Below are 115,343 nucleotides of genomic sequence, written 5' to 3'. Positions count from 1 at the left end.
AGTGGCTCGATGCCGGTGCCGTGCGTCTGGCCGATCTGCCCGAGCGCGAGCACATCGTGCACCCGCCGGCCTCGATCACCCGACGACAGCGCACCTTCGGCTACACCGAAGAGGAGATCCGCATCCTGCTGACCCCGATGGGGCAGAACGGCATCGAGCCGCTCGGCGCCATGGGGTCGGACACGCCGATCGCCGTGCTCAGCAAGCGCCCGCGCCTGCTCTTCGACTACTTCACGCAGCAGTTCGCGCAGGTCACGAACCCGCCGCTCGACTCGATCCGCGAAGAGGTCGTCACGAGCCTGAAGCTCGGCCTCGGCCCTGAGAGCAACCTGCTCACCTGGGGTCCGGACCACACGCGCACCGTGTCGCTCGACTTCCCGGTGATCGACAACGACGAGCTCGCGAAGATCCGCCACATCGACAAGGCCCTGCCCGACAGGTCGAGCGTCACGATTCGCGGGCTGTACCACTTCGACGCCGGATCGAACACGCTCGAGCAGCGTCTCACCGAGATGTGCGCCGAGATCGACGAGGCGATCGCGCAGGGCGCCGAGTTCATCATCCTGTCGGACCGCGACTCGAACAAGGACCTGACGCCGATCCCGTCGCTGCTCATGGTGTCGGCGATCCATCACCACCTGATCCGGCGCGAGAACCGCATGAAGGTCGGTCTGATCGTCGAGGCCGGCGACGTCCGCGAGGTCCACCACGTGGCGACGCTGATCGGCTACGGCGCATCGGCGGTCAACCCGTATCTCGCGATGGAGACGGTGGAGCACCTGGTGCGCACCGGATACATCACCGGCATCAGCCCCGAGAAGGCCGTCCGCAACCTGATCTACGCGCTCGGCAAGGGCGTGCTCAAGATCATGTCGAAGATGGGCATCTCCACGGTGTCGTCGTACGCAGGTGCGCAGGTCTTCGAGGCCGTCGGCCTGAGCGAGGAGTTCATCGACCGGTACTTCACGCGTACCGAGTCGAAGCTCGGCGGCATCGGCATCCAAGAGATCTTCATCGAGAACCAGGCTCGTCACGACTACGCCTACCCCGAAGACGAGGCGGCGCGCGCGCACGAGCGTCTGTGGACGGGCGGCGAGTACCAGTGGCGCCGCGACGGATCACCGCATCTCTTCAGCCCCGAGACTGTCTTCAAGCTGCAGCACTCGACGCGGGAGAGGCGTTACGACGTCTTCCGCGAGTACACGAAGCTGGTCGACGACCAGGCATCCGAGCTCAAGACGCTGCGCGGACTCTTCAAGCTGCGCACCGGCACGCGCAAGCCCGTGCCGATCGACGAGGTCGAGCCCGTCTCGTCGATCGTCAAGCGATTCTCGACCGGCGCGATGAGCTACGGCTCGATCTCGAAGGAAGCGCACGAGACGCTCGCGATCGCCATGAACAGCATCGGCGGCAAGTCCAACACCGGCGAGGGCGGAGAGGACAACGACCGACTCGTCGACCCGGAACGCCGCAGCTCGATCAAGCAGGTCGCCTCCGGTCGCTTCGGCGTCACGAGTCTCTACCTGACCGAGGCCGACGACATCCAGATCAAGCTCGCCCAGGGCGCGAAGCCCGGTGAGGGCGGTCAGCTGCCTCCGCAGAAGGTCTACCCGTGGGTGGCCCGGACGCGTGGGGGCACGCCTGGTGTCGGTCTCATCTCGCCGCCGCCGCACCACGACATCTACTCGATCGAGGACCTCAAGCAGCTCATCTTCGACCTGAAAAGGGCGAACCCCGAGGCGCGCATCCACACCAAGCTCGTCAGCCAGTCGGGCATCGGCGCGGTGTCGGCGGGTGTCGCCAAGGCGCTCAGCGACGTCATCCTGGTCTCCGGCCACGACGGCGGAACCGGCGCGAGCCCCCTGAACTCCCTCAAGCACGCGGGGACCCCGTGGGAGCTCGGCCTCGCCGAGACCCAGCAGACGCTCATGCTCAACGGCATGCGCGACCGCGTCGTGGTACAGGTCGACGGCCAGCTCAAGACCGGCCGTGACGTCATCATCGGCGCTCTGCTCGGCGCCGAGGAGTTCGGTTTCGCGACCGCGCCCCTCGTCGTGAGCGGATGCATCATGATGCGCGTCTGCCACCTCGACACCTGCCCCGTCGGCGTGGCCACCCAGAACCCGGTGCTGCGCGAGCGGTTCAGCGGCAAGCCCGAGTTCGTCGTGAACTTCATGGAGTTCATCGCCGAGGAGGTGCGCGAGCATCTCGCCGAGCTCGGCTTCCGGTCGATCGATGAGATCGTCGGCCGCGCAGAGCTCATCGAGGTCGACGCCGCAGTGGATCACTGGAAGGCCGAGGGCCTCGACCTGAGCCCGGTGCTCGATGGACCGGCGTTCCCGGCGAGCGAGCCGCGTCGCAGCCGCCGCACGCAGGATCACGAGCTCGAGAAGCACTTCGACGTGCAGCTGATCGACATCGCGAAGAACGCGCTGCTGAACGGCGAGCCCGTCGTCGCCGAGCTTCCGATCGCGAACACCGAGCGCGCCGTCGGCACGATGCTGGGCCACCAGGTGACCTCACGCCACGGAGCGGCGGGTCTGCCTCGCGGGACGATCGACGTCACACTGCACGGCACAGCCGGGCAGTCGCTGGGTGCGTTCCTCCCGTCCGGGATCGTCCTGCGTCTCGAGGGCGACTCCAACGACTACGTCGGCAAGGGTCTCTCGGGCGGCGACATCTCGATCCGCCCGCCGCGCGGCTCGAAGATCGTCCCGCACGAGAACGTGATCGCCGGCAACGTCATCGGCTACGGCGCCACCGCGGGGACCATGTTCCTGTCCGGTGTCGTGGGCGAGCGGTTCCTGGTCCGCAACTCCGGTGCCACCGCCGTCGTCGAGGGCGTGGGAGACCACGCGCTCGAGTACATGACGGGCGGCGTCGCGGTGATCCTCGGAACCACGGGTCGCAACCTGGGCGCAGGAATGTCCGGGGGAGTGGCCTACATCCGCTCCCTCGACACCGGCAAGATCAACGCGCAGTCGCTCAGCAGCGGAGAGCTTCTCCTCGAGCCGCTCGATCGCGCCGACCTCGAAGTGCTTCGCAGCCTGATCGCGGAGCACGTGGAGCGCACGGCGTCGCCGCTCGGCTCCGACATCCTGGCGCGATTCGAAGAGATCGCCGGCCAGTTCACGAAGGTGCTTCCTCGCGACTACGCCGCCGTGCGCAGCATGCGCGATGAAGCAGTCGCCGAGGGCATCGACCCCGATGGCGACATCGTCTGGAACCGCATCCTGGAGGTGACCGGTGGCTGACCCCAAAGGCTTTCTGAAGACCACGGAGCGCGAGCTCCCCAAGCGTCGCCCCGTGCCCGTCCGCATCATGGACTGGAAAGAGGTGTACGAACCGGGGGACCAGGCGGTTCTCCGACGGCAGGCCAGCCGCTGCATGGACTGCGGTGTGCCGTTCTGCCACTCGGGATGCCCACTCGGCAATCTGATCCCCGAATGGAACGACCTCACCTGGCGAGGCGAGGGCCGCGCGGCGATCGACCGTCTGCACGCGACCAACAACTTCCCGGAGTTCACGGGACGTCTGTGCCCGGCCCCCTGCGAGAGCGCCTGCGTGCTCGGCATCAACCAGCCTCCGGTGACGATCAAGCAGATCGAGGTCTCGATCATCGACGAGGCCTTCGCCAAGGGCTGGGTCGAGCCGCAGCCTCCCGCACGACTGACCGGCAAGACGGTCGCGGTCGTCGGGTCGGGCCCTGCGGGCCTCGCAGCTGCGCAGCAGCTGACCCGCGCCGGGCACACGGTCGCGGTCTTCGAGCGTGACGACCGCATCGGCGGCCTGCTCCGCTACGGCATCCCCGACTTCAAGATGGAGAAGGGTCAGCTCGAGTCCCGCCTCCGTCAGATGCAGGAAGAGGGCACCCGATTCCGCGCCGGTGTCGAGATCGGCAAGGACATCTCCTGGGCCGACCTCCGCGCGCGGTACGACGCGGTCGTCGTGTCCACCGGTTCCACGGTTCCTCGCGACCTCTCGATCCCGGGCCGTGACCTCGACGGCGTGCACTTCGCCATGGAGTACCTCGTCGAGTCGAACCACGCGGTCGCCGGTGACAAGGTCACCGAGCAGATCTCGGCAGAGGGCAAGCACGTGATCGTCATCGGCGGTGGCGACACCGGCGCCGACTGCATCGGCACCGCTCACCGCCAGGGCGCGCTGAGCGTGACGAACCTCGCGATCGGCAAGCAGCCTGGCACCGAGCGCCCGGGGCACCAGCCCTGGCCGATGATGCCGACGGTGTTCGAGGTGCAGTCCGCCCATGAAGAGGGCGGTGAGCGCGTCTTCCTCGCGTCGACGGTCGAGTTCCTGTCGAACGATGTCGGCGAGGTGCGGGCGCTGCGCGTCGCGGAGACCGAGTACATCGACGGACGCCGCGTGCCCAAGAGCGGCACCGAGCGCGAGATCCCTGCGGACCTCGTCCTGATCGCCATGGGCTTCACCGGGCCCGAGCAGGACGGGTTCACCGACGACGTCCGCCCGCAGATGACCGAGCGCGGTGCGTTCCAGCGCGCGGACAACTACGAGTCGACCGTCCCCGGCGTGTTCGTGGCCGGCGACGCCGGTCGCGGGCAGTCGCTGATCGTGTGGGCGATCGCCGAAGGCCGTGCAGCTGCGGCGAACGTCGACCGGTTCCTCATGGGAACGACCGTGCTGCCCGAGCCTGTGCGTCCGCATGAAGTCGCTATCGGCCTCCAGCCCGCGTAGGCTGAGCGGCGGCACCGTCGCCTGATTTCCATCCCCCACTACCCTGGAGCAATCTTTGAGACGCGCGAAAATCGTCGCCACCCTGGGACCCGCCACCTCCACGTATGAGACCGTACGTGCACTCATCGACGCCGGCGTGGACGTCGCACGTCTGAACCTCAGCCACGGCGACTACTCCGTGCACGAGAACAACTACGCGAACGTGCGTCGCGCAGCCGACGACGCCGGTCGCGCCGTCGCGATCCTGGTCGACCTGCAGGGACCGAAGATCCGCCTCGGCAAGTTCGAAGCCGGCCCCTACGAGCTCGCCAAGGGCGACATCTTCAAGATCACCACCGAAGACATCATCGGCAACAAGGACATCTGCGGCACGACGTTCAAGGGCCTGCCCCAGGACGTGAAGCCCGGTGACTTCCTGCTCATCGACGACGGCAAGGTGCGCGTCGAGGTCGTCGAGACCGACGGCGTCACCGTCACGACGAAGGTCATCGTGGCCGGTGCCGTGTCGAACAACAAGGGCATCAACCTGCCCGGCGTCGCCGTCAACGTGCCCGCTCTGAGCGAGAAGGACGAGGAAGACCTCCGCTGGGGCCTGCGCATCGGCGCCGACCTCATCGCTCTGTCGTTCGTCCGCAACGCGGAGGACGTGAGCCGTGTGCACGAGATCATGGCCGAAGAGGGCGTCAAGGTCCCCGTCATCGCCAAGGTCGAGAAGCCCCAGGCCGTCGACGCGCTCGAGGAGATCGTCGACGCGTTCGACGCGATCATGGTCGCCCGTGGCGACCTCGGTGTCGAGCTTCCGCTCGAGGCCGTGCCGATCGTCCAGAAGCGCGCCGTCGAACTCGCGCGTCGCATGGCGAAGCCGGTCATCGTCGCGACGCAGATGCTCGAGTCGATGATCAACAGCCCCGTGCCGACGCGTGCCGAGACGTCCGACGTCGCGAACGCGGTGCTCGACGGCGCCGATGCCGTGATGCTCTCGGGCGAGACCAGCGTGGGCGACTACCCGGTCGTCGTGGTCGAGACCATGGCCCGCATCATCGAGTCGACCGAGGAGCACGGTCTGGAGCGCATCGCGCCTCTGACGACCAAGCCCCGCACTCAGGGTGGCGCCATCACTCTCGCCGCCCTCGAGGTCGCCGAGTTCGTCGAGGCGAAGTACCTGTGCGTCTTCACGCAGTCCGGCGACTCCGCGCGTCGTCTGTCGCGTCTGCGCTCGCGCATCCCCATGATCGCTTTCACTCCCGAGCCGAACATCCGTCGTCGCATGGCGCTGACCTGGGGCATCCAGTCGAAGCTCGTCGACATGGTGCAGCACACCGACCTGATGTACCTGCAGGTCGATGACTACCTGCTCAGCAACGGTCTCGCGGCCGAAGGCGACAAGGTCGTCGTGATCTCCGGGTCCCCTCCCGGAATCGTCGGCTCGACGAACGACATCCGCGTCCACAAGGTGGGCGACGCCGTCAACGGCGCTGCTCCCATCTACAAGGAGGCGACCGTCTGATCAGACGGACAGTGAAGGGGCGGAGCCACGGTTCCGCCCCTTCGGCGTATCCGCGCATCGCCGTGTGGCGACGTCTGTCGTGGTGGATCGCGGACTACGCGTACGCCGCGTACTGGCAGGTGCGCGCGGCACTCGGGCGCCGTGACCCCGCCGACTTCCGCACCGGAGTGCTGGTGCCTGTCATCATCATCCCCGGCGTGTATGAGACGTGGCGGTTCATGCAGCCGCTCGTGACCGTGCTGCATGGTCGCGGGCACCCGGTCCACGTGGTGGAGACCCTGTCGAACAACCGGCGCCCCGTTCTCGAGACGGCGCGGCTCGTCACCGAGGTGATGGTGGAGCAGGGGATGACGGATGCGGTCATCGTCGCGCACAGCAAGGGTGGTCTCGCAGGCAAGGCGGTCATGACCGGCACCGAAGGTCGTCGAGTGCGCGCCATGATCGCGGTGGCCGCGCCGTTCGGCGGGTCTCGCTACGCGCGACTCTTCCCGGCCCGATCCGTCCGGGCGTTCGCGCCGTCCGACCCCGACCTCCTGGATCTCGCGCGCAGGCGCGAGGTCAACGACCGGATCGTCTCCGTGTACGCCTCGTTCGACCCGCACATTCCGGAGGGCAGCGAGCTCGCCGGGGCGAGGAAGAACGTGCGACTGGATACCGGCGGACACTTCCGCATCCTCGCGGATCCGCGGGTCTTGGACGAGATCGCCGCAGTAGCGGAGGCATGATGATGCAGCGTCTCGTGAGCGAAATCCATACAACTTCCATGTGGAGGTTTCTGGTAATCTGAGCGATGACGACGTCGGTCGTCAGCGATCGCACAACGAAGGAAGGTCACCGTGGCCCTGCCAGAAGCCTCAGTCCAGCTGTACACACTCGCAGCGGAGTTCTCCGCCGACATGGAGGGATCGCTCGAGAAGCTCGCGGCGATCGGCCTGCGCAACGTCGAGGCGTTCGACTTCGTTCGTCGCCCCGACGAGATCCGCGCCGCGCTCGACGCCGCCGGACTCGCATCGCCCACCGGCCACGCTCCGCTCCTCTCCGACGAGCTGTGGACGCCGGACGGATCGATTCCCACCCCCGCTCCCGAGGTCGTCTTCGAGGCCGCCGCCAAGGTCGGCCTCACGACCGTCATCGACCCGTTCGTCGCACCCGAGCGCTGGTTCACGCTCGAGGGGGTCACCGACATCGCCGACCGACTGAACGCACTCGTCGAGACGGCGGCCGGGTTCGGGCTCGAGGTCGGGTACCACAACCACGCGCAGGAGTTCGTCGAGAGCTTCGACGGCGAGACCGCCTTCGAGCGCTTCGTGGCACTCACCGACGACCGCGTGGCGATCGAGCTCGACCTGTACTGGGCGCTCGTCGGCGGACAGGACGTGCCCGCGCTCGTCTCGCGTCTCGGGGACCGGCTCGTGGCGGCACACGTCAAGGACGGCGTCGCACCCGCGAGCAACCCCTTCGCGCCGGGAGCTCCCGAGTTCGGTTCCGACGCCCTCGATCAGCGTCATGCCGGCACGGGCGAGGTTCCTCTCGCCGATGCTCTTCGCGCCGCGTCCGATCTGAAGTACGCGATCATCGAGTACGACAACGCTCCGGGCGACGTCTTCGCCGACATCGCAGCGAGCTACTCGTTCCTGATCGAGGGCGGGTTCGCACGATGAGCGCGGTCGGCATCGGAATCATCGGCGTCGGAGTCATCAGCGACACCTACCTCGAGAACCTCTCGTCGTTCCCCGACGTCGAAGTCCTGGTCGTCGGCGATCTACTCGAGGATCGCGCTCAGGCTCAGGCCGAGAAGTACGGTGTACCCGCGTTCGGCTCTGCCGCCGACGTGCTGGCGCACCCGGGAGTCGACCTCGTCGTCAACCTCACGATCCCCGCCGTGCACATCGAGGTCTCCCGCGCGGCGATCGCCGCCGGCAAGCATGTGTGGACCGAGAAGCCGCTCGGCCTCGACCGGGCGGGCGCGGCCGAGCTCCTGCGCGAGGCCGAGGCGGCCGGACTGCGGGTCGGTTCGGCGCCCGACACGCTGCTCGGCCCCGGCTTCCAGGCCGCACGGCGGGCCATCGAAGACGGCGTGATCGGTCGGCCGCTGTTCGCGCAGACGGTCTTCCAGACGCAGGGTCCCGACCTGTGGCACCCGAGCCCGGCCTTCCTCTTCGCCGAGGGGGCAGGACCGCTCCTCGACATGGGGCCGTACTACTTCTCGGCGCTCGTGAGTCTGCTCGGGCCCGTCGACAGAGTGTCTGCCGTCGGCTCCAAGGCACGCGAAGAGCGCGAGATCCATGCCGGACCGAACGCCGGCACGACGTTCCCGGTCGAGGTCCCCTCGACGATCCAGATCGTCACGGCGTTCGAGGCGGGCGCACAGGCGCAGAGCCTGCTGAGCTTCGACTCGGCGCTCGAGCGTCACGGCATCGTCGAGATCCACGGCACCGAGGGCACGATCGTGATCCCCGACCCGAACACCTTCGCGGGCCGGATCGCCTACGTGAAGCCTCTCGGCGTGATCCGCGACGGGATGTCGTTCACGCAGGAGTGGATCGAGATCGAGCACGAGGACATCGAGGTCGGCCGCGGCCTGGGCGCCCTCGACATGGTGCGCGCCATCGCCGAGGGACGTCCGCACGTCGCCTCGGGCGAGCTCGGGTTCCATGTCCTCGATGTGCTGCTCTCCGCACAGGAGGCTGCTGCGACGGGGACCACGGTCGTCGTCGAGAGCACGGTCGCTCCCGTGCCGCTGCTGCCCGCGGGCTTCGACCCGTTCGCGGCGACTCTCTGACGCCATCCGTCACCACCCCAGGCCCTCAGGTCCCCGGCAGCGCCCGGGTGACCTGAGGGCCTGGTCATGTCATCCGAGCGCGCGTGCCCCGGCTCGGCTCGGTCGGTCGCGCGATCGTTCGGTCGGTGACCGCTCAGCGCCGAGCGAGCAGACGATCGAGCATCTCGAGTGCGGCTTCGTGGTCGACCGACGGGTCGAGGAGCCACTGGGTCTGCAGGCCGTCCGACGCAGCGATCACGAGCGCCGCGACGAGAGCCGGGTCGAGATCGTCGCGAAGCTGACCCGACTCCTGCATCACGCGCACGCGCTCCGCCATCTCCGCTCGGAGCCGCGAGAAGCGCTGGGTCGCGAACTCGTGGGCGACCGGGTGGTTCTCCTCGAGTGCGGTCGTCACGAGCATGGAGTACAGCTGCACGAGTCCCGGAATCGACTGGTTCTCCTCGGCCGATATCCGCATCATCATCGCCGGGCTCAGATCGTGCGGCTTCGGGGCCTCATGATCGGTGCGCCGCTCGGATTCCCGATACACGGCGACGAGCAGCTCCTCGAGTGAGCCGAAGTAGTGCGTGAGGGCGGCGTGCGTCACGCCCACCTCCTCCGCGATCGCCCGGAGGGTCGTCTTCTTGGAACCGCGGCGGGCGAACACCTCGATCGCCTTGTCGAGGATCTCCTGGCGCCGCGCTATGCCTTTGGCATACCGTCCCCGAGCGCGGGGTGCACCGGGGGAGGGATCAGTCATGTCCCGATGATACCGAGGGCGACGTGCAGCATACTGCGGCCGTCGCGTCATAGTCGTGCTTCTCGGCGGTCTTTGTCTGTGGGTGCGACCGGCGACGCCGTCGCGCCGCGCGTCGGCACACGTCGGACGTGCCGACCAGAGAGGACAGGCCGATGAGTGATCCGGCACGGGCTCGCCTCCGCCATCGGTTCCGAGCGGAGACGACTCTCGCCGCAGTGCTTCGCGACTTCGCCGCGGTGGGCCTCCCGAGGGATCCGCTGACCGCGCGCATCGAGGTGGGGGAGCACGACGCGCTGACCGCACATGTCGAAGTGGCCGGCCGCCCCCTGCGCGTGTGTGCCGAGCAGCCGCAGCGTCTTGCGGTGGCCGTCGCGTCATTCCTGCAGGAGGGCGAGTTCCTGCGCGGCAACGAGTGGCCGCACATTCCGGGGTTGGGACTGCTGCGCCCCCTCGTGCTCGGCGAAAGAGCGGTGTGGGCGCTCCCCGACGGCGATGCCCTCTGCGAGATCGGCGCTCTCTTCGAACCGGAGCCGCAACCCGTTCTCGAGGGCGACTGAGTGTGCCGGCGGTGGGACTCGAACCCACACGCCCTTTCGGACAAAGCATTTTGAGTGCTCCGCGTCTGCCATTCCGCCACGCCGGCTCGTGTGTCGCGAGTTCGACCCTATCGCAGGACACACGGCCGAGCGGCCACACCCACGGCCTTCAGGAACGCCGGTGGCGCTCTCCAGTAGGATGGAGTCGTGACCGAGCAAGAACAGGCAGCTGAGCAGCCCACGGCATCCGCACCCCGACGCGTCGTCGTCGCCGAAGACGAGTCGCTGATCCGTCTCGACATCGTCGAGATCCTTCGCGACAACGGCTTCGATGTGGTCGGTGAGGCGGGTGACGGCGAGACCGCAGTCGCGCTCGCGACCGAGTTGCGCCCCGACCTGGTCATCATGGACGTGAAGATGCCCCAGCTCGATGGCATCAGCGCCGCCGAGAAGCTGCACAAGGGCAACATCGCTCCTGTCGTTCTCCTCACGGCATTCAGCCAGAAGGAGCTCGTGGAGCGTGCGAGCGAGGCCGGCGCCCTGGCGTACGTCGTCAAGCCGTTCACGCCGAACGACCTGCTTCCCGCGATCGAGATCGCGCTGGCCCGCCACGAGCAGATCATCACGCTCGAGGCCGAGGTCGCCGACATGGTCGAGCGCTTCGAGACCCGCAAGCTCGTCGACCGGGCCAAGGGCCTGCTGAACGAGAAGATGGGGCTTTCGGAGCCCGAGGCGTTCCGCTGGATCCAGAAGGCGTCGATGGACCGCCGCCTCACGATGCAGGACGTCGCGAAGGCGATCATCGAGCAGCTCGCTCCGAAGAAGTAGGGGAGTGCTTCCGCTCGACGCGGAGCACACCCTTCGCGAGATCCGCACCGGCGACGGCGCAGAGTTGGCACGCGCCTACACGGCGAACCGTGAGCATCTGGCTCCGTGGGAGCCCCTTCGAGACGCGTCCTTCTATACCGCAGAGTGGCAGGAGAACCACGCTCGTCAGTGTGTGGTGGATGCCGCGGACGGGCGAGGCGCACGCTTCGTCATCGAGTCGTCCGACGGGCGGATCCTGGGACGGGTGAACCTCAACAACATCGTGCGCGGCGCGTTCCGCAGTGCCGATCTCGGGTACTGGGTGGATGCGGAACACGGCCGTCGCGGCCTGGCATCACGCAGCGTCCGCGCGATCGTCGAGCACGCTCGCGAGGATCTGGCGCTGCACCGGATCCAGGCGGCGACCCTGCTGCACAACGTCGCCTCGCAGCGGGTTCTCGCGGTGAACGGGTTCGCACGCATCGGAGTCGCACCGAAGTACCTGCACATCGCGGGGGAGTGGCAGGACCACGTGCTCTTCCAGCTGGTGCTGGATGATCCGGTCAGCGCGCGGGAGCGTCCTTGATCAGGTTCGTGATGCGGATCGTCGAGCAGCGGCGCCCCTGATCGTCACTGACGACGATCTCGTGGACCGTGACCGTTCGTCCGAGGTGGACCGGCGTGCAGACGCCGGTCACGATTCCCGAGGTCGCGGATCGTGTGTGGGTCGCGTTGATATCGAGTCCGACGGCGAGCTTTCCCGGACCGGCGTGCAGATTCGCCGACATCGATCCGAGAGATTCGCCCAGCACGACATAGGCACCGCCGTGCATGAGACCGACCGGTTGCGTGTTGCCCTCGACCGGCATGGTCGCGACGCTGCGCTCGACGGTGAACTCGAGGATCTCGATCCCCATCTTCTGGGCGAGTGCGCCCGTGCCGCGTGCGGCAGCCCAGTCGAGTCCTGCGGTCGTCGCGGTCTCGGTCATGGTTCCTCCTCGGCGAGTGTCTGCCGTCATCGTTAGGCTGACAGGGTGACGGACTCCGCAAAGCCTACCCTCATGGTCGTCGACGGCCATTCACTCGCCTACCGTGCTTTCTTCGCCCTCCCGGTCGAGAACTTCACGACCAAGGACAACCAGCACACGAACGCCATCTACGGCTTCCTCTCGATGCTGGTGAACCTGATCAAGGCCGAGCAGCCGACCCACCTCGCCATCGCGTTCGACACGTCTCGCCATTCGTTCCGCACCGACGAGTACCCCGAGTACAAGGCGACCCGGTCGGAGACGCCGCAGGAGTTCCGCGGTCAGATCCCGCTTCTGCAGGACTGTCTCGCGGCGATGTCCATCCCCGTCCTCACGAAGGAGGGCGTCGAGGCGGACGACATCCTCGCGACGCTCTCGTCGCAGGGGGCCGAGAAGGGGTATGACGTGCTCGTCGTCTCCGGCGACCGCGACACGATCCAGCTCGTCACCGACCGGGTCACCCTGCTCTACCCGTCGGTGCAGGGGGTCTCGCAGCTCAAGCGCTACGACCCGACGACGGTGCAGGAGCGCTACGGTGTGCGCCCCGAGCAGTATCCCGACATCGCCGCGCTCGTCGGAGAGACCAGCGACAACCTTCCCGGCGTGCCCAAGGTCGGCGAGAAGACGGCGGTCAAGTGGCTCACGCAGTTCGGGTCGCTCGATGAGCTGCTCGAGCGCGCCGAGGAGATCAAGGGCGTGGTCGGCGGCAACCTTCGCGATCACATCGACGACGTGCGTCGCAATCGAAAGCTCAACCGGCTGCTGACAGACGTCGAGCTCCCCGTCGCTCCTGACGATCTCGCCGTCACTCCGATCGATGCGCAGGCCGTCCGCGACATCTTCGCGCGCCTCGAGTTCCGCACGCTGCTGCCGCGCGTGTTCGAGGCGGTCGGCGCCGGCGAGGTGGCCGACGATCCGGCATCGGTCGTCGTGCTGCCCACTCCCGTCGAGGTCAGCGGATCCGAGTTCGCCACCTGGGCCGGTGCGCAGACCGGTGAGGTCTCGGTGAAGATCCTCACCCAGGCCGGTGTGCCCGCACGCGTCGGTGCCGCGACCGACACCGAGCTGCGCGAGCTCGACTGGAGCTCGGACGTCGCTGCAGAGGTGCAGGAATGGCTCGAGTCCGACGCCCCGAAGGTCCTGCACGATGCCAAGCCCCAGGTGAAGGCGCTGCTTCGTGAGGGAGTCCGTCTCGGAGGACTGGCATACGACACGAGTCTCGCCGGCTGGCTGCTGCGTCCGAGCTTCCCCGACAAGACGCTGAGCGACCTCGTCGAACGGTATCTCGGAGAGAAGCTGCCGGAGGCCGATCCGTCGCAGCTCGTGCCCGAGACCGAGGGCGCGACCCCCTCGCAAGAGGCCTGGTTCGCACTGCGGGTCGCCGCCGCCCTCCGGGAGGACATCCCGGAGTCCGTCGCCGCGGTGCTCGCGGGCATCGAGCTTCCGACCCTGACGACGCTCGCGGACATGGAGATCGCGGGAGTCGCCGTGTCGCACGAGGTGCTCTCGACCTTCTCGGGCGAGCTCGCGACCCGCGCCGAGACGATCGCGCGGGAGGCCTTCGGCATCGTCGGACGCGAGTTCAACCTCGGCTCCCCGAAGCAGCTGCAGGAGGTGCTGTTCGACGACCTGCAGCTGCCCAAGACGCGCAAGACCAAGACCGGGTACTCGACGGATGCCGCGGTGCTCGCCGACCTGCAGGAGAGCCACCCGCATCCGTTCCTCGGACTCCTGCTGCAGCACCGAGAGGCGACGAAGCTGCGCCAGATCATCGAGTCGCTCGACGCCGCGATCGGCGCCGACGCTCGCGTGCACACCACCTACGTGCAGACCGGGAGCCAGACGGGACGGCTGTCGAGCACGGACCCCAACCTGCAGAACATCCCGGTGCGCACCGAGGAATCGCGTCGTATCCGGAGCGCATTCCAGGTCGGCGACGAGTACGAGGCGCTGCTCACGGCCGACTACTCGCAGATCGAGATGCGCATCATGGCTCACCTCTCCGGTGACGAAGGCCTGATCGAGGCGTTCAACAGCGGCGAGGATCTGCACCGCTTCGTCGGCGCGCGGGTGTTCGGCGTCGATCCGAGCGATGTCACCGCCGCCATGCGCACCAAGGTCAAGGCGATGTCGTACGGTCTCGTCTACGGCCTCTCGGCCTTCGGCCTGTCGAAGCAGCTCCGCATCGAACAGTCCGAGGCGAAGCAGCTGATGGTCGAGTACTTCGCCAGGTTCGGCGCGGTACGCGACTACCTGCGAGCCTCGGTGATGCAGGCCAAGGAGGTCGGCTACACCGAGACGATCTTCGGTCGACGTCGCCCGTTCCCCGACCTCGCGAGCCCGAACCGCGTGCTGCGCGAGAACGCGGAGCGGGCGGCGCTCAACGCTCCGATCCAGGGAAGCGCCGCGGACATCATGAAGATCGCGCTGCTGCACATCCACAGCGACCTCCGCACGCGGGGTCTCCGTTCGCGAGTGCTCCTGCAGATCCACGACGAGCTCGTCGTCGAGGTCGCACCGGGGGAGTGGAACGCCACCGAGCAGATCGTCCGCACCCGCATGGGAGACGCCGCCGATCTCACGGTCCCTCTCGACGTGCAGGTCGGCCGCGGACGTGATTGGAACGAAGCGGCGCACTGAGCCTCGCCGGCTCGGCTCGCGCATCCGATATGTTGCGCCGGCCGAGCCGGACTACGCTGGAGGGATGACTGCAGCCTCCCGCACTCCGTCTGCCATCGACAGGGTCGCCGACGAATGGGTCGACACCATCGCCGTGCTCGCCCCGACTCTCGGTACCTACATCGGTCGGGATGAAGTCAACGACCGCTTCGGGGATCTGAGCCCGGAAGGGCACCAGGAGATCGCGAACGCGACGCGCGCGACCCTGGCGAAGCTCACGGCTCTCGAGCCGGTCGACGCCATCGACGAGATCACCAAGACCGATCTCTCTGCCGAGCTGACGCTCGACCTCGAGCTGCATGACGCCGATTGGCACCTGCGCGACCTGAACGTGATCGCCTCGGCCGCGCAGGACGTGCGCTCGGCGTTCGACCTCATGCCGACGTCCACCGCCGAGGACTGGGCGGTGATCGCGACGCGACTGGCAGCCGTGCCCGACGCGCTGCGTGGCTACACCGAGACCCTTCGCGCCGGTATCGCCTCGGGCGTCACTCCCGCGCGTCGACAGGTCGTCGAGGTCGCGACGCAGATCGACCGTTACACCGCGGACGACGGTTTCTTCGCGGCGTTCGTCGCCGATGCCGGCCCCCAGGACGGGAATCTCCCTGCGTCTCTCGCCCGCACGCTTGCCGACAACTCGGCAGCCGCGCGCGTCGCCTACGACGAGTTGCGTCGGTTCCTCGCCGAAGAGCTCGCCCCGGCGGCGACCGAGGTCGACGCGGTCGGACGCGAACTGTATGCGCTCAACTCCCGCCGCTTCCTCGGGGCGACGATCGACCTCGACGAGACCTACGAGTGGGGCCGCGAGGAGCTCGCACGGATGGTCGCCGAGCAGACGGCGATCGCGAACGAGATCCTCCCCGGCGCATCGGTCGAGGAGGCTGTCGCGCATCTGGAGGCCGATCCGGCCCGCAAGCTCGTCGGCACGGACGCGCTCCAGCGGTGGATGCAGGAGACCAGCGACCGCGCGGTGGCTGAGCTCGGGGCCACGCATTTCGACATCCCCGATGCCATCCGCACCCTCGAGTGCATGATCGCGCCGACGCAGGAAGGCGGGATCTACTACACCGGTCCCACCGACGACTTCTCGCGCCCCGGCCGCATGTGGTGGTCGGTGCCCGAGGGCGTGACCGAGTTCGACACGTGGCGCGAGCTCACCACCGTGTACCACGAGGGCGTCCCGGGGCACCATCTGCAGATCGCGCAAGCCGTCTACAACCGTGCCGAACTGAACTCGTGGCGTCGTCTGCTGGCCGGAACCTCCGGGCACGCCGAGGGCTGGGCCCTGTATGCCGAGCGGCTGATGCAGCAGCTGGGGTATCTCGACGACCCCGCCGACCGTCTGGGCATGCTCGACGGACAGCGCATGCGAGCAGCTCGCGTGGTGCTCGACATCGGCGTGCATCTCGGCAAGCCCCGCCTCGACGGCACCGGCGTCTGGGACGCGGACTACGCGCTCGACTTCATGCGTCAGAACGTGAACATGTCGGACCAGTTCGTGCAGTTCGAGGTCAACCGCTACCTCGGCTGGCCGGGGCAGGCGCCGTCGTACAAGGTCGGGCAGCGCATCTGGGAGCAGGTGCGCGACGCCTACCAGGCAGAGCGCGGAAGCGCTTTCGACGTCAAGGAGTTCCACAAGCGCGCACTCGACATGGGCGGCGTGGGGCTCGACACGCTCCGGACCGCCCTTCTGTCTCGCTGAGGGAATGATCGCAGTCGACCCTATGTTCATTCAGGTGAATAGAAAGGGCTGACATGGACATCGAGTTCGGGCTGGACACCTTCGGCGACATCACACGAGGCGATGACGGCGAGCTTCTCACCGGCGCGCAGACGATCCGCAACATCGTCGAGCAGGCCGAGATGGCCGACCGCGTGGGGATCGACTTCTTCGGCGTGGGGGAGCACCATCGATCCGAGTTCGCGGTCTCGGCTCCCGAGATGGTCCTCGCCACGATCGCGGGCCGCACCAAGGACATTCGGCTCGGCACCGCCGTGACGGTGCTCTCATCGGATGACCCGGTGCGGGTGTTCGAGCGCTTCGCGACGCTGGATGCGCTGTCGGACGGTCGTGCCGAGGTCGTGCTCGGCCGAGGCTCGTTCATCGAGTCGTTCCCGCTCTTCGGCTACGACCTGCACGACTACGACGCACTGTTCGAGCAGAAGCTCGAGCTCTTCGTCGAACTGCTCAAGGAGCAGCCCGTCACGTGGTCGGGGTCCATGCGTCCGTCGCTCGAGAACGCCGACGTCTTCCCCAAGACGGCGAACGGCCTGCGCACGTGGGTCGGTGTCGGCGGCAGCCCCGAATCCGTGGTGCGGGTCGCGCGGCACGGCCTCGGGCTCATGCTCGCGATCATCGGCGGTCCCGCGGGACGCTTCAAGCCCTTCGTCGACCTCTACCACCGCTCCGTGGCATCGTTCGGCACGACCTCGCACCCGATCGCCGTGCATTCACCCGGACATATCGCCGACACCGACGATGAGGCCTGGGACGCCGCATACTCGGGCTTCGAGGCCATGAACAACACGATCGGCGCCGAGCGCGGATGGCCGCCGTACAGTCGAGCCCGGTTCCAGAACGACATCGGACCTGCGGGTGCCACCTATGCGGGTTCGCCGGACCGCGTCGCGGCGAAGATCGCCGACACCGTCAGCACGCTGGGTCTCGGTCGCTTCGATCTGAAGTACGCCACCGGCACGCTCTCGCACGAGTCGATGATGCGCAGCATCGAGCTCTACGGCACCGAGGTGATCCCGCGGGTGCGCAAGCTCCTCGCAGATCGCGACTGACGGCGACACGCACGGCCGGTGACGGGTGCGCCACCTCTACGATGAGGGGATGGCCAACACCTCGTTGCCGAGCCGTGCCTCGCTCGCCGGACGTCTCGACGATCTGCCGTTCACCCGCCGTCACCTGCGTCTCCTGACCGGTTCCGGGGTCGGCTGGGCGCTCGACGCGATGGACGTCGGTCTCATCTCGTTCATCCTCGCAGCGCTGACGCAGCAGTGGGGTCTGACGAAGACGGATGCCGGTTGGATCGCATCGGTCGGGTTCATCGGCATGGCGATCGGCGCGACCCTCGGGGGACTCCTCGCCGATCGGCTCGGGCGCAGGCAGGTCTTCGCGCTCACGCTTCTCGTCTACGGGATCGCGACCGGCGCGAGCGCCCTGGTCGGCGGGCTGGCAGCGCTGCTCGTCCTGCGCTTCCTCGTGGGGCTCGGGCTCGGTGCGGAACTCCCTGTCGCCTCGACCTACGTCAGCGAGTTTGCGCCGGCGCGCATCCGGGGACGGCTGATCGTGATCCTCGAGGCCTTCTGGGCGCTCGGGTGGACCGCCGCCGCACTGATCGGCTACTTCGTCATCCCCGCGTCGGAGGACGGCTGGCGCTGGGCGTTCGCGCTCGGGGCCATTCCCGCCGTCTACGCCCTGATCGTGCGCTGGGGCCTGCCCGAGTCCCCACGCTGGCTCGCCTCTCGCGGCCGGATCGCCGAAGCAGACCGCATCGTGTCGATGTTCGAGGCCGATGCCGGCGTCGAACCCGGATCGGCCATTCGCCGCGAGCCCGCATCGCGGTCGATCGCCGTGACCGCACGAGCGCGCCTCACGACTCTCTGGAACGCCGAGTTCCGAGTGCGGACGCTGTGCCTGTGGATCGTCTGGCTCTGCGTGAACTTCGCCTACTACGGTGCCTTCATCTGGATTCCGAGCATTCTGGTCGATGCCGGCTTCGACCTCGTGCGATCCTTCGGTTTCACACTCATCATCACGCTCGCTCAGTTGCCGGGGTATGCCGTGGCCGCCTGGCTGATCGAGGTGTGGGGCCGCCGCACGACGCTGTCGGTGTTCCTCGTCGGGTCTGCCGTCTCAGCGGTCTTCTTCGGTACGTCGACGACGGAAGCGGCCATCATCGCCTCGGGGATGGCACTGTCGTTCTTCAACCTCGGCGCCTGGGGCGCGCTGTACGCGGTGACTCCGGAGATCTATCCGACCTCGCTGCGCGGTACCGGAGCCGGGTGGGCTGCCGGAGTCGGGCGCATCGCGTCGATCGTGGCACCTCTCGCGGTCCCCGTGATGCTCATCGCCGGGGGCGCCCCGCTGCTCTTCGCGGTCTTCGGCGCCTGTTTCGTGGTGGCGGCCGCAGCCGCCTGGGGGCTCGTCGACCGACGCGGCGAGGCGCTCGACGATCGATGAGCGCGCCGACGTCCGAGCGCGGCAATAGGCTGGATCCGTGACTGAGGTTCGGTATGTGGCCATCGGCGATTCCTTCACCGAAGGGGTCGGCGACGTACTGCCCGACGGCCGTGAACGCGGCTGGGCCGACCTCGCGGCGCAGGGCTGGGCGGATGCATCCGGCCACACCGTCAAGTACGCCAATCTGGCAATCCGGGGAAAGCTCGCCTGGCCCATCGTCGAACAGCAGCTCGAACCCGCGCTCGCGCTGCGGCCGACGCACCTGTCGTTCAACGGCGGCGGCAACGACATGCTGCGTCCCCGCACCGATCTCGAGCACATCGCCGATGCCTTCAGCAGGGTGCTGCGACGGTGCGATGAGGAGGGCGTGACGCTGATCCTGCTCTCCGGCGCGAACCCGAGCGGCCAGCTGCCCATGGGTGGCCTGGTCAAGAAACGCGGCGACCTGCTCTCCGACGCCGTGCTCCGGCGCGTGCAGGACCGTCCCGATGTCGTCCGTGCGCTCAACTGGCCGGATCGGGAGCTGTCGCAACCGCAGTACTGGTCTGAAGACCGACTGCACATGAACTCCGCAGGTCATCACCGCGTAGCCGCACGCGTGCTGCTCGGGCTGGGGTTCGAGCCCGATCCCACCTGGTGGTCGCCGTCGGCGCTCGCTGCCGCCGGCCCCGGGGGTCTCGCCTATTACCGAGAGTTCGTGGGTCCGTGGGTCAGACGCCGCATCACCCGCACATCGTCCGGCGACGGACGTGCCGCGAAGCATCCCGCGTGGGTCGAGCTGGCACCCCGCACGTGACCGACATCGAGATGCGCCGCATCGCCGGCGGTCAGGTCACGCTTCACGACGCCCGTCGCAAGGTCGAGCGCTCCGTCGATCTCGAGGGTTTCGAGATCGGCGTGTTCCCCGTGACGGAAGAACAGCTCGCCGAGATCCTCCCGATCCCGTCGCGTCACCCTCGTCGACCCGCAGCAGATCTGAGCTGGCTGCGCGCTGTGCACTTCTGCAACGCCGCCTCGGAATGGGAGGGCCTCGATCCCGTCTACCGGTTCGACGGTGAGGACGTCTCGTGGGACACGACGGGCGACGGCTACCGCCTCCCCACCGAAGCCGAGTGGGAGTACGCCTGCCGTGCCGGCTCCGTCGGTCCCCACTACGCCCCGCTGGCAGATGCGGCCTGGACGGGCGCCGATGGAGTGACGTCACCACAGGACGTGGGCGGCAGACTCCCGAACCTCCACGGTCTCTTCGACACGCTCGGCAACGTATGGGAGTGGTGCTGGGATCTTCTGGATCCCGCACGCTACGGCGAGTACCGGGTGTTCCGTGGCGGCGGGTTCGCCGACGACTCGTGGAGTGTGCGCGCCTCGGTCCGCCGCGGTGGCGCACCGCGGATGCATCACGAGGACGTGGGGTTCCGGGTAGCGCGCGGCGCGTTCGACACGACGGACTCGGCGCAGGGCTGGTCGGACCGCGCCGATCGCGAGAACGCCTTTCTCGATGGCCCGGTGCCGTTCGGATGGACGCCGCTGCGGCGCCCCGGGAGCAGGTGATCGGTCGCGCAGTGCGTGCTCGTTTTGCTCGTCATGCCGATCGAATGGAAAGCTGAGACCATGGCCGCTCCGTTCTCCCTCATCGTCTCCCAGGGCCGCGTGGCCGACCGCACGGACGGCGCCCTCGTGGGCGCCCGTCTCGTGGGCACAGCCCTCTCGGAGCTGCTCGATCTGCAGCCGAGGATCATCGGTGAGCCGTCTCCGGCGGTGACGGACGACTGGACCGTCGCGCTGCCGCAGGCCGAGGCGACTCTGCACGGACTCCGAGACGCCGTGAACGCGGCGATCGACGCGGGAACCACCCCACTGCTCGCGACCAACACCTGCGCGGCGAGCCTGGGGACCCTTCCCACGGTCGCAGAGCGACACCCCGACGCGGTCGTGCTGTGGATCGATGCGCACGGCGACTTCAACACCCCCGAGACCACCGACTCCGGATATCTCGGGGGCATGGTCGTCGCCGCGGCGTGCGGCCTCTGGGACAGCGGTCATGGCGCGGGACTCGATCCTCGCCAGGTCATCATCGTCGGCGGCCGGGATATCGATCCGGCCGAGGGAGAACTTCTCCGCGCTGCCGGCGTCACGGTTCTGGCTCCCGCCGACAGCACACCCGAGCGAGTGGCCGAGCTGGTGGCAGGTCGCCCGGTGTGGATCCATGTCGACTGGGACGTGCTCGAGCCCGGTTACATCCCCGCCGCGTATCGCGTCACCGACGGACTTCTCCCGCACCAGATCGCGGCCATCTTCTCCGGGCTGCCCACAGGCTCCGTGAAGGGCGTGGAACTCGCCGAGTTCGAGGCAGGTGACGTCGAGGTACCGGAGCGCGTCAGCATCGAGCTCATTCTCGAGACGTTCCAGCACCTCGTCCGATGACCGGTCTGGGCCGGGTCAGTTCCGCTCCATCGGCTTGATCATGTAGCGGTTGGGGCCGGGAGACTCGGCGAAACCGTACCGCGCGTAGAGGCCGTCGGCGGTGCTCGTCGCCAGCACGATCCTCTTCACGGTCGATGCGTTCTGCAGGTCGTCGATGACTCCCTCGACGAGCATCTTGCCGAGGCCGTGCCCCCGCGCAGTCTCGTCGACGAACACGTCGCACAGCCATGCGAACGTCACCCCGTCGGTGACCACCCGAGCGTAGGCGACCTGTCTGCCGTTCTCATCGAGGATGCAGTAGTTCCGCGACGCGTCGATCGCAGCGTCCTGCGTCTCGCGCGTCCGGCCCTGCGCCCAGTAGGACTGGTCGCTGAGCCAGTGATGCACCAGGTCGCGATCGATCTGGGAGACGTCGCTCGAGAAAGTGAATGTCAGAGGCATGCACGACATCCTAGGAGCGTCAGCGACGTCTCTCGGGATCCAGCCCCATTCTGATGCGAGTGCGCTTGCGCTCGATCAGGATGAATACCACGCCGAGGATCCAGAGGGGGATCGGCATCAGGAAGGCGATACGGAACGCCTCGAAGGAGTAGGTCTCCGGCGTTCCCGCGCCCTGGATGTCGAGCGCCAATCCGATGAGCCAGATCGCGATGAGCGCGGCGATGAAACCGCCCGCGTTGGTCACGCCGGTGGCGGTGCTGAGGCGGTGCGACGGGTTGTGAGTGCGAGCGTGGTCGAAGGCGATCATGCTCGCCGGACCACCGGTGGCGAGAGCCACAGCGAGCACATACAGCAGCCAGAGCGGGGCAGGCTCCGGCATCGCGATGACGGCCACCCAGGCGACGAACTGCACGCCGACCGCCGGGAGCACGAGGGCGAGGGAGCGCTGATTGGGCAGACGCCGCGAGAGATCGCCGATGATGGGACCGAGCACCATGCCCGCGATCACGTAGACGGAGATGATCCCCGCGGCGTGCGCGGTGTCGAGCCCCTGTGCGGCGGTCAGGAACGGCATTCCCCAGAGCAGGATGAACGCGGTGCCGGCGAACGGCGTCGTGAAGTGAGACCAGAACGCCAGCCTCGTGCCGGGATGTGCCAGCGCTGCTCGGATGCCGACTCCGGTGTCGATCGACGAGGTCACGACGCGGATGACGCCGGTGTCGGTGTCCACCGACACATCAGCGCCCCGCTCGACGGGATGATTGCGGATCAGCAGCGCGACGAGGATGGTGAAGAGCACACCGAGCCCGGCGATGCTTCCGAACGTGATCGTCCACGTCGTGGCGTGCAGAAGGGCCGCGAGTGGCACCAGCGCGATCAGCTGCCCCGCCTGACCGATGATGCCGGTGAACTGCACCATGATCGGACCGCGCTGGGCAGGGAACCAGGTGGCGACGAGGCGCAGGACTGCCGGGAAGATCGCTGCATCGCCGGCGCCGAGGAGGATGCGCGCGAACACGGCGATCCCGATGCTGGGGGAGAGCGCCATGGTGAGTTGCCCCGCGGCCATCAGCAGCATGCCGATGGTCATGATCGGGCGAGAGCCGAACCGGTCGAGAAGGATGCCGATCGGGATCTGCATCCCTCCGTAGACGGCGAGCTGCACCACCGCGAAGAGCGCGAGCGTCGACGCGTCGGCCTGGAACCGGTCGGCGGCCTCGACGCCGACGGCACCGAGGGACGTGCGGTTCGTGATGGCGAGTACGTAGGCGGCGACTCCGACCGACCAGATGAGCCAGGCCCTCCATCCCGGGGTGGTCACGGGGGAGCGGGGAACCTGTTGCACTCTTCCCACGGCACTCTTCAACGCTACTCCTGATGCGCGGCTGCTCCGGCCGAACGGCGCCGGCGCCTGCGCTGGCGCTGGCGCTGGCGCCAAGGGGCTACCCGATGTCCGCGGCTGTCGCTAGCGTGGCCGCATGACACCCGCACCCGTGCACCACTCGATCAACTACATAGAACTCGTCGTCACCGACATCGACACCGCGAAGCGCTTCTACCGCGATGCCTTCGGCTGGAGCTTCGTCGATTACGGCCCGAGCTATGCGGGCATCTCCGATCCCTCGGGCGACGGATCGGAGGTCGGAGGGCTACTGCTGTCCGACACCGGCCGCGCGGCTGGAGGCCCCCTGGTTCTGCTCTACTCGGACGACCTCGACGCGACGAAAGACGCGATCGCCGCTGCGGGTGGAGCAGTCACGCAAGTGCCCTACGAGTTCCCGGGCGGCCGACGGTTGCACTTCACCGACCCGACCGGAAACGAGCTCGGAGTCTGGGCCGCTCAGTGACGGCAGAATGGGTGCGTGACCCTGCATCCTGAAACCGCTTCGCGTGCCGAGGACGCACAAGCCCGCCGTGCCGTCGTCCGTGAGGTCGAGTGGAGCACTGACACGACCACGGTGGGCGACCTCGTCCACGCATACCTCACGCAGACGGAACACGAGAAGCGCGAGCACGGCGACACGGAGCCGTCTTCGCCCGGTTCTCTACCCGAGAGGTATCGGCATGAGTCAGCCGACCCTCAAGCGGCGTATGCGGACTGCACGGTTCTGATCGCGGAGGTCGGCCGGCGTCCCGCGGGGGTCGTGATCGTCAGAGACAACGGGGGAGAGGCTGAGATCAAAAGACTGTGGGCAGCTCCCGAGGTGCGCGGTCTCGGTGTGGGTTCTGCGCTCCTCGACGCCGCGGTGTCGCTGGCTCCGACCAGACCGGTGCGGCTCTCGGTCTGGGAGTGGCGCGACGCCGCGATCCGTCTGTACGAATCGAGAGGGTTCCGCCGGGTCACTTCGTGGGAGGACAGGCCCGCTCTCGTCTGCATGGTCCGCGCGGAGGGCGCACGGTGACAGCGACAGCATGATCGCCACGGACTCTCAGGACCCGCATCGCGACCTCACCCACTTCACGCTCGTCGTCGATCATCACGACCTCTCGCGTGCGCAGCGGGACGCGCTCCGTGACCTGTTCGACAGCGAGTACCGAGAGAGCCACGGCGAGTGGGATCCGGACCGCCCGTACGGGTATTCGCCCGCAGATGTGCACACGCTGCTCTTCCATGGATCGACGTTGCTCGGCCATGTCGGATTCCAACGTCGCCGGATAGCCGTCGGATCGGCCGAGGTCTGCGTCGCCGGAACCGGGGGAGTACTCGTCCACCCGGACTCGCGAGGCGAGGGGATCGGCCGGAACGTGATGTCTCACGCACAAGACGCGATGCGCGGCGACAGCCGGATCGACTTCGGCTATCTCGGATGCCGAGACGAGGTCGTGCCGTTCTACGGGAGCACAGGGTGGTTGCGGGTGGAAGCCACCGAGCGGCACGTCTCGATGACGGACCCGGACTCGACGCTCGTCTCCTCAGAGGGTCCGATCCTCGTCTTCCCCACCTCGGATGCAGTGTGGCCGCAGGGAGACATCGACCTCCGAGGCACCCCGTGGTGAGCGAAGACGTCACCCCCCCCCGTACCGGCAATGGCGGAATCCCCGGCAGTGTCGAGCTGATCGTCCATCGTTACCCCAGCCCGTCGTGGCTGCCGACGGGAAGCATCGCCGAGGTGGTCAGCGGGGGCACGCCCGAGCCGCCCATGGCGATGGTGCGGCTTCTTCTCCGCCAGGGCAGGAGCGTCTTCTGCGTGCCGAGAGAGGGCACGGGAGCGCTCGATCTTCCCACCAGGCGAGTGATGTTCCCCGGCGACGGTACCGACGAGGCGCGTGTTCTGGCATCGGAGGTCACCCTCGCCGACGCTGAGGTCGACTACGTCGGCTGCGTACGCAACATCGTCATGCATCCGGACGAGGACTACGAATGGCCGGGGCCGATAGCGCGGTTCGGTGTCTGGAGAACCGAGGAACCGCCGCGAGTTCCCGGCACCTGGGTCGAAGTGGACGACAGCTCACCCCTGGCCGCGCGCCATTGGTATCCACTCCTTTCGAGAATCTGAGCAGACTGGTGACGACAGATGAATCGCGACTCCGTACCGGGTCCGCGTGTCCCTCGGGTGGCCTCCACCAGCCTCGCTGGGCGCCGGGTCAGCCGGCGGGTACGTCTCCGAACGTCCCGCTGACGTAGGTCACGCCCTGCTCGCCCGTGGAGCCCAGCACGAACTCGAGGGGATAGCCGTCGACATCGGCGCCGGCCAAGCGTGAGTCACGCAGTCTGGCGGCAATCTCCTGCTGCTGCGGGGGAGTGAGGCGGGAGACGTAGAAAGTGGGGGACTGGGGGCCGCTCGTCATCGATTCCAGCAGGACCTCGGCGTCGGGATAGTCCCGGGCGATGGAGATGATCTCGTGGATCGCATCCGATGAGGTGCGCTCAGGCACGTGCACGATCCGGAGGCGCTCGTTCAATGACTGCAACGTGTAGGTCGCGCCGTCGGCGAACGCGCCCTGCGAGAGAGTGTCGAACACATCTTCGAACTGCTCGATTCGTTGGACGGTCACGAGACCCCACCCGGATTCGCGGCTGATCCCGACGGCTCCGGGAACAGACGCCGCCTGGAGCGTGTCGCGCAGTGAAACAGCCAGATCGCTCGATTGCTCGGCGTTCAGATCGACCCGCCACGAGAACGGAGGCGTAACCTCGGGATCAAGGACGAGTGCGTGCGACGAGCGGGCTTCGAGACTCACCGGTCCCGAGAACGCGGCGGTGGCTCCGTCGAGGGACTCTGCGAACGCGATGACATCTTCCTCCGACGAATCCGCGTCGATCACGACGAGAGTCGACTGCGCGGAGCGATCGCAGGACATGACGAGCGGATCCGCGCACAGCGTGTCGAAGGAGCCGCCGGGCACGAGTGCGCACGCACTCAGGACCACTGCCAGGGGTAGCACGTTCGCAACTCCGATGACGGATCTTCGAACACGATGCATCCACCGATTCAAGCAGATGCCACCGCGGCGAAGCGAGGAGGGGCTCTTCCACTCTACTGGTTACACGGCCTATTCGAGACCGGCCTATTCGAACCACAAAACGTTCCGCTACGCGCGGGTATGCGTAGGAAATAGGTGCCCCGCCACGTCTCCCCGCCGTCTGACTCGAGGGGTGAGGACAGCTCCCGGATCACAAGGGTGTGCGGTCGTGCGCCCGGACGATGTCGAGCAACCACGCGTCTAGCGGACTCAGCGCTTCGTTGGGTTTGTCGTTGATCTTGAGCCAATCGGATAGGAGCGTTGCCGGAAGATGCGGAGCCAGCTTGTTAGTGGTGGACAAATCACAATTCCAGCCCTTAGATCCGAGCCAGGCGCTGAACCTGGCGTATCCGGTATCGGGCGCCGTGAACGTCCGAACTTCTGAATCCCCGATCATGGCATCGCCGTCTGGTCCGAGCTTCGTGGCCAGATCTGACTGGCCGTATGTTTCAAGGATCAGTCCTTCGAGATCCGAATTCATAGTGAATGCATCGAACGGCCGGAGCAGGGAATTCAGTGTCGTCTGACTTGCCAGAGAGGTCGGCAGGTCGGTATGGACGCGGTCTGCCTCTGCCCTGATTTGATTTAGGACATCGTCAGCTGGCTTGCCTCGTTGCGCCAGTACTTCCAGGAGCTTTCGCTTTCCGTTGGTCTTCTTTAGTCCGTCTTTATCGGTGACGGTGTATGAACGAACGCCGAACATGTGCGCCAACTGCACCAGGTACTTCATCGTGTCGATTCCGCCAGCCTCGATCACGGTTATTCCCAGGCCGTAGTGACCGCCGGGCGCTCCACAGTGACGCGCTAGTAGCTTTTCAACAACAGCGAAGTCGCCCTCTCCTTCGACCACGATCACCGCGTTTGCGAACACGAGCTCACTGTTCGCGGCATTGCAATATCGAGAGAGTCTGCCCACGTCGGTGGGAGCGAGGCTTGGAGTTGTCCAGACGTGCTCCGTTCCACCCGATTGCAGCGGTATCCGCGCGATCCGCCCGATCTCGAAGGAGTCGACAAGGACCGAGCTGTGAGTTGTAACTAGCAGCTGAGCATCCCCGGCGATGTCTCTCAGAATCTTCGCCATGGCGCGCTGCGTCTGCGGATGCAGGAAGGCCTCTGGCTCTTCGATGGCAAACATCAGGTTGTGACCGGCCTGGCTACCTTCACGATCGGCGACATATCTCAGAATTCCGAGGACGAGCGCCGACTGAAATCCGGTCCCGCGTTCGGAAATGGGTATGTCGATCTCATCGCGGCTCTTCAAGACTGCTGATTCAAGCATCCCTCTCAGGGCATGACGAGACTCCGGCAGGTCAATGCTGACGGTCTGTTCCCGGAAAGGAAGTTCGGATGCGATAGCGGCGGCAGAGTCGTCGAGTACGGACTTCACGAGGGCCTCCAGCGGAGCGATCTTCGCGGCGAAATCTTGTTGAAGGGCTGTGCTGCGCGACGCGCCCGATCGGATAAGCACCGCCTCCAATGTGTCGAGAAGTCGCTCCAGCGACTCCGGCTCCTCTTTACCGCCGACGTTTCCGACTCGAACGGATGGAATCTTAACGAATCGGAAAGCAGCGACTACTTCCTTGTAGAGACGCTGGGATGTATCGGCATTGGCGTTGCGAGATGCCTGAAAGCTCAGAGTTCCGGAACGGCTGCTCCGAAGGCCCACCCAGATCTTTCCGTCCTGCCGAAGGATGGGGGCAAAGGTCCGGCGTTCCTCGGAGGAGAGCTCACCGAACCACACCTGAATGCTCGAAAGGGTGCGAGAACCCAGGTTCGCGTAGTACTCGTTAAGAGGCTTCAGTTGAGTTAGCTCCGCTCCGGTAGGGTCCGAGAAGAAGGCTTCGAGGATGCGGATGAGCGAAGACTTTCCGGCATTGTTGGGTCCCGCCACCAGTTGCAAACTTGAATCGATGTCCATCTTCAACGAGCGGAAGCCAAGCAGTCGTTCGATCTCGATTCGCACAATTCGCATGTTCACGACCATAGGGCAACACCATGCGCTGCGCCTCAGCATCAGTGATCAAGTGTGATCGTTATGTCGATGTTGCTCACCGCTAAGCCGCGCGCGGGACCGCTATCACCGGGCGCTGCGCTCAGCAGAGGTGCCACATCAGCCGTGGTGCTCCCAGCGATGTCGGTGGCCGGAACTAGCATGTTCGCAGACGACAACTTCCCGTCTGGGGCGGGAATCACTGAGAGGGGACTCAGATGGAACACGTATCGCACTTCAATACTTTCCTGACCGACGTAGTGAATCTGCCGGAATGGAAGCTCACTTATCTCAACGAGCGCACTGAGAGGCTCTTCGACGCACTCAAGAGTGCTGATCTCGGCGTGCCCGTCAAGAAGATGAAGAAGCAAGGGTCCTGGGCACAACGAACCATCATTCAGCCGGCCGAGGACGCAGAGTTCGACGCGGACTTCATGGTCGAGCTCGAAGAGCGTCAAGACTGGATGCCGAGGGACTACCATCGCGCCGTCTTCGAGTCCCTGAGCGACTACGTTGAAGCGCAAGGAATGAGCGTGCCTGCGGAAGCGAAGAACCGCTGCGTTCGGGTCACCTACGCGAACTCGATGCACGTCGACGTAGTGCCCTATGTGGACCGCGAGACCGAGGGCGAGAACATCGTCAACGAGGAGACAAACCTCTGGGAAGGCACCGATCCAGACGGCTTCACAGCGTGGATGAAGGAACGAGACGAGATCAGTCACGGCAACATGCGGCGAGTGTTGCGCTTATTGAAGTACCTCCGCGATCACCGCGGTTTCATGGGAGAGACGCGCTCGATCATCCTGACCACCGTGGTCGGGCGGGTCATCACCTCCGACACTGCGCGAGTGTTCTCCGGTTGCTATGACAGCATCCCCAAGACCCTCCACCGCGTGCTCACCGACCTCGCAGACTGGGTTCGCGATCTCCCCGAGCGTCCAGAGGTCGAAGATCCTTCGTCCGCAGATTCGACCTTCACCCACCGTTGGCCCCAAAGCGAGTACGACGTGTTCCGCGTCGATGTGCAAGAACTCGCGAAGATGGTCGACGAGGCAATAGCGTGTGTCAACTCATCCGCAGAGTCGATGAGTCTCTGGCAGGACGTTTTCGGTCCTCGCTTTGGTCCGCGGACAGAGGGCGCCAAGCCGGTGTTCACACCCCCGACTTCCGAGCCAAACAGGGCTCCAGATACCTCCACTGGCAGGTCCGGGCGCGCCGGGTAGTCGTCTGATGAGCAAGCGGCGGGCTCAGCTCACTTCCTGGCAAAAGCGTTGTCTTCACGAACTCCGTGCAGCATCACTGGCGCACCCTGAGTTGATCCTTCGAGTGGGAGCGGAGAATCTGGATAAGGAGACGTCCGTGCTACGCGTTGGATTCTCCATCCAAACCTCGTCATTCCCCCGTCGAGCCGGTGGACTCCCGCTTCGTGGCGTGGAGGAGCTTGTCATGGCAATCGAGCCCGATGGCGAACGTCCCCCCCACGTCCTCGTAGAACACTTCCGCTTCCTCGGCCATCCGCACGTACTGTCCGGGTACTATCTGTGCCTTTACCTAGACCCCAGCCGAGAGTGGGACTCAGAGTATGGCCTCACATCCCATCCGAACGGAGCCCTGAACAGGCTATGGCGCTGGCTGGAGCGTGCCAGCGCTAACCAGTTCGATGCCGATGAGGCGCTCTACCATGCGGTCGGCGGGCTTCCGCAGATCGGAAGAAGGCCGTCCCCGTTGCCTCCTATAGTCGTGCGCTCGCTAGGCCGGCCTGATCGTAGAGTCGCCAGCAGTTGGGTCGCTTCACGCACAGATTGGTGCCTCGAGCTGCACGAACGCCCTCCAGCGGGCGGGAACGCGATGGCGACGCACTTGCCGGTGTTCTACGCGGACAGGGACCTCCCTTTTGGGGCGGGCCACATGGGGCTTCGCGACTTGCTCGCGCGGCTTGATTTCGACCCTCGAAGAATCGCAGCCCGGAGATATCTCGAAGAGGGCACATCAGCGGCTTTCGGTCCGGTCACCCCAATCCAGAACTGTCTGGGTCCGCGGACTCCGCTTGACGGTTTTTCGATGCCACCTCGATTTGATCCGGCCCAATCGTCCACCTTCCTGGTTGCGCTGTGCATGAGTGCACTGCGGAAGGCGCCTGGGGAGAGTCAGCAGTTTATGTTGGCGGTGCCTCATCCCTCCGGTGGGGCCGCGCATCTATTGGCGGGGCATATCAGCGGGGCCGACGCGGATGTCTTGCGCGAGATCAGCGACTCTGCACGCTCTATCGGCCGGGAGCCGATGCCGAGGGACATTCCGGACGGGCTGGAAGTGCTTTGGGCACATGTCTCGGACGAGCGACCAACGCTCAACACTCGACGAGACCATGCTCGACCGACTGCACGGTACGTCGGCAAGAGCGTTGTCGTCTTGGGGGTCGGGGGTCTCGGATCGTGGATCGCAGAGTTCGTAGCTCGAGCTGGAGTGACGAAGCTCATCTTGTGTGATCCCGGGATGGTCACGGGCGGACTGCTGGTGCGCCAGGCGTACGAGGACGGGGACGTCGGCGGCTCCAAGGCCGAGCGCCTCGCAGAGCGACTACAGCGCATCGCCCCGCTGCTTCGCGTCAAGATCATGCCCGTTATTGAGGAGGAGTGGCTGCACGATGCTCTTCGGGAGGTTGATGTAGTCATCGACGCGACTGTGAGCAAAACGGTGGCTCGCGCAATCAGCGACGGTGCGACCTCAACCGAGAAGCGAGCGGTGGTCGCGCAGGTCGCCGTGGACGCGCGTAGCGGAAGCCTCGGCATGCTCATGATCTACGGCCGTCAGCTCCGATCCGACGCTGTCGAGTTTGATCAAGCGGTCGGAGCGGCCGTGCTCGAGAACCCTATGCTCGAGCCCTACGGGGTGTTCTGGCTCGACCCCGAAGCGGACGACGAGTTCGTTCCAACTCGGGGCTGCTCAATTCCTACCTTCCACGGCTCTGCGGCGGACATGGCGGGTGTTGCATCAACGATGACGACCCTCATCGCTTCACACCTCGGAGACGACGCAAGTGGAACCCACTTGTTTGCCCTGCCCCACACTGGCGTGATCCCCGCTCATCATTACATTCCCATGGAGGCCGCCCATGCTGCGCAACCGTGATGATGGCTACCCGCGTCACAGATGACTGCATGGGACACTCGCGGCGCGGTTATCTCGGCAGTTCCATTGTGAAGACGTAACCTCCTTCGTGTCCGGTGCGATCGTAGACGTGCATCGCCGGGTGCACTGACGTATTGATCGAGCGCCCGATTGCTACGGCGATCGTGGCGGGAACGGCGGGCACGAGGTTCACAACGACCGTGGACGGCAATGTCTCGATTTCGGCGATCAATGCGCGCCAGCAGTTGGCAAAAGCCTCCACTGTCTCGGGCGTGTCCACGAGGTCGAAGTTCGGTGTGATGCCGACGGGCCTGATCTCATAAACGCGTGCGTCTATCGTCGCCGCGACTGGAATCCGCTCCGCTTCCACGGATCCGGAGATCGAAAATACAATGGTTACCTGCTCCGGGGACTCGACCGGTGCGCTCACCATCCGCCATTCGAAATGACGAGCTGACCCCGTGGCGGGCCATCCCCACGACTCTGCAGCACTGCGGCTTCTGGGATAAACCGTCGTCGGGACGGTGTCATCCAACATCACTCCCAGTGCGATCAGGATAGGGATGCGTGCGAGCGGGAACACCGCCAAGTCGGTCACCGTACCGTCCGCCACGAGCGCTTTCATCAAGCGCAAGCGATCCTCGATCAGGTCGACGGCGGCACGCCAGTGGCTCGCTGAATTCTCTTGCTCTCCCGGATATCTCCGAAGATCAATCTCGTACTCGTCGACTCCTCTCAGCGCATAGCTGGGAAAGCGTCCGTGCGCAACCAGCGCTTCATTGACCGCCGACGGAGCCAGCTGTACGGGTCTGCCATGGATCGTATCGACGAGGCAAAGTACGGTGGTACTCTCTTTCCTCGCCAGAGACGTCAGCGCCTTGATCCGATGCTCATGTGCTCTTTTCAGTTCGCGCAGTCTCTCGGCGCTGTACACCGCCCAAAGGCTCCTGGAATCGATGACGTGGTGCTGGTCATAGCAGAGAAGCATGAGGTTATCGGCGTCGTTGCGCTCCGGGCCCGGTAGTGGATCGGCCCCTCGCGGGGAGCCTGCGGCTGTGTCCCAACCAACGATGTGTGCGAGCTGTCCGACGAGAACAGATTGCCCAGTGGTCTCGTCATCGAGGAGCCAGCGATTACAGAATGTGCAGCGCCCGCCCGCCGCAATCCAGACCCGTCGTGCAGTCGCTTCCGGGATTGACCGAGTGGTGTTATTAGGACCAACGGCGACGTTCGGCGAACTGTTTGCGCGCGGCTGTGGCATCAGTGGCCTCTCCTTCCGTCTCGCGCAGCCCGCAGTAGGGCCACGCGACAACTGGAGAATACCCCTACGTGCTCATCCATTCGCTTACCGAGAGATTGAGATCCTCCGACTCACGTGTTTCGGGCATCGATCGATCAGCCCGATGTGAGAGCGCCAAGGGTCTGAAGGGTCGCGACTCAGATTGCGCCGCGCGGCCGCACCTCGACCAACCAGCCGGACCCAAAGCGCGACGCTCTTAGGGGAGTGCCGATACGAAGCCTCACGCAGGTGCCGTCTGGTGTCATCAGGTCGTGTTCGAGTCGCTGGTAGTCGTTGGAGTGGTGCTCGAGCTTTTCCGCAAACGGGGATCGTACATACCCGGCGGCGATGTTCACTGCACGGATGCTCACCGGGCGCAGCTCGGCCCGAACGCGTGATCAGAAGGTTTTCAGTGCGGAGGATGCGGCCCCACAGACGGTGGTTCCGTGGAAGTACGCACTGTCGGCGACGCCCCCACGGTCATGATGTCCGCGACTCCAACAGCGCTTGCGTGGGTCTCAAGGGCGGGTAAGAGTGCGTGGATAAGCCGGATTGTTGCGGTGACGTTGGTGTTGAGGACGGTGTCCCACAGTGCAATGGGTGCGGTGTCGAAGTCGTCGATGCCTGCGATCCCGGCGCTGACGATGACTCCGGCGAGGTGAGGGTGATCGATGAGGATTTGCCTGGCCGCGACATCCACGCTTCGGCGATCGGTGAGATCGAGACGGATGAAGTCAGCGTTCCGGTCTGTGAGGCTGGCTGGGAGGGGGTCGCGATCGATCACGATGACGGTGGCTGCGTCATCAAGAAGCCGTTGCGCGATGGCGAGTCCGATTCCGGAAGCTCCCTCCGCCCGCGAGCACGTAGGTGGGTCGGTCCATCACGGTGCGTGCTCTCTCGTCGTCGCCCGTTCAAAGGCCGGGCGAGTTGCGTCGAGTTCTGCGATGATCGCGTCCGGTTCGAGGTGCCGGTGTAGATCCTTCCGTTGGTGAAGAACACCGGCCTGGCGGCTGGTGGAAAGCTCTGCGCGTCGATAGCGTCTTCCGTGACGCGGGAGCGTTGGGTGCGGCGTCGGAGGTCGTTCTCGACGCGGGAAATATTCGCTCCCACGTTCACTGCTGCGCGGAGGATCTGGCGGTCATCGAGCGCTTCGCGATCGCTCATTTCGTTCAGTTCTCCTCGAAGCGTCCAGAACAGGATGGGCGATTGGTCAGCAACCGCTTCGAGGGCTCAAACCTCTGTAGCCGTCGACCTGATCGATCCCACACGGGCGGCGAACTCGGGGGGGTGTGAGGAGACCGGCCAGTTCGCGGATTGCGAGAATATGTCGTTGTCTACTGGGGAGGGGCATTATCAACGCGAGCATTATTGCTCTATCGCTCGGGGGCAACACGAGCGGTTTCTCCCGCGCCGAGAGAGTCCTTGATGAAGAGGCTCCAACTACACCCTGTCCCGGCACTGTGGAGGGCGCCGAGTATCCGCACGCCTCTGATCTCCACCAGGGGTGCAGATCCGAAGGCACGTGTGAGCCTCCTGACCGACACATCACGAGGTTCTAGCCCGACCGCCTATATCCGCGTTGCTTCCACGGCATCTTCCGCGTCCTGAAGCGAGGTCGAGGCGCGTCAGCGTTCACGGTTCCCTTCCCCAATAGCCAGAGCGACCAAGCTGTCTGAGGCTTCCCCTCGAGCAACATGGCCCGCGCGACCAGGGTGAGGGGGATCGCGAGGATAGTGCCGATCGGCCCCAGTACGAACGCCCAGAAGAACACAGAGAAGAAACTCAGCGTGAGGCTGAGCCCCACGGCGTCGCTCACGAACTTTGGTTGGATCAGTACCTGTAGCGTCACATTCACAAGGCTGTAGATAGCGATAACCGCGATGAAGAGCGGCCATCCGCCAGTCGCGAGAGCCAGTAGCGCCGGAGGCACCAATCCCACGATGAAGCCGACCGTCGGAATGAAGTTCGTAACGAAAGCGAGTACCGCCCACACGACTGGGGCCGGAACTCCTAGCGCCCACAACGCCAGCCCGTCGATCACTGCAACGATTCCGCCAAAGACACTGTTCACAACGTAATACCGACGAATACTCGAATTGAGGTTTCCGATACGGCCGATTTGTCTGGCCGCCGAAGGCCCGAGAAGCTGCTCTGCATGCCGCCAACGTCCAGTGTCGGCGGCAACGACCACGACGTACGCACAGACAAAGAAGAGCGCTACTGCGATGCTAATGAGCGATCCTCCAACCTCTCGCGCGGCGATGAGCACGGCTGTGAGATCGAAGGACCGAGTACCTGTGGGTTCCGGGCTCACTCCGGGCAAAAAGGAGATCCAGTCGTCAATGGATAACGCGACATGTTCCAGCATGCCCCCGGGTGCGAGATCCTCGAGTAACTGGACTAGCTGTCTCATGGCAATCCAAATCAGGGCGCCGGTCGCCGCGATTACCCCGAACGCGACCAAGATGATCGTTGCGGTGCCGAGCCACACCGGGCGAGTTCGCGTCCTCGTGAGCACCGCGTCGCGGAGCGGAAGACAGACGATGACGATGACGGCTGCGACGGCGAGCGGCGCGAACGCCGCACGTGCGAGATGTAACCCGATGAGAGCAACGACAATGCATGCGAGTGTGACCAGAATGTCGACATGGGCGCGGCGCTGCCTTCCCGCGGAGTCGCTCGAGGATGTGAGCATGCGGTCAGATTAGTTTGGGCGAGGCGCCCAGAAACTCTCAGCGGAGGGAGTTCACCCATCAAGGGTGAGCCAGACGGTGCAGCCGTGTAGATGTTTGATTTCATCACTATGCGAGCACATGGTCGACGGGCTGAGTGGAGTCAGACGGTGGAACTCGGATGGATCCTGATCGTCCTGGGCGCGTTCCTCGTGGGCGTGAGCGTCGTCACCTATACGCGGAAAGCGAATGTCGCCGAAAGACCCTCCCGTCGAGCACGGCCGCAAGTTGGCTTGCCTTTCGTGATCTCGATCGAAGCGGGCTTCCTCGTCGTCTTCGGCCTGCTACTTCTCCTACTCTGACCCGTTTCGCCCGATACCGAGAAGGAATCTGGGGGGGGGGCAAGGCCTAGGGCGTGTCTGACAGAGCTCTAGTCCGTGCGATGACGGTGTTGAGGAGGACGGCCGCGCGGTAGTTCACTGCGTGTTTGTCGAAGCGGGTCGCGAGGCCTCGCCATTGTTGCAAACGGGCGTAGTTGCGCTCGATCACGTTGCGGTTCCTGTCATCGACGGCATCGATTCAGATGGGTCTGCCGCCGCGTGGTCCTCGACGCTTGCGGTGCCCTTTCTGGTCATCGGGCTCGGGGATGAAGGCCTTGATACCGCGGGCGCGGAGGTGACTACGGATCGCGCGGGACGAGTACGCCTTGTCGCCGCGGAACGCGTCCGTTCGAGTCCGCGGGCGACCAAAGTCTGACTATGTCAAGTTGATTTGGCTCCGGCGGACGGTTGGATCTGGCCCCGGCGTTGCGGCTGGTCGGGTCGGTTGCGTTCGGGTGTGTTGCGTGCAGGCACCACAGGTGTTCCTACGCTCGTCGCGGTTTTAAGCGTCGGAGCGGCGGGTGATGTCGTCGAGTGCCCAGGTGCTGTCGAAGGCGGCTTCGGTGGGTCCATAGATTCGGAAGTAGACGAACCATCCCCGGTTGGGCAAGGTCTGCACCCATGTGGCATCGTCGTCGGGTTGTTGCGGGCCGAAGTCAATATCGACGTAGTTCCCATCGAGTTTCCCGTTCAGTTCGAATAGTGATCTGACGGCGGCTGCATCCTGTGCGGTGCTGATTTGCGAGCGGGTCTCAGCGTCGTAGACGGTGAGGGACCAGAACAGACCTGCGGGCACCGGCAGGGGTATGCGGAGTCGGTAGGAGCTGCTCCCGTCGAGGTAGTCGCCGGTGGTGTCCCTGGCGGTGAACCAGTAGAGCGATCCTGCGCCGGCTTGGCGGCGGAACATGACGGGTGACGAGGCGATGGCCTGGTAGAACCAGGTTTCCCTCGCGTCGACGTCGGGGCGGCCGTCGATCTCGAAGGTGGCGTTCTCGGGGCGGAGGGTGACCCATTCCCATTGCCGGTCGGGCCAGACCACCCGGTCGGGTCGGCGGTCCGCAAGGGACTGCACGCGAAGTTGGGCGTCGGCGTCTTGGGCGGCGTGGGTCAGGATGCCCTGAAGGCGTTCGTCGGGGGCGAAAGGCAGGTCTGCGCGTATGCCGAGCACGGCGAGTTCGCCGAGGTATGCGCGGTCCTCGGGGTGGATGGGTTCAGTGCTGATGTAGTCGTGCAGGATCCGCCAGTACTCGAGCGTGCCCTGCACGTTCAAAGGGGTGGTGTCCTGGGGGCGTCCGGTCAGATCCACCCAGGTCGGGGGTGTCCAGTGATCGTCTTCTTGGAGGGGGTGGACCTGCACGGACCTGAGGAGTGCGATGGCGGCGTCGACGTCTCCGCCCTGGGGGATGGCGCGCAGGCCGACGACGACCCTGTTGCCCAGGGCGGTGTGGGGGAAGCTCCCATCCGGAAGGTCGCCGTCGTGACCGGCGGGTCCGAGGAAGATGTGCCGTCCGCCGTGTCCGGCGTCGGAGCCCGGGATGCCCAGGTCGGAGATCCAGCTCTGGTCGACGTTCAAAGCTGCTCCCACGATCGGCCCGGGCGGGACGGTGACCACCAGAGGTCCCGCGGTCAGATCGAGCAGGATCGGCGCGTACGGGGTGTCGGAGTTCAGGGTGAACCCGATCTGCCCTGGTCGGGTGTCCATCGTCCCAAAAGAACGGTTCGGGATGACACCGACTGCTTGCGTGCCGGCCAGGATCGTCATTCCGGATACGGCGGGGAAGAAGTGCTTGTAGCAAGTCACCGCACGTGCGTAGTCGGCGGCATCGTATGCGGCAGTGATCGTGTCCGCCGTGGGGAAGCCTCCGGCGAACTCGTAGGGGGTCTCAACCGTCACAAGGCTCTCCTTCATCCGAGTCAGCGCGGGCGTTCCGACGCTGCCTTCACTCTGTCACCTCCGCTGCTGCTGGCGATAGAGGCAACGCTTTATCTGACTCTCGAAAGGCAAAGACGCTCAGCAAACGAGGTCTCACGAGGCGACAGGGTGTTGCCGGGTGTGGGCGAGGCGGTAGGAGTCGGTGTCTGTTTCAATGTGCGACCGCTGCGGCAGAGCGATTGTGACGTCGGTCTTCGCGGATGACGCTGATGACGCTGATGGTGGTCGCCACGAGCAGCAGGATCTGGAACGTGACCTGGAAGGGATCCGGGCTCTCCGACGAGTGGGCCTGCGGCATGGACGCGCCTGGCCTCCCGGCACCTGACGCGAGGTACAGCACCCAGTCGGTGAAGGCGTGGGCGAGCATGGCGACCCAGAGTCGTCCGGTGACGCGGCGGACCCAGTAGTAGGCGGCACCGGCCGCGGCGAGGAATGACACCTGGAACGCGATGGTGGCGAGCGAGGCGCCGGCGATGATACTGCCGGGGATGTGCGCGAGCGCGAACACGAGGCTGGTCCCGAGAAGGGCGACGAGCTCACCGTGACGCGCGCGCACCGCAGTGAGCAGCACCCCACGGATGAGCAACTCCTCACCGAACCCGACCATCAGCGTGCCTGCCGCGATCACGAGAACGTATCCGATAGGACGAGATGCCCAAGGGATGTCGCCGAGTTGGCTGATAGGCAGCAGCACCACGAGGACAGGTATCGCGATCAACCACCAGCGCCTCGGTGTGAGTGCCGGAGTCGGTCGCTCCCGCCACACTTCCCCACCCCAGCCCGCCCAGCGCAGGAACAGAAGCAGACCGATGATCGCGATGGCGAGTGGTATGAAGTGGCCGAGCGAGAACTGTGCAAGTTCCTGATCGTCGCCTACGAGTCCGCTCAGCAGACTGCCGAGGCCAGCGGCGAGGAGGACGTAGACGACGACCGCGGCGAGGGCGAGCCAGATACTTCGCGGGCGACCGGATGTCCCCGCTGACCCGTTATGCATGTGAGCCGATCTTCTCGTCGGCGCCGCGGATGACGAACGGGACGAAGATCAGGGCAAGGACGCCTGCCGCGATGTACACGATGGAGCCGAACGCTGCGAAGGCACCGGGAGTACCGTGCAACACAGCGAACGTCGAGAAGTCCCAGAGGCCGTGCAGGACCATTGCCCAGATGAGCGTGCCGGTCGTCCGGCGCACGATGTAGAAGATGGTGCCGCCGAGGAACGCGAACCCCACCTGCTGCAGAGTCGCAGGGAGCGCCTGGCCGGATGCGGCGTTGATGAGGTGCATGAGGGCGAACAGTGCAGAGGTGAGGAACCACACCCACCCCTCGCTGAGTGTGCTGCGCAGCGAGGTGAGCAGCAGGCCCCGGGTGGTGAGCTCCTCGGTGAAGCCGACGAGGATCAGCACGATGGACGCCGCGAAGAACGCCCCGTCATAGGAGGCCCAGTCGGTGGAGGCGAGATTGATGAGGAGCGCGACGACCATGATGATCGGCGCGATGATCGGCCACCGGACGCTGCGCCGCTGCTCGCGCAGCGCGGGCCGCCACCAGCCCAGGAGCGTCGTCGTGGTCGCCAACAGGATCGCGGCGATGATCAGCGAGAGGCCTGCGCCGAGGAACAGGTTGCGGCCGCTCTCGCCGAGGTCGGTGTACGGCACACCGCTCAGCTGCTGCACGAGGAACACGACCGCGACGTAGCCGACGTAGATGGCCAGGCCGATCCATACCCGGGGATGCACCTTCAGCGCTGCTGTCATAACCCACATCCTGGCAGAGCCTCGTTTAGCGCATATGACCTCTTCGTGCTGCAGCCCGTGTCTCGCACGATCTAGCAAGGCGAAGCCCGAGCGATCTTCACCGCCTTTCGACTCCGCATAATACGACTGAGACCAACGGCGCCGCGAACCAACCTGGTAACCCTCGACGCTGTCTTCGCCTGCCTCACATTGTCAGATACGCCCTAGATCTCTTCAGGAGCTGGTAGGGGGCTGCTCGACTGCTGAGCAGCGACTGCGTGGAGAATTCGTTTCTCCTTGAGGCCCTCCGAGATCAGGCGTACGACATCCGAGGAAGCATCCGTCGTATGCAATGGATGGTGCCAGAACCTGACTTCGACAATGCTCCGCGTCGAAGAGGCATACACGACACTCAGCGTCGGCTGTTCTTGTGTATCGACGAGCGGAGCGGAGAGAGTTGCCTGAGAGATGAGGTCGACGATTTCATGAAGGCGCACCTCGTCCCCTAGTCGTGCCCGCACGATGACCGCGCTCCTTCGCGCCCCGTGCCGAGAGTCGTTGACGAGGACATCACTCAACAGCTTCGCATTGGGAACGTGGATCGTACGACCGTCGGACGTGTTGAGCACCACTGATCGTCCGTTGAGTTCGCTGACGATGCCGTCGACAGGTTCTCCCCGAACGTCGATTGTTATCTGCTCTCCCACCAACACTGGACGCCGTGATTGCAGAAGTACTCCGGCGGCGAAGTTGTCGGCGACTCCTCTCAGGATCAGGATCAGCACGACAACCACGACAGCCGTCATCGCGATCAGCGGTTGAACGTTGGCGCCGAGGAAGGCCAGAGCGATCCCGATCCCCACAAGCAGGACTAAGAATTGCGTGATGCGTGCCGCGAGTTGACCCACGGAGTCGGAGATTCCCGGCGTTTTACCCGCAAGCTTGCGTACGCCTGTCCGAGCCAGCCTCGAAAGTAGCCACCCAGCCAGAACAGAAATGATCGCGAAGACGATCTGCCACGGGGTCACGCCGCCAGGGAAGAAGTCGGTGATCATCATCGACGAAGCCCTCCGACGTCTTCGGTTCCAGCGCGCGGCGACATCTCACCAGGATCTTCCTTCACCGTGCGCATCGCGCGGCGCACTCACCCGGCAGGGGTGAAGCGAGGTCCGCTCAACGGTGCAAGGAGAAAAGACTATGGGGCATGACAGTTGAGCCATCTGCCCCCGCTCCACGCACAAAACGAGTCATCGATGTGATGACGGTTGTGACACTCTCGATCACCGCCGTGCTGACGGCGTGGTGCGGGTTCGAGGCCTCGAAATGGGGCGGTGAGATGTCCATAGCGTTCAGTCAGGCGTCCAGCGCTCGTGTTCAGGCTGCGTCGGCGGAATCGACTGCGCAAGCTGCGCGGCAGTACGATCTCACGATCTACACCGAATGGATTCTCGCGGATCGCGCCGGCGATGCCGACCTCCAACACTTCATCGAGGAGCGCTTCTCGGACGAGTTCGATATCGCCTTTGCCGCTTGGCAAAACGGTGGTCGCTCCGAACCAGGCCCCTTCGCCATGACTGAGTACTCACCACCGGGTGCTGTCGAAGCCGTTGAGCTGACGCAGCGGGCGGATGAGAGGTTCGAAACGGCACTCGTCAACAACCAGCGCGGAGACAATTACTCGCTCCTCACCGTGCTCTTCGCACTCGTCTTGTTCTTTGCCGCTCTTTCTCAGGCGCAACGGCTTCCGTGGAGACGACATGCGTTCCTTGGCCTCGCCATCGGGCTCGGCGTCATCGGCATCCTCCTTCTCGTGACTTTCCCGGTGAAGATCTGACCTCCGCATCGCCCGTCCGGGATGAAACGGCGTCGCCGTCGATCCTGTGTCCCACGACACTGATGGGCATGGATGCCACTGTGACTGCTCACACCGATACCCTTGTCGCCGCTCGGTCAGACCTCGAGACGCGAGAGCGCGAAAGCGCGCGAGAGACCATTGGTCTTCAAATCTCTGTTGTCGCCTTTCTCCTTGCCGCGCTCGCTGCACTGCCGGTCTTCGGATTCGGTTCTGCGCCGATAGCAGGCCCGGGTTCGGTCGGACAGTATGCCGCCATCGCTTCGGGTGTCGCGGCCGCCATTGCGTTCATCCTTGGGCGCATCATCGCGAAGGATCACCAAGAGTCCAAGGGATCGTTCGGTCTCCGAATGCTGGACACGGCGGCCTTCACCGTGGCGGTCGGGATCATCGCGCTGCTCGGATGGACGCTCGTTGCCGTGATCATGGAGGCAGGGCTGATCGGAGCAGTCGTGTTCCCGTTGCCCGTGGTGCTCCTCTCAGGAGCGGCTGCAGGCGGCACCGCCTACGTGTCGTACTTCGTATCCACCCACCTCGATCTGCAATTGCTTGCCACTGTGCTGGCGGTCTTCCTCGCGATCGGAGTGCTCGCGAGCATGCTCACCGCAAGCGATCCGAACTGGTGGCAGGACAACCTGAGTGCCCTCGGGATGACGGATGATGTTTCGGCTCGTACGTTCAATCTCACGTTGATCGTGGCGGGTGTGTTGGTCACGTCGTTGGCACGGTACGCGACCAGCGCACTGCCGGCGGCGCACCGCGGTAGCCGAGCAGTCCTGACGTGCCTCGTGCTGATCGGCATCTTCTTGGCTTGCGTCGGCATTTTTCCCGTCGACCAGCACTTTGCTCTGCACACCGGGGTCGCATCAGGAATGGCGGTGGCTTTCGGTGTTCTCGTCATCTCGCTTCGATGGTGGCTCCCAGGAGTCTCGACGACCTTCGTTGTCCTCGGATATGTATTCGCGGTGACCGTCGTCATTCTCGCTGTTCTCTTCGCAGTCGGGTACTACACGCTGACCGCCGTCGAGCTCATCGCAGGCGTCGTGATCTTTTCCTGGATCATTCTTTTCATCCGAGCTGTCGATGTACTCACGGCCACCGACGATGTCCAGGCGGAGGCGACCTCCCGACTCGAACGATGATCGAGAGCGCCAGCGCGCTTCGAGAAGTAGCCTAATATTGAATAATTGTTCAATGCCCCTTGTGAGGGCGGCACCCTGTCGCTACCTTGGGGGCCATGACGGTCCCCACACGTCTTTCAGGAGCTGTTCCCCCATCGCGGTTCCGGTCTCCGGCACGCAACTCCGGCATGCTCTTGCGAGGGCGCGTGAGTGACGCGATAGATACGTCGCTCGAAGATCGCGGATTATGTGTGGTCAGTGCCCCCAGTGGCTACGGAAAGACTGTCGCCGTCGCCGACTGGGCAGCCGAACAACAATCGCTGTCTTGGCTTCTGCTGAATTCGCTCGATGCGGATGCATCGCATCTGAATCGCGGGATCATTGAGGCACTGTCTCGCGGGTATCGGCGGGTGGGATGCGAACTCCCGGGACTCGACGAACACGCCGATCCTCGATACTTGTTCGCGGCGCTGCGCGAGGCCATCAACGACGCGGGCGTCCAGATGCAGCTCGTGGTTGATGACGCGCACCGTGCGGGCGAAGGATGGCGCCGCGGTCTGCTCGGCATGCTCGCCGATGAGCCTCCCGACGGTCTTCGGATGGTCGTGGTGGGTACGACACTGCTGGAGGTGACGATGCCCCGGGAGCGGCTTCTCGAACCCTCGCTATTCGTCGGCGCCGAGCACCTGCGCTTAACAGAGGAAGAAATCGAGACCCTTTCCGCAGAGGCCGAGATCAGAATCGACCCCGCCGCTGTGCTGCGTGAGACTCACGGATGGCCGATAGCGGTACGCATGGTGATGATCGGCGGAAGCGAGCCAGTATCGGAAGCAACGACCGCATCAACCTTTCTTGGTGACTACGTGCGCGACCACGTTCTCGCCGCCCTCGCCCCGGATCTCGCCGAGTTCGTCCTCGCCTCCACAATCTGCAAAGAGGTCACACCCGACCTGGCGGCAGCGGTCACAGGGGCGCCTAACGCCGCGGACCTGCTCGACCAATGTGTGCGTCTCGGACTCTTCCTCGACCGGTACTCGACCCCGACAGGTGTGATGTACCGCTGGCATAGCACGTTCGTTCGTACGTGCGCGGATATCCGACGCTCTGACCCCGAGGGGACCGCCGCGAGGCACCGGGCGGCCGCGCACTTTCTTTCATCTGCACAGCCCTTGAAGTCGGTGGAGCACTCTCTTCGGGCCGACGATCCAGCGGCCGCGCGCGAAACCCTTGTCTCCCAGTGGGTGACGCTCCTGCTCAACGGAAACGGACGCGAGGTCGAGTCTGCTGCGGCGGCTCTGCTGCGGCTGCATCCACGTGATGTCGACCTTCGTTTCATTCTCGCGTGCGCGACCGACGTGCTGGGCGATCATCACCTCGCGAGCGAAATGATGAAAAGAGCCGAACGCGCCGCTGCAAATCACCAGCTCGAGTCGACGACTGCAGACATCGCCCGCTTGTTCGTCTGCGACGACCCGGAAAGAGTCTGCGGTGCTGTGACAAGGCTACGACGCGTGATCACGACTACCCGCTCTGACGCTGAACAGGATGCCGCGATCAACATCCTGCTGGGTTGGGCAGAACTTCGAAACCCGACCAATCCCGCATTGCCTGCAGAGTATTTCGACGCGGCAGCTCGAGCCCGCCACGATCAATCCGATCGGGAAGCCGAGCAGCGCACGTTGGGTCACCTCGCATTTGGCCTCACGTGGGCGGGTCGCTTGTCCGAAGCAGCGAAGATTGCGATGCGCGTCAAATCCTCAGGGTGGTCGCGGGTCCTCGACGACCGTGCATACGCGGGTGCAAGCGCGAAGGCAGCGGCTGGCTACGTGGCATATTGGGCCGGAGACAGTGAGGAATGTCACGCAGAGTTCAGCGCCATTTTGAACGGTGGCGGAAACGATCCGTCGTTCGCCGCGATTGCCCGGATGATGATCGCGTACGCCGTCTCGGAGGGTGCAGACCCTTCGGCGAGCAGACGCGCGGCGATCGGCATTCAAGAGATACCAATCGAGACGCTGCATAGCGTTCCGTGGCAAGTGTTCCGAGAGTCGTCGATCGCGATGCTCGAAGAGGCATCCGGGAATCGCGAGCGAGCTGTAAGAATTGCCCGAAAGTACGCCCAGGCAACGACGCTACCCATTGTGTTGGTCGCGCTGGCGGGGATTCTTCGTCGAGCGGGCGAACATGCCGAGGCCCTTCAGATGCTTCGCTCCCTGCAGCTGTTCTCAGAAGTCTCCTATGTGAAGACGTCCACGTTGATCACGGCTGCAACAATCCGTCGCCGCGCCGGGGACCATGCGCTCGCTCATGAACTGTGCGAGGCGGCACTTGCGATCGCAGCGAGAGAGAACATTCGTCTTCCCTTCTCCCCACGAGAAACAGCCGTGCGTAAGTTGCTGAGCGAGCACATCCATTTCGGCTCGCAGTACGAAGATTTCATCGGTTCGTGTCTGGCCTCCGACGTCGCCGGGTCGAGTATCGACACGTTGTCAGAACGCGAACTCGATGTGTTTCGGCAGCTACAGACATCGCGGACGCTGCCGGAGATTGCAACAGCGCTCAACCTCTCGATCAACACGGTCAAGACCCACCAACGCGCGATCTACCGGAAACTCGGAGTCGCGTCGCGACGAGACGCCGTGCACACCACGGTGTAACCGCGAGCATGTCGCCCGCTTGTGCGCCGTTACTCTGGCGACTGATAGGGCTGATACTCAGGGCGCCTCGCGGAAATCCAGACTGCATTTGCGTGTGAGCTGGAGATCGGGTGCGTAGCGAGCACATCTGCCCCGCGAGCGGAGAGTTCCGCAGAGAGCTGTTCGACCCAAGTTGGTTCCACGAGGATGAGGACCGCACTGCCGCCTGTGTCAATACTCGCACAGAGCGATCGTGCGTCATCCACGCTGAGGAGACCAGCGACACCGAGCCCGAGACCAGCGAGGTCAAACATCTCGGCGTCGACTTCGGAGAAGTCGAAAGTGCCTCCCGCCACTCGCCTGACAACCAGAAAGTCGATCAGACGAAGAACTCCCGCCTCTACCTGACGCAGCAGTGCCTCGAGCACTGCAGGCCGAGGACGGTCGCTGTCAATGCTGACCACCACGACTGACACGTCGTGGAGAACATCCTTCGCCACAGCGACCGCCCCCTTTTTCTCAACGAAGCGCGCGAGCCTTGATGGCGTCGAACTCTTCGTTAGTGATGCTCCCTGCTGCGAGAAGCTTGGATGCCTTCTCGATCTCATCGCTGGCACTACCTCCGGCGACGCTCCGAATGTACGAGTCCGCCGCATTCTGGCTCTCGCGGACTGCAGATGCGCTCCGCTCTGCCATGCCCCCGCCACGGGCGATCAGGTAGACCAGCGCGGTGAGGAACGGTACGAAGACCAGGAAGATCATCCAGATCGCTTTCAGCCACCCATTGAGCGCACGATCGCGAAAGAGATCTGCGATGATGCCGAAGATCACCATCAAGTACGAGATGAATACGAAGGCCCAGAAGAACCACCAGATGATGGCCCAGAAGCTTTCCCAAATGGACACGTCAGACTCCTAACGGTTGAGTTGTGCTGTCGCGATAGTCGCACTTCACCCCGGCGGACGGCGAGAACCCTCACCCTGTTCGGGCGACCTTCGAACGGCGCCGGAGGAGACGGGGCGTGACTCACCAAAATAGGGTGAGCGGCTCTGGCCCAAAGCTGGCCGTCGCAGTACTTTGCTGACGTGGAATCCCAACCGAGATCCGATACGAGTGACCTGCCGCTGCGACGCTCGGGGGTTCTCCGCGTACTCCCCGCCCAACCCATGTTGTCTGGTTTCAGCGTGACGCTGGGCGTCGTACTCGCCATCGGACTCGCCGCGACAGTGGCCGGTATCTCCACCGTACTCATCTCGATCTTTCTCGGGATGTTCCTCGCACTCGGCCTGGACCCGGCAGTTCGCGCTCTCGAACGGCGCGGTGTTTCACGAAACCTCGGGATCACCATCGTTGCAGGGACGTTCATCATCGTGGTGACGGTGATACTCCTCGTCGTCATCCCGGCCACTGTCCGTCAGATCACCGCGGCGGTCGACTCGGCACCAGCCACCATCGCGGCCATGCGTGAGAGTGCCTGGTACGCCGACGTCGAACAGTCGCTCGGGGTGGATCTCTCGGCCGTCGTCGATGATGCGCTTCGTTCATTGACGAGTGTGTCGTCGTTCCTCGCAATATCCGGCGGAGTTCTCAGGGTCGGCTTCGGCATTGTCGGCGGCGTCTCGAGCTTCATCATCGTCGTCGTGCTCACGCTCTATTTCGTCTCCTCGCTCGATGGCATCAAGAGGTCCGTCGCAGAATTGGTTCCGCTGTACCGCAGAGCGCGTTTCTCGCGCCTCGTCGACGAGATCACAAGCTCTGTTGGCGGAGTGGTCGCGGGGGGCGTCGCTCTGTCGCTGATCAATGCTTCTGTGGTGCTGCTCCTGCAGGTGGCAGTCGGTTCGTCGATACCGGTGGTGATGTCGATCGCAGCGTTCTTCATCACGCTCGTTCCGATGATCGGGTCGCTGGTGTTCCTCATCGTCGGTGGAGTCGCAACCCTTTTCATCAGTCCGCTCGCCGCCGTGATCTTCGCAGTTGCCTACCTCGTCTACATACAAATCGAGGCGTACATCATCACGCCGAAGGTGATGGGGCGTGCGGCTGCGGTCCCCGGTGTTCTGGTGATCATCGGCGCGATGATCGGCGCGACTCTTATGGGACTCTTGGGCGCGCTCGTCGCCATTCCGATCACTGCTTCGATTCTCATCGTCGTCAGACAGGTGTGGATTCCCGCACAGAACGCGAAGGCTGTGGCCGAGACGGGTTGATCCGGTCACCCCATGCGGGTGAGCGCACGACAGACTTCCGAATCCGCGGTGCGACCATGAGTCTCGACAGGCGACAGGAAGAGAGAGGATCGGAGGGGATCGTGCAGAGACCGCTCGCAGGACTAACGCGCCGAAATCTCGTCAGAGAACTTTCTGCCGGTGTCACACTTCTCGCGATCGCGATCCCCTTGAACATCGGGTACGCGCAGATCGCGGGCCTCCCCGCCACCGCAGGGCTGTACGCACTTGTAGTGCCCACCATCGTGTACGCGCTCGTGGTGTCGTCTCGGCAGGTGGTGGCTTCGCCCGACGCGGCAGCGGCTGCGCTCGTCGCGTCATCGATCGGCGGACTTGCTGCGGCCGGGTCGGATGCGTACGCGACAATGGCACTCGCCCAAGCGATCATCTGCGGGGCGATGTTCATTCTCCTCGCCGTCTTCAAACTTGGCTTTTTAGCGAACTTCCTTTCGAAGCCGATCCTCGTCGGTTTCGTAGGCGGTCTTGCCCTCGACATCCTCGTCTCTCAGGCGGCCAAGATGCTCGGCATCTCGATCAACTCCGGGGGGGAGTTCGTCGAGAAGGTTGTGGATCTGTTCGGACAGTTAGGTTCGACCAACCTCTGGGCTCTGGCAATCTCGGCCCTCTCCGTTGCCGTTCTGCTCGTCGGCAAGCGAATCCTGGCTGTCGTGCCCTGGGCGTTGATCGTCATGGTGGTCGCAACCGTGGTGGTAATGACAACGGGCCTGGCCGACCGAGGAGTGGCGGTTCTGGGCGAAGTCCCGGCGGGTGCACCCACTGTCACATGGCCGGTGTTGGAGTGGCAGACCTGGCTGCTGCTGATCCCGTCGGCGCTCGCACTCACGCTCGTGACGACGGCCGAAGGATTGCTCGTATCGAGGTCGTACGGAGAGAAGCGCCACTACCGCACTGACCCGAACCGCGATCTCCTCGCGTTCGGGGTAGCCAACCTCGCAGCGGGTGCCCAGGGGAGCTTCGCAGTTGGATCATCGACGAGTCGAACGGCCGCGATGGATCAGGCCGGCTCACGCACCCAGATGCCATCGCTTGTGCTCGCGGTCGGAACACTGCTCCTTCTGCTCTTCGGCACGAGTCTCCTCGAAGGCATTCCGTCGCCCGCGATCGGAGCGATCGTCGGTGTCGCAATCCTCCCGCTGCTCGGAATCAAGGAGTTCTTCGCCCTGTGGAAGAGGGATCGCTTCGAGTTCGCGATCGGAGCCCTGTGTTTCCTCGTCACTCTGCTGGTCGGTTCGATCCCGGGCATCCTCACAGCGTTCGTCCTCGCGCTCATCAACATCGCACGTCGTGCATCTCGTCCGGCGATCGACGTGCTAAGCGCAGCCGACCAGCCATCAGCATCCCTTCTCGAGGGCGCGCCGCGCGGTGGCATCACAGCGCCTGGGGTGATCGTGATCCGCATGGCAGCACCGCTCTTCTTCGCCAACGCGGATGTGTTCGCGAGCGCTGTTCGTACCGCCGTCACTGCCGCTGGTACCGAACATGTGCGACACGTGGTGATCGACATGGAAGCGGTGACGGATGCCGATGTGACCGCGGCAGAGTCCTTCGAGAGCCTCAAGGAGTGGTTGACGGCCAACGGCATCTCTCTTGCCTTCAGCCGCCTTCGGCCCTCCACCCGCCCTCGACTAGTCCGGTTGGGAATACTCGAGGACCATGCCGTGTACGAGACCAACCGCGCGGCGGTGGCGGCCCTGGCCGGTCGGCACGATCCTGCGGCGACTCCGCATCATGAGAAGAAAGGAACAACCACATGACCAATTTTCGTTATGGTCCAGCCGAGTTCTATCTTGTCGGGTTCGACGGGAGTGCGCCCGACCCAGGGACCTTCTCCGCTCTGCGAGAACTCATCGACTCCGGCACTGTCCGCCTACTGGACCTTGTGGTCATCGCCAAAGACACCACCGGCGAAGTCGACATCCAAGCAATTGACGAGCAGATCGGCTCCGATCTCGTTGATGTCGAACTGATCGCCTCTGGCCTAGCAGGGGAGGAGGACATCTTGACGCTCGCAGAACATGTGCTCCCGGGGCGATCCGCTGCCGTCGCAGTGCTTGAGCTCACCTACGCACGCGATCTCGCCGAGAAGCTCAACGCATCCGGGGGAGTGGTGCTGCGGACCGAGAGGATCGCAGCTCCCGTCGTGAACGCACTGATGGACATCTTGGAAGAAGAAGGAGACTGAGAAATGCCACTGAGGAGATTCGGCCGTCCTGGACTCATCGGACTGGCTGCCAGAACTGCTGTCGTCGCGGGTACGGCGTCGGCGGTGCAGGGAGCAGCGATGAAGAATCAGCAGCGGCGCGCGGAGGGGCAGTATGAGCAACAGCAGTACGAAGCTGCGCAGCAGCAGGCGCAAATCGATGCGGCGGCGCAGCAGGCCGCTGCTCAGTATGCGACCGCCCCATCCGCCGCGCCCGGTGCCGACGACATGATTGCGAAGCTCCAACAGCTTTCGACGTTGCACGATTCCGGGGTCCTGTCGGACGCGGAGTTCGCGACGGCGAAGCAGAAGCTCCTGAGCTGAAGACGACGCGACGATGTGGGGTGAGAGCTGCGCATGAGCGATGTGATTGCTCAGCTCTTGCCGCTTGCGTTGGGTGTGGCGATCAGCCTGGTTCCGGTGATCACAAGCATTCTTGCGTCTCTCGCCCCACGCTCGCACCAGAGGCTCCGGTCACCTGTTCGGTTGGCTTGCGGGGATAGCGATCGTAGTCTCGGTGTTCACCGCAGTCTCATCTTTTCTCCCGGAAGCAGGAAAAAGCAATGGCGGTGACGAGCCGATCCGTGGAACCGTCCAGATCGTCCTCGGGCCGCTTCTACTGGGACTGGCGCTCAGGTAGTGGCGAGGGCGGCCAGGAGAATCCGACCCTCCGAGCCAACCCAAGTGGATGTGTTCTTTCTCATCACACCCGACACGTTGCAAAGCCCACTCGACCGACTGCGAGGGTGGCTCCAGACCGAGAACGCGGTGACCAAGACCGTCCTCATTCTCGTTCTCGGAGTCATGACGCTCGGAAAATGAATCGCAGCCTTCGGCCGACCGGCTCTTGGAGCGAAAGCGCGTCATGGAACGCACGGTTGCAGCCGGAAGCATCCTCGGGATCTTGTCGATCTCGATGATCGTTGCGACCCTCGCAGCCGCGATCGTCATCAGACATCGACGAAGGTAAGTGGTGCAGGCGGTGAGCGACATCACGAGACATGAAGAAGGGAACTGGACATGAGCGAACTGGATGACCTGCGTGCCAGAGTGCAATCGCTCGAAGAGGAGAACGCGAGTCTTCGAGTACCGAGAAAGTCCCGATGGTCCGTTCGGAGCATCGTCAGTGGAATCATTCTGGTGCTCGCCATAATCCTCGCTCCCACCGCCGCCATCGGCACCTGGGCCCGCACCCAATTGGTGGACACGGATCAGTTCGTCGCGACGTTTGCGCCGCTCGCTAACGACCCCGCGGTCCAAGATTTCGTCGCTGACCAAGTTGTGATCGCGATCGACGAGCAACTAGATCTGGATTCTCTGGTCGGGGAGGTCTTCGATGGCCTCCGCGACCTGGATCTGCCGCCCCGAGCCGAGGCGGCACTGGGAATCCTCGAGGCGCCGGCGTCTCAGGGGCTGGCCTCACTCGTCGATGGGGTCGTCCATGATCTCGTCGCATCCGAGCAGTTCGCCTCAGTCTGGTCGGAAGCATTGAGGTTTACCCACGATCGCGCGATCGCTGTCTTGCAGGAAGATCCTGACATCGCGGTCCAGCTCGGAGACGACGGCGTGATCGCCATCGATCTCAGTATCGTGATCGAGCGCGTGAAGGAGATCCTGTCGGATCGCGGGGTGGGGTTTGCGGATCTCATCCCCGTCGTCGAGAAGACCATACCGATCGCGCAAGCGGACGCTCTGGTCCTTGTCCGGTCCGTCTATCAGATCGCAGTCACCACGGGGTTCTGGCTTCCTTGGTTCGTACTCGCACTCGTGGTTGGAGGGATCCTGTTCGCGCGAAATCGCTCGCGTGCGATCCTCGGGACGAGCATCGGGTTCGCGCTGGTCTTCGCCCTCATTGCAGCGGGAGCACGAATCGGCCGAGGAATATTCGTCGGCTCCGTCAGCCCCGCGATCATGCCCGCCGGGGCGGCGACCGCGGTGTACTCGCAGGTCTCAGATCTGCTCTTCAGCACAGTCGTCGCCTTGGCCTTCCTCGGAGTGGTGGTGGCGGTGGCAGCATGGTTCGCTGGGCGCAGCAGATCGGCGATGGCGACGCGAGGCATCACGACCAACGCTTTCGCATCACTCCGACACCAATGGGAGCGACGCGGTGTGACGACCGGCAGGTTCGGCGAGCTTGTCGGACGGTATCGGGGAGTGATCCTGATCGTGGGCTCAGCTCTTGGCACACTGATACTCATAGTCAACCGCCCGGTGTCGTTCGGTTCGATAGCCGGTGTGACGTGTGGATTGATCGTACTGCTCGTATCCATCGAACTGCTCCGACGACCGACGTCTCAGCCGGAACGGGAATCTCCGATGCAGACGGCGGGAGATCCTGATGGCGCCCCGGTCGGATAATCGAGTCTCAAACCATGATCGAGACCGTGTGGCAGCTGGCGCCTGTGGCGCTGGGGGTGATGGCCAGCCCGGTCGCCGTGATGGCCTTGATCGGGATTCTGTTGTCTCAGGACGCCAGGCGCAACGGATCGGCGTATTTGATGGGGTGGGTGTTCTGCTCGAGCGCTCTCACGGCGGCGAGCGTGGCGATCTTCACGGCGGCGAACGCGACCGGGGCGTACAGGGAGGCTTCATGGGTGCCGGTGGTGCATCTCTCGGTCGGGGTGATCTGTGTCGCTGGGGCGGTATGGACGTTCACCCGCGCCCGGCGACTGGTGGCGCGTGTCGCGGGCACGGGAGCTGAGGACACGGAATCGGCGGCGGTCCCTCGAATGCCTGGACTCGTGCGGTCAGTGGAGGCAGTCCGACCGCGGCGGGCATTCGTTCTCGGGATCGTCATCTTCTTGAGTCCGATGAACATCGCACTGGTGGCCGCCGCGGGGATCGAGATGGTCCTGGCTGAGCTTCCGCCTTGGCAAGTGATGTCGATGATGGTGGGGTTCGTCATCGCAGCCTCGGTACCTGTCGCGGTCCCTGTCATCACCGTTCTCGCACGCGGTGACGGTGCTGACGAGATGCTTCGACGATTGAGGTCATGGATGCTGCAGCACCACGGCTATCTCAGTGCCGGCATCTTTGCGGGCGTGGGCGTCCTTCAACTCTGGAAAGCTGTGCAGGGGTGGGTGCTGTGAGGTTCGCGGCCCTATGGCGAAGTTATGCGATGCGCTTCGGAACACGGGCGACCATCAGCCGTGACCTCCGTGCGGGCCTGGTGCTCGGAGTCGAGAGCGTTCCGGACGGTCTCGCGGCCGGCCTACTCGCGGGTGTGAATCCGGTACTCGGTCTCAACGCGTACATCGCAGGGACACTGTTCGGTGCCCTGGCGACCGGGTCCGTCTTCATGACGGTCCAAGCGACAGGTGCGATGGCGGTGATCATCGCCGACGTTCCCGAGATACAGGGGCCGTCAGCCACAGCAGCGATCGCCACAATGACGGTTCTCGCGGGGATTGTGATGCTCGCGCTCGGACTCGCGGGTCTGGGCAGCCTCGTACGTTTCATCCCCGCTGCGGTCCTCATCGGTTTCGTGAACGCTGTAGCGGTCAATATCGTCCTGAGCCAGATTGAGAACTTCACGGGCTACGCGAGCGCGGCGGACAACCGTCTGGGACGGACCTGGGACTCAGCGGTACACATCGGCGAGATGAGCGGCGCCTCGATTCTCGTCGGGGCAGTGACTCTAGCCGCCATCCTTCTGCTCGAGAGAACCCGACTCGGCGCATTGTCGATGGTCGTCGGCATCGTCCTCGGATCCGTTCTCGCGTTCCTGCTTCCTTCGGCGAGTGTGGCGGTGATTTCCGATATCGCCGCTGTCGAGAGGGAGATACCCCAGCTTTCATGGCCGGATTTCTCGATGGTGTTTTCGCTTCTGGTTCCGGCGCTCTCGCTCGCGCTCGTCGGCCTTGTGCAGGGCGCTGCAATATCCGGATCGATCCCGAACCCGGACGGCCGTTACCCGAACGCGTCAGCGGACTTCCGAGGCCAGGGAATCGCCAACCTCGCAGCCGGTCTCCTCCAGGGAATCCCGGTGGGCGGCTCGATGTCCGCGACGGCCCTCTCCCGTGCCGCGGGAGCACGAAGCGCCTCCGCCAATCTCTTCGCCGCTGTAGTCATGATCCTGTGCGTGCTCCTTTTCGCTCCACTCATCGGCTTCACTGCGATGCCGGCACTCGCAGCCCTTTTGGCACTCGTCGGTGTGAGGACGTTCAAACTCCATCAGCTGGTCATGGTTGCGAGAACGGGCGGCGTGCCACTCACTGTCTGTGCCGTCACCTTCGTCCTCACAGTGATCATCCCCCTGCAGTACGCGGTGCTTGCCGGAGTCGGGCTCTCAGTCGTGCTTCACATCGCGCGTCAATCGAATCGAGTGCGAGTGAAGCGTCTCGTCTTCGACCGTGCAGACGCCCCGCCCATGGAGGCCGAGCCGCCGACCCACCTGGCGCCGGGAGAGGTTGTCGTCCTCACGGTGTACGGCAGTCTGTTCTTTGCATCCTCCTCGTCGTTTCGCGCTCAGTTGCCGCGCGCCGAGGACGAGGCGCATGACGCCTATGTCGTAATTCGTCTCCGAGGCACCGACGAGCTGGGAGTGACCTTCCTCACCATGCTGCGAGAATATGCGGCCGAGCTCGCCGCATCCGGAGCACATCTAATACTGGTGGGCGTCGGGCCTCGAGTGGTCGACCAGCTTCGACTCACCGGGGTAGGGGAAGCCTTGGGGCACGACAACATCTTCGCCGCTGCTCCCCGTTTGGGCGATGCACTCGACCGAGCAATGACGATGATCGATGCGCGAAAGAACGGCCCGCCGAACGACCTCTAGCCTCGAACTGGAGGGGAGTCGGGCTCTCACCCTCCTAGGGTGAGAGCCCGACTCCCGTGGCCCGCCGAGGGTTACCCTCGGGCCAAGAGGGTTGCAGAGCGAGAGATGAGGGCACACCATGTCGGAGTTCAATTCAGACTTTCGAGGCAGGATCGAGCTTGACGTCCGCGACTCCGAGCCGGATTGGTCTCCCTATGAGCTGCAGAAGGCGCCCGACGGTGCCCCGAACGTGCTCGTGGTTCTTTATGACGACACAGGGCTGGCGTCCTGGTCACCGTACGGCGGACGTATCAACATGCCGACCATGGATCGGCTCGCGAACGCGGGACTCACCTACACCCAGTGGCACACGACGTCACTTTGCTCGCCGACTCGGTCGACCCTGCTGACGGGCCGCAACCATCATGTGAATCGGGCCGGGGTGATCATGGAGGGTACGAACGGTTTTCCCGGGTTTGCCGGTCGCCTTCCGGCGGAGTGCGCCACAGTGGGGCAGGTTCTTCAGCAGAACGGGTACTCGACTTTCTGGGTCGGGAAGAACCACAATGTCCCGGAGGAGGACAACGCCCCCGGCGGCAACCGCTCGATGTGGCCCCTCCAGCTCGGCTTCGACCGCTTCTACGGCTTCCTCGGCGGTGAGACCAACAACTGGTACCCGGATCTCGTCGAGGACAATCATTTCATCGAGGCGCCCGCGACGCCGGAAGAGGGCTACCATCTCTCCAAGGACCTCGCGGATCAGGCGCTGAAGATGATCCGCAACCAGCAGGCGTCGAACCCTTCGAAGCCCTGGTACATGTGGTACTGCCCGGGTGCGAACCACGCGCCGCACCACGCCCCGCAGGAGTACATCGATAAGTACAAGGGAGCCTTCGACGACGGCTACGATGCGTACCGCGAATGGGTTCTGGGGCGCATGATCGAGAAGGGCATTCTGCCGGAGGGAACGGCGATGACGCCGATGAACCCCCTGCCGGACGACGTGTCGAACCCGGCCGATTACGTGCGACCGTGGGACACGCTCAATGACGACGAGAAGCGCCTGTTCGCCCGGTTCGCTGAGGTGTTCGCCGGTTTCTCGGAGTACACCGACGCGCAGGTCGGCCGGATCATCGACTACCTCGAGGAGACCGGGCAGCTCGACAACACCCTCATCTTCTACTGCGCGGACAACGGCGCCTCCGGGGAGGGGTCGCCAGACGGTTCCGTGAACGAGAACAAGTTCTTCAACGGGTACCCCGACGATCTAGCGGAGAACCTCGCGATGATCGATCGCCTCGGCTCGGCAGACACCTACAATCACTATCCGACGGGGTGGGCGACCGCATTCTCGACGCCGTTCCAGATGTTCAAGCGGTACTCGCAGTACGCCGGCGGCACGTGCGATCCGATGGTCATCCACTGGCCCAAGGGAATCCAAGCCAAGGGGGAGATCCGCCACCAGTACCACCACTCGGTCGACATCGTCGCCACCGTGCTCGATGTCGTTGGGGTCGAGATGCCGGAGTCGTTCCGCGGTGTGCAGCAGCACCCGCTTGACGGAGTGTCGATGAAGTACAGCTTCGACGCGGCCCCGGGCGACCCGACCGAGAAGAAGACGCAGTACTACGCGATGCTCGGCACCCGCGGCATCTGGAAAGACGGCTGGAAGGCTGCGGCCGTGCACGCACCGCTCACGGGCAAGGGCAATTTCGATGCCGATGTGTGGGAGCTCTACAACGTCGAGGAGGATCGTTCCGAGTCGAACGACCTCGCCGCGAGCCATCCCGAGAAGTTGAAGGAGCTGATCGCGGCATGGTTCGAGGAGGCGGACGCGAACTTCGCCCTCCCCCTTGACGACCGTTCCGCACGGGAGCAGCTCACGGTGGAGCGTCCGCAGGCGGAGACGCCGCGCGAGCGCTACATCTACTACCCAGGTACCGCAGCGGTGCCGGAGAGCGTGGCCGCCAACGTGCGGGGCCGCTCGTACAAGATCCTGGCGGATGTCATCCTCGAAGAAGGGGCCCAGGGCGTCCTCTTCGCGCACGGCTCGAGGTTCGGCGGGCACTCGCTGTTCATCAAGGACAACCGACTCACCTATGTGTACAACTTCCTCGGCATCCCGCCGGAGCAGACCTTCACGTCGGAGGAGTTGACCCCGGGACCGCACACTCTGGGCGTCGAGTTTATCCGCGAGGGCGCCGGCGAGCACGGTGAATCGATCGGGATCGCGAAGCTGTACGTCGATGATCAGATGGTCGCCTCGGGAGACATGCGCGCGCAGATCGGCAAATTCACCCTATGTGGAGACGGCCTTTGCATCGGCTGGGACAGTGCGGATCCGGTGAGCAGGCAGTACGGCAACCCGTTCCCGTTCACGGGAGGCAGGCTGCTAGGGGTCGCCGTTGACGTGAGCGGCGAGCAGTATCTCGACCTGGAGCTCGAGGCGGCGGCCATGCTGTCTCGCGAGTAGGGCTGGCGCTTTTTACTCGGTCGCGTGCACCAGACCGTTCTCGACGGTCGCGTGCACGCGACCGCCGGCGACCAGTGACTGATACCACTCAGTCTTCGCGGCGATAGCGGATGCGCGTTCCGGCAGCGCGGCCAGATGTAGCTGGACGCCCATGGCTGCCAGCTCGCGATCAAGATCGGCGAGGGCTTCGAGCACGGTCATGGTGACGATCTGCAGACGCTGGGCATCGAGGACGAGCGCACGGATCGGGATAGGGCGGCTGGCCGCGATCGCGATGATCGCGCGCTCGTTCGCGAGTGCATTCGCCGTATAGAGGCCGTAGACGGTTCGGACCGCGAGCGTCGGCCCGCGTTCGCCGACGATCTCGAGCTGCGGGATGTTGATCTCGCGGAGGACGAGGATGAGGGTGATCGCGACGCCGGCTGCGACCGCCGCGAGCAGTCCGACGGTCAGGCCGATTACGGCGACGACGAGCGCGATCCAGAAGTCGATCGGGCTGATGCGCGCCCAGCGGATGAGCTCTGGGATGTCAATCAGACTCACGACGGCGACGAAGACCATCGCCGCGAGAATGGCCTGGGGGAGCAGCGAGACGATCGGACCGAGGAACAAAGCGGTCAGCAGCGCGAGAGCGACCGTCACCAGGGTGGCGAGTTGCGTGCGAGCACCGGCGCTCTGATTGACGGCGCTCTGCGAGAAGCCCCCGGCTGCGGGCAGCACGGTGAAGAAGGTTCCCGCGAGGTTCGCCGCCGCCACGGCGATCAGCTCCTGGTCGGCATCGATCGGGGGCTCAGAGGTACGTCGGATGCCGCGGGCCACCGCGGCGGTCTCGAGGAACACCATCACGGCGATAGCGAGAGCGCCGGGGACGAGGGCGCCAACTTGCGTGAGATCCGGCAATCCAGGGGTCGGCAGCCCGGACGGCACCGGGTCGATCAGCGCCACACCGGCCTGGTCGAGGTTCGCGAGCCAGACGAGAAGGATGCCGAGCACGACGACCACGAGGGTCCCCGGAATCTTCGGCGCGAAGCGCTTGAGCAGCACGATGACGAGGACGGAACCCGCAGAGAGGGCCACCGTCGGCCAGCTGACGCTGTCGAACGCTGCGATCGCGGCGAGCAGGGAGCGGAAGAACCCTTCGCCGGAGGCGTTGGAGGTCTCACCGAGGAGTTTGGGCAGCTGGCCCACGGCGACCGTACCGCCGACGCCGATCTTCACGCCCAGCACCGTCGCCGCGCTGATGTTCTCGACCAGCGAGCCGAGTCGTAGCAGCCGCGCGACCAGCAGGATCAGACCGACCAGCATCGCCAGAGTCAGCACTGCCCCCTCAGGGTCCTCTGCGCCGGCGGTGGCGGTCGCCGTGACGAGGGTGGTGGCGGTGAGGGTCGCGATCGTCGACGTCGTCGAGACGCTCATGGCGCGAGAGCCGCCGAGCAGAGCGTAGACGAGCATCGGGATGATGCAGGTGTAGAGCCCGACCTGCACCGGAAGGTTCGCGATCGTCGCGTAGGCCATCGCCTGCGGAACCACAACTGCTCCGGCGGTGAGGCCGGCGATGATGTCCGACGACAGCCACTCGCGTCGGTATCCGGCGAGGCTGGGCAGTATCCAGCGTCTACTCACCCGTGCCGGGGGAGCTGTCATATCGACTCGGACCGCGGCTGCGGGGAGTCGGGGAAGACGGTCTCCCAGTCGTCGCGCACGCTCACCAGCGTGTAGCCGTTGTCCGCGACCGCAGCGAGTGCCTGCTCCGCCCCGGCATCGTATGGCGCGTCGTCGCGCGCGTCGTCATCGTGGTGGACCAGGAGGGCGAAGCCCGGGCGGGGCCCGCGGCGGGCGAAGTCCAGCATCGGCATGTCCCCGTTGGAGTTCCCCGCTGCGAACAGCGGGCGCCGGCCGATTCGGCTCCAGATTCGCACCGGCTTCTCGGGGCCGTCGTCGAAGAAGGCCAGTGACGGTGCGTAGCGGACGACCGCGCTCTCGGCGTCATAGCTGAGTCCGAACGCTGAACCGATCACGCGTTCGGGTGGGATGCCGTAGTTGGACTGCGTCATCGGCCGCATGAAGTCGCGCTCTCCGCCGGAGACGATGTAGCACGTGAATCCGTGCTGTTCCAGGTAGCGGAGCAGTTCCACCATCGGCTGGTACACAGCCTCCGCATATGGTCGCCCGGTGATCGGGTGCTTCGCTGTTCCGAAGAATGCTGCGACGGAGTGCGCATAGCTCTCCACGCTCACCCCGTCTGTCAGCCCGCCGAGCGCCTGAAGGATGATGTTCAGGTCGGAATCGTCGCCGGCGTAGTGCTTGTCGATCGCGGAGCCGAGCCAGCCCAGGTCGCCGCTCACGGCGGCGCGATACGGCTGGCGGTGCGCCAGTTCCGGATCCAGTTCGGCGGCGGCCCGCCACTGCTCCACGACGTAGTGCAGCTGGGTGGGCATCGGCTTCTCCGCCCACAGGGTGCCGTCGTTGTCGAAGACCGCGATGCGCTCATCGACAGGCACGGCGTCCGCTCCCTCTGTGACGGAGGTAACGAATTCCTCGATCGCCGAGCGGGTGGACGTGTCCCGCCATGACCGGAGTGCGCCGGCGTCGATCATCTGGGTCTCCTTAATCGCGGGACATCGCCGCGGCGAAGTGGGCTTCAAGGTCGATGTAGGCGTCGTCGGCGATGTCGAAGACGACATTCGCGAACTTCTTGCGATCGGCCATGGCGCCGACCTTCCTGAAGCGTGTTAAGACCATGCTGGCCTTCGAACACTGCGGCGATGCCCGGGACTCACCCGAAGCGGGTGAGCCGCGGGCATCGATCCTTTGGGTGATTGCGGGGGCCGACGCAGGCCGAGGCGGTGGCTGCCGCCGGATCCAGAGCACCGGTCGTCCCGGGGGATCTCGACGGTGTCGCGCGGTCGCGCTGGTGACGCCCGTTCAGAAGGAACCGATGCCCTTGCCGAGCATCACCACGCCGATGACGAGGAGCAGCACAGCCATGACGGTCGCGTTGTTGTGGACCAGCGAGGTGCGAAGGCCCTCCAGTGGGCCCGTCATCCGCTGCGCTGCCATGAGGTAGGCAATCACGGGGGCGGCTACCGTCGATGCCGCGATCACCGTGTAGACGGCGATCACGATAGTGGTGTCGCCGACCGTCAGCTCTGCGGATCCGATCGTCACGCCGGCGCCGACCCCCATCAGCAGGTTCTTCGGGTTGAGAGCGGACAGGGCGAAGCCGAGCAGGAGTCCGCGGCCGGCTGTCATGGAGTCGATGGCCGTCATCCACTTCGGCAACGGCGGTTCGTCGGCGCCATGCGGACGGGACCCCCACTGCTTGACGGCAAGGAGGAGAAGGAGCGCCCCCAGCATAATCTTGATGACACCGGAGATGGGCTTTGATGCGTCTTCGTCCTCCTCGGGGATCAGCGACGACACGAACGTGAAGACGACGACAGCGACCACGACGCCGAGCACCCAGCCTAGGAGGAAGCCGACGCTCGTCCCGCGGGCGTTGGGCGACAACAGCATGAGGATCGCCGCGATGATCGGGATCGGACTGACAGCGATGCCGAGTGCGAGGGGGAGGATCTCCCCGATGACGGGACCCATGGTGTGCTCTCTCTCCGAGGGCCCTCCGCGGTGAGGTCATCGACACCGCTTCCAGCCCGCTCTGACCCACACGCTAACCGCGGGCGCTTCGAGGATTGGAGCGCGGTCACCCCGCACGGGCGACCGTTCGCCCGACGCGGGAAGACCGGGACGCTACGCTGAGCGGCATGACGAGCACGCGCGACATGGTCCGCATCCCCGGCGGCAGGTTCCTGATGGGGTCGGATGAGTTCTACCCGGATGAGCGTCCGGTGCACGAGCGCGAGGTCGCGACCTTTTTCATCGACAGGTACGAGGTCACGAACGGGCAGTACGCCGAGTTCGTTGACGAGACCGGGTACGTCACCGTCGCCGAGCGCGCGCTCGATCCTGCTGCGTTTCCCGGCGCCGACCCCGCAGACCTCGTCCCCGGTTCCATGGTGTTCACACCGACACCCGGCCCGACCGATTTGCGCAACTGGCGTAATTGGTGGCGCTGGCAGCCGGGAGCGTACTGGCGGCGGCCCGACGGGCCGGACTCGTCGATCGACGACCGGCTGCAGCATCCCGCCGTCCACATCGCGTACGAGGATGCGGTGGCCTATGCCGACTGGGCAGGGATGCGGCTGCCCACCGAAGCCGAGCACGAGTATGCCGCCCGAGGGGGAGTGGACGGTGCCCCCTTCGCCTGGGGCGACGAAACATACCCGGGGGGCGTCGCGCAGGCGAACTCATGGCTCGGACGCTTTCCGTATGACAATCAGGGCGTCGGCGGCACGGCACCGGTCGGCTCGTATGCTCCGAACGGTTACGGCCTGTACGACATGATCGCCAACGTCTGGGAATGGACGAGCGACTTCTACACGCCGCGCCATGTGCGGCTCTCCGACGCACCCGTCGACCCCGGCAAGCGGATGAATCTCCTCGCGGCCGCGAGCGCGCAGGAAGGTTTTCCCGGCATCCCGCGCCGCGTGCTCAAGGGTGGATCTCACCTCTGCTCACCGGATTACTGCCTGCGGTTCCGGCCTGCCGCGCGTTCGCCCCAGGCCGAGGACACCGGCATGTCGCACATCGGTTTCCGCCTCACCCGTTCCGAGTGAGGGGTCCCTGGGATTTCTTGCGGGCGGCTGATTGGCTGAGCCAGGCGGGCAGGCGCTCGCTTACCAGTTCGACGAAGGAGCTCCCATGGCTACAAAGCCCAACATCCTTATCATCTGGGGCGATGACATCGGCATCTCGAATCTGAGCACGTACTCCGACGGGCTCATGGGCTACCGAACGCCCAACATCGACCGCATCGCCGATGAAGGTGTCAAGTTCACCGACTACTACGGCGAGCAGAGCTGCACAGCCGGGCGTGCGGCGTTCATCACCGGCCAGAACCCGTACCGCACCGGTCTGACGAAAGTCGGGATGCCAGGGGCGAAGCTCGGCCTGCAGCCCGAGGATCCCACGATCGCGGATGCTCTTAAGCACCACGGCTACGCCACCGGTCAGTTCGGCAAGAACCACCTGGGCGACCGGGATGAGCACCTGCCCACCGCGCATGGTTTCGACGAATTCTTCGGGAACCTCTATCACCTGAATGCCGAGGAGGAGCCGGAGCACCCCGACTACCCGACCGATGAGGAGTTCCCGGGGTTCAGCGAGAAGTTCCGTCCGCGCGGAGTGATCCACTCCTGGGCGAACGACGACGGTACTCAGCGCATCGAAGACACCGGTCCGCTGACCAAGAAGCGCATGGAGACCGTCGATGAGGAGTTCCGCGACGCCGCGGCCGACTTCATCCGTCAGCAGGCCGACGACGACACCCCGTTCTTCGTGTGGTTCAACTCCACGCACATGCACTTCCGCACCCACACCAAGGAAGAGAGCAAAGGGCGGGCCGGACGCTGGCAGTCCGAGTACCACGACACGATGCTCGACCATGACGATGTGGTGGGCAGCCTGCTCGACCTGCTCGACGAGCTCGGTCTCGCCGAGAACACGATCGTCATGTACTCGACCGACAACGGCCCCCACATGAACAGCTGGCCCGACGCAGGCATGACGCCGTTCCGCAACGAGAAGAACTCCAACTGGGAAGGCGCCTACCGCGTGCCGGCGATGGTGCGCTGGCCAGGACACATCCCCGCTGGCACGACGCTCAACGGCATCGTCAGCCACAACGACTGGTTCGTGACGCTGCTGGCGGCGGCCGGGGATACGGATGTCGCCGACCGCCTCCGATCCGGCACGGAGCTGCACGGTACCGACTTCAAGGTGCATCTGGACGGGCACAATCAGCTCGATTACATCACCGGAGAAGTCGAGCACAGCCCGAGGCGACACTTCTTCTACGTCTCGGACGACGGCGACCTCACGGCGCTCCGTTTCGAGAACTGGAAGCTGGTGTTCCTCGAGCAGCGCGCGGTCGGCACGCTCCAGGTGTGGCAGGAGCCGTACATCGAGCTGCGCTTCCCGAAGCTCTTCAACCTGCGCACCGACCCGTACGAGCGGGCCGACATCACATCGAACACGTATTGGGACTGGGTGCTCGACCACGTGTTCCTGTTCGTCCCGGCGCAGGCGTATGTGGGTCGCATGCTCAGCACTCTCGTCGAGTTCCCTGCTCGTCAGGAGTCCGCCTCGTTCACGATCAACCAGGTCATGGCGAAGCTGGAGTCGACAGTCGGAAGCTCCTGAGTCCCTTCAGTCCATTAGCGCGGAGCCCGGGTTCTTCGAGAACCCGGGCTCCGCTTTCGCGCCAGCGAGTCGATGTCACGCAACTGGACGATGCCAGTCACCCCCGAAGGGTGAGGGACACGTCACGACCGCGGGGAGCTTTCCTATGCTCGCTGTATCGCGCACGTTCAGGGGGTACTCGATATGAAGCGACGACGTCGGCTTCTGGCCGGAATCACCGTCATCGTACTGACGCTCGCCTCCCTTGTCTTCGGCACTGCCCCGGCATTCGCTGTCGCGGCGTTCTCGATCCAAAAGACCGCCGTTGAGGCTGGCCCGTTCGGGCCCGGGGACACGGTGACCTACCAGATCACCGTCAACTGCTCATCGGTGAACGATCCAGGTTGCTTGAACACCGTTCTCAGCGACGAACTGCCGGAACCCCTCCTGTTCGCGCCGGGCACGAACCCCGTCACGGTGCAGATCAACCCGCCCGCCGGTCAGCCGGCCGGTGACTATGACCTTCAAGTGGACACAGAAGGAAACAGCTTCACCCTCACCCCCGGACTCGATCTCGCGGCAGACCCTGTGGTCTGGCCTGCGGGGTACAGCATGACCGTGACAGTCAACGCGATAGTGGATCCAGCAACAGACGGCACCTGGGACGGTGCCACGGTGACGAACACGGCAACGGCGGTCGCGGACAACGCGCCGGCGACGCCCGCCAGTGCCGACGTCGTGCTCGACGTCGATACGACGCTCGAGTCGAGCATCGACAAGACGGTCGCGCCGACCAGCACCCTGCCTGCGGTCGCCGGTGAGGCGGTCGATTGGACGATCACCCCGGGGAACGCGTCGAACCAGAACGTCGACACGATCGTCGTTCAAGACCCGATCGTGCCGCCGGGGGACTTCGACGGATACCTCGATGTGACGGGCTACGACATCACGCCGCCCGAGGGGACGGAGACCACGACGACTGAGTACTTCGTCGATGGGGCATGGACGACGACAGCGCCGGATCCCATCAGCGAATCCGAAGGCATCAGGGTGACCTTCACCGGCACCTTCGCGCCCGGAGCAACCGGGGAGGTCGTCGTCAACACGGTCACGAACGACACCGTCACCTCGATTCCGGATCAGACCGAGGCGACCGTCGAGAACGATGCGTCGTCGAGAGTCGTCCGAGACGGAGAATCCAGCGACCCCACAACCGACACGGCTGCGGTCGTGATCGCCCAGCGTCTCCCTGACGTCTCGATCGAGAAGTCGTTCACCGACAGCAGTCTCGTCAGCGGTCAGAGCTCCACCGCCAGCATCGTCGCCACCGTAGGATCCCAGAACGTGCAGACGCTCACCGTCACGGAGCCGACCGAGGGCACCGCGACGTTCCCCGAGCAGGGAGTGCAGTTCGACGGATTCGGGGACGGTCTCGAGTGGCCGGTCGCCGCGACCTCTGCGGAGATCACCTATCAGTACAGCGACTGCGCAGACAGCACGGCGTCGACTACCACGCCCGACACGCTCCCCGATCCCACCGACGGCTGCACGGTCGACGGATTCACGATCATGTACTCGGCCGAGGGCGACGGCATCGTCTCGGGCGCGTACGCGGCGATCCCCATGGACATCACGGCGCTGCCGACCGAAGAACCGGTGTCGAGCACCAACACGGTCGACACCGCCGTCGTGAACACCGGCGGTCAGACCGGCATCGACGACGCTGTCGCACCCTTCACGATCGACCCCCTCACACTCGACACCTCTGTGACGAAGTCCATCACCCCCGCCACCGTCTGGGGGGTGCCGGGAACGGACGCCGACATCACCCTGTCGGGCAACGTCACCCCCGACTCGACGGCCGGGTCCGAGCGACTCGTCATCTCGGACCCGCAGTTCCCACAGGTCGAAACCGCCTTCTGGGATTCCTTCACCGCCACGGAGATCACCGACACGGACATCCCGGCCTGCACCACTCTCACCGTTCGCTACTGGCAGGAACCCGCGGGGCCGTGGACCGACTTCCCGGGTGCGACCGAGGTCCCTGGCCCGGAGACCCTGTGGTCGTACGAGATCCCGACGGAGCTGCAGGACGACATTGGCGGCATCCAGCTCGAGTACCTCCCCCTCGACGATGTCGACTGCCCTGACCTGCTCGCTCCCGGATTCACCGTGGCCGCGCACATCGGCGTCGACGTGACCGAAGCGGTCGATGAGCCGCAGACCTTCACGAATACCGCGCAGTCACTCGTCGACAACCCGGATGCCGGTGGAGAGAAGACCGACGACGCCGCCGATCAGGTCGACGTGCTGCCCATCGATGGCGGCGACGGACCGGACTTCCTCGACAAGCAGTGGCTGCAGGACGACGTCCCGGCACTGTCGGCGGAGGAGCGGACGGCGCGTCTGCTGTGGTCGACCCAGGGGCTCGACCTCACCAGCATGACCCTCACCGACATCTCTGAAGAGGCCGACCCCACTGACACCGCGGCGTCAGTCTATGACGCGTGGAACCTCGCCGCGATCGACCCGATCACGGCGGCGACCGATCCGCTCATCACGGGCGACATCATCTCGGAGGTGTCGCTGTATCTGGACGGGACGGGATGGACCGACATCACAGACGCGGCCTGCGCCGAAGGGTGCGAAGGCGAGTTCGGAGGCTACACGCTGAGCGAGGAACAGAGCGCCGACGCTCTCGCGGTGCGGATCGTGATCTCGGAGGGGACAGACGGGCAAGGAGTCGGGTCGTCCTACGATCGACGTCCCGTGGACCTGGAGTTCCAGCTGCGCGACACACTGCGCAGCGACCCCTCTCAGGCGGTGCTGGGCAACTTCCACGACTACACCTACAACACGGGCGAGCCCGGTCTCGTCGACAATGAGGCCAGCGCGCACGGTGCCAACGAGACCACCGGCGTCGACAGCGTCGACGGCGCGAACGACACGATCCTGATCATCGATCAGCCCATCAACGCCACGCTCACCAAGACCTTCGATCAAGACCAACTGGGTCTGCCCTCCCAGGACCCGCCAGCGGACCCGGCCGACTACCCGCTGATCAGCGCGACCCTCGTGGCGACGAACATCTCGGCCGCGCGGGTGTCGGGCATGGTGATCGAGGACCCGACCGCGGGCGAAGCGCTCGCGGACACCGTGTTCGACACCCTCGACCTGCACGACATCGACGCCATCGAGCGTCCGGCCGGCATCTCCGAGGACGAGACGACGGTCACCCTGACGCGTGGCGCGACCTCGACGGAGTACTCCTACACCGAAGCCGTCGACGAGCTGGATGCGACGGATCTCGCCGACGTCACGGGGATCTCCGTCGCGTTCCGCTCGGCGGACGGGACCCCGGCGATCCCCGCGAACGGAACCGGCAGCGTCTTGCTGACCTGGCAGTTGCGTGTCGTGCTGAGGTCGGACCCCGCGCAACCGGTCACCGTGACCCCTGCTGGCGAATCAATCGTCAACGACGCCCAGGTGCAGCTCGAAAGCCCCGTCCTCGACGGCTGTGCCGACAATCAGTGCGGAACGGGCATCGCAGATGCCGCTGACGAGTTCGCCATCGTCGCCGCGAGCTACTCGATCGAGACCAGCAAGACGATCACGCCCGAATCCGTCTACGAGGACGAATCGACCACCTACGTCACCGAACTAGGCGGTCGCCCCAACGGCACCGCGCGCACCACCTTCTTCGAGCTCACGGACAGCACGCCGACCTTCTGGAACACGATGGACTTCGCCGAAGCGGAGATCGCCGTGCCTGCCCCGGTGAACGAAGTCGCCATGGACGTGCTCGTCGACGACGACGCGGGTCGAGACATCGAGTACGCCGAGGTCGCGGGTGCCCTGGTCGCGACATGCAACGGCACACCCGTGACCGACGCCGTGCCGTGCTGGGTGACCGGCGACTGGGTCGCGTCACCGGCCCCGTCCACCGTGCAGCTCGACCCGCCAGCAGGCATCGATGCCGAGACGATCGTCGGCGTGCGCTTCAATGCACGTCAGGTCGACGCGGACGGCGTCGTCCAGCAGTGGGAGCGTCCGTTCAACCCGCAGCTCACGTTCTCGCTGACCACCGAGCGACGCGAGTTCCTGCGCAGCGACCCCGATGTCCTCGTCTCGACCACGCGGCCCGATCTCGAGCCCAATCCGGGCGAGACCGAGCTGGGTGTCATCAGCGACGACGTGCAGTCCTTCAGCACAGCACAGTTCGGCCCGGATCAGGTCTTCGAGCAGCAGGGCGAGGCGGTCGACTCCACCATCGTGCTGCATCGCCCGAACACGGTCGAGGTCACCAAGACGCGTGGCTCGTCTGCTCTCGTCAGCGCATCCGGCACGATCCCCTACGTCATCACCGCCACGAACACCGGGCAGTGGGACATGACCGGCTTCGAGATCGTCGACCAGATCGAGACGGATGTCGAAGGCTCGCTCCTCGTCGAGCCCACCCCGCCGGCGTACACCTTCGTGCTCAGCGGATCGGGCGCCCCGGCCGACGATCCCGGCTTCAGCGCCACGCTGGATGAGACCACCGGAACTCTCACGATCTCTGCGCCCGACGACTTCGTCTTCGAGGCCGGCTGGACCCTGACGGTCAACGCGCCGCTGCGGTTCCGCAATGATCTCACCCCCGACACGACCGTCAGCAACACGGTCACCGTCACGTCAGATCGTCTGTTCGAGACCTGCCAGGGCACGACGGTGGTCGACGGTGCCGATCTCACGCCCAAGGGCCCGGAGTCGAACACCGCGAGCTGCTCCGCCGACACCGAGGTCACTCCGCTGGCCAGCGCGACGATCTCGGCGAAGAAGTACGTCAAGGGAGCGGCTGCAGGAGACCCGGCCACCGGTGACGACGACCTCGGTGTGCTCAACGTAAGCGGTGACGCGGCGGCCTGCGATTCGACGCAGCCCGGCGTGGTCGACAACGGCTACTACTCGTTCCCGTGCGCTCCCGTCACCCGCCCGGGTGGGGAGGCGTCCTGGCGGGTCGACTTCACCAACAACGGCAACACCAGCGCCAGGGTTGTCGCGGCCGTCGACACCCTGCCGGTGGTCGGAGATCAGGGCGTCATCGTCGCTGCGGACCGCGGCTCTCAGTTCCCGGTGACGCTGTCGGGAACGCTCTCGGCCAACTTCGACTCCCTGCAGGACAGCGCCTACGCCTCATACGGTGTGTACCTCTCGCCGGTCCAACTCAGCCAGTCCTGCAACGACAACGCGATCAAGGTGTTCACGGAGGATGCAGCGGCGGACCCGGCCTGTGATTTCCAATGGACGCTGGCGAGCGACACCACATCGGCCGAGACGCTGGCGGCCGCTCGCAGCATCCTGCTCGTGCTCGAGTACGACAACCCCGACGTGCTCTCGCCTGCTCCGGGTCTGCGCCCGGGAGAGACGCTGCGACTCGTCTATGAGACCCAGACGCCGTTCGTGCTCCCCGCAGCCTCCGCCGTGCCCTCGGGACTTCCTGTCGCGTACAACTCGTTCGCGACGGCATCCCGCTCGAACGCCACCGTCTCGCAGCCCGAGCGGGCCTCGCTCGTGGTCGAGCCTCAGAAGGTGGGCGTCGCTGCAGCGACGGGCCAACTGCTCCTCGCCAAAGACGTGCAGGCGCCTGAGTTCGCCACGGACATCGACCTGCCGGCGAGCTATCCGCTTCTGGTCACCTGCACATCGGGCGGTGAAGACGTGACGTTGCTGCGTGCTGACGGCAGTGATGCGAGTCGACCCTCGGCCGACGGCACCGTGCTGCAGTACAACAGCGAGACCGGGCCAGTCAACCTGCCGCTCTTCTCCACCTGCACCGTCACCGAGGATCCGCTGATCCCCGGGGTGACGGTGACGGTGGATCCCGAAGACGGCGTGACAGCTGATCGGGACTGGAGCGAGGAACCGTCGATCTGGGATCCCTACAGCGGCGAACCCGAGCAATCGGCGATCACCGTGACCAACGAGTACGAGGTCGGCGGCTTCTCCGTCACGAAGAGCGTCGACAACGGCGGCGCGTCCGACGAGAACGGCGACCCCGTCGTCTACACCCGCACATATTCGTTCGAGGCGAGCTGCACCTACCTCGACCAGGAGGCGATCCCCGCTGCCGATCTGGAGTTCACCCTTCAGGATGGCGAGACCCGCACCTTCTCCGACCTGCCGGCCGGATCGGAGTGCGAGGTGACAGAGACCGACGACGGTGGTGCGGCACAGACCACCATCGTGCTCACGGAAGACGGAGAGGCGGGCGACGAGGAGGTCACCGACGAGGCGTCGTTCACGGTTCTTCCGTATGCGGAGGGATCTGCCGTGCTAACCGCTGTCGCCGTCGAGAACTCGTTCACCACCGGGGCGGTCGAGGTCACCAAATCCGTCGCGGGAGCCGGGGGAGACCTTTGGGGCGATGCGACCTTCACCGTCGAGATGGTGTGCACGCTCGAGGGCGTGAGCCCGAATCCCGTGTACGTGAACTCGGCGACGCTCAGTCGAGACGACCCCACCTGGCTGGTCGAGGATCTTCCGACCGGTGCCGAGTGCACGGTGACGGAGACCGAGGACGGCGGCGCGAACTCGAGCACGGGTCCGGTCACGGTCGTCGTCGGTGATGACCCGGCGACGCCGGTCGACGCAGACATCACGAACATGTTCACAGTCGGCGCGCTCGAAGTGCAGAAGCAGTTGGAGGGCATGCCGGCGGCAGAGCTCGAGCCTGCGACGCAGGACGAGTACGAGATCAGCCTCACCTGCACACGAGACGTCAACGGCGTCGCAACGGACGTCGCGATCCCCGGCGGCCCGACCCGGACCATCGTCGGTGCTGGCAGCGCCCTCTATCAGGGGCTTCCGTCCGGAGCAGCCTGCACGGTCTCGGAGTCCGATGCAGGACACGCGACGACGACCACGATCAGCCCCGCGCAGCCGGTCATCATCGGCGAAGGGGTGACACCGGTAGAGGTGTCGATCACGAACGAGTTCGAGAACGGTTCGCTGTCGATCGAGAAGATCGTGAACGCCCCCGAGGGCTTCCCTGTGCCGACCGAGTACACAGCGACGGTGACCTGCGACTGGTTCGGCGCCGACGTGCCTCTGGCCGATGACGGTGTCGTCACGCTCGTGCCCGGGGCACCCGTCGTCATCCCCGACGTCCCTGTCGGCTCGGTGTGCGCCGTCGCAGAGGATGACGCCGGCCAGACGTCGACCGTCGTGTCTCCTGACCCGATCACCGTGTCGCAGGCAGACCAGGTGGTCGCGGTGACCGTGGAGAACTCCTACAAATGGGCGGCGCTCGAAGTCGGCAAGATCGTCGAATCCGATAGCCCCTTCGTGCCCACCGGTTTCGAGTTCGATGTCGTGTGTACCTTCGGCGGAGACGTCGTGGTGGACGACACGTTCACGCTCGACGCCGGGGAGAGCGAAGTGATCTCGCCGATCCCCGCGCGATCGGAATGCACCGTCACCGAGACCGACGACCGGGGTGCTGACGAGACGATCACCGCGGCCGCGGTCGACGGGGCCGACGGAGAACTCGCACCGCAGATCGACCAGGCGACCCGGACGGTGGTGATCCCCGAGCTGCAGCCCGGAACCGAGACGAGCGTCAACACAATCACCTACACGAACCTGTACGACGCCACAGCGCTGCTTCTCGTGAAGGAATTCGACGGCGGCGGAGCCGAGCAGTTCGGGTACGACGAGACCTTCACGTTCACCGTCGTCTGTCGTCTCGCCGGCGAGACCGTGCTCTCGGCCTCGGTGGAGCTGAGCGCGGAGAACGGCTGGACCTCGCCGATCACCGACGTGGTCCCCGGATCCGAGTGCACCGTCACCGAAGACCAGCTCAACGGGGCGGACGCCGTCGTGATCGAGCCCAACGACGGCGAGAACACCTCGGTCGGGATCGGCGTCGTGCCCGTGACCGGCGGCCTCGTCACGGTGACCGCGACGAACTGGTACCTCAGCGGCTCACTCGAGGTGACCAAGACCTTCGCGGGCGATGGAGCGGCGAAGTTCGGCACCGGCGCATACGAGCTGCGCCTCACCTGCGTCCGTGACGGCGAGATCGTGAACATTCCCGACGGGGGAGTGCGCATCGTGAGCGCCGATTCGCCGACGGCTCTGTGGGAGGCACTCCCGAGCACATCCGAATGCCGCCTGACCGAGGTGGACGACGGCGGAGCCAGTTCGAGCGAGATACTGAACTCCGCGGGAGAAGTCGTCGCCGGCGACGGTGAGAGCTACTCCTTCACGGTGCAGACGGATCCTTCTATCCTGAGCGTGGAGGACCAGCCGCAACCGGGACTCGAGGTGCGGAACACCTTCGACCTCGCGCAGGTCGCGGTATCGAAGTCGGTCGATGACGGCGGCGCGGTCGCGCAGGATGGCGAACCCGTCGCATACGGGCCGTTCGAAGTCACCCTCGAATGCGTCTGGGATGAGCAGCAGGTCGAGGCACTCGAGCCCATGACCCGCACGATCGCCAACGGTGAGTCGCTCACGTGGACAGAACTCCCGCAGGGCGCCGACTGCGCGGTCTCGGAGACGGACACGGCCGGTGCCGAGTACACGACCCTCGTCGTCACAGAGGGCGGCGAGACAGGGGAGACCACCACGGGAACGACGGCGGAGCTCGGACCGCTTCCTGACGCGGATGCGCCTGAGCAGACGTCCGTGGCGATCACCAACGTTTTCTCCACCGGGGCTCTCAGCATCGCGAAGATCGTCGACGGCTCGGGCGCAGCCGGGGTGTCACGGGTCTTTCCAGTGCGGGTGACCTGCGTGCTCGTCGACCCATCGCATCCCGAACCGGGTCTGATCGTTCACGACGCGACGTACGAGATCGGAGGACCGAATCGATCGACCGCTCACATCGACGGACTGCCGTCGGGGAGCGAATGCCTCGTCACCGAGACCGATACCGGCGGAGCGACGGACACCACGGTGACGGTCGGCGGCCAGGAAGTGCCTGGAGCCTCCACGAGCGTCACGATCACGGCGCAGACAACCGGCATCGTGATCACCAACACGTTCATCGTGCCGCTTCCCTCGACCGGCATCGACGATCGGGCGGTGTCGCTGGCGATCGGAGTGGGAGTCGCCGTCCTGGCGTTGGGACTTCTGCTCCTAGTCGGGGCTAGACGGCGCCGGCGTGAATCGTACCCGTCCAGTGCGCGTCAGCCATGACAGATGAACAGCGTCCTGCGGTTCTCGTAGCTCGGGCGACGTGATCGATGGGTTCCGCCATCTTCGCGCGGCTGCTCGAGCGCAGGGATCCTGTCGTCGCTGCAGTCGTGCGTACCGCTCGCGAGGCGTGTCGCCCGTCGGTCAGGGTGCAGGCTGCGGGTGTTCGTGTTCAGCCTCGAGCGGCGCGGCGAAGGCACCAACAACTGAGTGATGCGACCGGCTCGTCTTTGTGCGCCCGCCGCGCCTCCCGGACGGCGACACTCACCTGTGAGCGGTGATCGATGAGGCGATGAAGTACCTCGGCGCGGTCGGCGTTGCCTCGCTTGGCACACGGCCCTATCTCGGCAAGAAGCACACGCTGTAACGCGCGCAGACTCTCAGTTATCGGAACGTCACCCCGTCCTCACCAACCCCTCTGGCCACATCCGCGCACGCCCGAGCGAGAGAGAATCGCCTGCCCCTCTGCAAAGCAGTTTTCGCCCCGGCGGAATCGCCGGACAAGCGAGATCTACCGGACCATGGTGCTCACCGTCTCTACGCTGCAGCACGTCGCAGTTCGCAGGAGGAATGTCACACCCGCGACGTGCTCTCGAGAATGGGCGGAACGCGAGTGTTCCGCCTGCACACGCTGACGCGGTGATCTTGTTCGGCGACCGGCAAGCGATCGCCGAGCAGGATCACCGGCCGCGCGGAGTTGCAGGGTCAGCGCGTGCGCAGGTCGTGGATGAGTTCTTTCTCATCATCCTCCGACAGCGACGTCTGCACGACGGTTCCGTTGTATGGCGCGAGCCCCTCTGCGAACTTGTCTTCGGTGAGCTTGGTCGCGTAGATGACGATTGCCGACTTCCCTGCGGTGACGGTCGACTTCACCCGGTCCCTGAACTCCGCGTCGAGACCCGTCTTGTCCAGACCTGCGAACAGCGCGCCAAAGAGTCCTCCGAAGATCAGCCCGGCGAAAGGGACAAAGAACAGAATGCCAATCAGTGCGCCGAAAAGGGCACCACTGGCGGCGCCGACGCCGACTTTCCCGGTAGTGCCCGGGTACTCGACCTTGGTCTTGCCTTCCCCGTCGACTTTCACCAAGGCGAGGCCGGAGAGTTCGACGACGAGATCGTTCTGTAATTCCTGCACGCGGTTGTAGGCTGCTTCGGCGTCAGGTTCGGAGTCGTAAGCGATGACGATCAGATCTGCCATGGGAATCCTGCTTTCTGTCGGTTTCAGAGCGGGCGGGATGTCTCGCCCGAAGCTGTTGCGATCGAGCGAGACACCCCGTGTGGCACCGTTTTGCCCGCCGGTGTCACTCTCGGTTCCGGATGAGCGCCCCCCGGCGTCGCCCGGCAGACTCAGCATCCTCCCCAGACTCGTCCCGCACCTATCGATCTCACCCTCGAAGGGTGAAGCATCGAGTCCCAATCGGCGTAACCGACTTGTCGGGCACCAAGCCCTTAACGGTCGGTGTTGTCGCCCCTGAATGTTCACGCCAGAAACGATGGACTCGGGGATCGAGGCGACTCATCTGTCGCGAAGGCTCCTGCTCGGCGAGCAACCCGCCTTCGTCGCCGCCCGAAAGGCAACGCCGACACCCCAACTGTGGATCCGCTCGAGCTCGTCAGAGACCGATCGCGATCATGCCGCGGGCGAACCGTCGGCGCGGGTACGTCCAAGGAAGTCGGATCGGAGGTGATAGGCGGTGACGACCCGCCCGTGCTTATTACCCCGCTGGCGCGCCTTCGCTTAGTCGGTCACTCTTCAATCGTCACATCTCCGTCGGTGCGTGACTGGACTCCCTCCAAGAGCGCCGGATCCGATTCCAGTCGCTCAAGCGCCCGGCTCGCCACGGTCTCTGCGGCGAGATCTACTCGCCGGAGGAACTCAAGCGTCTCTTCTGTTGTGAACGTTCTGCCTCCGCGTTCGGCAAGGGCCACAGTATGAAGCGCCTCCATGCCCTCTCGTACTTCCTGCAGGCGTTCGAGACGCGCCTGGTCTTCTGAGCCTGTCACGGTGTCTCCATTCAGGTTTACGTCGCTGAGGGGCGGAGTTCTTCGCATTGCTTCCGTGCCGCAGGTAAGGCACTGCGCCGTCCGAGATCGCGACGGCCGGATACGAACGCCCTGGCAGCGAGCGCGGTCAGCAGCGCGCACGCGAACCTGAGCCAGCTGAGGAATTCTCCTTTGATCATCGGTATGACCCCAGCCACGAAGCGTAGGGCTCCGCCGACGACGATGATCGTCCAAAGGATCTGTGGGGCAGCGAGGGGCTCTCGGCGGTCGACTATCACGCCACCGGCTCCAGCGGAGTCGGTGCCTTCGGCGTCAGCATTGCCACTAGGTGTCGGCTCACTCACGACGTTCGCTCGAGTCTTCGAGTTCGGCGCTGCTCGCCGCGGAAGGCTGTCAAGTCTCACTGAGATTGTTGATCGCCGTGACAATCGGTTTCGTATCTCGCTTGAGGAGCAACCACTGCGCCGGGGTGATTTGGTTGAGCGCAGGGCTCCGACTCGTCATGAATGCGTACACCCGCTCCGTCGACCAGGATCCTGGAAGCGCCCTCCCTACCTGCGCGACGCCCTGGAGCACGCCGCAGGATCGGTCAAACTGCCACACGGGGTAACGCCGTTTCCGATTTACCAAGAAGTAGTAGAGAGTACCGTTCTGGGCGCGTCGCCGGACCTGACGTGCACCGATCATGAGGAAGTCAGCGGTTTCGTCGTCGCTCCAAGAATCGATGACGGCCTCGAGTCGTAGCCGGTACTCGGGACGAAGCCGGAGTACCGGTTCAGCCGGCGAAACGGTTGGAGTAGCCCTTACGTTGCTGGTTGTGCTCGTCGCAGAAGCCGGCGTCTTTGCCGATATGAACAGATCGCCTTCGGTCTCCAGCACCAGTTCGATCATCGTGCGGAGGATTGCGTCGACAAGTTTCCAATCACGCCCGGAATCTGCTGCCGCTTGCACGAGCCGTCTGAACGCCTCGAGAACTGAATCGAGCTCCTCCTGCGTGACTGCGTCGTGATCACCAGGAGTGCTCTCTCCCTTACGGCGCGAGGAGGGCTCACGCTCCTGTGGGTCGCTATTCACTCTCCACCTCCAAAGTCTCGAGAAACTCGGCGATCTGGTGTGGATCACTCCCACGCATCAACCAGTCGGCGGGAGAGACTGAGGCGCCATCGTCCGCGAGTTCGCGGCGCGGAGTCATCATGAATGAGTTGATCGTGGCCGGCGACCAATCCTTCGGAATGGCGGGGGCGACGATGTCGATTCCCGGTACGACAGCGAATCGTGGTCGCCCCGCGAACTGCCAGGACGGGTACCGCCACTCCGAGTCGCACTCGACAACGTGCAGATAGCCGCGGCGAGTGAGTCGACGCAACGACGTTGGCGCGACGCGCAGGAGAGCGCGGGCTTCCACCGAGCTCAGGGAGTGCTCCGACGCTTCGGTCTCCGTGGGCGATCTCGCACCACCTAACGCGTTGTTACTCTCGCGGGCTTGAGCGTGGAGTGCACGAGACTGCTCGCGAAAGCGGCGGCCGACTCGAAGACTACGCGTGACCTGTCGGTCGTACTCGATGTATCCGCGACGGCGCCACTCGATAGCCACGTGCCTACGGAAGCTGCTGTTACCGCGGCGTCGCTCTAAGACATCCCACTCCGTGGGGAGGCGGGCGGGGACTCCACCGGTTTCGGGGAGCAAGTGCTCGAAGAGTTCCCGGAAGGTCGGTCCCTGCGACTGACGACGGCGGTACTGGGCGATGAAGATACCTGCTGCCAAGCCCCATTCATCGGCAGTGTCCTCTCCGGTGAAGTCTTCGAACATGTACGCCCACGCAGCGGGCGGGGGATGGCTCACACCGCGCCACCACGAACCCCAGGAGCTACTGGCCACGAACACCGTCACAATCGCGGTCGCACGCGTCGGCCCAGCCCTGCGGTGCGACCGCGGTGTCCGTAGGGCGGGCAGCACACGTGCAGAGTGGAGGTGATCCGGCGAATGTCGATTGTTTCGTATGGCCAACGAAATTATGCCATACCGAATAGGCCATGCTCGATGCCGGTCTCCGAAACGCTTGACATGTGGCACGTAGACGGATGGAGCCGAGCGCTGACTGGAGTGAATACTCGCAGCGATTCGCGACCTCTCTGCGCGCGACCCGTGAGCGGCTGAATCTCAGCCAGGAGGACGTTGCCTATCGGGCGGGTCTCACACGATTCACCTACCAGAAATACGAGAAGGGCGAGTCAAGACCTGGTTCCCCTGTGAACCCATCCCTGCGTTCTCTCCTCGGGATCGCCCAGGCGCTCGAGGTCGATCTCGTCGATCTGCTGCCGATGCCGGCCCCCGATCTACGCAGGCGGTGACGCGTCGGTTGCAGCACTTACCGCGTCGCGACTGACTTCGTTCGGGTTCGCGAGTGCGGGACAGAGCCGATGAGGGAGTTCTCCGTTAGTCACGAGCGTTCGAGGAGCGCTGGTCCTTCGCGCGGAGGGAGACGTAGTCGAAGTAGGTTGCACCCCCGCGTACTCTGTGGCGATCCGCGACCTGATAGCTGAAGCCGAGAGCATCCGCAGCGAGGGGTGCGGGCATCTCGAGGACGAGAGCCCGAAGACTTGAGTTCCGTGCCGCGCGCAAATCGATACCGCGGTCGCGCAAGCGATTCATGACGGAAGACTGGTGGATGTGCTGGCCTGGGGCACGTCCCGGGAACAACCAGGCGTTCTCGCGATGAGCAGACGTGTTCAAGTTCGGGAGCGCGCGGACGTGCGCCCGAATCAGATTGTCGAACGGGAACGGCACGACAACTTCCTGTTCCGAAAAGCGAACGCTCACGCGATCGCCCGAGATCGCCACTTGGTCGAGAGCCATGCGAGCAACCCGGGTTAGAGGTTGCCCGTACAACAGCAACAGAAGCGCGCTGAGCCTGACGTCGACCTCCAACACCGGATCCAACGCAACCGCGCGCAACAGATGGAGCCGCTGATCCTGGGACAGGATCGGTTCCGTCTTAGCGACCCGATACGGGAACACGACTCGGGCAAGGTGACCATTCTTGACGCTCCAGCGCACGAAAGTACGAGCGTGACTTCTCGTGGTGGGTCCAGTTAACCAAGCATCGATGTCTTCCTGAACGCACTCACTTCCCGCTCGTCCACGCTCCCGAACGAAACGAACGAACCCGACGGCTGCGGTCACCGATTGCTTGGCATTGAGAAAGGTGCCCTTCTTCAAGGATCCGGATTCAGCAAGAGCCTCCATCTTCGGCCGGTGAAACCAGCGGGCGAATTGCGTTACCCATTGCGCGTCGCGGCGGGGGAGTGTTCCCACCGCGTTGAGTACCCAGGAATCGAAGCGTTCGATGTCCAGGAACACTGGCTCGATCAACCCGTGTTCCATTGCGAGTTGACGGAGAAAGGCTACCTTCTTCGCTTCCGGGTGCTCGGTGAACGTCTCGTGAGCGAGAGGGACTGCACCGATGGCGAGATCGCGCAACAAGGTCCGGGCTGACTTATTGACCGTCAACCATACCGTCGCGCTACGAGCATGTCTTTGCGTGGTCAACGCTCGATAAAGCGGGTGAAGCGACTGAGGGATTTCGCCATCGGGCCCCGAGAGCAGAATGGAGAGATCGTCTTCGAGGCAGCAGTGCGCACAGCGGCCGCGTCGAACTGGCTCGTCCTCGCGGCCGCACCGTGCGCAGTGGAAATCTTTAGGTATGCCAGTGCAGTCGACACACGCAGGCACACCGCCTGCTAGGCCAGGCAAGAGGCGATGTGTGTGACACATGGGGCACTCGCCATGAATGCGGGTAGCCCGCTGATAGCAGCGGCGACACACCCGCCCTTCCGGCCATGTCGTGGCGATCTTGACGCCTTCTCGATTACAACGTGAGCAAGTCTTGTCTACGTGGGTCATGTTCCAGGTCGGTGGATACGCGCCCGTTGGGGGAGTACCGAGCTCAGTTCCTGTCGCTTTGAGGCGAGCGGGGGTCGAGACTACGGTTCGAGCGCTGAGTTCAGCGAAGTCGCAATCGAGGACTTCCAAGATCGTGTGCACGAGCAGAAAATTCATGCGCTCGGGCTTCTCTCCAAGGAGACGATAGAGCTGGGAGGCAGACAGATCGATTCCATAGTCGGAAAGCAGTGGAAGCAGATCCGACATGTTGTACATGCCACGCGCGGCCATCAGCTCGCGCAGGTTCCATGTGTACTCAATCCGTCTGCGCATCTACTACTCCTCTTGATCTGGCGGACGCATAGCGTCCTCAGCAGCTCTTGCAATCGCGTCATCAACGACTCTTGCACGATAGTCGGGCGAAGTGTGAGTGTAGATGCCTGTCGTGGATGCGTGTTCATGCCCCACTTGCTCTTGGATGAAGCGCAAGTCGTAACCAAGTTCCACCAGATGCGTAACGTACGAGCGGCGCAGCGAGTGAAAGTCGAGGCCCTCATTCAGCCCGGCTTCCCGCCGTACCATGCTGAACGAGCGGCTAAGAGAATCAGCCTCAATCGGAGCCATCCGGTTTCCGCGTTCGCTTGGCCACAGGGTCGTCGATCGAACCGTGGTGGCGAGCGGCCGAACCTCGTGGATCCACTCCTCAAGACATTCTTTCGCCCAGGAGAACTCGGGGAGAGTGAGAACCGCCCGCCTCTTCGGCGGCGAACCCTTCATCGCTTTACCGAAACGTACGTAGACGATGCCTAGACTTCCGAACTGACGCGCGCGGGGATTCATGGCCAAGTCAACCAGATCGAGCATTCGAACTTCATTGCGTCGCAGCCCCCAGGCATAAGCCGTCTTCATGATGGTCGCAGTGCGGAACGCCGGGATCCATCCTTTCGAATTGGATCGTCGAATGCGCTCGACCCGGTCATCCGCACAGTCGAAAAGATCCTCGAGTTCTTCGCGCGTGTACGCTCGTTTGCTGGGACTTGCCATCCCGCTCTGGACATGGCGGGCGGTATTCCATTCGTGGAACACCTGGGCGGGATGCTGCCCGAACCGGTTGATGCATTCCTCAACCCACCCATAGGCATCGTCCGTCAGGTAATCGATGAACCCACGAAGCGCATTCTGGTATCCAAGCACTGTGGTGTGGGCGGAATTTTTGATCGTGCGGAGCTCGAGGAAGAAGTTGTCCACCTGTTGCACTGTCCACGCCCATGGGTAGTTCTCTGAGAACCGCTGGAATCGGTTCGCAACCTCGCGCCGTTGCCTGATGGTGGAGGCGGCGAGGTTTCTCGAAACCTGCTGAGCAGCCCATCCGTCGAGCATGGCCCGCCAGACCGTATTCTCCTCGTCGAAGAGCGCCATTCCACGGGGAACTAGCGCGGAGGCGTGAGCAGGCTGGGGAGAATCGTCATCTGTAGGGTTTCGCAACATGTGCGAAAGTTTCGCATAATTCGCGATTGCACACAACCGCGATGTTTTTCTTCTCGTTTACCAGGCTTTTCAGTGATTCGTGCCGCGCCTACTAGGCTGGATTTGAGCGCGCCATCAACAGCCCAGCAAAGCGCACTCGCGATCAAGCTCCAGCGCAGCAAGGGGGATGGGCGGTCACCGGCGAGTTCGCAGTTTCCGAGAATATGTCGTCTTCGTACTGACATAATGTGCATTATCGGCGATAACGCATCACCCTCGATCGGGGCGCTCGATAGTCTCGTGATGTGAACGGAAGCAACATCGAGATCGACTGGGAAGCCGCCCGCGAGGCCAACCTGAAGAACTGGGACGACCGGGTGCCGCTGCATGAAGCCGCATACGGACTGGATGCGTTCGATGACCCCCAGCACATCAGTGACGTCGTGAGCGACGACCTGCCGGTACTCCGTCGATTCCTGCCCGGTGACAGTCTGGCCGACCTCGACCTGTGCCATCTGCAGTGCCACATCGGCACCGACACGATCTCACTGGCACGCTCGGGCGCACACGTCACGGGCGTCGACTTCTCGGCACCGGCGTTGCGTGTCGCCGCCGCTCTGGCCGAGCGCGTGCAGGTCGATGCGACCTGGGTGGAAACGGACGTTCTCGACGCGCGCTCAGCGGTGACCGGCGACTTCGATGTCGTCTACACGAGCATCGGTACGATCTGCTGGCTGCAGGATCTCGACCGGTGGGCGGCGCAGATCGTCGCCCTGCTGCGCCCAGGCGGCACGTTCTTCATCCGCGACGGCCATCCCGCACTACTCGCGCTCGACGAGAATGCGGAGCTGATGACGACCAGGTACTCGTACTTCGGAGACGGTCGCGCACAGCAGTGGGACGACGAGTCCACCTACGCCGGAGACGGGACAGTCGCTCATTCTCGGACGTACGAATGGCCGCATCCACTCTCCGAGATCCTCGGCGCGTTGCTGCGCGCAGGCCTGCAGATCATCCATTTCGACGAAGGGCGGACGCTGCCCTGGCGGTTCAGCCCTCGAATGGTCGAGGTGCCCCGTGGGTATGCCTGGCCGCACGCCGAGCGCGATCTCATTCCCTGCACATACACGATCGTCGCGCGCAAGGACTGATCGGGGCACTCACGCGCCCACGTAGGCCGCGAGGTGCTCCCCCGTCACCGTCGACTTCGCCGCTACGAGATCCGCCGGCCTTCCCTCGAAGACGACTCGTCCACCGTCATGGCCGGCTCCCGGACCGATGTCGATGATCCAGTCCGCGTGCGCCATCACGGCCTGGTGGTGCTCGATGACGATCACGGTCTTCCCGGACTCCACGAGCCGATCGAGCAGACCGAGGATGTTCTGCACATCCGCCAGGTGCAGACCTGTGGTGGGCTCGTCGAGAACGTAGGTGTCGCCCTTCTCCCCCATCTGAATGGCGAGCTTGATGCGCTGGCGTTCTCCGCCGGAGAGCGTCGACAGCGGCTGTCCGAGCGAGAGATATCCGAGACCGACGTCTTCCAGGCGTCCGAGGATCGCCGCCGCTGCGGGAAGCTTGGCATCCCCTTCGGAGAAGAAGACACGCGCCTCGGAGACCGGCAGATCCAGCACCTGCGTGATGTCCTTGCCGGCGAGCGTGTACTCGAGGACGGCAGCCTGGAAGCGCTTGCCGCCGCAGTCCTCGCAGGGAGTCTCGATGGTGTCCATGAAGCCGAGCTCGGTGATGATGACGCCCGCGCCCTTGCACGTCGGGCACGCACCTTCGGAGTTCGCGCTGAAGAGAGCCGGCTTGACGCCGTTGGCCTTCGCGAACGCCTTGCGGATCGGCTCCAGCAGGCCCGTGTAAGTGGCGGGGTTGCTGCGGCGCGAGCCCTTGATCGCCCCCTGATCGATCGCGACGACCCCTTCGCGCTTCGACACGGATCCGTGGATGAGTGAGCTCTTGCCCGACCCTGCGACGCCGGTGATGACGGTGAGGACACCGGTGGGGATGTCGACGTCCACGTCCTGGAGGTTGTTCGCCGTGGCCCCGCGCACCTCGATCGCTCCGTCGCTCTCGCGCACCGAAGGCTTGAGAGCAGCACGGTCGTCGAGATGCTCTCCCGTTCGGGTGCCGCTGGCCTTCAGTCCCTCGACAGTGCCCTCGAAGCAGATCTCTCCTCCTGCGCTGCCTGCGCCGGGACCGAGGTCGACGACGTGGTCGCCGATCGCGATGGTCTCGGGCTTGTGCTCCACGACGAGCACGGTGTTGCCCTTGTCCCGAAGGCGCAGCAGCAGGGTGTTCATGCGCTGGATGTCGTGCGGGTGCAGACCGATCGTGGGCTCGTCGAAGACGTAGGTCACATCGGTCAGCGACGAACCGAGGTGGCGGAGCATCTTGATGCGCTGCGCCTCTCCCCCGGACAGCGTGCCCGACGGGCGCTCGAGACTCAGGTATCCGAGTCCGAGTGTGACGAACGCGTCGAGATTCGCGCTCAGCGCCTCGAGCAGCGGTGCGGCGCCGGGAAGCTCGAGATCTCGCACCCACGCGGCGAGGTCGGTCACCTGCATCCGGCACGCGTCGGCGATGCTGAACCCGTCGATCTTCGAGGAGCGCGCGCCCTCGGTCAGTCGGGTGCCGTCGCACTCCGGGCAGGTGGCGAAGGTGGCGACGCGCTCGACGAACGCCCGGATGTGCGGCTGCAGCGCATCGAGATCCTTCGAGAGCATCGATTTGGTGATCTTGGGGATCAGACCCTCGTACGTCATGTTGATGCCCGAGATCTTGACCTTCGTGACTTCGCCGTAGAGGAACAGCTGCCTCTGCTTCTCGGAGAAGGAGGAGACCGGCTTGTCCGCCGGGTAGAAGCCCGAGGCGGAGAACCCCTTCACCATCCAGCCGTCGGCGGTGTACCCCGGCACCATGATGGCGCCCTCGTCGAGCGACTTGGATTCGTCGACGATCTGAGCGAGGTCCAGGTCGGAGACCGCTCCCCTGCCCTCGCAGCGCGGGCACATGCCGCCGAGATAGATCGCGTCCTTGACGATCTTCTTCTCACCACTCGGCCCCGTCATGACGCCGCTTGCCTTCTGCGTGGGGATGTTGAACGAGAACGCCGTCGGCCCGCCGATGTAGGGCTGGCCGAGCTTGCTGAACAGGATGCGCAGCATCGCGTTCGCGTCTGTGACCGTGCCGACCGTGGAACGCGGGTTGGCTCCGAGTCGCTCCTGATCGACGATGATCGACGTCGTGAGCCCCTCGAGCACATCGACGTCGGGTCGCGGCACCGAGGGCATGAAGCCCTGCACGAAGGCGCTGTACGTCTCATCGATCATGCGCCGCGACTCCGCGGCGATGGTGTCGAAGACCAGCGAACTCTTCCCCGACCCGGAGACGCCCGTGAACACCGTGAGCCGCCGCTTCGGAATGTCGACGCTGACCTCTTTGAGATTGTTCTCGCGGGCTCCCTGAACACGGATCAGATCATGGCCGTCGGCGACGTGAGTCATTGTGGGTCCTCGAGTTCGCGGCCGGTCAGCCGGCCTGATTGATACGGAGAAGGTTGCCTGCGGGATCACGGAAGGCGCAGTCGCGCACGCCGTACGGTTGGTCCATGGGCTCCTGGACCACATCTGCGCCCTGCTCGACCAGTCTTTCGAACAGGCCGTCGAGATCGTCGCTCGCGAGCGTCAGCGCTCCGTAGCTGCCTTTGGCGATCAGCTCGAGGATCGTCTGACGCTCGGAGTCGGTGATGCCGGGATCGGTTGCCGGCGGGTGCAGGACGATCGACGTCTCGGGTTGCCCCTCAGGACCCACGGTCAGCCAGCGGAGCCCGTCGTATCCGACGTCGTTGCGCACCTCGAAGCCGAGGGCGTCGCGATAGAAGCCGAGTGCCGCTTCGGCGTCGGTGTGCGGAAGGAATGCGTAGTGGATGTTGATCTTCATGGGTTCAGGTTAGGTTCGCGTCAGTGCGGGGTGCTTCTTGATTCCTGATCGGTCTGATGACCTGCTTGGCGTGGAACGTCGGGATGCCGTCGACATTCGCGGCGCGTTCACGGTACACCCCAGGTGGGACACCGACGAGCTCTGTGAATCGCGTGCTGAAGGTGCCGAGCGACGAACTGCCCACTTCGAAGCAGACCTCGGTCACTGACAGGTCGCCTCGACGCAGCAGAGCCATGGCTCGTTCGATCCGTCGCGTCATCAGATACGAGTACGGCGACTCTCCGTACGCTTCGCGAAAACAGCGGCTCAGGTGTCCGGCAGACATGTGCACGCCCTGAGCGAGGGCTTCGACGTCGAGCGGCCTCGCGTACTCCCGGTCGATGCGGTCTCGGACCTTCCGCATCGTGATGAGCTCGCGGATGCGAGCGTCGGTGTCAGGTGTCACGGATAGATAGTCCCATGTCCGCGGACGTCGCGAGATGAACCCGCGAGACCATCACAGAGCGTCATCCCCCACTCCCGCGCGCAGGACGCTACTCTGTGAGCATCCCTTCACAGGGATTTCTCAGAAAGGCTCCCCACCCATGTCTGATTCGATCGCCGCAGAGGCGAAGTCACTGTTCAAGTCCATCCGCATCACGCTCGCCGTCTCCGGCGTCATCGCGCTGATCGCCGGCATCGTGCTCCTCGTGTGGCCGGTGAAGTCCGCTGTCATCGTCACCGGCATCTTCGCGACGTACCTGGTCATCGCCGGTCTCGTGTACATCGGTCTCGGCATCTTCTCGCACAAGAAGGGCGGATGGGCGCGCGTCGGCCACATCGCCCTCGGCGTGCTCTACATCGTCGCGGGCGTCATCGCGTTCGCCAACCTCGGCGCCGCAGCCGCGACGCTCGCACTCGTCGTCGTGATCTTCATCGGCATCAGCTGGATCGTCGACGGCGTCGTCTCGCTCACCCTGCTCGGTCAGGACGGCTCGCGCGTCTGGACGCTCCTCTATGCCCTGCTGAGCATCATCGCCGGTATCGTCGTTCTCTTCTCGCCGCTGTACGCCGCGGCGGTGCTGTGGCTCGTGTTCGGCATCTCGCTGGTCGTGCTCGGCATCGTGCAGATCGTGCGTGCGATCACGATCGGCAAGGCGTCGAAGTCGATCTGACGCCCGACAGATGACGAAGGCGCCCCGTCCGTTCGGACGGGGCGCCTTCGTCATCTCAGGATCACTCTGCGGCGAAACCGCTGACGTCGCCCACGAGACGGGTGTTGTCGGCCGGAACCGCGTCGACGGCCGACCGGGCGACCTCGGCCGCGAACTCCGAGACGTTGTACAGCTTGCCCGCCGACTCGCGTCGCTCGGCGATCGCGCCGGGATTCGCACGCTCGAGAAGCGTCGCCGTGATCGTTCCCTCGATCATGTCGCCCGAGACGACCGTGAAGCCGATCCCCTGCTCGGCCAGCGCAGGGATGCGCTCGCGCAGCGCATCCTCGCCGGCGCGCTTCGACAGAGCCACGGGCTCGTACTCGGGCATCGTCGGCGTCGTGCGGATGAAGTGCGCCTGGTGGCTGGTCACGAAGACGACACGAGAGCCTTCGGAGAGCAGAGGAGTCGCCGCGTCGAGGACGTTGAGCTGGGCGTCGCGATTGAGCGTGAGGGCGTAATCCGCGGCCATTCCGGACTCCATGCCTCCGGAGGCGTTCAGCACCAGCACGTCGAGCCGACCGAACTCGGCCTTCACGGCGTCGAACATCTCGCCCACGGACGCCGGGTCCGTGAGGTCCGCCGCCACCACGAGTACACGGCGACCGAGCTCACGAAGCTGAGTGGCGAGCTTCTCGGCTCGCGGAGCCTTGTTGCGGTAGTTGATGACGACGTCGGCGCCCGCTTCAGCGAGGTACCGCACGGTGTCGGCGCCGATCCCCCGCGACGAACCGGTGACAAGGGCGACCTTGCCGTCGAGAGAACCTGCGGGAAGAACGTCGGTCACGGTGACTCCTCAAGTACGTGAAGCGCCGTGATCGCACGGCCCTTTCAGACTATCAAGCGGGCGTCGCGGCGCCCGGAGGAGCCGCCGCCTGCGTGATAGGTTGACCGCAAAGGAGGCCGTATGGACACTTTCGCGACATTCGTCGAGTTCATCGACCAATGGGCGTGGGTCGGGTGGCTCGTTCTGATCGCCCTGTTCCTCGTGATCGAGATGCTGACACTCGACTTCACATTCCTCATGCTCAGCTTCGGCAGCGCGATCGGATTGGTGACCGATTTCGTCGGGGTCCCCGTCTGGGTGCAGGTCCTCATCGCCGCCGCCGCTGCCGCGCTCTTCATCCTCTTCCTGCGACCACCTCTCATCAGACGTCTCCATCGCGGTGAAGACCCGACGAAGTCCAACGTGGACGCGCTCGTCGACCTGCGCGGTATCGCTCTGCAGGACATCACGCAGATCTCCGGTCAGGCGAAGCTGAGCAACGGCGACACCTGGACCGCCCGCACCGCCGGATCCGTGCCGATCCCCCAGGGGTCACCGATCGCCGTCATCGCGATCCACGGCGCCACCGCCACCGTCCGCCCCGTCAACGACTAGGAGAACCCCGTGGACGACTCCTCGTTCATCCCCGCAGCCATCGGCTGGATCCTCGTCATCGCGATCATCATCTTCGTGGTGGTCACGCTGGCCCGCTCGATCCGCATCATCCCCCAGGCCACGGCGGGAGTCGTCGAACGCCTCGGTCGGTACCACAAGACGCTCACACCGGGCCTGAACATCCTGGTCCCCTTCATCGACCGGTTGCGTCCACTCATCGACATGCGCGAGCAGGTCGTCTCGTTCCCGCCTCAGCCGGTGATCACCGAGGACAACCTCGTGGTCTCGATCGACACGGTGGTCTACTTCCAGGTGACGGATGCTCGTGCCGCGACGTACGAGATCGCCAACTACCTGGGTGCTGTCGAACAGCTCACCACGACGACGCTTCGCAACGTGGTCGGTGGACTCAACCTCGAAGAGGCGCTGACCAGTCGCGACAACATCAACGGCCAGCTCCGTGTCGTCCTCGACGAGGCGACCGGCAAGTGGGGAATCCGTGTCGGTCGCGTCGAGCTGAAGGCGATCGATCCGCCCGTCTCGATCCAGGACTCGATGGAGAAGCAGATGCGCGCCGAGCGTGACCGTCGCGCCGCGATCCTCACCGCCGAAGGATCGAAGCAATCCCAGATCCTCGAGGCCGAAGGCCGTCGACAGGCGGAGATCCTGCGGGCCGAGGGTGACAAGCAGGCCGCCGTCCTCCGCGCGCAGGGTGAGGCTGAGGCGATCCAGAACGTCTTCACCGCGATCCACCAGGGTCAGCCCGACGACAAGCTCCTCGCGTACCAGTACCTTCAGATGCTGCCCAAGATCAGCGAGAGCTCATCGAGCAAGCTCTGGATCATCCCGAGCGAGTTGACCGAGGCGCTCAAGGGCATCGGCTCGGCCTTCACTCCCAAGCCCGGTCAGCCGCCTACGGGCACTCCGGGCGCGTGACGCACCCGTACTTCGAGAAGACCGCACGCCCTCGAGTCTTCGCCCACCGCGGGCTCATCACCGCGGCGGGCGAAGACTCCGGTGTCTGGGAGAACTCCGCGGCCGCATTCGCCGCCGCGCACGCGGCCGGCGCGGAGTACATCGAGACGGATTGTCGAGTGACGGCCTCCGGCGACGTCGTGCTGTTCCACGACGCGACGCTGACACGCCTGACCGGCGACGAGCGTCGCGTCGATCAGGTGTCCACCCGCGAGCTCGCAGCGATCTTCGCCGACCACGGCGGTCTGCTGACGGTCGCCGACGCGATCGATGCGTTCCCGAGAACCCGCTTCAACATCGACGTCAAGACATCCGACGCAGCGGAACCTCTCGGAGCGATCCTCGCCCCGCACACCCGTCGGGTGCTGGTGACCAGCTTCACGGACTCACATCGACGAGCGACAGTCGCGGCGGTCCTGCGCGCGGGTGCTGATCTGCCCCCGGCGACATCCGGAGGCAGCAGGACCATCGCAGCCGTTCGCGCTCGCTCTGCGCTGCGCCTGCCCGTCGGCGGAACTCTGCGGGGCATCGATGCGCTGCAGATTCCCGAACGACATGGACCGGTCCGCGTGCTGACGCCCGCCCTCGTGCGAGCCGCCCATCGTCATGGCACCGAGGTCCACGTCTGGACCGTCAACGACATCGAGCACATGCGCCGGCTTCTCGCTCAGGGGGTCGACGGCATCGTGACCGACCGCGCCGACCTCGCCGTCTCCGCGCTGCACAGCTGACGTTCGGCGCGCCGTGCATACGCGTTCGCGCTGGGATTCCGCTGTGAATAGGGCGTAGAACGCCGCCGTATGGATGAAGCGCACAGGCTGGAGCGTTATACCTGACAGCGACGAGAGGACCACACAATGGCAGATCGCAGCCTGCGCGGCATCCGACTCGGCGCCCAGAGCCTACAGAGCGAAGAGGGCGTCGTTTTCATGGAGCGCCGTGAAACCACCTACACCTGTGACACCTGCGGCCACGTCACGAACCTGATGTTCGCGGCTGACGCAGAGCCGCCGCAGACCTGGGAATGCCGTTCCTGCGGCGCGGACGCCCGTCTCAACGTCGACGGCCAGGCCGTGACGCTCGAGCCCACGGACGACAAGGCCGCACGCACCCACTGGGACATGCTCATGGAGCGTCGTACCCGGGCAGAACTCGAAGAGCTGCTCGAAGAGCGGCTCGCCTTCATCCGCGCACGCCGTGGCGCGGGAGAAGACCCGACGCGCGAGAAGATCGGCGCCTGATCAGCGTCGGCGGGCGCGCCACCACCCGATAAGAAGAGCGCCGAGCCCGCCCCACAGCAGCAGCTGCTGCACCCAGGACCCCAGCAGGACCCCCGCTGTGAGGCCGGTACGAAGCTCGACATCCTCGAGCAGCGCACCGGCCTCACCTGCGTTGAGGCTCGACACGGTGGATCCGTCCGCTCGGATGATCTGGCTGGTGCCGACGGTCGAGACGTTGACGACGCTGCGCCCGGTCTCGATGGCGCGCATCCGTGCGAAGGCGAGCTGCTGCACGTTCTCGTCCGTGCCACGGAAGTCGGCGTTGTTGGTCTGGAAGACCAGAACCTGCGCACCGTCCTGGATCCCCGTCCGGACGACATCGTCGTAGATCACGTCGAAGCAGATCGCGAGGCCGACGATCACGCCGTCGACATCGACGACAGGGGCGTTGGTTCCGGGAGTGTAGTCGCGCTGCAGGAGTCCGATGAGATCGGGGGCGAGAGCATTGAAGAACGGACGATCCGGAACGTACTCGCCGAACGGCACCGGATGCCGCTTGTCATGGATCTGGTCGGCGGTCCCGCCCTCCGTCCAGAGCATCGAGGTGTTGAAGAACTGTCCGTCCCGTTCCGTCGCGGCGTTGGCGAGTAGCGGTGCCCCGATCCGTGACGCGACATTCGTCATCCGCCGCGCGAGCGCCTCCGACTGGAACGGGTCGTAGTCGAGGGAACCCTCGGGCCATACCAGAAGGTCGATGTCCTCGCCCACCAGAGGCGCTGTCGCCTCGGTCTGCGCCTGGACCACCGAGTAGGGCTCACGCTCGTCGAAGTACCCGGTGGGCCCGTTCCCCTGCACCGCCGCGATACGCATCTCGCCCGTGGCCGTCGTCGGGAACAGGGGCGTCAGCAGCAGTACGACGACCACCAGCGCGGGAGCGGCCAACGCGAGCGGACGCCGCCATGCCCTCGTCCGGACGATCTCGATGACGAGTGCGACGAGGAACACCATCAGGAAGCTGAGCCCGCTGACACCCACCCATGAGACGACGTGGGCGAGCGGACTCTGGGCCTGGCTCATGCCGAGACGTGCCCAGGGAAAGCCGCCATAGGGCCAGGAGCCGACGAACACCTCTCGACCGACCCACAGAGCCGCGATGACTGCCGGAAGCAGCAGAAGACGCCCCCAGCGGCCGGGAACGGCCTTCGGTATCCATCGGTACGCCAGCGTGATCGTGATCAGCGCCGCGGCTGTGAGCACTCCCTCGAGGATGCTCAGGGCGGCCCACGGCACGGGACCGAGGTATCGCGAGGTCCATGACACCAGCAGACCGAAGAAGAGCACGCCGTAGACCGCACCGACCAGGAGCGCGCCCCCGGCGCGACGCCCGATGAGGCTCAGGAGCAGCAACGCCGTCGCAGGGAAGGCAAGAACCCAGATCGCCACGTCAGGGTAGGCGAGATCCATGAGGAGCGCGGAGAGCGCTGCGCTGACGGTGGCCGCCCACAGCGGGAGAAGAGGGCGCTGACGCGCGCGGGACTCAGTCATCGACCCTGTCTCTCACATCGAGGAGTAGGCGACGATTCCGCGACGCACTCCGTCGAGGGCGGTACGTGCGTTCCTCGCGAGCACGGAGTCCTCGGCGACGATCGAGAGCTGGTCCAGAAGATCGATCGTCTGCTTGGTCCACCGGACGAAGTCCCCCGCCGCCATGTCCGCGTCGATGAGGACTCTGTCGAGCGATGCCCCGCGGGCCCACGAATGCATGGCGCCGGCGAGCCCGGCCGCCAGCGGCTCGGAGCCGGGCAGGTGATGCTCCTTCTCGAGATCGTCGAGCTCAGCCCACAGGGTGGTGGTCTTCTCGTACGCGCTGCGGAACGCTCCTCGGGGCAGACCCCTCTCCCCCGAGTTCGCCTCATCGCGTCGGGGCTCGTAGACCAGACAGCACGCCATGGCGGCGAGCGACGGAGCATCCAAGCCCTGCCAGAGCCCCTGGCGCAGAGACTCCGCGATGAGGAGGTCGCGCTCGCCGTAGATCCTGCGCATCGTGCGTCCGGCCGCGGTGAGCGACATCTCGCTGCCGTCGCGGTGCAGGTAGTCCAGCGTCTCCAGCACCTCGACCACGCGATCGAACACACGAGCGACGGTGCCCGTGCGGTTCCCGATCTGACGGCGGATGCGATCCGTCTGCCGCTTCAGCTTCCAGTAGCGCTCGGCCCAGCGCGCGTGCGCCTCCCGATCGGGACAGCGATGGCATCCGTGCCGCTGCATCCTCGTGCGCAGATTCTGGATCTGCTTCAGTCGCTTCTCCCGCGCCACGCGCGGGGCATTCGAGTCCTGACGGTTCTTCTTCTCGAGATCGCTGAGCTCGCGGCGGATGGCCGCGTAGTCCATGAAATCGCCGTGCTCGCATACCATGGAGGCCGCATAGCCCTCGAGCGACACCTCGGCCTCGCGCACCTGACGCGCGAGACCGACCACCGCTCGGTCAGCCTGGAACTGCGCGAACGAGGACTCGAGAACCTCACGCGCGCGCGGCTTGCCGAACAGGTCGATGAGGTTCACCGCCATGTTGTAGGTCGGTCTGAAGCTCGAGTTCAGAGGATAGGTGCGACGAGATGCCAGGGCGGCGACCGCCTGCGGGTCCATGCCCTCGGTCCACTGCACCACAGCGTGTCCCTCGACATCGATTCCGCGGCGTCCGGCACGGCCGGTCAGCTGCGTGTACTCGCCTGAGGTGATGGCGACGCGGGCCTCCCCGTTGAACTTCTCCATCTTCTCGAGCACCACGGTCCGCGCGGGCATGTTGATTCCGAGAGCCAGCGTCTCGGTCGCGAAGACCACCTTGACGAGCTTTCGCTGGTAGAGCTCCTCGACGACCTCCTTGAAGGCCGGCAGGAGGCCTGCATGATGCGCGGCCACACCGCGCTCGAGATTGTCGAGCCACTCCCAGTAGCCGAGGACTCCGAGGTCCTCCTCCTGCAGAGTGCGGGTGCGTTCCTCGACGATCGCCCGGATCTCCTCGCGCTCCTCGTGGGAGGTGAGGCGGAGACCCGATCGGCGGACCTGCTGGACCGCCGCATCGCATCCGACGCGGCTGAAGATGAAGAAGATTGCGGGCAGGAGATTCGCTCGTTCCAGCAACTGGATGACGTCCGGGCGGTCGAGTCGTTCGATGCGTCGCACGTTGGCCGAGCGGACGGGACGGCGGCCACCGCGCGGCGGCCGCTGGGCCTGCCTGCCGGCATGTCGATTGCTGCGGTAGGCCTGTGCCTCGCGGTTGCTGTCGTAGTTCGAACCGGTGAACGACCGGATGCGCATCAGCTCCTGGTTCACCTTGGCCGTCGCGAGACCTGCGCGATCGTCGAACAGCGGAAGCAGATCGTCCCGCACGAGCACATGCTGCTCGAGAGGAACCGGGCGGATCTCCGACACGATGACGTCGGTATCGCCGCGCACGGTGTCGAGCCAGTCGCCGAACTCTTCTGCATTCGACACGGTGGCGCTGAGCGAGACGAGCCGCACGTGCTGCGGCAGATGGATGATGACCTCTTCCCACACCGCGCCGCGGAAACGGTCGGCGAGGTAGTGGACCTCGTCCATCACGACGAAACGCAGATCACGCAGGGCCGCGGAGTCGGCGTAGATCATGTTGCGCAGGACTTCGGTGGTCATCACGACGATGCGAGCGTTGCCGTTGATGTTCGTGTCACCGGTGAGCAATCCCACGTCGTCGGGCCCGTAGACGTCGACGAGCTCGCGGAACTTCTGATTCGACAGCGCTTTCATCGGAGTCGTGTAGAACGCCTTGTCGCGCGGCGTCTGCATCGCCAGATGAATCGCGAACTCGCCCACGATGGTCTTGCCGGCACCGGTGGGGGCTGCCACGAGAACGCTGTTCCCGCGCTCGAGCGCGTGGCACCCCTCGATCTGGAACGGATCGAGCTCGAACCGCTGCTTCGCGGCGAATGCGGCGGTCTCCGGGTTGCCGGCAGCGGCTCGGGCCGCTGCATACCGCTCGGACGGAGAACTCATGCGGCGTCGGGCACGACACCCGCGGCACTGTCGAGTTTGCGCTTACGACGGTCGAAGAGCATCGAGACCAGCGTCGCCGCGAAGTAGAGCACGATCATCGCGCCCATGAGCAGCAGCATCGAGAACACATCGGCGGGGGGCGTGGTCACCGCGGCGAACAGCGTGCACACGAGGATCGCGACACGCCATCCCTTCAGGATCTCCTTGCCCGAGATCACCCCCGCAAGGTTGAGCGCGACGAGGAACACGGGAAGCACGAAGGCGATGCCGACCACGAGGAGGAACTTGAATACGAAGTCGTAGTACGCCGAATAGTCGAAGAACTGCGCCATGCCCTGCGGGACGAACCCCGCCATGATCTCGATCACGTGCGGCAGCACGAAGAACGCGACCGTGCACCCGCCGAAGAAGAGAGGGATCGCCGCGCCGAGGAATCCCCAGGTGTACTGGGTCTCCTTCTTCGTGAGGCCAGGCATGATGAACGCCCAGATCTGCCAGAGCCAGACGGGGGCGGAGATCAGCAGACCGATCGCGAACGCGATGCGCATCCGCAGATCGAAACCGCTCGTCACGGTCGTGAAGTTGAGCCCGACGTACTCTTTGCCCTGCTGCTCGGCGATCGTGCGGATCGGGATCGAGAGAAGGTCGATGATCGGCCCTGTGACGATGAAGGCGATGATCATGCCGACCACCAGAGCAGCCGCGGCGAACACCAGACGCTTGCGGAGCTCGATCAGATGCGATCCGAGCGACATCCGCTTGTCGCGGCCCGGCGCCTGTCGGTCGGCGGAGTCCAGAGCCGACACGGATCAGGCGGATCGAGGAGGCTGACCCGGGTCGGAGTCGCGAGCCGTCACCGTCGTGTCGGGAGCGACGGACTGCTGCGGAGACGCCGCGTCCTTGTTCGTCTCGTCCGAAGCGTCGTCGTTCTTCATAGCCTTCATCTCGCCCTTGAAGACCCGGGCGGACTGACCGAGGCTCTTGGCCAGCGCCGGCAGCTTCGCCGCGCCGAAAAGCAGCAGGATGACGGCGAGGATGATCAGCAGATGTGGCCAACCGAAAGCGCCCATGATTCTCCTTCGTCGTTTTCTAGAGTCTAACCGGCGTCGCCGTGGTCCGGGTCACGGTAGAGGGCGAGTCCTGCCGCCGCCCACTCCCGGGCGGCAGTGCGGGCGACCGCGGGCTCGACCACGTCGAGAGCGCACCCGAATCGTCCGGCGAAGCGTTTGATCCCCCGAGGATCCGCAAGTCGCAGTCTCGCCGTGACGATGCCGTCCTCGATGACCATGTCATCCGAGCTGAGGAAGTCGCCGAGGAGCGGAGCGACTCGCTCGGGGAGCCGCACACGAACCTCGCCTTCCTCATCGATCGCGCTGAAGGCCTCCGGCACCTGATCGCCGGCGTGCGTGATCGGGATGTCGGTGAGGCGGGCGTCGCTCACGCGGTCGAGGTGGAAGGTGCGCATGGCCTCGCGCATGTGGCACCAGCCCTGCAGGTACCACTGCGCGTTGGTGATCAGGATCTGCACGGGGTCGACGGTGCGCGTGGTCGGCGCCGCATCTGGAGCCTGATACGCGAAAGCGACGGCGACGCCCTGCTGAACCGCCTGGGAGACCACCTGCCGCACCTCGTCGACCGCGCTCGGCGCGACCACGACCTCCGCGGGCGCATCCGCCGCACCTCGGGAGAGCTTCGAGATCAGGCCGCTGACGAGTCCCGAGTCCGAGACCGCGGGGACGGCCGCGACCATCTGGAGACCGGCCAGCAGAGCCGCTGCTTCGCGAGCGGTGAACCTCGGCACTCGCCGAAGCGCGACGTCATTCGTGATCTCGATGACGTCTTCCTGATCGAGGAGATCCCAGTTGATGTCGAACAGTTCCTGCGGCTGCTGCCAGAAACCGGCGTCACCGGGCAGCCCGATGACGGTGAGCTTCTCGACCATCTGACGCATCTCGTTCGGGGTCACCCCGAACTCCTCGGCGGCTTCAGCGAGCGACACCTGACCGAGTTCGAGCAGATACGGCACGAGCGTGAGGTAGACCCGAACACGATCCGAGGCCAACAGCGGCTTCGACTGAGCACTCATCAGGAATCCCCCTGATCAGAGTTCGCGGCGACGACGGCGGTGAGCCTGGCGATCACCGCGTCACGCAGCGCGGCAGGCTCGACGACGCGAACCTCAGGGCCGTAAGAGGCGAGCTCGTCGGCGAGGATGTGCAGGTCGACGAAAGGCACCTTTATGCCCTGCTTCGCGGGCGCGGCTCGGCGCCCGAGCCGCAGGGCCGCCTCGGTTCCCGGAGTGACCTCGAGCAGTGCGGCGTTCTGTGCAGCCACCTTCTCGAGGCCGGACAGAGCTCGCTCCCCCGCTCCCTCACGGAGTTCGGCAGCGAACGACGTCGCGGTCACGCGCACGTCACCGACGATACGACTGAGCAGGAACATGCGGTCGGCGTCGATGTCGACGTCCACGCCGTAGACATGCCAGCGTGCCTCGTAGTCGACGAGCGCGAGCGGACGGATGCTTCTCCGGCGCGGAGTCTGCTCCCCGGGCTTCAGGTAGTCGAAGACGACCACCCGGCACTTCTCGATCGCCTCTTGCAGCTGGGGAAATGCGGCATCCCGTGCGGTGATGCGCGGCGCGAAGCCGATGATGGGCTCGTCGCCGTCGATACCGAGGGCTCGGATCTTCCGGACGCCGGCCTTGGCGTCGCCCGACGCGGACTCTGCGCTCCATACGCTTCCGGCCAGCTGCAGCACAGCCAGTTCCGCCGGAGAGAAGACGATGTCGTCAGGTAGGTCGTATTCCGCCTGGGGAATACGGTAGCGAGCCTCTCGCAGGTCGTTCGGATCTGCGGGATCGCCGATGGTCTCGACGGGCACGCCGAGCGTGCGGAGCTCGTCCTTGTCACGCTCGAACATCTTCTCGAGTGCGTCCGACCTCGCGCCGGCATCCGCGCGCTGGCGGTATCCCGAGACGTTGTCGAGGATCTGCTGCTTGGTCAACCCGATCTCCGTGGCCATGAGCGCCACGACGAGATTCGTCAGGCGCTCCTCCGCGGGAATCCGGGTCGCCATCACTGCTCCGGAACGGGAACGGTCCCCAGGATGTCGACGACGATGGCGGTCGCAGAAGCACCCTCGGCCCCGGGGGCCACGACGAGCAACTGAGAGCCGACGGTCGCGCCGACGAGTTCCTTGGCTGCGATGCCGATGTTGGGCTCGGCACCCCAGGTGCTCGAGACGACGGTCTTGTCGTCCCACCCGACGGCCATGATGTTCGTCACGACGACCGAGTCCTTCTCGACCTTCGCTCCGTCTCCCTCGATCAGCGTCTGCGTGACCGTCGAGGTCGGAGCGGCGCTGTCGGGAATGATGATTCCGGGGGTTCCGTCGGGAGCGCGCACCACCGTCGGGAGACCGCGCGCGTCGTTGAACTGCGAGGCGCCTTCGGCCTTGGCGAGGTGCACGTCGAGGACATCGATGACTGCGACGACGTTCTCACCGTCGGCAAGCCCGAACGCCTCGACGTTGGTCTCGCCGAAGTCCTCGGGCGTCAGTACGGCGACGGTGCGCGTACCGCCGGTCGCGCACTCGAGCACCGACTCGAGCCCCGGCGACCGCTGGGCCCAGTAGGCGATGTTGTGCACGCGGCTGAGATCGCCGTTGTACTCCGACTCGTAGAGCTTGTCGCCGCTGTCGCCACCGTAGAACGTGATGTCGAGCACCAGGGGCTGGACCGAGGTCGTCAGCGTCTCGCCGTCGCCGACGACCGCATCGGAGAACGAGGTGGACGATGACTTCACCGGGGAGAACACCGTGACGTCGGGAGTCTCACCGAGGTCACCCTCGACCGTCACGGAGTCAGCGACGCTCGACGAACCAGAGCGATCGCAGGCCGCGCCGGCGAACGTCGGTGCCGCAGTGCACCCGGTCAGAGCGAGGACGGCGAGGCTGAGAGTGGCCAGAACGGCGGACGTTTTACGCACGCGCTCCAGTCTATTCCGTCGCGACGTCGGATTCGCGCGATGCCGCTGCGATGCGCGCGCCTTCCGCCGCCTTCGCCGCCTCGCGAGCGCGCTTGCGCAGATTCTTGTCGTTGATCACCCGATCGCCCACCGTGCCCGGTGTCCAGAGCTCGACGTCGTCGTCGCCGTAACTGCTCTTCGACGCCCGGCGCTTCACGGACGGCGCGATCGCGCCCGGAGCGAGCCGGCGTGCGGTCAACAGGAAGCCGGTGTGAGCGACCATGCGGTGATCGGGCCGCACGGCGAGCCCCTCGACGTGCCATCCGCGGACCATGGTCTCGGATGCGTCGGGGTCGGTGAAGAGTCCGGTACCCCGGATGTACTCGGCCACACGCGAGAGCTGAGTCGCCGTCGCGACGTAGCAGAGGACGACGCCACCCGGCGTGAGAGCCTCGGCCACCACGTCCATGCACTCCCAGGGAGCCAGCATGTCGAGCACCACCCGGTCGACGGAGCCCGACGGGAACTCCGAAGGCAGCGCCTCGGCGAGATCACCGACGACGACGTTCCAGGTGTCAGGCATCTCGCCGAAGAAGGTCTCGACGTTGCCGCGGGCGACCTCGGCGAAGTCGTCCCTGCGCTCGAAGGACACCAGACGACCGGCCGGGCCGATCGCTCGCAGGAGCGACAGCGACAGTGCTCCGGACCCCACGCCGGCCTCGACCACGACAGCCCCGGGGAAGATGTCCGCCTGCATCACGATCTGCGCGGCATCCTTCGGATAGACGATGGCCGCACCGCGGGGCATCGACATGGCGAAGTCCCGCAGCAGAGGCCGAAGTGCCAGGTAGTCGTGGCCCGAGCTGTTCGGCACGACGGAGCCGTCGGGCAGCCCGATGAGGTCGCGGTGACGGAGCACGCCCTGGTGAGTGTGCAGCTCGCCGTCTTCACGGAGGGTGACGGTGTGCAGACGGCCCTTCGGCCCCGTGAGCTGCACCCGATCCCCCGCTCGGAACGGGCCGCTCGGCCTCGACGCGCCGCTCTCGTTCGGAGCGTTCGGCGCGGTCTTCTCGGTCGGCGCGGTGGCGTCGGTCATCGGGTGGCTCCGGTCGTAGATGTCTGGCGGTCGAAGAGATCGATCAGGTCGGCCGCGGTTCGGCCTTCGAGGGTGGGCCAGAGCTCATGGGCCCCGACATGGTCGAGAGGAACGATGTGCGGCACGCCGAGCGCGACGGCGCCCGCCGCGAGTCCCGCGCGCAGCCCCGTCGGAGAGTCCTCGATCACCACGGCGTCCGCTATGTCGATCTCGAGCAGCGACGCGGCGTGCAGGTAGGGCTCGGGGTGCGGTTTCGGGTTCGTGACGTCGTCGCCGGCGACGACGATGTCGAAGGCCTCGAACTCCATGAGGTCGACGACCCCGAGGGCCATTCGGCGCAGTGACATCGTCACGAGCCCCGTCGGTATGCCGACTGTGCGGAGGTCCTGCAGCAGCTCCCGCGCGCCGGGGCGGAAGGGGATGCCCTGCGTCTTGAGCGCATTCTGCACCCCGTCGGTGAGCAGGGAGATGATCGCCTCGGCCTCCATGTCGACACCGGCGTTCTGCAGGATGATCGCACTGTCGATCAGACCGTTGCCGACGAGTTGCAGAGCATCCTCGTGCGTCCAGGTTCCCCCGAAGGATTCGACCAGCGAGGTCTCGGCGGCCATCCAGTACGGTTCCGTGTCGACGAGGGTTCCGTCCATGTCCCAGAGGATCGCGCGGGGCTGTCTGCTCACCGAACCATGTTACCCGTGGCTGCGCCCGCTCCCCGTCCGGGCGGGCTAGCCTGGAGGGATAGGGTTCCGGCGACCACGAAGGGAGACCCCGATGGATGTTCTCGGTTCACGCATCGTCATCGCCGCCTTCGATGGCTGGAACGATGCCGGGGAGGCGGCGAGCGGCGCGGTCGCAGCGCTGCGCGCGAACTCGGACTACGACCTCGTCCACTCGGTCGATCCGGAGCTGTACTTCGACTACCAGTACACGCGACCCGCGACGAAGATGGATGCCGAGGGGCGCCGTCAGCTCACCTGGCCCGAGGCCGGTCTCTGGCGTCCGCGCAATCCCGGACCGGGGCCCGAGTTCTGGGTGCTCACCGGCGTGGAGCCGGCGCGGACCTGGCAGTCGTTCGCCGCGGAGTTCATCGACGTCGCACTGCGCGACGACGTCACCGGCCTCGTCACGCTGGGCGCGATGCTCTCGGATGTGCCGCACACACGACCGATCTCGATCTTCGCCTCGAGTCAGAACGACCAGGTGCGCGAGGCTCATGGCCTCGAGCGATCGATGTACGAGGGGCCCGTGGGCATCCTCAGCGTCTTCGAGCATTTCGCCGAGAGTGCGGGGATCCCGACGGCGAGTCTCTGGGCGAGCGTGCCGCACTACGTGGCGTCCGCCACTCCCTCGCCGAAGGTCACATTGGCGCTCCTCGATCGCTTGGAGGAGCTGACCGGGGTCGCCGTCGCGAACAGCAATCTGCGTACCGAGGCCGCCGCCTGGGAGGCATCGATCGATGCCGCCGCGGCCGACGACGAGGACATGGCGGAGTACATCCGCCAGCTCGAGCAGACGAGGGACACGTGGGACTCCCCCGATGCATCCGGCGACGCGATCGCGCAGGCGTTCGAGCGCTACCTGCGCCGGCGCGGCGACGGCCCGAGCGACCACAAGCGCTGAGCCTGCGGTCTCGCGCCTCGTGTCTCGAGGCCGCCGCTCCGCTCTGAGACCCACCTCTCGCAGGTGGGTCTCACACGCCTGATGCCGGGTGCGGTCCGACGGTGCTCGGAGTCAGGCCGCGATCACGCCGGTGCCGAGAAGCACCAGCAGCACGGTGCCGAGCAGGATGCGGTAGATCACGAACGGCAGGAAGCTCCGCTTCGAGATGTAGTTCATGAAGAACGCGATCACGCCGAGTGCGACGACGAAGGCGATGCCCGTCGCGGCGAGCGTGTCGCCGAACGAGAAGAACGAGGGCTCGTCCCAGCTCTTGAACAGCTGGTAGAAGCCGCTGCCGAACACGGCCGGGATGGCGAGGAGGAAGGCGTAGCGCGCCGCGGCGGCACGCTCGTAGCCGAGGAAGAGGCCCATCGTGATGGTCCCGCCCGAGCGCGAGACGCCCGGGATCAGCGCGAGTGCCTGCGCGAATCCGTACGCGACGCCGTGCGGGTACGTGAGCTGGTCGAGCTTGCGGCGCTTGGCGCCGACGTGGTCGGCGATACCGAGCAGGATGCCGAAGACGATCAGCATGATCGCGACGATCCACAGAGACCGGAAGACGGTCTCGATCTGGTCCTGGAACAGCAGACCGAGAACGACGATCGGGATGCTGCCGATGATGATCATCCACCCCATGCGGGCATCCGGATCGGTGCGAGGAACTCTGCCCGTCAGCGAGCGGAACCACTGTGCGATGATCCGGACGATGTCGCGCCAGAAGAAGACCACGACGGCGGCCTCCGTGCCGATCTGCGTGATCGCCGTGAACGCCGCACCGGGGTCTTCGCCGGAGGGAAGGAACGTTCCGAGGATGCGCAGATGAGCGCTGGAGGAGATCGGGAGGAACTCGGTGAGTCCCTGGACGATCCCGAGGATGAGCGCTTCGAACAGGTGCATGGATGGGCCTTCTCGGTAGTGAGGCGGCGCAGGCGGAACCCGGGGCTCAGTACGTGCGCAGCAGATCGGCCAGCACCCGCTGGCCGAAGACAAGTGATTCTACGGGTACTCGCTCGTCGACTCCGTGGAACATGCCCGTGAAGTCCAGATCGGCGGGAAGGCGGAGCGGAGCGAACCCGTACCCGGTGATGTCCAGCGAGGCGAGAGCCTTGTTGTCGGTTCCCGCGCCCAACAGGTACGGGATCACGGGCACCCCGGGGTCGTGGCGGCCCAGACTCGCCACCATCGCCTCGACGAGGGCGCCCTCGAACGGCGTCTCCATGCCGATATCGCGCACCACGATCTCGATCTCGATCTCATCGCCGACGATCTGCTGCAGCTCCGCCAGTACGTCATCCTCCGTGCCGGGAATGACGCGTACGTCGATCAGAGCCTCCGCCCGCTCGGGGATCACGTTGTGCTTGTAGCCGGCCGTGAGGGCCGTGGGATTGGTGGTCGTGCGGAACGACGAACGCAGGAAAGCCTCTGCGGGGCCCGCAGTCGCGGCGAGAGCATCCGGATCATCGACGGACCGACCCGTGAGGTCGCTCAGGCCACGCAGCAGAGCCTCTGTGGTCGCGGTGAGGCGCAGGGGCCAGCGGGTGCGTCCGATCGCGGCCACAGCCTCGGCGAGGGTGGTGACGGCGTTGTCGTCGTGCAGACGGCTGCCGTGACCTGCCCGCCCCTTCGCGACGAGGCGGATCCAGATCAGGGCCTTCTCGCCCACCTGCAGCAGGTACGCGCGACGGTCGTCGACGGTGATCGAGTATCCACCCACCTCGCTGATCGCTTCTGTGGCACCGGCGAACCATTCCGGCCGGTTCTGCACGACGAGCGCCGAGCCCTCCACTCCCCCGTTCTCCTCGTCCGCGAAGAACGCCAGCACGAGGTCGCGCTCGGGCTGCTCGCCGGCACGCAGGATGTCGGCCACGGCTGTGAGGATCATCGCGTTCATGTTCTTCATGTCGACCGCGCCACGACCCCACAGCATCCCGTCGCGCACGTCACCTGCGAAGGGGTCGACCGTCCAGTCCTCCGCCATCGCCGGCACGACGTCGAGGTGTCCGTGCACGACCAGGGCGGACTTCCGGGGATCACGACCACGCACCCGCGCCATGACGTTCGTGCGGCGCTCGATCGGCTCGTAATACTCGACGTCCAAGCCGAGGCTCTGCAGGTACGCCCCCACATACTCGGCGGCCTCGCGTTCACCCTTGGCGTTGCCGCCACCGAAGTTCGAGGTGTCGAAGCGGATCAGGTCCTGCGCGATGCGCACCACTTCGGGAAGGGACGGTTCGGTCATGCTGACCAGGCTATCGAAACGCCGTGGCGCGCCCGGGAAACGCGCTCGGTTTCGGGGTGGGCTGAACCGCGTGCTAATGTAAATCTTCGTTCGGCAACGAACATCCAACACCTGCGCGGGTGGCGGAATGGTAGACGCGCTACGTTGAGGTCGTAGTGCCCGTAAGGGCGTGGGGGTTCAAGTCCCCCTCCGCGCACAGGCGAAAAGGCTCCGGAACCAATGGTTCCGGAGCCTTTCTTCGTTCCGCCCGCCCGAGGCGGGGCCGCGACTCCTAGACGGCCCCGACCCCGAACAGCAGTCCGAGACCGTAGGTGATCGCTGCCGCGCCGAAGCCGATCGCCAGCTGACGGAGCGCACGACGCAGAGGCGGCCCTCCCGACAGGATGCCGACCATCGCGCCGGTCGTGAGCAGCGCGACACCGACGAGCACGAGCGCGACGATGACCGCGGCGGTGCCCTCCAGTCCGAAGATCCACGGCAGGACGGGGATGATCGCGCCGGAGGCGAAGAGCAGGAAGCTCGAGAGCGCCGCCGTCCAATCGCTCCCGACGATCTCGTGGTCGGAGCCCGGATGCACGTTCACCGGCCCGGTCGCGGTCCGCTCCACGCCGGCACGAGCCGCCGCCACGATGCGACGGGCGCGTTCGAGGGCTTCGGCCTGTTCGATGCCTCGCGCGCGGTAGACGAGCGCGAGTTCGTTCTCGTCGATGTCGAGGTCGGCAGCCGACGCCGCCGCATCCTCATTCGCCTCCGTGGCTGCGAGCAGCTCGCGCTGCGAGCGGACGGAGACGAACTCCCCCGCCCCCATCGACAGTGCACCGGCGAGAAGGCCTGCGACACCGCTGAAGAGGACGAAGCCCGAGCTGACCCCGGTGGCCCCGATGCCGAGCACCAGCGCGAGGTTGCTGACGAGGCCGTCGTTGGCGCCGAACACCGCCGCGCGGAACGAGCCGGAGAGCCGTCGCCTGCCGCGTGCGGCGAGTCCCCTCACGACCTCGTAGTGCACCTTCTCATCAGCACGCATGGCGGGGGTCGCGTACTGTTCCGAGTCGTACGGCGACCGCGCCTCGGCGCTCTGCGCGAGGGCGAGCACGAAGATCGATCCGAAACGACCGGCCATCCAGCCGAGCAGACGTGAACGGATGCCCGCGCGGGGCAGACGCGCAGGCTCGGCACCGAGCAGATCGAGCCAGTGCTGCTCGTGGCGACGCTCGGCGTCGGCGAGGCTCAGCAGGATCTGCTGCTCCTCACCGGTGCGACGCTGAGCGAGTCGCTGATAGACGGTGCCTTCGGCGCGCTCCTCGACGAGGTAGCGCGCCCAACGGCGGCGGTCGGCGGCAGTCGGTTCCGCAGTGGCAGCGGGGGCTGTCATTCGATGCTCCTGGACTCTGGGCCCCGAGACACGGGGCGACCCTTAAACGCTAGCCGCGGTGGTCACGGCGGGCCGTGTCGAGACCAGGATTGCCAGGATTTCGGGCCTCCGAACAGCGGTGTCTCAGACGGCGGATCGTCCGCGTCTCAGGACCGTACGCGCTTGCGCAGCACCTCGATGCGGGCCTGCAGCTGCGTGACCGTGGCCTGCGCGACCGCCGGGCCTCCGCAGATGCGACGGAGCTCTGCATGGACAGCACCGTGCGGCTCGCCCCTCTGCCGCGCGTACAGGCCGACGAGGCTGTTGAGCAGCTGACGCTGCTCTTTGAGCGTCCGGTGCAGTGGGGCGGGGAGAGTCGTCGTCTCCGTAGGCGACGCCGTCGCCTCTCGCGCCTCGCGGAGCCGCGATTGCCGGGCCTGACGCTGCATGAGGAGTTCGTGGACATGCTCCGGCTCGAGGAGCCCGGGGAACCCGATGAACTCCTCCTCCTCCGGTGTTCCGGGCTCGGCGAGCTGACCGAATTCCTGCCCTTCGAACACGACACGATCGAAGTGCGCGACGGACGACAGAGCCTGGTAGCTGAACTCCTGAGTCAGCGCGTCGGACGCGTCATCCTCGCGGTTCGCGCTCTCGAGCAGCGAATCCTCGAGACCGTCGTCGTCTTTGGACTGCCTGTCGAGCGCGTGGTCGCGCTGCTTGTCCATCTCGTTCGCGAGCCCCATGAGCACGGGCACCTGCGGGAGGAACACACTCGCGGCTTCTCCGCGGCGGCGCGCCCGCACGAATCGTCCGATCGCCTGCGCGAAGAACAGCGGCGTCGACGACGACGTGGCATACACGCCGACCGCGAGCCGAGGGACATCGACGCCCTCGGACACCATCCTGACCGCGACCATCCACCGCGCATCGCCGGCACTGAACTTCTCGATGCGCTCGGAGGCTGTCGCGTCGTCCGACAGCACGACCGTGGGCTGCTGACCGGTGATGCTGTGCAGGATCTTCGCGTACGCGCGGGCGACGGTCTGGTCGGTCGCGAGCACGAGTCCACCTGCGTCGGGCACATGGTGCCGGATCTCACTGAGACGACGGTCAGCCGCGGAGAGCACCGCCGGCATCCACTCACCCTCGGGGTCGAGTGCCGTGCGCCAAGCCTGCGAGGTGACGTCCTTCGTGTTGTCCTGACCGAGGTGCGTCTCCAGTTCGTCACCCGTGCTCGTGCGCCACCGCATCTTGCCGGCGTACATGTGGAACAGAACCGGTCGCACGACGCCGTCGGCGAGAGCACGCCCGTAGCCGTAGTTGTAGTCCGTCCGCGAGATGCGCGCCCCCGATTCGTCGGGGTGGTACTCGACGAACGGGATCGGTGCGGTGTCGCTGCGGAACGGTGTGCCCGACAGCAGGAGGCGCCGCTTGGCCGGCCCGTAGGCGTCACGGATCGCGTCACCCCAGCTGAGCGCGTCGCCGCCATGATGCACCTCGTCGAGCACGACCAGCGTGCGGGCATCCTCGGTGAGGTGTCGATGCACCGAGGATTTCGCCGCGACCTGCGCATACGTGACGACCGCGCCGTGATAGTGGCGAGCCGGAGCCCAGTCGCTGTTCCGGAAGCGCGGGTCGAGTCGGATGTGCACGCGCGCTGCGGCATCGGCCCACTGAGTCTTGAGATGCTCGGTCGGCGCGACCACGATGATGCGGTTGACCTCGCCCATACGCATGAGTTCGACAGCCAGGGTCAGTGCGAAGGTCGTCTTTCCGGCGCCGGGTGTCGCAGCCACGAGGAAGTCACGTTGGTCGGCCTCGAAGTACTGCTCCAGTGCCTCCTGCTGCCACGCGCGCAGCTTGTTCGCGGTTCCCCACGGGGCGCGCTGAGGAAAGGACGGAGAAAGCATCGACTCCACGATAATCGCTGCCACGGACACTCGGGGCCCCGACGGCGCGGCGTGCTCGGCCTCGCCCTTCGACGCGCCGCACGAGTAGGCTCGTCCGGTGCGCCGCCACCACCGATGCGCCGCGCACGTTCGCGAAGGAGAGCTGGATGACCGACCAGGATTCGACCCGGACCCCGCATCTCGACAATGAGAGTCCGCACCCGTGGCGACGCTTCGTCGCGATCGGCGACTCGTTCACCGAGGGCATCGGAGACCCCGATCCCTCACACCCCGGGAGCCATCGGGGCTGGGCCGATCGGGTCGCCGAGGTCCTGTCGCAGCAGGTCGACGACTTCGCCTATGCCAACCTGGCGGTGCGTGGCAAGCTCATCGCGCAGATCGTGCACGACCAGATCGAACCGGCGGTCGCCCTGCACCCCGACCTCATCTCGATCTGCGCCGGCGGAAACGACGTGATCCGCCCCGGCACCGACCCGGATGCCATCGCCGTCCAACTCGAAGATGCTGTCGCACGCCTGTCGTCGACCGGTGCGGCGGTGCTGCTCTTCACGGGCATCGACACTGCGTTCACGCCTGTCTTCCGACCGTTCCGCGGCAAGGTGGCGATCTACAACGAGAACGTGCGAGCAATCGCAGATCGCCACGACTGCATCGTCGCCGATCAGTGGGCGCTGAAGACGGTTCAGGACATGCGGTTCTTCGACGACGACCGGTTGCACTACAACTCGCTCGGTCATCACGAGGTCGCGCGCATGGTGCTGCGCGCGCTCAACGTGCCGAACGACCTCGAGTCCATGCAGCCCGAGTCGCTCCCGATCCGCACATGGCGAGAGGCACGCTCCGAGGATCTCGGTTGGGCTCGCGAGCACCTCGTCCCCTGGGTCCTGCGCCGACTCCGCCATCAGTCCTCGGGCGACCACATCCTGGCCAAGCGGCCCGAACCCTCGCCCGTCGTGTTCCCCGACCTCGACTGACACCTCCACGGGCGGGGCAGTCCCCTCAGCGAGTCAGCGCGATCCGAGCGCCCACAGCGCCACAGCCGCCGCGGAAGCGACGTTGAGCGAGTCCACTCCCCCGGACATGGGGATCGTCACGACCGTGTCGGCGTTCTCGAGCGCCGTGCGAGAGAGCCCGTCGCCCTCCGATCCCATGACGACGGCGACGCGCTCGGGGCGGTTCGCGACATAGGCGTCGAGCGTCACGGCCTCGTCGCTGAGGGCCAGGGCCGCGATGTCGAAGTGGGCCGCGTGGAGGTCGGCGACCGCCGATTCCCAGTCCAGGATGCGGGTCCACGGCACCTGGAACACCGTTCCCATGCTCACGCGGACGCTGCGTCGGTAGAGGGGGTCCGCTCCCCCTGGCGATACGAGCACCGCGTCCGCCCCGAGGCCGGCGGCCGCGCGGAAGGCCGCACCGACATTCGTGTGATCGCCGACGTTCTCCAGGATCATCACGAGCGTCGCTCCGTCGATCACTTCGCGCACGCTCGGGAGCTCGGGGCGGTGCATCGATGCGATCGTGCCGCGGTGCACCGCGAAACCCGTGACCGCCTCGGCGACCTCGTCAGGGACCACGTACACCGGCACATCGAGATCACCCATGATCGCGTCGATGTCCTCGATGCGACGCTCCTGCACGAGGACGGAGCGCGGGCGATGCCCCGCAGCGACCGCGCGCGCGATCACCTTCGTCGATTCGGCGATGTACAGCCCGCCGGCCGGATCCTTCACCGTGCGGAGCGCCGTGTCGGTCAGCGCTCGATAGTCGTCGAGTCGTCGATCGTCCGGATTCGTCACGCGCAGCAGTTCCACGCGCCCCAGTCTGCCATCGCCCGCGTCGCTCACGCCGCGGGGCCCGGCCGGAGCGCGGGCCGCCCTGCACGCCGTAGACTCGCAGCGGGAGGTCTTGTGAGCGCATCGAGTCCGGTCGAGTCGTCGGCCGCCGTCGCTCGCGCTGCCGAACTCCTGCAGGGTCGCCGCATCGCCCTCCTCACCGGGGCCGGCATCTCCACCGACTCGGGCATTCCCGCGTACCGGGGCGAGGGCGCACGGACCCGTTCGGATCCCATGACGATCCAGCGCTACCTCGGTGACGACGCCTCACGGCGACGCTATTGGGTCGGCGGACATCTCGGCTGGCGTGCCTTCGCTCAGGCGACTCCCAATCGCGGACACATCGCGCTCGCAGAGATGGAGTCGTCCGGGCAGGTGACCGGCGTGATCACGCAGAACGTCGACGGCCTGCATCTGCGGGCAGGCAGCTCGCATGTGATCGAGGTCCATGGGACCATGCGCCGCGTACTCTGTCTGCGCTGCGGTCAGGTGTTCGATCGTCGCGACATCGCTGTGCAGATCGAAGAGCTGAACCCGTGGATCTCTGTTCCCGAGAACGTCGCGCTCAACCCCGACGGCGACGTCCGGCCCGAGAGCACCGCAGGTTTCGTGGTGCCCACCTGCACCGTGTGCGACGGGATGCTGAAGCCCGACGTCGTCTTCTTCGGCGAGTACGTCCCGCAGGACCGCTTCCGCGCGGCGGAGTCGTTGCTGCGTTCGAGCGACGCCCTCATCGTCGCCGGCTCCTCGCTCGTCGTGAACTCCGGGGTGCGCCTGGTCGAGCGTGCGCGACGTCGCAGCATCCCCCTCATCATCGTCAACCGCGAGCCGACGCGAGCGGATGTCTGGGCCGATGTCACCATCGCCGCGGGCACCAGCGACGTGCTCCCCGCGATCCAGGAGCTTCTCGAATGACCCTGCTCACCCTCGTACGACACGGACAGACCGACTGGAACCTCGACCGTCGCATCCAGGGATCGACCGACATCCCCCTGAACGCGACGGGTCGTGCAGACGCGATGTCCGCAGCCACGCACCTGGCCGCATCCGCGCATCACACGATCTACTCCAGTCCGCTGCTGCGGGCGCGCGAGACCGCGGAGATCATCTCGACGGAGCTGGGCCTCGGAGCACCGATCCTCGTTCCGGACCTCCGAGAGCGCGAGTTCGGCGAGGGCGAGGGCATGCTCGTCTCCGAGTACATGGAGGCCTACGGCGGATGGCACGCCTCCGTGCCGGGGGCGGAGACACTCGATGACGTCGCGGAGCGCGCTCTGCGTGCCCTCGACGCCATCGCGCGCGACTCTCGGCGTCGCTCGACTCCGGTCGCGGAGTCCGTGGTGGTCGTCGCGCACGGAGGGGTGATCCGGGCGCTGATCGATCATGTGTCTGGAGGCACACTCCCGCGAGTCGGCGACCAGATCGTGAACGGGTCCGCCCATCGGTTCGAGGCCGCTCCGGGGATGCTCCGCCTCCTCGACCAGACGGTCCTCATCTGACTCGGTCTCCGGCCGGACCTGATCGGATCGGAGCGGGGTCAGCGTTCCCGTGCGAGAACTGATCGGGCGTGACGGAGCACCGGCTCGTCGACCATCCGGCCCTCGAAACGGAAGACGCCGCGCTCCGTCTCCGCGGCGGCGATCACGGATCGTGCCCACTCCACGGTGGCGATATCGGGCGCATAGGCGTCCCTGATCACCGCGACCTGATTCGGATGGATGCAGGCGGTCGCCGCGAACCCCGAGGCGGCAGCGTCCTCGGCCTCCGCGGCGAGCCCATCGATGTCGTCGAGAGCGATGTGCACCGCGTCGATCGCGCGCTTGCCCTGCGCTCCGGCCTCGAGAAGAACGCGTGACCTCGCGTACCGTGCGACGTCGCGATATCCGCCGTCATGGCGCCGGCTGGACGTGCCCCCGAGAGAAGCGACGAGATCCTCCGCACCCCACATCAGCGCGGTGACTCGTGGATGAGCGGCGATCCGGTCCGCGGCGTGGATCCCGCGAGCGGTCTCGCACAGCGCTATCAGCGAGAATCGCTCGTCGAACGCATCGAGGCTGGCCGCACTCTCCGTCTTCGCGACCATCACGGTGCGGAAGTCCGTCTGAGAGAGAGTGGCGAGGTCCGACACGAAGGCCTCGGAATCCGGCGAGTTGACCCGGACGATCACTCGGTCCGGATCGATGTCCGTGTCGATGAGGTTCCCGCGTGCGCTCGCCTTCGCCGCCGGCAGCACGGCGTCCTCGAGATCGAGGATGACCGCATCCGCCTTCTCGAGCGCACCGCGGAAGCGCTCGGGGCGATCCGCGGGGCAGAACAGCAGGGCGGGTCCGAGATCGAATGTCATTGCGGTTCTCCGGGACGGCACAGCACGAGCACGGTGCGGGTGGCGGTCGCGACGACCGTCTCCTCCTGATTGCGTCCGGTGTGCGTGATGGTCACGATCCCCTGTCGTGGGCGAGAGGTCGAGAGTCGTCGCTCGACGATCGCACTCTCGGTGTACAGGGTGTCCCCCGCGAACAGCGGATGGGGGAACGTGACGTCGCCGAGGCCGAGCTGCGCGACGAGAGTTCCCTGAGTGAGCTGCGCGACGGAAGCGCCGACCATGGTCGAGAGCGTCCACATCGAGTTCATGACGCGGGTGCCGAACGGCTCCTGCGTGGCGGCGAAGGCCGCATCGAGGTGCAGCGCCTGTGTGTTCATCGTCAGTGTCGTGAACACGACATTGTCGGCCTCGGTCGCGGTACGTCCCGGCCGGTGCAGATAGCGGGCGTCCTCATCGAACTCCTCGAAATAGAGCCCGCGCTGCACGATCTCCCTTGCGGTCATGCTGCCACGCTACCCGGCGAGACCGAGTGCCCGCGCGATCACCAGAAGCTGCACCTCGGTCGTCCCTTCGCCGATCTCGAGGATCTTCGAGTCCCGATAGTGGCGTGCGACGGGGAACTCGTTCATGAACCCGTTTCCGCCGAAGATCTGCGTCGCGTCCCTCGCATTGTCCATGGCCGCTTCCCCGGACACGAGCTTGGCGATCGCCGCCTGCTCAGCGAAAGGAAGACCGCCGTCGCGCAGCCGAGCCGCGTGGTGCCAGGCGAGGCGCGCCGTGTGCACGCGCGCCCGCATACGGGCCAGGGTGAACTGCGCGTTCTGCCTGGTGCTCAGGGCGCTGCCGAAGATCGTCCGGGACTTCGCATAGTCGACTGCGGCCTCGAGGCATCCTTCCGCCGCACCGGTCGCGAGAGCCGCGATGGCGATGCGTCCCTCGTCCAGGATGCTCAGGAAGTTGCGGAAGCCGCTCCCCCGTTCACCGAGGAGGTTCCCCACCGGCACGCGTGCTCCATCGAAGCTCAGCGGATGCGTGTCGGACGCGTTCCACCCGACCTTGTCGTACGGCGGATCGACGGTGAACCCCGGTGTGCCGTTCGGCACGATGATCGTCGAGATCTCCTTGCGACCGTCGATCGATCCGGTGACGGCGGTGACCGTCACGAAGCGCGTGATGGGGGTGCCGGAGTTGGTGATGAACTGCTTCGAGCCGTCGATCACCCAGTCTTCGCCGTCCAGGCGGGCTGTGGTGCGCGTGGCGCCTGCGTCGCTGCCCGCCTCGGGTTCCGTCAGACCGAAACCCGCGAGGGCTCGTCCGCCGAGGAGGTCGGGCAGCAGCTCGCTCTTCTGCGCCTCCGTTCCGAAACGGAACACCGGCATCGCGCCGAGACTCACGCCCGCCTCGAGCGTGATGGCGATGGACTGGTCGACGCGACCGAGCGCTTCGATCGCGATCCCCAGCGCCATGTAGTCACCGCCCTGGCCGCCGTATTCCTCGGGGAACGGCAGACCGAACAGTCCGAGATCGCCCATCTGCGCGACGACATCCATCGAGAGCGTGTGCGTCCGGTCCGCCTCATAGGCCTGCGGGGCCACGACCGTGTCGGCGAACTCGCGGACCATCCCGGCGAGCTCGCGCTCCTCATCCGTCAGCTGGAACGCCATCGGTCCTCCTCCTCAGTCACGCGCGCGACCACCTGGTCGAGTCGCACCTGGTCGCCTTCGGCGACCAGCAATCTCACCGTCCCGTCGTGGGGGGCCACGACGGGATGCTCCATCTTCATCGCCTCGATGGAGACGATCGGCGTACCGGCGATCACCGATGCGCCGTCCACGACATGGACTGCGACGACGCTCCCCGGCATGGGTGCTCGGGCGTCGGGGCCGGATGCCGTGGTGCGAGCGTCCTGTGCCGCGAGGCGCCGCAGCATCCGCTGTCGCCGGTCGAGCGGCCGCAGACGCACGGTGCGTCCGTCTTCCGCGACCCACACGGCGCCGTCCGAGTCCGAGGCGACCGCGGTGACATGGTGCGACGCGATGGTCGAGGCGACGAACACCTCTTCGTCATCCGTCTCGAAGACATGATCGACCGCTCTGTCGTCGACGAGTCGTTGCCAGACTCGGCCTGCTTTTCTCCCCAGCTCGGAGTCGCGCGTTCGGTCAGTGACATGCGCGGCGGCTGCCGCGAGCATGGTCGGCGTGGGCGGTCGGCGCCGAATCGGTAGAAGCGACTCGATGAGTCCGGTGTCCAGATCTCCTGACACCACGCGTTCGTCCTGACAGAGCTGCCGAAGGAAATCGATGTTCGTATCGACGCCGAGCACGGTCGTGCGGCTCAGCGCCTCATCCAGCAGGCGGAGCGCAGCGGAGCGGTCGGCAGCATGTGCCACCACCTTCGCGATCATCGGATCGTAGAACCCCGTGACCTCCGAACCGGTCTCCACGGCCGCATCCACGCGCACTCCCCGCGGAGCGTCGAACAGAAGCACCTGGCCGGTCGACGGTATGAACCCGCGCTCGGGCGACTCGGCGTAGATGCGGGCTTCCACCGCATGCCCGTCCAGCCGCGGCGCGGGTGTCAGTGCCGCGCCGGCGGCGACGTCGATCTGCAGCGCGACCAGATCGATGCCGGTGACCGCCTCAGTGACGGGGTGCTCGACCTGGAGCCTCGTGTTCATCTCGATGAAGAAGATCTCGTCCTGCCGATCGGCATCGACGAGGAACTCGACCGTCCCGGCCCCGACGTAGTCGACGCTGCGCGCGGCAGTGACCGCGGCGTCGAGCAGGCGCGCTCGCGTCGCCTCCGGTATGCCCGCGGAGGGTGCCTCTTCGATCACCTTCTGGTGCCGCCGCTGCAGGGTGCATTCACGCTCTCCGAGGGCGATCACCGTGCCGTGCGCATCCCCGAACACCTGCACCTCGATGTGTCGCGGACGGCGGATGAGGCGCTCCAGGATCAGCGCATCGTCTCCGAAAGCGGCAGAAGCGACCCTTCGCGCCGAGGCGAGAGCCGACCTCAGTCCCGACGCATCGTCGACCACTTCCATGCCCTTGCCGCCGCCACCCGCGCTCGGCTTCACCAGCAGCGGGAACCCGGTGCGTTCGGCCTCTTCGCCGATCTCGGCGTCGGACAGTCCCCGCGCGTCGAAACCCGGCACGACCGGAACGCCGGACCGAGAGACATGGTCGCGAGCCCGGGCCTTGTCACCCATGATCTGCAGAGCACCGATCGACGGTCCGATGAAGGCGATGCCGCTCTCCGCACAGGCCTCGGCGAGTCCCACGCTCTCGGAGAGGAATCCGTAGCCCGGGTGGATCGCCTGCGCGCCGCTGGCGCGTGCAGCGCCGATCACCGCGTCGATGTCGAGGTACGACTCCGAAGCGGGTGCCGGGCCGAGACGCATCGCGACGTCGGCCTCGGTCACGTGCGGCGCCGTGGCATCGGCGTCGCTGAACACCGCGACGCTGCGGATACCGCGACCGCGGAGGGTCCGGACGATGCGCCGTGCGATCTCTCCGCGGTTGGCCACGAGGATGGTGTCGAATCCGCGCGGGGCCGCTGCGGTGATGATGCTCGTCATGTCCGTCTCACATCCTGAACAGGCCGAAGCTCGGCTCGGGCAGGGGGGTCCTGGCAGCAACATCGAGAGCGAGGCCCAGCAAATCGCGGGTGTCTTCGGGATCGATGATCCCGTCGTCCCAGAGCCGAGCAGTGGCGTAATACGGCTCACCCTGCGCGTCGTACTGGGCCCGGATCGGATCTTCGAACGCGCGGCGCTCTTCGGACTCCCATGTATCGCCCCGAGCCGCCAGCTGGTCTTCCTTGACCGTCGCGAGCACGGATGCCGCCTGCGCGCCACCCATCACGGAGATGCGACTCGCGGGCCATGTCCACAGGAAACGAGGCGAATAGGCACGACCGCACATCGAGTAGTTCCCGGCACCGAACGCCCCGCCGATGATGACGGTGAACTTCGGCACCCGCGTGCTCGCGACCGCCGTGACCATCTTCGCCCCGTCCTTCGCGATCCCGCCGGCCTCCGCTTCGGTGCCGACCATGAAACCACTGATGTTCTGCAGGAAGACCAGCGGGATGCCGCGCTGATCGCACAGTTCGATGAAATGCGCACCCTTGAGGGCGGACTCGCCGAACAGCACTCCGTTGTTCGCGACGATGCCGACAGGGTGTCCGTGCAGCCGAGCGAATGCCGTCACCAGCGTCGTTCCGTACTCCGCTTTGAACTCACGGAGCGAATCCCCATCGATCAGGCGTTCGATGACCTCGTGCACGTCGTACGACGCGTTGACGTCGACCGGAACCACGTCATACAGAGACCCCGCGGTCGACGGCGCCCGGGTATCGTGCACCTCCCACGCCGGTGCCGGTGGCTGCGGAAGCATGGCGACGATGTCGCGCAGGATCTCGAGTGCGTGCTCGTCGTCCTCGGCCAGGTGATCGACGACTCCGCTTCGTCGCGCGTGCAGCTCGCCGCCGCCCAGTTCTTCCGCAGAGACGACCTCGCCGATCGCCGCTTTCACGAGCGGCGGGCCGCCCAGGAAGATCGTCCCCTGACCGCGGACGATGACGGTCTCGTCGCTCATGGCCGGAACGTAGGCACCTCCTGCCGTGCAGGAGCCGAGAACCGCAGCGAGCTGCGGAATGCCCTGTGCCGACATGCGCGCCTGGTTGAAGAAGATGCGACCGAAATGCTCGCGATCCGGGAACACCTCATCCTGCCGAGGAAGAAAAGCCCCGCCGGAGTCGACGAGGTACAGGCAGGGAAGACGGTTGTCGAGCGCGATCTCCTGTGCACGCAGGTGCTTCTTCACTGTGAGCGGATAGTAGGTGCCGCCCTTCACGGTCGCGTCGTTGCAGACGACCATGACATGGCGTCCGTGCACGAGCCCGATTCCGGCGATGACGCCCGCGGCCGGCGCATCACCGTCATAGAGACCGTCGGCCGCGAGCGGAGCGACCTCGAGGAACGGACTGCCCTCGTCCAGCAGACGCGATACACGTTCACGGGGAAGGAGCTTTCCCCTCGCCAGGTGCCGCTGCCGAGACGCCTCGGGGCCTCCCCGGGCGGCCGCGGTACGTCGCTCTTTCAGCTCGGCGGCCAAGGACTGCTGGGTCGCAGGCATCGTGATGTCCTCCTCGACACACGTGCGCATTCGTCACACTCTGGTGCGACTCGTGCTTTTCCGGTTAGTGTGCACTAACCAGTCTCATCAGGTTAGCGAGGATTAACTGAGATGACAACCCCGATCACCGCCCGAGATCGGGCCAAGGCGGAACGGTCCGGTGCGATCCTGCGCGCCACCGCACACCTCTTCGCCGAGCGCGGCTACAACGGTGTCAGCCTGGAGGACATCGGGGCGGCGGTGGGCGTGTCCGGCCCTGCGGTCTACCGGCACTTCGCCGGGAAGCAGGCGCTGCTGGGTGCCGTGCTGGTCGAGGTCAGCCGCGACCTCGTCGACGGCGGATCCCGGGTGTCGGCGGCCGCGACGACGCCCGACGAGCGCATCAGCGCACTGATCGCCTTCCACGTCGACTTCGCTCTGCGCCACGCCGACGTCATCCGTGTCCACGACAGCGATGTCGCCCACCTCGCTCCCGCCGATCACAGTGAGGTCCGTCGCCTGCAGCGCGCGTACATCGAGCTCTGGATGGATGCGCTCGCCGCGGTGGTCGACGCCGGTGCCGACGAGCTACGGCTCCGCGTGCAGGCGTGCTTCGGTCTCATCAACTCGACGCCGCACAGCACGACGTCGGCTGCTCGCCGACATGCCGCCACCGCGACCGTGCTGGCCGCGATGGCGGAGTCGGCTCTCCGGGCCGTTATCTGAAGAGCAGGGCTCTGCCCGGTTCCTCGAGGATGTCGGCGACGTCTTTGAGGAATCGTGCTCCCTCTGCACCGTCGACGACCCGGTGGTCGAACGACAGACTGAGCGTCATCATCTGGCGCAGCGCGATCTCGCCGCGATAATCCCAGGGCTGACGACGCACGGCGCCGACGGCGAGGATTCCCGACTGCCCGGGCGGCAGGATCGGCGTGCCGGCGTCGACGCCGAACACCCCGATGTTCGAGATCGAGAATGTGCCACCTGCGAGTGCGGAAGGAGCGGTGCGCCCCTCTCGCGCCGTCTCGGCGAGATCCTGCACCGCATCGGCGAGTTCGACGAGCGTCAGACGCTCGGCATCCCGGATGTTGGGCACGAGCAGTCCGCGTTCGGTCGCTGCGGCGATGCCGAGATCGACGTAGCCGTGTCGCACGATCTCCCCCGCTGCGTCATCCCACCGCGAGTTCAGTTCCGGCGCTCGTCCGAGAGCCAGACACACGGCTTTGGCGACCACCGCGAGCGGCCCGATCCTGTGCCCGGCGAGGGATCGATCATCGCGGAACGACGCGACGAGGTCCATGGTGGACGTCACGTCGACCGTGTGGAACACCGTGACGTGTGGCGCGGTGAACGCACTCTCGACCATGGCGGCAGCGGTGTGCTTGCGCACGCCCCTGATGGGCACGCGTACCTCGCGGTCGCGCTCCCCTGGCGCCGGATCCGCTGGCGACCCCGACGCTCGGAGCTGGTCCGGACGAGCGCTCAGGAGCGTGGCGCCGGAGGTCCGCTCGACGTAGTCATCGACGTCGGAGCGCGTGATCAGCCTGTCGCCGACGGCTGCGGCCACGAGCACGAGATCGATGCCGAGGCGCTTCGCATACGCCCGAACCGGCGGC

Annotated in this window: 97 protein-coding genes, 2 tRNA genes and 1 pseudogene (1 of these 100 cut by a window edge); 50 read left to right on the top strand and 50 right to left on the bottom strand. The window is 65.5% G+C overall.

Annotated features, from left to right (window positions below; genetic code table 11):
• The 6 genes from gltB to RTM68_RS01445 form a co-directional block, all read left to right on the top strand.
• Window positions 1-3,254 carry the 3' portion of a glutamate synthase large subunit gene (gene gltB, locus RTM68_RS01470; RefSeq protein ID WP_312167711.1) on the top strand. It extends 1,270 nt beyond the left edge of the window, so only the last 3,254 of its 4,524 coding nucleotides appear in the window; its start codon lies beyond the left edge, outside the window; its stop codon occupies window positions 3,252-3,254.
• Window positions 3,247-4,713, top strand: coding sequence for a glutamate synthase subunit beta (locus RTM68_RS01465; RefSeq protein WP_194763895.1), 1,467 nt, complete (start codon window positions 3,247-3,249; stop codon window positions 4,711-4,713). The genes gltB and RTM68_RS01465 overlap by 8 nt, the downstream gene beginning before the upstream one ends.
• Window positions 4,714-4,768: 55 nt before the next feature.
• The gene (gene pyk / locus RTM68_RS01460) at window positions 4,769-6,220 is read left to right on the top strand and encodes a pyruvate kinase (RefSeq protein ID WP_312167643.1); all 1,452 of its coding nucleotides are present in this window, start codon (window positions 4,769-4,771) and stop codon (window positions 6,218-6,220) included.
• A gap of 11 nt (window positions 6,221-6,231) precedes the next feature.
• The gene (locus tag RTM68_RS01455) at window positions 6,232-6,945 is read left to right on the top strand and encodes an alpha/beta hydrolase (RefSeq protein ID WP_312167641.1); all 714 of its coding nucleotides are present in this window, start codon (window positions 6,232-6,234) and stop codon (window positions 6,943-6,945) included.
• A 111-nt stretch (window positions 6,946-7,056) separates the two neighbouring features.
• The gene (locus RTM68_RS01450) at window positions 7,057-7,881 is read left to right on the top strand and encodes a sugar phosphate isomerase/epimerase (protein WP_312167640.1); all 825 of its coding nucleotides are present in this window, start codon (window positions 7,057-7,059) and stop codon (window positions 7,879-7,881) included.
• The gene (locus RTM68_RS01445; RefSeq protein WP_312167638.1) at window positions 7,878-9,002 is read left to right on the top strand and encodes a Gfo/Idh/MocA family oxidoreductase; all 1,125 of its coding nucleotides are present in this window, start codon (window positions 7,878-7,880) and stop codon (window positions 9,000-9,002) included. Before RTM68_RS01450 ends, RTM68_RS01445 begins: the two co-directional genes overlap by 4 nt.
• A 133-nt stretch (window positions 9,003-9,135) precedes the next feature.
• On the opposite strand, the gene RTM68_RS01440 is transcribed toward RTM68_RS01445, so the two are convergent.
• Window positions 9,136-9,741, bottom strand: a complete 606-nt coding sequence (locus RTM68_RS01440) for a helix-turn-helix domain-containing protein (RefSeq protein ID WP_312167637.1) — start codon at window positions 9,739-9,741, stop codon at window positions 9,136-9,138.
• A gap of 152 nt (window positions 9,742-9,893) precedes the next feature.
• Between RTM68_RS01440 and RTM68_RS01435 the strand changes: the two genes are divergently transcribed.
• Window positions 9,894-10,298: a hypothetical protein gene (locus RTM68_RS01435; protein WP_312167635.1), complete on the top strand. Its 405-nt coding sequence runs from the start codon at window positions 9,894-9,896 to the stop codon at window positions 10,296-10,298.
• A gap of 3 nt (window positions 10,299-10,301) precedes the next feature.
• On the opposite strand, the gene RTM68_RS01430 is transcribed toward RTM68_RS01435, so the two are convergent.
• Window positions 10,302-10,384, bottom strand: a tRNA-Leu gene (locus tag RTM68_RS01430).
• Window positions 10,385-10,484: 100 nt separating this feature from the next.
• Between RTM68_RS01430 and RTM68_RS01425 the strand changes: the two genes are divergently transcribed.
• Together RTM68_RS01425 and RTM68_RS01420 are read left to right on the top strand one after the other, a co-directional pair.
• A complete protein-coding gene (locus RTM68_RS01425) occupies window positions 10,485-11,105 on the top strand; it encodes an ANTAR domain-containing response regulator (RefSeq protein WP_067118227.1) in 621 nt (206 codons plus the stop codon).
• A 4-nt stretch (window positions 11,106-11,109) separates the two neighbouring features.
• Window positions 11,110-11,670, top strand: a complete 561-nt coding sequence (locus tag RTM68_RS01420; RefSeq protein WP_312167633.1) for a GNAT family protein — start codon at window positions 11,110-11,112, stop codon at window positions 11,668-11,670.
• On the opposite strand, the gene RTM68_RS01415 is transcribed toward RTM68_RS01420, so the two are convergent.
• Window positions 11,648-12,073, bottom strand: a complete 426-nt coding sequence (locus tag RTM68_RS01415) for a hotdog fold thioesterase (RefSeq protein WP_312167631.1) — start codon at window positions 12,071-12,073, stop codon at window positions 11,648-11,650. The genes RTM68_RS01420 and RTM68_RS01415 overlap by 23 nt on opposite strands.
• A 45-nt stretch (window positions 12,074-12,118) precedes the next feature.
• Here RTM68_RS01415 and polA point away from each other — a divergent pair, with 45 nt between their 5' ends.
• The 7 genes from polA (at window position 12,119) to RTM68_RS01380 (ending at window position 21,407) form a co-directional block, all read left to right on the top strand.
• The gene (gene polA / locus RTM68_RS01410; RefSeq protein WP_312167630.1) at window positions 12,119-14,752 is read left to right on the top strand and encodes a DNA polymerase I; all 2,634 of its coding nucleotides are present in this window, start codon (window positions 12,119-12,121) and stop codon (window positions 14,750-14,752) included.
• A gap of 64 nt (window positions 14,753-14,816) precedes the next feature.
• A complete protein-coding gene (locus tag RTM68_RS01405; RefSeq protein ID WP_312167629.1) occupies window positions 14,817-16,493 on the top strand; it encodes a DUF885 domain-containing protein in 1,677 nt (558 codons plus the stop codon).
• 53 nt (window positions 16,494-16,546) lie between these two features.
• Complete coding sequence (locus RTM68_RS01400) at window positions 16,547-17,581, top strand: LLM class flavin-dependent oxidoreductase (RefSeq protein ID WP_312167627.1); 1,035 nt, start codon at window positions 16,547-16,549, stop codon at window positions 17,579-17,581.
• Window positions 17,582-17,630: 49 nt separating this feature from the next.
• Window positions 17,631-18,983, top strand: coding sequence for an MFS transporter (locus RTM68_RS01395; protein WP_312167626.1), 1,353 nt, complete (start codon window positions 17,631-17,633; stop codon window positions 18,981-18,983).
• Window positions 18,984-19,020: 37 nt separating this feature from the next.
• Window positions 19,021-19,779, top strand: coding sequence for an SGNH/GDSL hydrolase family protein (locus RTM68_RS01390; RefSeq protein ID WP_312167625.1), 759 nt, complete (start codon window positions 19,021-19,023; stop codon window positions 19,777-19,779).
• An 11-nt stretch (window positions 19,780-19,790) separates the two neighbouring features.
• Window positions 19,791-20,534, top strand: a complete 744-nt coding sequence (locus RTM68_RS01385; protein ID WP_396654169.1) for a formylglycine-generating enzyme family protein — start codon at window positions 19,791-19,793, stop codon at window positions 20,532-20,534.
• Window positions 20,535-20,594: 60 nt separating this feature from the next.
• Entirely contained in the window at window positions 20,595-21,407 is an 813-nt protein-coding gene (locus RTM68_RS01380; protein ID WP_312167624.1) for an arginase family protein, read from the top strand.
• A gap of 15 nt (window positions 21,408-21,422) precedes the next feature.
• On the opposite strand, the gene RTM68_RS01375 is transcribed toward RTM68_RS01380, so the two are convergent.
• Window positions 21,423-21,848, bottom strand: a complete 426-nt coding sequence (locus RTM68_RS01375) for a GNAT family N-acetyltransferase (protein WP_312167622.1) — start codon at window positions 21,846-21,848, stop codon at window positions 21,423-21,425.
• A 19-nt stretch (window positions 21,849-21,867) separates the two neighbouring features.
• The gene (locus RTM68_RS01370; protein ID WP_312167708.1) at window positions 21,868-23,193 is read right to left on the bottom strand and encodes an MFS transporter; all 1,326 of its coding nucleotides are present in this window, start codon (window positions 23,191-23,193) and stop codon (window positions 21,868-21,870) included.
• Window positions 23,194-23,326: 133 nt separating this feature from the next.
• On the opposite strand from RTM68_RS01370, the gene RTM68_RS01365 reads away from it, so the two are divergent.
• The 4 genes from RTM68_RS01365 to RTM68_RS01350 are packed head-to-tail and all read left to right on the top strand — an operon-like array spanning window position 23,327 to window position 25,345.
• The gene (locus RTM68_RS01365; protein ID WP_312167620.1) at window positions 23,327-23,695 is read left to right on the top strand and encodes a VOC family protein; all 369 of its coding nucleotides are present in this window, start codon (window positions 23,327-23,329) and stop codon (window positions 23,693-23,695) included.
• A 15-nt stretch (window positions 23,696-23,710) separates the two neighbouring features.
• On the top strand, window positions 23,711-24,250 hold the full coding sequence (locus tag RTM68_RS01360) for a GNAT family N-acetyltransferase (RefSeq protein WP_312167618.1): 540 nt from the start codon (window positions 23,711-23,713) through the stop codon (window positions 24,248-24,250).
• 10 nt (window positions 24,251-24,260) lie between these two features.
• Complete coding sequence (locus RTM68_RS01355) at window positions 24,261-24,845, top strand: GNAT family N-acetyltransferase (protein ID WP_312167617.1); 585 nt, start codon at window positions 24,261-24,263, stop codon at window positions 24,843-24,845.
• Window positions 24,842-25,345, top strand: a complete 504-nt coding sequence (locus RTM68_RS01350) for an NUDIX hydrolase (protein ID WP_312167615.1) — start codon at window positions 24,842-24,844, stop codon at window positions 25,343-25,345. Before RTM68_RS01355 ends, RTM68_RS01350 begins: the two co-directional genes overlap by 4 nt.
• 88 nt (window positions 25,346-25,433) lie before the next feature.
• Here the strand turns inward: RTM68_RS01350 and RTM68_RS01345 are convergent, their stop codons facing one another.
• Together RTM68_RS01345 and RTM68_RS01340 are read right to left on the bottom strand one after the other, a co-directional pair.
• Entirely contained in the window at window positions 25,434-26,234 is an 801-nt protein-coding gene (locus RTM68_RS01345) for a hypothetical protein (RefSeq protein ID WP_312167613.1), read from the bottom strand.
• A 229-nt stretch (window positions 26,235-26,463) separates the two neighbouring features.
• The gene (locus RTM68_RS01340) at window positions 26,464-28,284 is read right to left on the bottom strand and encodes an AAA family ATPase (RefSeq protein ID WP_312167612.1); all 1,821 of its coding nucleotides are present in this window, start codon (window positions 28,282-28,284) and stop codon (window positions 26,464-26,466) included.
• 236 nt (window positions 28,285-28,520) lie between these two features.
• Here RTM68_RS01340 and RTM68_RS01335 point away from each other — a divergent pair, with 236 nt between their 5' ends.
• Both RTM68_RS01335 and RTM68_RS01330 read left to right on the top strand, forming a co-directional pair.
• Window positions 28,521-29,525, top strand: coding sequence for an SMODS domain-containing nucleotidyltransferase (locus tag RTM68_RS01335; RefSeq protein ID WP_312167610.1), 1,005 nt, complete (start codon window positions 28,521-28,523; stop codon window positions 29,523-29,525).
• Between the two features lie 7 nt (window positions 29,526-29,532).
• Window positions 29,533-31,431, top strand: coding sequence for a ThiF family adenylyltransferase (locus tag RTM68_RS01330; RefSeq protein ID WP_312167609.1), 1,899 nt, complete (start codon window positions 29,533-29,535; stop codon window positions 31,429-31,431).
• Between the two features lie 49 nt (window positions 31,432-31,480).
• On the opposite strand, the gene RTM68_RS01325 is transcribed toward RTM68_RS01330, so the two are convergent.
• From RTM68_RS01325 to RTM68_RS01310, 4 genes are all read right to left on the bottom strand, one after another.
• Window positions 31,481-32,365: an SAVED domain-containing protein gene (locus RTM68_RS01325; protein WP_312167607.1), complete on the bottom strand. Its 885-nt coding sequence runs from the start codon at window positions 32,363-32,365 to the stop codon at window positions 31,481-31,483.
• Window positions 32,366-32,868: 503 nt separating this feature from the next.
• Window positions 32,869-33,066: a hypothetical protein gene (locus tag RTM68_RS01320; protein ID WP_312167605.1), complete on the bottom strand. Its 198-nt coding sequence runs from the start codon at window positions 33,064-33,066 to the stop codon at window positions 32,869-32,871.
• Between the two features lie 53 nt (window positions 33,067-33,119).
• Window positions 33,120-33,545 (bottom strand): SDR family oxidoreductase, encoded by a 426-nt coding sequence (locus RTM68_RS01315; protein ID WP_312167706.1) that lies wholly within the window; start codon window positions 33,543-33,545, stop codon window positions 33,120-33,122.
• A gap of 720 nt (window positions 33,546-34,265) precedes the next feature.
• Entirely contained in the window at window positions 34,266-35,405 is a 1,140-nt protein-coding gene (locus RTM68_RS01310; protein WP_312167603.1) for an AI-2E family transporter, read from the bottom strand.
• A gap of 147 nt (window positions 35,406-35,552) precedes the next feature.
• Between RTM68_RS01310 and RTM68_RS01305 the strand changes: the two genes are divergently transcribed.
• The gene (locus tag RTM68_RS01305; RefSeq protein WP_312167602.1) at window positions 35,553-35,744 is read left to right on the top strand and encodes a hypothetical protein; all 192 of its coding nucleotides are present in this window, start codon (window positions 35,553-35,555) and stop codon (window positions 35,742-35,744) included.
• A gap of 46 nt (window positions 35,745-35,790) precedes the next feature.
• Here the strand turns inward: RTM68_RS01305 and RTM68_RS01300 are convergent.
• From RTM68_RS01300 to RTM68_RS01280, 5 genes and pseudogenes are all read right to left on the bottom strand, one after another.
• A pseudogene (locus tag RTM68_RS01300) lies at window positions 35,791-36,129 on the bottom strand (transposase); the annotation flags it as partial.
• 135 nt (window positions 36,130-36,264) lie between these two features.
• Window positions 36,265-37,656: a DUF1214 domain-containing protein gene (locus RTM68_RS01295; protein WP_312167600.1), complete on the bottom strand. Its 1,392-nt coding sequence runs from the start codon at window positions 37,654-37,656 to the stop codon at window positions 36,265-36,267.
• A 190-nt stretch (window positions 37,657-37,846) separates the two neighbouring features.
• A complete protein-coding gene (locus RTM68_RS01290) occupies window positions 37,847-38,689 on the bottom strand; it encodes a type II CAAX endopeptidase family protein (protein ID WP_312167599.1) in 843 nt (280 codons plus the stop codon).
• Entirely contained in the window at window positions 38,682-39,449 is a 768-nt protein-coding gene (locus tag RTM68_RS01285; RefSeq protein ID WP_312167597.1) for a CPBP family intramembrane glutamic endopeptidase, read from the bottom strand. The genes RTM68_RS01290 and RTM68_RS01285 overlap by 8 nt, the downstream gene beginning before the upstream one ends.
• A 203-nt stretch (window positions 39,450-39,652) precedes the next feature.
• Window positions 39,653-40,486 carry a mechanosensitive ion channel domain-containing protein gene (locus RTM68_RS01280; RefSeq protein ID WP_312167595.1) on the bottom strand — a complete coding sequence of 278 codons (834 nt, stop codon included), beginning with the start codon at window positions 40,484-40,486 and terminating at the stop codon, window positions 39,653-39,655.
• Between the two features lie 146 nt (window positions 40,487-40,632).
• On the opposite strand from RTM68_RS01280, the gene RTM68_RS01275 reads away from it, so the two are divergent.
• The 3 genes from RTM68_RS01275 to RTM68_RS01265 all read left to right on the top strand — a co-directional run bounded on the left by RTM68_RS01275 (window position 40,633) and on the right by RTM68_RS01265 (window position 45,058).
• Window positions 40,633-41,262, top strand: coding sequence for a hypothetical protein (locus RTM68_RS01275; RefSeq protein WP_312167593.1), 630 nt, complete (start codon window positions 40,633-40,635; stop codon window positions 41,260-41,262).
• A gap of 68 nt (window positions 41,263-41,330) precedes the next feature.
• Window positions 41,331-42,422, top strand: a complete 1,092-nt coding sequence (locus RTM68_RS01270; protein ID WP_312167591.1) for a DUF998 domain-containing protein — start codon at window positions 41,331-41,333, stop codon at window positions 42,420-42,422.
• A gap of 185 nt (window positions 42,423-42,607) precedes the next feature.
• Window positions 42,608-45,058: a LuxR C-terminal-related transcriptional regulator gene (locus RTM68_RS01265; RefSeq protein ID WP_312167589.1), complete on the top strand. Its 2,451-nt coding sequence runs from the start codon at window positions 42,608-42,610 to the stop codon at window positions 45,056-45,058.
• A gap of 29 nt (window positions 45,059-45,087) precedes the next feature.
• Here the strand turns inward: RTM68_RS01265 and RTM68_RS18955 are convergent, their stop codons facing one another.
• Together RTM68_RS18955 and RTM68_RS01255 are read right to left on the bottom strand one after the other, a co-directional pair.
• On the bottom strand, window positions 45,088-45,645 hold the full coding sequence (locus RTM68_RS18955) for a DUF6325 family protein (protein ID WP_396654166.1): 558 nt from the start codon (window positions 45,643-45,645) through the stop codon (window positions 45,088-45,090).
• Window positions 45,557-45,943: an SHOCT domain-containing protein gene (locus tag RTM68_RS01255; RefSeq protein ID WP_312167585.1), complete on the bottom strand. Its 387-nt coding sequence runs from the start codon at window positions 45,941-45,943 to the stop codon at window positions 45,557-45,559. The genes RTM68_RS18955 and RTM68_RS01255 overlap by 89 nt, the downstream gene beginning before the upstream one ends.
• A 279-nt stretch (window positions 45,944-46,222) precedes the next feature.
• On the opposite strand from RTM68_RS01255, the gene RTM68_RS01250 reads away from it, so the two are divergent.
• The 8 genes from RTM68_RS01250 (at window position 46,223) to RTM68_RS01215 (ending at window position 56,713) form a co-directional block, all read left to right on the top strand.
• Window positions 46,223-47,245, top strand: coding sequence for an AI-2E family transporter (locus RTM68_RS01250; protein ID WP_312167583.1), 1,023 nt, complete (start codon window positions 46,223-46,225; stop codon window positions 47,243-47,245).
• A 56-nt stretch (window positions 47,246-47,301) separates the two neighbouring features.
• The gene (locus RTM68_RS01245) at window positions 47,302-49,038 is read left to right on the top strand and encodes a SulP family inorganic anion transporter (RefSeq protein WP_312167582.1); all 1,737 of its coding nucleotides are present in this window, start codon (window positions 47,302-47,304) and stop codon (window positions 49,036-49,038) included.
• Window positions 49,035-49,466: a DUF6325 family protein gene (locus RTM68_RS01240; protein WP_312167581.1), complete on the top strand. Its 432-nt coding sequence runs from the start codon at window positions 49,035-49,037 to the stop codon at window positions 49,464-49,466. Before RTM68_RS01245 ends, RTM68_RS01240 begins: the two co-directional genes overlap by 4 nt.
• A 99-nt stretch (window positions 49,467-49,565) precedes the next feature.
• Window positions 49,566-49,808, top strand: a complete 243-nt coding sequence (locus RTM68_RS01235; RefSeq protein WP_312167579.1) for an SHOCT domain-containing protein — start codon at window positions 49,566-49,568, stop codon at window positions 49,806-49,808.
• A gap of 696 nt (window positions 49,809-50,504) precedes the next feature.
• Window positions 50,505-51,842 (top strand): hypothetical protein, encoded by a 1,338-nt coding sequence (locus tag RTM68_RS01230; RefSeq protein WP_312167578.1) that lies wholly within the window; start codon window positions 50,505-50,507, stop codon window positions 51,840-51,842.
• 14 nt (window positions 51,843-51,856) lie between these two features.
• Window positions 51,857-52,573: a GAP family protein gene (locus RTM68_RS01225; protein WP_312167576.1), complete on the top strand. Its 717-nt coding sequence runs from the start codon at window positions 51,857-51,859 to the stop codon at window positions 52,571-52,573.
• Window positions 52,477-54,261: a SulP family inorganic anion transporter gene (locus tag RTM68_RS01220; RefSeq protein WP_312167574.1), complete on the top strand. Its 1,785-nt coding sequence runs from the start codon at window positions 52,477-52,479 to the stop codon at window positions 54,259-54,261. Before RTM68_RS01225 ends, RTM68_RS01220 begins: the two co-directional genes overlap by 97 nt.
• Window positions 54,262-54,379: 118 nt before the next feature.
• Window positions 54,380-56,713 (top strand): arylsulfatase, encoded by a 2,334-nt coding sequence (locus RTM68_RS01215; RefSeq protein ID WP_312167573.1) that lies wholly within the window; start codon window positions 54,380-54,382, stop codon window positions 56,711-56,713.
• A gap of 12 nt (window positions 56,714-56,725) precedes the next feature.
• On the opposite strand, the gene RTM68_RS01210 is transcribed toward RTM68_RS01215, so the two are convergent.
• From RTM68_RS01210 to RTM68_RS01200, 3 genes are all read right to left on the bottom strand, one after another.
• Window positions 56,726-58,336, bottom strand: coding sequence for a SulP family inorganic anion transporter (locus tag RTM68_RS01210; RefSeq protein WP_312167571.1), 1,611 nt, complete (start codon window positions 58,334-58,336; stop codon window positions 56,726-56,728).
• 17 nt (window positions 58,337-58,353) lie between these two features.
• On the bottom strand, window positions 58,354-59,310 hold the full coding sequence (locus tag RTM68_RS01205; protein ID WP_312167569.1) for an HAD family hydrolase: 957 nt from the start codon (window positions 59,308-59,310) through the stop codon (window positions 58,354-58,356).
• A 328-nt stretch (window positions 59,311-59,638) separates the two neighbouring features.
• Complete coding sequence (locus RTM68_RS01200; RefSeq protein WP_312167568.1) at window positions 59,639-60,310, bottom strand: GAP family protein; 672 nt, start codon at window positions 60,308-60,310, stop codon at window positions 59,639-59,641.
• A gap of 185 nt (window positions 60,311-60,495) precedes the next feature.
• On the opposite strand from RTM68_RS01200, the gene RTM68_RS01195 reads away from it, so the two are divergent.
• The 3 genes from RTM68_RS01195 (at window position 60,496) to RTM68_RS01185 (ending at window position 72,136) form a co-directional block, all read left to right on the top strand.
• A complete protein-coding gene (locus tag RTM68_RS01195) occupies window positions 60,496-61,389 on the top strand; it encodes a formylglycine-generating enzyme family protein (RefSeq protein ID WP_312167704.1) in 894 nt (297 codons plus the stop codon).
• An 85-nt stretch (window positions 61,390-61,474) separates the two neighbouring features.
• The gene (locus RTM68_RS01190; RefSeq protein ID WP_312167566.1) at window positions 61,475-62,974 is read left to right on the top strand and encodes an arylsulfatase; all 1,500 of its coding nucleotides are present in this window, start codon (window positions 61,475-61,477) and stop codon (window positions 62,972-62,974) included.
• 183 nt (window positions 62,975-63,157) lie between these two features.
• Window positions 63,158-72,136 carry a DUF5979 domain-containing protein gene (locus RTM68_RS01185; RefSeq protein WP_312167565.1) on the top strand — a complete coding sequence of 2,993 codons (8,979 nt, stop codon included), beginning with the start codon at window positions 63,158-63,160 and terminating at the stop codon, window positions 72,134-72,136.
• Between the two features lie 702 nt (window positions 72,137-72,838).
• Here the strand turns inward: RTM68_RS01185 and RTM68_RS01180 are convergent.
• The 3 genes from RTM68_RS01180 to RTM68_RS01170 form a co-directional block, all read right to left on the bottom strand.
• Window positions 72,839-73,330 carry a DUF1269 domain-containing protein gene (locus RTM68_RS01180; RefSeq protein ID WP_312167564.1) on the bottom strand — a complete coding sequence of 164 codons (492 nt, stop codon included), beginning with the start codon at window positions 73,328-73,330 and terminating at the stop codon, window positions 72,839-72,841.
• A 548-nt stretch (window positions 73,331-73,878) separates the two neighbouring features.
• Window positions 73,879-74,136 (bottom strand): hypothetical protein, encoded by a 258-nt coding sequence (locus RTM68_RS01175; RefSeq protein WP_312167562.1) that lies wholly within the window; start codon window positions 74,134-74,136, stop codon window positions 73,879-73,881.
• Window positions 74,137-74,529: 393 nt separating this feature from the next.
• The gene (locus tag RTM68_RS01170) at window positions 74,530-75,027 is read right to left on the bottom strand and encodes a hypothetical protein (RefSeq protein WP_312167560.1); all 498 of its coding nucleotides are present in this window, start codon (window positions 75,025-75,027) and stop codon (window positions 74,530-74,532) included.
• 1,191 nt (window positions 75,028-76,218) lie between these two features.
• Here RTM68_RS01170 and RTM68_RS01165 point away from each other — a divergent pair.
• Window positions 76,219-76,488: a helix-turn-helix transcriptional regulator gene (locus RTM68_RS01165; protein WP_312167558.1), complete on the top strand. Its 270-nt coding sequence runs from the start codon at window positions 76,219-76,221 to the stop codon at window positions 76,486-76,488.
• An 85-nt stretch (window positions 76,489-76,573) separates the two neighbouring features.
• Here RTM68_RS01165 and RTM68_RS01160 read toward each other — a convergent pair whose 3' ends face one another.
• Both RTM68_RS01160 and RTM68_RS01155 read right to left on the bottom strand, forming a co-directional pair.
• On the bottom strand, window positions 76,574-78,352 hold the full coding sequence (locus RTM68_RS01160) for a helix-turn-helix transcriptional regulator (RefSeq protein WP_312167556.1): 1,779 nt from the start codon (window positions 78,350-78,352) through the stop codon (window positions 76,574-76,576).
• Between the two features lie 3 nt (window positions 78,353-78,355).
• On the bottom strand, window positions 78,356-79,438 hold the full coding sequence (locus RTM68_RS01155) for a tyrosine-type recombinase/integrase (protein ID WP_312167554.1): 1,083 nt from the start codon (window positions 79,436-79,438) through the stop codon (window positions 78,356-78,358).
• A 353-nt stretch (window positions 79,439-79,791) separates the two neighbouring features.
• Between RTM68_RS01155 and RTM68_RS01150 the strand changes: the two genes are divergently transcribed.
• Complete coding sequence (locus RTM68_RS01150) at window positions 79,792-80,637, top strand: class I SAM-dependent methyltransferase (protein ID WP_312167552.1); 846 nt, start codon at window positions 79,792-79,794, stop codon at window positions 80,635-80,637.
• Between the two features lie 9 nt (window positions 80,638-80,646).
• Here the strand turns inward: RTM68_RS01150 and RTM68_RS01145 are convergent, their stop codons facing one another.
• From RTM68_RS01145 to RTM68_RS01135, 3 genes are read right to left on the bottom strand one after another with little or no spacing between them, the layout of a single operon-like run.
• Window positions 80,647-82,995 carry an excinuclease ABC subunit UvrA gene (locus tag RTM68_RS01145; RefSeq protein WP_312167551.1) on the bottom strand — a complete coding sequence of 783 codons (2,349 nt, stop codon included), beginning with the start codon at window positions 82,993-82,995 and terminating at the stop codon, window positions 80,647-80,649.
• Between the two features lie 25 nt (window positions 82,996-83,020).
• Window positions 83,021-83,431: a VOC family protein gene (locus RTM68_RS01140; RefSeq protein ID WP_194763871.1), complete on the bottom strand. Its 411-nt coding sequence runs from the start codon at window positions 83,429-83,431 to the stop codon at window positions 83,021-83,023.
• Window positions 83,432-83,435: 4 nt separating this feature from the next.
• Entirely contained in the window at window positions 83,436-83,834 is a 399-nt protein-coding gene (locus RTM68_RS01135) for a helix-turn-helix transcriptional regulator (protein ID WP_312167702.1), read from the bottom strand.
• 181 nt (window positions 83,835-84,015) lie between these two features.
• On the opposite strand from RTM68_RS01135, the gene RTM68_RS01130 reads away from it, so the two are divergent.
• Window positions 84,016-84,585: an HdeD family acid-resistance protein gene (locus RTM68_RS01130; protein ID WP_194763870.1), complete on the top strand. Its 570-nt coding sequence runs from the start codon at window positions 84,016-84,018 to the stop codon at window positions 84,583-84,585.
• 61 nt (window positions 84,586-84,646) lie between these two features.
• Here the strand turns inward: RTM68_RS01130 and RTM68_RS01125 are convergent, their stop codons facing one another.
• Complete coding sequence (locus RTM68_RS01125) at window positions 84,647-85,411, bottom strand: SDR family oxidoreductase (RefSeq protein WP_312167548.1); 765 nt, start codon at window positions 85,409-85,411, stop codon at window positions 84,647-84,649.
• Between the two features lie 120 nt (window positions 85,412-85,531).
• On the opposite strand from RTM68_RS01125, the gene RTM68_RS01120 reads away from it, so the two are divergent.
• From RTM68_RS01120 to RTM68_RS01105, 4 genes are all read left to right on the top strand, one after another.
• On the top strand, window positions 85,532-86,005 hold the full coding sequence (locus tag RTM68_RS01120; RefSeq protein ID WP_194763868.1) for an NfeD family protein: 474 nt from the start codon (window positions 85,532-85,534) through the stop codon (window positions 86,003-86,005).
• 9 nt (window positions 86,006-86,014) lie between these two features.
• Window positions 86,015-86,941, top strand: a complete 927-nt coding sequence (locus RTM68_RS01115; RefSeq protein ID WP_312167546.1) for an SPFH domain-containing protein — start codon at window positions 86,015-86,017, stop codon at window positions 86,939-86,941.
• On the top strand, window positions 86,938-87,711 hold the full coding sequence (locus RTM68_RS01110) for a glycerophosphodiester phosphodiesterase family protein (RefSeq protein WP_312167545.1): 774 nt from the start codon (window positions 86,938-86,940) through the stop codon (window positions 87,709-87,711). The genes RTM68_RS01115 and RTM68_RS01110 overlap by 4 nt, the downstream gene beginning before the upstream one ends.
• A gap of 126 nt (window positions 87,712-87,837) precedes the next feature.
• The gene (locus RTM68_RS01105) at window positions 87,838-88,221 is read left to right on the top strand and encodes an RNA polymerase-binding protein RbpA (protein WP_312167544.1); all 384 of its coding nucleotides are present in this window, start codon (window positions 87,838-87,840) and stop codon (window positions 88,219-88,221) included.
• Here RTM68_RS01105 and lnt read toward each other — a convergent pair whose 3' ends face one another.
• Genes lnt through RTM68_RS01060 form a run of 9 tightly spaced genes read right to left on the bottom strand, consistent with a single transcriptional unit; the run spans window position 88,222 to window position 97,973 of the window.
• Window positions 88,222-89,745, bottom strand: a complete 1,524-nt coding sequence (gene lnt / locus RTM68_RS01100) for an apolipoprotein N-acyltransferase (RefSeq protein WP_312167542.1) — start codon at window positions 89,743-89,745, stop codon at window positions 88,222-88,224. It lies immediately after the preceding gene.
• 12 nt (window positions 89,746-89,757) lie between these two features.
• The gene (locus tag RTM68_RS01095) at window positions 89,758-92,232 is read right to left on the bottom strand and encodes a DEAD/DEAH box helicase (protein WP_312167540.1); all 2,475 of its coding nucleotides are present in this window, start codon (window positions 92,230-92,232) and stop codon (window positions 89,758-89,760) included.
• Window positions 92,229-92,987: a twin-arginine translocase subunit TatC gene (gene tatC / locus RTM68_RS01090; RefSeq protein ID WP_312167700.1), complete on the bottom strand. Its 759-nt coding sequence runs from the start codon at window positions 92,985-92,987 to the stop codon at window positions 92,229-92,231. The genes RTM68_RS01095 and tatC overlap by 4 nt, the downstream gene beginning before the upstream one ends.
• A 54-nt stretch (window positions 92,988-93,041) precedes the next feature.
• Window positions 93,042-93,302, bottom strand: coding sequence for a Sec-independent protein translocase subunit TatA (gene tatA, locus RTM68_RS01085; protein ID WP_312167538.1), 261 nt, complete (start codon window positions 93,300-93,302; stop codon window positions 93,042-93,044).
• Between the two features lie 26 nt (window positions 93,303-93,328).
• Window positions 93,329-94,318 (bottom strand): WYL domain-containing protein, encoded by a 990-nt coding sequence (locus RTM68_RS01080; RefSeq protein ID WP_312167536.1) that lies wholly within the window; start codon window positions 94,316-94,318, stop codon window positions 93,329-93,331.
• Entirely contained in the window at window positions 94,318-95,307 is a 990-nt protein-coding gene (locus RTM68_RS01075) for a WYL domain-containing protein (RefSeq protein ID WP_312167534.1), read from the bottom strand. Before RTM68_RS01075 ends, RTM68_RS01080 begins: the two co-directional genes overlap by 1 nt.
• Complete coding sequence (locus RTM68_RS01070; protein WP_312167533.1) at window positions 95,307-96,218, bottom strand: hypothetical protein; 912 nt, start codon at window positions 96,216-96,218, stop codon at window positions 95,307-95,309. Before RTM68_RS01070 ends, RTM68_RS01075 begins: the two co-directional genes overlap by 1 nt.
• 10 nt (window positions 96,219-96,228) lie before the next feature.
• A complete protein-coding gene (locus tag RTM68_RS01065) occupies window positions 96,229-97,293 on the bottom strand; it encodes a tRNA (adenine-N1)-methyltransferase (protein ID WP_312167531.1) in 1,065 nt (354 codons plus the stop codon).
• Window positions 97,290-97,973, bottom strand: a complete 684-nt coding sequence (locus RTM68_RS01060; RefSeq protein WP_312167530.1) for an HAD family phosphatase — start codon at window positions 97,971-97,973, stop codon at window positions 97,290-97,292. Before RTM68_RS01060 ends, RTM68_RS01065 begins: the two co-directional genes overlap by 4 nt.
• Window positions 97,974-98,064: 91 nt before the next feature.
• On the opposite strand from RTM68_RS01060, the gene RTM68_RS01055 reads away from it, so the two are divergent.
• Window positions 98,065-98,913: a PAC2 family protein gene (locus tag RTM68_RS01055; protein WP_312167528.1), complete on the top strand. Its 849-nt coding sequence runs from the start codon at window positions 98,065-98,067 to the stop codon at window positions 98,911-98,913.
• A 111-nt stretch (window positions 98,914-99,024) separates the two neighbouring features.
• Here RTM68_RS01055 and RTM68_RS01050 read toward each other — a convergent pair whose 3' ends face one another.
• Window positions 99,025-99,849 carry an undecaprenyl-diphosphate phosphatase gene (locus RTM68_RS01050; RefSeq protein WP_194763856.1) on the bottom strand — a complete coding sequence of 275 codons (825 nt, stop codon included), beginning with the start codon at window positions 99,847-99,849 and terminating at the stop codon, window positions 99,025-99,027.
• A 46-nt stretch (window positions 99,850-99,895) separates the two neighbouring features.
• Complete coding sequence (locus RTM68_RS01045; protein WP_312167527.1) at window positions 99,896-101,191, bottom strand: M20/M25/M40 family metallo-hydrolase; 1,296 nt, start codon at window positions 101,189-101,191, stop codon at window positions 99,896-99,898.
• 113 nt (window positions 101,192-101,304) lie between these two features.
• On the opposite strand from RTM68_RS01045, the gene RTM68_RS01040 reads away from it, so the two are divergent.
• A tRNA-Leu gene (locus RTM68_RS01040) sits at window positions 101,305-101,387 on the top strand.
• Between the two features lie 75 nt (window positions 101,388-101,462).
• Here RTM68_RS01040 and RTM68_RS01035 read toward each other — a convergent pair.
• Both RTM68_RS01035 and RTM68_RS01030 read right to left on the bottom strand, forming a co-directional pair.
• Entirely contained in the window at window positions 101,463-102,563 is a 1,101-nt protein-coding gene (locus RTM68_RS01035; RefSeq protein ID WP_194763854.1) for a VIT1/CCC1 family protein, read from the bottom strand.
• Window positions 102,564-102,709: 146 nt separating this feature from the next.
• Window positions 102,710-104,452 carry a DEAD/DEAH box helicase gene (locus tag RTM68_RS01030; RefSeq protein WP_312167525.1) on the bottom strand — a complete coding sequence of 581 codons (1,743 nt, stop codon included), beginning with the start codon at window positions 104,450-104,452 and terminating at the stop codon, window positions 102,710-102,712.
• A gap of 146 nt (window positions 104,453-104,598) precedes the next feature.
• Here RTM68_RS01030 and RTM68_RS01025 point away from each other — a divergent pair, with 146 nt between their 5' ends.
• The gene (locus RTM68_RS01025) at window positions 104,599-105,426 is read left to right on the top strand and encodes an SGNH/GDSL hydrolase family protein (RefSeq protein ID WP_312167523.1); all 828 of its coding nucleotides are present in this window, start codon (window positions 104,599-104,601) and stop codon (window positions 105,424-105,426) included.
• 33 nt (window positions 105,427-105,459) lie between these two features.
• Here the strand turns inward: RTM68_RS01025 and RTM68_RS01020 are convergent, their stop codons facing one another.
• On the bottom strand, window positions 105,460-106,263 hold the full coding sequence (locus RTM68_RS01020; RefSeq protein WP_312167522.1) for an RNA methyltransferase: 804 nt from the start codon (window positions 106,261-106,263) through the stop codon (window positions 105,460-105,462).
• 96 nt (window positions 106,264-106,359) lie between these two features.
• On the opposite strand from RTM68_RS01020, the gene RTM68_RS01015 reads away from it, so the two are divergent.
• A complete protein-coding gene (locus tag RTM68_RS01015) occupies window positions 106,360-107,199 on the top strand; it encodes a Sir2 family NAD-dependent protein deacetylase (protein WP_312167520.1) in 840 nt (279 codons plus the stop codon).
• The gene (locus tag RTM68_RS01010) at window positions 107,196-107,783 is read left to right on the top strand and encodes a histidine phosphatase family protein (protein WP_312167518.1); all 588 of its coding nucleotides are present in this window, start codon (window positions 107,196-107,198) and stop codon (window positions 107,781-107,783) included. Before RTM68_RS01015 ends, RTM68_RS01010 begins: the two co-directional genes overlap by 4 nt.
• 38 nt (window positions 107,784-107,821) lie before the next feature.
• On the opposite strand, the gene RTM68_RS01005 is transcribed toward RTM68_RS01010, so the two are convergent.
• From RTM68_RS01005 to RTM68_RS00985, 5 genes are read right to left on the bottom strand one after another with little or no spacing between them, the layout of a single operon-like run.
• Window positions 107,822-108,628 carry a CoA ester lyase gene (locus RTM68_RS01005; protein ID WP_312167517.1) on the bottom strand — a complete coding sequence of 269 codons (807 nt, stop codon included), beginning with the start codon at window positions 108,626-108,628 and terminating at the stop codon, window positions 107,822-107,824.
• The gene (locus RTM68_RS01000; protein WP_312167516.1) at window positions 108,625-109,110 is read right to left on the bottom strand and encodes a MaoC family dehydratase; all 486 of its coding nucleotides are present in this window, start codon (window positions 109,108-109,110) and stop codon (window positions 108,625-108,627) included. Before RTM68_RS01000 ends, RTM68_RS01005 begins: the two co-directional genes overlap by 4 nt.
• 9 nt (window positions 109,111-109,119) lie before the next feature.
• Window positions 109,120-110,271: an acyl-CoA dehydrogenase family protein gene (locus tag RTM68_RS00995; RefSeq protein WP_312167514.1), complete on the bottom strand. Its 1,152-nt coding sequence runs from the start codon at window positions 110,269-110,271 to the stop codon at window positions 109,120-109,122.
• Window positions 110,256-112,187, bottom strand: coding sequence for a biotin carboxylase N-terminal domain-containing protein (locus RTM68_RS00990; protein ID WP_312167512.1), 1,932 nt, complete (start codon window positions 112,185-112,187; stop codon window positions 110,256-110,258). Before RTM68_RS00990 ends, RTM68_RS00995 begins: the two co-directional genes overlap by 16 nt.
• A gap of 7 nt (window positions 112,188-112,194) precedes the next feature.
• Window positions 112,195-113,748 carry a carboxyl transferase domain-containing protein gene (locus tag RTM68_RS00985; protein WP_312167510.1) on the bottom strand — a complete coding sequence of 518 codons (1,554 nt, stop codon included), beginning with the start codon at window positions 113,746-113,748 and terminating at the stop codon, window positions 112,195-112,197.
• A gap of 111 nt (window positions 113,749-113,859) precedes the next feature.
• On the opposite strand from RTM68_RS00985, the gene RTM68_RS00980 reads away from it, so the two are divergent.
• Complete coding sequence (locus RTM68_RS00980) at window positions 113,860-114,453, top strand: TetR/AcrR family transcriptional regulator (protein ID WP_312167508.1); 594 nt, start codon at window positions 113,860-113,862, stop codon at window positions 114,451-114,453.
• On the opposite strand, the gene RTM68_RS00975 is transcribed toward RTM68_RS00980, so the two are convergent.
• A partial coding sequence (locus RTM68_RS00975) for a dihydrolipoamide acetyltransferase family protein (protein ID WP_312167506.1) occupies window positions 114,446-115,343 on the bottom strand: 898 nt, incomplete at its 5' end. The genes RTM68_RS00980 and RTM68_RS00975 overlap by 8 nt on opposite strands.

The sequence above is a fragment of the Microbacterium sp. genome (assembly GCF_031988965.1).
GTDB lineage: Bacteria > Actinomycetota > Actinomycetes > Actinomycetales > Microbacteriaceae > Microbacterium.
This window is presented reverse-complemented; position numbering and strand designations above follow the sequence as displayed.

Bases quoted from the DNA above. Each gene is read 5' to 3' on its own strand.
- RTM68_RS01330 (WP_312167609.1), top strand. From the start codon at position 29,533: ATGAGCAAGCGGCGGGCTCAGCTCACTTCCTGGCAAAAGCGTTGTCTT.
- RTM68_RS01120 (WP_194763868.1), top strand. From the start codon at position 85,532: ATGGACACTTTCGCGACATTCGTCGAGTTCATCGACCAATGGGCGTGG.
- RTM68_RS01395 (WP_312167626.1), top strand. From the start codon at position 17,631: ATGGCCAACACCTCGTTGCCGAGCCGTGCCTCGCTCGCCGGACGTCTC.
- RTM68_RS01220 (WP_312167574.1), top strand. From the start codon at position 52,477: ATGGATGCTGCAGCACCACGGCTATCTCAGTGCCGGCATCTTTGCGGG.
- RTM68_RS01240 (WP_312167581.1), top strand. From the start codon at position 49,035: ATGACCAATTTTCGTTATGGTCCAGCCGAGTTCTATCTTGTCGGGTTC.
- RTM68_RS01290 (WP_312167599.1), bottom strand. From the start codon at position 38,689: ATGCATAACGGGTCAGCGGGGACATCCGGTCGCCCGCGAAGTATCTGG.
- RTM68_RS01050 (WP_194763856.1), bottom strand. From the start codon at position 99,849: ATGCACCTGTTCGAAGCGCTCATCCTCGGGATCGTCCAGGGACTCACC.
- RTM68_RS01365 (WP_312167620.1), top strand. From the start codon at position 23,327: ATGACACCCGCACCCGTGCACCACTCGATCAACTACATAGAACTCGTC.
- RTM68_RS01275 (WP_312167593.1), top strand. From the start codon at position 40,633: ATGACAGTTGAGCCATCTGCCCCCGCTCCACGCACAAAACGAGTCATC.
- RTM68_RS01385 (WP_396654169.1), top strand. From the start codon at position 19,791: ATGCGCCGCATCGCCGGCGGTCAGGTCACGCTTCACGACGCCCGTCGC.
- lnt (WP_312167542.1), bottom strand. From the start codon at position 89,745: ATGACTGAGTCCCGCGCGCGTCAGCGCCCTCTTCTCCCGCTGTGGGCG.
- RTM68_RS01180 (WP_312167564.1), bottom strand. From the start codon at position 73,330: ATGGCAGATCTGATCGTCATCGCTTACGACTCCGAACCTGACGCCGAA.
- RTM68_RS01445 (WP_312167638.1), top strand. From the start codon at position 7,878: ATGAGCGCGGTCGGCATCGGAATCATCGGCGTCGGAGTCATCAGCGAC.
- RTM68_RS00980 (WP_312167508.1), top strand. From the start codon at position 113,860: ATGACAACCCCGATCACCGCCCGAGATCGGGCCAAGGCGGAACGGTCC.
- RTM68_RS01225 (WP_312167576.1), top strand. From the start codon at position 51,857: ATGATCGAGACCGTGTGGCAGCTGGCGCCTGTGGCGCTGGGGGTGATG.
- RTM68_RS01310 (WP_312167603.1), bottom strand. From the start codon at position 35,405: ATGCTCACATCCTCGAGCGACTCCGCGGGAAGGCAGCGCCGCGCCCAT.
- RTM68_RS00995 (WP_312167514.1), bottom strand. From the start codon at position 110,271: ATGGCGTTCCAGCTGACGGATGAGGAGCGCGAGCTCGCCGGGATGGTC.
- RTM68_RS01195 (WP_312167704.1), top strand. From the start codon at position 60,496: ATGGTCCGCATCCCCGGCGGCAGGTTCCTGATGGGGTCGGATGAGTTC.
- RTM68_RS01405 (WP_312167629.1), top strand. From the start codon at position 14,817: ATGACTGCAGCCTCCCGCACTCCGTCTGCCATCGACAGGGTCGCCGAC.
- RTM68_RS01400 (WP_312167627.1), top strand. From the start codon at position 16,547: ATGGACATCGAGTTCGGGCTGGACACCTTCGGCGACATCACACGAGGC.
- RTM68_RS01160 (WP_312167556.1), bottom strand. From the start codon at position 78,352: ATGCGCAGACGGATTGAGTACACATGGAACCTGCGCGAGCTGATGGCC.
- RTM68_RS01380 (WP_312167624.1), top strand. From the start codon at position 20,595: ATGGCCGCTCCGTTCTCCCTCATCGTCTCCCAGGGCCGCGTGGCCGAC.
- RTM68_RS01215 (WP_312167573.1), top strand. From the start codon at position 54,380: ATGTCGGAGTTCAATTCAGACTTTCGAGGCAGGATCGAGCTTGACGTC.
- RTM68_RS01145 (WP_312167551.1), bottom strand. From the start codon at position 82,995: ATGACTCACGTCGCCGACGGCCATGATCTGATCCGTGTTCAGGGAGCC.
- RTM68_RS18955 (WP_396654166.1), bottom strand. From the start codon at position 45,645: ATGAGATCGAGAAGGCATCCAAGCTTCTCGCAGCAGGGAGCATCACTA.
- RTM68_RS01435 (WP_312167635.1), top strand. From the start codon at position 9,894: ATGAGTGATCCGGCACGGGCTCGCCTCCGCCATCGGTTCCGAGCGGAG.
- RTM68_RS01165 (WP_312167558.1), top strand. From the start codon at position 76,219: ATGGAGCCGAGCGCTGACTGGAGTGAATACTCGCAGCGATTCGCGACC.
- RTM68_RS01235 (WP_312167579.1), top strand. From the start codon at position 49,566: ATGAAGAATCAGCAGCGGCGCGCGGAGGGGCAGTATGAGCAACAGCAG.
- RTM68_RS01055 (WP_312167528.1), top strand. From the start codon at position 98,065: ATGGATGTTCTCGGTTCACGCATCGTCATCGCCGCCTTCGATGGCTGG.
- RTM68_RS01065 (WP_312167531.1), bottom strand. From the start codon at position 97,293: ATGACCGACGCCACCGCGCCGACCGAGAAGACCGCGCCGAACGCTCCG.
- RTM68_RS01270 (WP_312167591.1), top strand. From the start codon at position 41,331: ATGGATGCCACTGTGACTGCTCACACCGATACCCTTGTCGCCGCTCGG.
- RTM68_RS01335 (WP_312167610.1), top strand. From the start codon at position 28,521: ATGGAACACGTATCGCACTTCAATACTTTCCTGACCGACGTAGTGAAT.
- RTM68_RS01075 (WP_312167534.1), bottom strand. From the start codon at position 95,307: ATGGCGACCCGGATTCCCGCGGAGGAGCGCCTGACGAATCTCGTCGTG.
- RTM68_RS01205 (WP_312167569.1), bottom strand. From the start codon at position 59,310: ATGATCGACGCCGGCGCACTCCGGTCATGGCGGGACACGTCCACCCGC.
- RTM68_RS01375 (WP_312167622.1), bottom strand. From the start codon at position 21,848: ATGCCTCTGACATTCACTTTCTCGAGCGACGTCTCCCAGATCGATCGC.
- RTM68_RS01340 (WP_312167612.1), bottom strand. From the start codon at position 28,284: ATGCGAATTGTGCGAATCGAGATCGAACGACTGCTTGGCTTCCGCTCG.
- RTM68_RS01170 (WP_312167560.1), bottom strand. From the start codon at position 75,027: ATGATCGAACTGGTGCTGGAGACCGAAGGCGATCTGTTCATATCGGCA.
- RTM68_RS01440 (WP_312167637.1), bottom strand. From the start codon at position 9,741: ATGACTGATCCCTCCCCCGGTGCACCCCGCGCTCGGGGACGGTATGCC.
- RTM68_RS01185 (WP_312167565.1), top strand. From the start codon at position 63,158: ATGAAGCGACGACGTCGGCTTCTGGCCGGAATCACCGTCATCGTACTG.
- RTM68_RS00990 (WP_312167512.1), bottom strand. From the start codon at position 112,187: ATGACGAGCATCATCACCGCAGCGGCCCCGCGCGGATTCGACACCATC.
- RTM68_RS01285 (WP_312167597.1), bottom strand. From the start codon at position 39,449: ATGACAGCAGCGCTGAAGGTGCATCCCCGGGTATGGATCGGCCTGGCC.
- RTM68_RS00985 (WP_312167510.1), bottom strand. From the start codon at position 113,748: ATGCCTGCGACCCAGCAGTCCTTGGCCGCCGAGCTGAAAGAGCGACGT.
- RTM68_RS01000 (WP_312167516.1), bottom strand. From the start codon at position 109,110: ATGACCGCAAGGGAGATCGTGCAGCGCGGGCTCTATTTCGAGGAGTTC.
- RTM68_RS01230 (WP_312167578.1), top strand. From the start codon at position 50,505: ATGAGCGAACTGGATGACCTGCGTGCCAGAGTGCAATCGCTCGAAGAG.
- RTM68_RS01245 (WP_312167582.1), top strand. From the start codon at position 47,302: ATGAGTCTCGACAGGCGACAGGAAGAGAGAGGATCGGAGGGGATCGTG.
- RTM68_RS01080 (WP_312167536.1), bottom strand. From the start codon at position 94,318: ATGAGTGCTCAGTCGAAGCCGCTGTTGGCCTCGGATCGTGTTCGGGTC.
- RTM68_RS01355 (WP_312167617.1), top strand. From the start codon at position 24,261: ATGATCGCCACGGACTCTCAGGACCCGCATCGCGACCTCACCCACTTC.
- tatC (WP_312167700.1), bottom strand. From the start codon at position 92,987: ATGTCGCTCGGATCGCATCTGATCGAGCTCCGCAAGCGTCTGGTGTTC.
- RTM68_RS01135 (WP_312167702.1), bottom strand. From the start codon at position 83,834: ATGCGGAAGGTCCGAGACCGCATCGACCGGGAGTACGCGAGGCCGCTC.
- tatA (WP_312167538.1), bottom strand. From the start codon at position 93,302: ATGGGCGCTTTCGGTTGGCCACATCTGCTGATCATCCTCGCCGTCATC.
- RTM68_RS01025 (WP_312167523.1), top strand. From the start codon at position 104,599: ATGACCGACCAGGATTCGACCCGGACCCCGCATCTCGACAATGAGAGT.
- RTM68_RS01140 (WP_194763871.1), bottom strand. From the start codon at position 83,431: ATGAAGATCAACATCCACTACGCATTCCTTCCGCACACCGACGCCGAA.
- RTM68_RS01415 (WP_312167631.1), bottom strand. From the start codon at position 12,073: ATGACCGAGACCGCGACGACCGCAGGACTCGACTGGGCTGCCGCACGC.
- RTM68_RS01005 (WP_312167517.1), bottom strand. From the start codon at position 108,628: ATGACATTCGATCTCGGACCCGCCCTGCTGTTCTGCCCCGCGGATCGC.
- RTM68_RS01280 (WP_312167595.1), bottom strand. From the start codon at position 40,486: ATGATGATCACCGACTTCTTCCCTGGCGGCGTGACCCCGTGGCAGATC.
- RTM68_RS01130 (WP_194763870.1), top strand. From the start codon at position 84,016: ATGTCTGATTCGATCGCCGCAGAGGCGAAGTCACTGTTCAAGTCCATC.
- RTM68_RS01095 (WP_312167540.1), bottom strand. From the start codon at position 92,232: ATGAGTTCTCCGTCCGAGCGGTATGCAGCGGCCCGAGCCGCTGCCGGC.
- RTM68_RS01105 (WP_312167544.1), top strand. From the start codon at position 87,838: ATGGCAGATCGCAGCCTGCGCGGCATCCGACTCGGCGCCCAGAGCCTA.
- RTM68_RS01200 (WP_312167568.1), bottom strand. From the start codon at position 60,310: ATGGGTCCCGTCATCGGGGAGATCCTCCCCCTCGCACTCGGCATCGCT.
- RTM68_RS01010 (WP_312167518.1), top strand. From the start codon at position 107,196: ATGACCCTGCTCACCCTCGTACGACACGGACAGACCGACTGGAACCTC.
- RTM68_RS01035 (WP_194763854.1), bottom strand. From the start codon at position 102,563: ATGACAGCCCCCGCTGCCACTGCGGAACCGACTGCCGCCGACCGCCGC.
- RTM68_RS01155 (WP_312167554.1), bottom strand. From the start codon at position 79,438: ATGGCGCTCTTCGACGAGGAGAATACGGTCTGGCGGGCCATGCTCGAC.
- RTM68_RS01030 (WP_312167525.1), bottom strand. From the start codon at position 104,452: ATGCTTTCTCCGTCCTTTCCTCAGCGCGCCCCGTGGGGAACCGCGAAC.
- RTM68_RS01190 (WP_312167566.1), top strand. From the start codon at position 61,475: ATGGCTACAAAGCCCAACATCCTTATCATCTGGGGCGATGACATCGGC.
- RTM68_RS01045 (WP_312167527.1), bottom strand. From the start codon at position 101,191: ATGACCGAACCGTCCCTTCCCGAAGTGGTGCGCATCGCGCAGGACCTG.